Annotated in this window: 88 protein-coding genes, 2 tRNA genes and 1 pseudogene; 15 read left to right on the top strand and 76 right to left on the bottom strand. The window is 44.0% G+C overall.

The window, feature by feature from the left end; all coding sequences use genetic code 11:
* Positions 1 to 144: 144 nt before the first annotated feature.
* The 3 genes from M72_RS17050 to xylB all read right to left on the bottom strand — a co-directional run bounded on the left by M72_RS17050 (position 145) and on the right by xylB (position 3,447).
* Complete coding sequence (locus M72_RS17050) at positions 145 to 306, bottom strand: hypothetical protein (RefSeq protein ID WP_176694762.1); 162 nt, start codon at positions 304 to 306, stop codon at positions 145 to 147.
* Between the two features lie 122 nt (positions 307 to 428).
* Positions 429 to 1,913: an L-fucose/L-arabinose isomerase family protein gene (locus M72_RS04525; RefSeq protein WP_022046338.1), complete on the bottom strand. Its 1,485-nt coding sequence runs from the start codon at positions 1,911 to 1,913 to the stop codon at positions 429 to 431.
* Between the two features lie 61 nt (positions 1,914 to 1,974).
* On the bottom strand, positions 1,975 to 3,447 hold the full coding sequence (xylB, locus tag M72_RS04520; RefSeq protein ID WP_055067341.1) for a xylulokinase: 1,473 nt from the start codon (positions 3,445 to 3,447) through the stop codon (positions 1,975 to 1,977).
* 277 nt (positions 3,448 to 3,724) lie between these two features.
* On the opposite strand from xylB, the gene M72_RS04515 reads away from it, so the two are divergent.
* The gene (locus tag M72_RS04515) at positions 3,725 to 4,738 is read left to right on the top strand and encodes a LacI family DNA-binding transcriptional regulator (RefSeq protein ID WP_055067340.1); all 1,014 of its coding nucleotides are present in this window, start codon (positions 3,725 to 3,727) and stop codon (positions 4,736 to 4,738) included.
* A 28-nt stretch (positions 4,739 to 4,766) separates the two neighbouring features.
* Here the strand turns inward: M72_RS04515 and M72_RS04510 are convergent, their stop codons facing one another.
* The 8 genes from M72_RS04510 to M72_RS04475 all read right to left on the bottom strand — a co-directional run bounded on the left by M72_RS04510 (position 4,767) and on the right by M72_RS04475 (position 12,296).
* Positions 4,767 to 5,363, bottom strand: a complete 597-nt coding sequence (locus tag M72_RS04510; RefSeq protein WP_055067339.1) for a DUF4190 domain-containing protein — start codon at positions 5,361 to 5,363, stop codon at positions 4,767 to 4,769.
* Between the two features lie 61 nt (positions 5,364 to 5,424).
* Positions 5,425 to 5,982, bottom strand: a complete 558-nt coding sequence (locus M72_RS04505; RefSeq protein WP_022046342.1) for a transcription repressor NadR — start codon at positions 5,980 to 5,982, stop codon at positions 5,425 to 5,427.
* A 19-nt stretch (positions 5,983 to 6,001) separates the two neighbouring features.
* On the bottom strand, positions 6,002 to 6,862 hold the full coding sequence (gene nadC / locus M72_RS04500) for a carboxylating nicotinate-nucleotide diphosphorylase (protein WP_055067338.1): 861 nt from the start codon (positions 6,860 to 6,862) through the stop codon (positions 6,002 to 6,004).
* Positions 6,863 to 6,890: 28 nt separating this feature from the next.
* Entirely contained in the window at positions 6,891 to 8,249 is a 1,359-nt protein-coding gene (locus tag M72_RS04495) for an L-aspartate oxidase (RefSeq protein ID WP_082413781.1), read from the bottom strand.
* Between the two features lie 87 nt (positions 8,250 to 8,336).
* Positions 8,337 to 9,350, bottom strand: a complete 1,014-nt coding sequence (locus M72_RS04490) for a glycosyltransferase (protein WP_055067337.1) — start codon at positions 9,348 to 9,350, stop codon at positions 8,337 to 8,339.
* Between the two features lie 325 nt (positions 9,351 to 9,675).
* A complete protein-coding gene (gene mutY / locus M72_RS04485) occupies positions 9,676 to 10,812 on the bottom strand; it encodes an A/G-specific adenine glycosylase (protein WP_022046346.1) in 1,137 nt (378 codons plus the stop codon).
* Positions 10,763 to 12,070 (bottom strand): alpha-amylase family glycosyl hydrolase, encoded by a 1,308-nt coding sequence (locus M72_RS04480; protein WP_055067336.1) that lies wholly within the window; start codon positions 12,068 to 12,070, stop codon positions 10,763 to 10,765. Before M72_RS04480 ends, mutY begins: the two co-directional genes overlap by 50 nt.
* Positions 12,071 to 12,110: 40 nt before the next feature.
* Positions 12,111 to 12,296, bottom strand: coding sequence for a PspC domain-containing protein (locus M72_RS04475; protein WP_022046348.1), 186 nt, complete (start codon positions 12,294 to 12,296; stop codon positions 12,111 to 12,113).
* 234 nt (positions 12,297 to 12,530) lie between these two features.
* On the opposite strand from M72_RS04475, the gene M72_RS04470 reads away from it, so the two are divergent.
* Positions 12,531 to 15,020 (top strand): beta-mannosidase, encoded by a 2,490-nt coding sequence (locus M72_RS04470; protein ID WP_055067335.1) that lies wholly within the window; start codon positions 12,531 to 12,533, stop codon positions 15,018 to 15,020.
* A gap of 131 nt (positions 15,021 to 15,151) precedes the next feature.
* Here the strand turns inward: M72_RS04470 and M72_RS04465 are convergent, their stop codons facing one another.
* Positions 15,152 to 17,161, bottom strand: a complete 2,010-nt coding sequence (locus M72_RS04465; RefSeq protein ID WP_055067334.1) for a beta-galactosidase — start codon at positions 17,159 to 17,161, stop codon at positions 15,152 to 15,154.
* A gap of 191 nt (positions 17,162 to 17,352) precedes the next feature.
* Between M72_RS04465 and M72_RS04460 the strand changes: the two genes are divergently transcribed.
* On the top strand, positions 17,353 to 18,156 hold the full coding sequence (locus tag M72_RS04460) for a helix-turn-helix transcriptional regulator (RefSeq protein ID WP_055067333.1): 804 nt from the start codon (positions 17,353 to 17,355) through the stop codon (positions 18,154 to 18,156).
* 29 nt (positions 18,157 to 18,185) lie between these two features.
* On the opposite strand, the gene M72_RS04455 is transcribed toward M72_RS04460, so the two are convergent.
* The 6 genes from M72_RS04455 to M72_RS04430 all read right to left on the bottom strand — a co-directional run bounded on the left by M72_RS04455 (position 18,186) and on the right by M72_RS04430 (position 23,058).
* A complete protein-coding gene (locus M72_RS04455; protein WP_022046352.1) occupies positions 18,186 to 18,626 on the bottom strand; it encodes a hypothetical protein in 441 nt (146 codons plus the stop codon).
* A 21-nt stretch (positions 18,627 to 18,647) separates the two neighbouring features.
* Positions 18,648 to 19,088: a DUF1700 domain-containing protein gene (locus M72_RS04450; protein WP_022046353.1), complete on the bottom strand. Its 441-nt coding sequence runs from the start codon at positions 19,086 to 19,088 to the stop codon at positions 18,648 to 18,650.
* 1 nt (position 19,089) lies between these two features.
* Positions 19,090 to 19,434 (bottom strand): PadR family transcriptional regulator, encoded by a 345-nt coding sequence (locus M72_RS04445; protein ID WP_022046354.1) that lies wholly within the window; start codon positions 19,432 to 19,434, stop codon positions 19,090 to 19,092.
* Between the two features lie 134 nt (positions 19,435 to 19,568).
* The gene (locus M72_RS16270) at positions 19,569 to 21,380 is read right to left on the bottom strand and encodes a glycosyltransferase (RefSeq protein WP_176694761.1); all 1,812 of its coding nucleotides are present in this window, start codon (positions 21,378 to 21,380) and stop codon (positions 19,569 to 19,571) included.
* A 44-nt stretch (positions 21,381 to 21,424) separates the two neighbouring features.
* Positions 21,425 to 22,261 (bottom strand): glycosyltransferase, encoded by an 837-nt coding sequence (locus M72_RS04435; RefSeq protein WP_055067332.1) that lies wholly within the window; start codon positions 22,259 to 22,261, stop codon positions 21,425 to 21,427.
* Positions 22,258 to 23,058 (bottom strand): lysophospholipid acyltransferase family protein, encoded by an 801-nt coding sequence (locus tag M72_RS04430; protein ID WP_055067331.1) that lies wholly within the window; start codon positions 23,056 to 23,058, stop codon positions 22,258 to 22,260. The genes M72_RS04435 and M72_RS04430 overlap by 4 nt, the downstream gene beginning before the upstream one ends.
* A 235-nt stretch (positions 23,059 to 23,293) precedes the next feature.
* Between M72_RS04430 and pdxS the strand changes: the two genes are divergently transcribed.
* Entirely contained in the window at positions 23,294 to 24,172 is an 879-nt protein-coding gene (pdxS, locus tag M72_RS04425; RefSeq protein WP_022046358.1) for a pyridoxal 5'-phosphate synthase lyase subunit PdxS, read from the top strand.
* Between the two features lie 2 nt (positions 24,173 to 24,174).
* Entirely contained in the window at positions 24,175 to 24,720 is a 546-nt protein-coding gene (gene pdxT, locus M72_RS04420) for a pyridoxal 5'-phosphate synthase glutaminase subunit PdxT (RefSeq protein WP_055067330.1), read from the top strand.
* A 183-nt stretch (positions 24,721 to 24,903) separates the two neighbouring features.
* Here the strand turns inward: pdxT and M72_RS04415 are convergent, their stop codons facing one another.
* The 6 genes from M72_RS04415 to bsh form a co-directional block, all read right to left on the bottom strand.
* A complete protein-coding gene (locus M72_RS04415) occupies positions 24,904 to 25,461 on the bottom strand; it encodes a thiamine phosphate synthase (protein WP_055067347.1) in 558 nt (185 codons plus the stop codon).
* Positions 25,454 to 26,707 (bottom strand): 2-iminoacetate synthase ThiH, encoded by a 1,254-nt coding sequence (gene thiH / locus M72_RS04410; protein ID WP_055067329.1) that lies wholly within the window; start codon positions 26,705 to 26,707, stop codon positions 25,454 to 25,456. The genes M72_RS04415 and thiH overlap by 8 nt, the downstream gene beginning before the upstream one ends.
* A gap of 11 nt (positions 26,708 to 26,718) precedes the next feature.
* On the bottom strand, positions 26,719 to 27,489 hold the full coding sequence (locus M72_RS04405; protein ID WP_055067328.1) for a thiazole synthase: 771 nt from the start codon (positions 27,487 to 27,489) through the stop codon (positions 26,719 to 26,721).
* 199 nt (positions 27,490 to 27,688) lie between these two features.
* Positions 27,689 to 27,916: a sulfur carrier protein ThiS gene (thiS, locus tag M72_RS04400; RefSeq protein ID WP_055067327.1), complete on the bottom strand. Its 228-nt coding sequence runs from the start codon at positions 27,914 to 27,916 to the stop codon at positions 27,689 to 27,691.
* A 258-nt stretch (positions 27,917 to 28,174) separates the two neighbouring features.
* Entirely contained in the window at positions 28,175 to 28,921 is a 747-nt protein-coding gene (locus tag M72_RS04395) for a zinc ribbon domain-containing protein (protein WP_055067326.1), read from the bottom strand.
* A 40-nt stretch (positions 28,922 to 28,961) separates the two neighbouring features.
* Positions 28,962 to 29,936 carry a choloylglycine hydrolase gene (gene bsh / locus M72_RS04390; RefSeq protein WP_055067325.1) on the bottom strand — a complete coding sequence of 325 codons (975 nt, stop codon included), beginning with the start codon at positions 29,934 to 29,936 and terminating at the stop codon, positions 28,962 to 28,964.
* A 254-nt stretch (positions 29,937 to 30,190) separates the two neighbouring features.
* On the opposite strand from bsh, the gene M72_RS04385 reads away from it, so the two are divergent.
* On the top strand, positions 30,191 to 30,841 hold the full coding sequence (locus tag M72_RS04385) for a DUF6198 family protein (protein ID WP_055067324.1): 651 nt from the start codon (positions 30,191 to 30,193) through the stop codon (positions 30,839 to 30,841).
* A gap of 183 nt (positions 30,842 to 31,024) precedes the next feature.
* Positions 31,025 to 31,495: a recombination protein NinG gene (locus M72_RS04380; RefSeq protein ID WP_055067346.1), complete on the top strand. Its 471-nt coding sequence runs from the start codon at positions 31,025 to 31,027 to the stop codon at positions 31,493 to 31,495.
* 183 nt (positions 31,496 to 31,678) lie between these two features.
* Here the strand turns inward: M72_RS04380 and M72_RS04375 are convergent, their stop codons facing one another.
* Positions 31,679 to 32,188, bottom strand: a complete 510-nt coding sequence (locus M72_RS04375; protein WP_055067323.1) for a nitroreductase family protein — start codon at positions 32,186 to 32,188, stop codon at positions 31,679 to 31,681.
* A 130-nt stretch (positions 32,189 to 32,318) separates the two neighbouring features.
* Between M72_RS04375 and M72_RS04370 the strand changes: the two genes are divergently transcribed.
* A complete protein-coding gene (locus M72_RS04370) occupies positions 32,319 to 32,630 on the top strand; it encodes a winged helix-turn-helix transcriptional regulator (RefSeq protein ID WP_055067322.1) in 312 nt (103 codons plus the stop codon).
* Positions 32,631 to 32,730: 100 nt separating this feature from the next.
* On the opposite strand, the gene M72_RS04365 is transcribed toward M72_RS04370, so the two are convergent.
* The 11 genes from M72_RS04365 to M72_RS04315 form a co-directional block, all read right to left on the bottom strand.
* Positions 32,731 to 33,708, bottom strand: a complete 978-nt coding sequence (locus tag M72_RS04365; protein WP_055067321.1) for a hypothetical protein — start codon at positions 33,706 to 33,708, stop codon at positions 32,731 to 32,733.
* A gap of 381 nt (positions 33,709 to 34,089) precedes the next feature.
* Positions 34,090 to 34,647, bottom strand: coding sequence for a hypothetical protein (locus M72_RS04360; protein ID WP_055067320.1), 558 nt, complete (start codon positions 34,645 to 34,647; stop codon positions 34,090 to 34,092).
* A 29-nt stretch (positions 34,648 to 34,676) separates the two neighbouring features.
* Positions 34,677 to 35,357 (bottom strand): hypothetical protein, encoded by a 681-nt coding sequence (locus M72_RS04355; RefSeq protein ID WP_055067319.1) that lies wholly within the window; start codon positions 35,355 to 35,357, stop codon positions 34,677 to 34,679.
* Between the two features lie 4 nt (positions 35,358 to 35,361).
* Positions 35,362 to 35,880: a MarR family winged helix-turn-helix transcriptional regulator gene (locus M72_RS04350; protein WP_022046369.1), complete on the bottom strand. Its 519-nt coding sequence runs from the start codon at positions 35,878 to 35,880 to the stop codon at positions 35,362 to 35,364.
* Positions 35,881 to 35,956: 76 nt separating this feature from the next.
* A complete protein-coding gene (locus M72_RS04345) occupies positions 35,957 to 36,781 on the bottom strand; it encodes a DUF4300 family protein (RefSeq protein ID WP_055067345.1) in 825 nt (274 codons plus the stop codon).
* 339 nt (positions 36,782 to 37,120) lie between these two features.
* A complete protein-coding gene (locus M72_RS04340; RefSeq protein WP_261291790.1) occupies positions 37,121 to 39,793 on the bottom strand; it encodes an ABC transporter permease in 2,673 nt (890 codons plus the stop codon).
* Positions 39,790 to 40,476 (bottom strand): ABC transporter ATP-binding protein, encoded by a 687-nt coding sequence (locus tag M72_RS04335; protein WP_022046372.1) that lies wholly within the window; start codon positions 40,474 to 40,476, stop codon positions 39,790 to 39,792. The genes M72_RS04340 and M72_RS04335 overlap by 4 nt, the downstream gene beginning before the upstream one ends.
* A 99-nt stretch (positions 40,477 to 40,575) precedes the next feature.
* Entirely contained in the window at positions 40,576 to 41,520 is a 945-nt protein-coding gene (locus M72_RS04330; protein WP_243251977.1) for a sensor histidine kinase, read from the bottom strand.
* Complete coding sequence (locus M72_RS04325) at positions 41,508 to 42,203, bottom strand: response regulator transcription factor (protein ID WP_082413777.1); 696 nt, start codon at positions 42,201 to 42,203, stop codon at positions 41,508 to 41,510. The genes M72_RS04330 and M72_RS04325 overlap by 13 nt, the downstream gene beginning before the upstream one ends.
* 254 nt (positions 42,204 to 42,457) lie before the next feature.
* Entirely contained in the window at positions 42,458 to 44,047 is a 1,590-nt protein-coding gene (locus M72_RS04320) for an AAA family ATPase (RefSeq protein WP_055067318.1), read from the bottom strand.
* Between the two features lie 100 nt (positions 44,048 to 44,147).
* Complete coding sequence (locus M72_RS04315) at positions 44,148 to 44,360, bottom strand: hypothetical protein (protein WP_155208456.1); 213 nt, start codon at positions 44,358 to 44,360, stop codon at positions 44,148 to 44,150.
* Between the two features lie 35 nt (positions 44,361 to 44,395).
* Between M72_RS04315 and M72_RS16260 the strand changes: the two genes are divergently transcribed.
* A complete protein-coding gene (locus M72_RS16260) occupies positions 44,396 to 44,695 on the top strand; it encodes a helix-turn-helix domain-containing protein (RefSeq protein ID WP_082413776.1) in 300 nt (99 codons plus the stop codon).
* 23 nt (positions 44,696 to 44,718) lie between these two features.
* Here the strand turns inward: M72_RS16260 and M72_RS04310 are convergent, their stop codons facing one another.
* The 14 genes from M72_RS04310 to M72_RS04245 all read right to left on the bottom strand — a co-directional run bounded on the left by M72_RS04310 (position 44,719) and on the right by M72_RS04245 (position 61,126).
* On the bottom strand, positions 44,719 to 47,001 hold the full coding sequence (locus tag M72_RS04310) for an EAL domain-containing protein (RefSeq protein ID WP_055067316.1): 2,283 nt from the start codon (positions 46,999 to 47,001) through the stop codon (positions 44,719 to 44,721).
* A 187-nt stretch (positions 47,002 to 47,188) separates the two neighbouring features.
* Positions 47,189 to 47,992, bottom strand: a complete 804-nt coding sequence (locus tag M72_RS04305) for an enoyl-CoA hydratase-related protein (RefSeq protein ID WP_022046269.1) — start codon at positions 47,990 to 47,992, stop codon at positions 47,189 to 47,191.
* A gap of 170 nt (positions 47,993 to 48,162) precedes the next feature.
* Entirely contained in the window at positions 48,163 to 48,858 is a 696-nt protein-coding gene (locus M72_RS04300) for a zinc dependent phospholipase C family protein (protein WP_261291789.1), read from the bottom strand.
* Positions 48,859 to 48,883: 25 nt separating this feature from the next.
* Positions 48,884 to 50,767, bottom strand: a complete 1,884-nt coding sequence (locus tag M72_RS04295; RefSeq protein WP_055067315.1) for an EAL domain-containing protein — start codon at positions 50,765 to 50,767, stop codon at positions 48,884 to 48,886.
* 10 nt (positions 50,768 to 50,777) lie between these two features.
* Positions 50,778 to 50,966, bottom strand: a complete 189-nt coding sequence (locus M72_RS04290) for a hypothetical protein (RefSeq protein ID WP_055067314.1) — start codon at positions 50,964 to 50,966, stop codon at positions 50,778 to 50,780.
* Between the two features lie 156 nt (positions 50,967 to 51,122).
* The gene (locus tag M72_RS04285) at positions 51,123 to 51,305 is read right to left on the bottom strand and encodes a hypothetical protein (protein WP_022046265.1); all 183 of its coding nucleotides are present in this window, start codon (positions 51,303 to 51,305) and stop codon (positions 51,123 to 51,125) included.
* An 11-nt stretch (positions 51,306 to 51,316) separates the two neighbouring features.
* Positions 51,317 to 52,609, bottom strand: coding sequence for a serine--tRNA ligase (serS, locus tag M72_RS04280; RefSeq protein WP_022046264.1), 1,293 nt, complete (start codon positions 52,607 to 52,609; stop codon positions 51,317 to 51,319).
* A 12-nt stretch (positions 52,610 to 52,621) separates the two neighbouring features.
* Positions 52,622 to 53,869 (bottom strand): serine hydroxymethyltransferase, encoded by a 1,248-nt coding sequence (gene glyA / locus M72_RS04275; RefSeq protein ID WP_055067313.1) that lies wholly within the window; start codon positions 53,867 to 53,869, stop codon positions 52,622 to 52,624.
* A gap of 118 nt (positions 53,870 to 53,987) precedes the next feature.
* A complete protein-coding gene (locus tag M72_RS04270) occupies positions 53,988 to 56,291 on the bottom strand; it encodes a protein translocase subunit SecDF (RefSeq protein WP_055067312.1) in 2,304 nt (767 codons plus the stop codon).
* Positions 56,292 to 56,312: 21 nt separating this feature from the next.
* Positions 56,313 to 57,668: a thioether cross-link-forming SCIFF peptide maturase gene (scfB, locus tag M72_RS04265; RefSeq protein ID WP_022046261.1), complete on the bottom strand. Its 1,356-nt coding sequence runs from the start codon at positions 57,666 to 57,668 to the stop codon at positions 56,313 to 56,315.
* Between the two features lie 115 nt (positions 57,669 to 57,783).
* Positions 57,784 to 57,927 (bottom strand): six-cysteine ranthipeptide SCIFF, encoded by a 144-nt coding sequence (gene scfA / locus M72_RS04260; RefSeq protein WP_022046260.1) that lies wholly within the window; start codon positions 57,925 to 57,927, stop codon positions 57,784 to 57,786.
* A gap of 103 nt (positions 57,928 to 58,030) precedes the next feature.
* Positions 58,031 to 58,429 carry a hypothetical protein gene (locus tag M72_RS04255; protein WP_022046259.1) on the bottom strand — a complete coding sequence of 133 codons (399 nt, stop codon included), beginning with the start codon at positions 58,427 to 58,429 and terminating at the stop codon, positions 58,031 to 58,033.
* 63 nt (positions 58,430 to 58,492) lie between these two features.
* Complete coding sequence (asnS, locus tag M72_RS04250; protein ID WP_022046258.1) at positions 58,493 to 59,884, bottom strand: asparagine--tRNA ligase; 1,392 nt, start codon at positions 59,882 to 59,884, stop codon at positions 58,493 to 58,495.
* Positions 59,885 to 59,938: 54 nt separating this feature from the next.
* Positions 59,939 to 61,126, bottom strand: a complete 1,188-nt coding sequence (locus tag M72_RS04245; RefSeq protein ID WP_206541802.1) for an FKBP-type peptidyl-prolyl cis-trans isomerase — start codon at positions 61,124 to 61,126, stop codon at positions 59,939 to 59,941.
* A 173-nt stretch (positions 61,127 to 61,299) separates the two neighbouring features.
* Here M72_RS04245 and M72_RS04240 point away from each other — a divergent pair, with 173 nt between their 5' ends.
* Complete coding sequence (locus M72_RS04240) at positions 61,300 to 61,803, top strand: hypothetical protein (RefSeq protein WP_055067310.1); 504 nt, start codon at positions 61,300 to 61,302, stop codon at positions 61,801 to 61,803.
* A 95-nt stretch (positions 61,804 to 61,898) separates the two neighbouring features.
* Here M72_RS04240 and M72_RS04235 read toward each other — a convergent pair whose 3' ends face one another.
* The 18 genes and pseudogenes from M72_RS04235 to M72_RS04150 form a co-directional block, all read right to left on the bottom strand.
* A complete protein-coding gene (locus tag M72_RS04235; RefSeq protein ID WP_055067309.1) occupies positions 61,899 to 63,614 on the bottom strand; it encodes a methyl-accepting chemotaxis protein in 1,716 nt (571 codons plus the stop codon).
* 123 nt (positions 63,615 to 63,737) lie between these two features.
* On the bottom strand, positions 63,738 to 64,187 hold the full coding sequence (locus M72_RS04230) for a YwiB family protein (RefSeq protein WP_055067308.1): 450 nt from the start codon (positions 64,185 to 64,187) through the stop codon (positions 63,738 to 63,740).
* Positions 64,188 to 64,251: 64 nt separating this feature from the next.
* Positions 64,252 to 64,869 (bottom strand): stage II sporulation protein R, encoded by a 618-nt coding sequence (gene spoIIR / locus M72_RS04225; RefSeq protein WP_055067307.1) that lies wholly within the window; start codon positions 64,867 to 64,869, stop codon positions 64,252 to 64,254.
* 41 nt (positions 64,870 to 64,910) lie between these two features.
* Positions 64,911 to 65,570, bottom strand: a complete 660-nt coding sequence (locus tag M72_RS04220; protein WP_055067306.1) for a Ger(x)C family spore germination protein — start codon at positions 65,568 to 65,570, stop codon at positions 64,911 to 64,913.
* Complete coding sequence (locus M72_RS04215) at positions 65,560 to 66,657, bottom strand: GerAB/ArcD/ProY family transporter (protein WP_055067305.1); 1,098 nt, start codon at positions 66,655 to 66,657, stop codon at positions 65,560 to 65,562. The genes M72_RS04220 and M72_RS04215 overlap by 11 nt, the downstream gene beginning before the upstream one ends.
* Positions 66,658 to 66,685: 28 nt before the next feature.
* A complete protein-coding gene (locus M72_RS04210) occupies positions 66,686 to 68,170 on the bottom strand; it encodes a spore germination protein (RefSeq protein WP_055067304.1) in 1,485 nt (494 codons plus the stop codon).
* A 103-nt stretch (positions 68,171 to 68,273) separates the two neighbouring features.
* Positions 68,274 to 68,963, bottom strand: a complete 690-nt coding sequence (locus tag M72_RS04205; RefSeq protein WP_022046249.1) for a GntR family transcriptional regulator — start codon at positions 68,961 to 68,963, stop codon at positions 68,274 to 68,276.
* A 32-nt stretch (positions 68,964 to 68,995) separates the two neighbouring features.
* Positions 68,996 to 69,871 carry a 4-(cytidine 5'-diphospho)-2-C-methyl-D-erythritol kinase gene (gene ispE, locus M72_RS04200; protein WP_022046248.1) on the bottom strand — a complete coding sequence of 292 codons (876 nt, stop codon included), beginning with the start codon at positions 69,869 to 69,871 and terminating at the stop codon, positions 68,996 to 68,998.
* Between the two features lie 74 nt (positions 69,872 to 69,945).
* Entirely contained in the window at positions 69,946 to 70,761 is an 816-nt protein-coding gene (locus M72_RS04195) for a metal ABC transporter permease (protein ID WP_022046247.1), read from the bottom strand.
* Complete coding sequence (locus M72_RS04190; RefSeq protein WP_055067303.1) at positions 70,754 to 71,527, bottom strand: metal ABC transporter ATP-binding protein; 774 nt, start codon at positions 71,525 to 71,527, stop codon at positions 70,754 to 70,756. Before M72_RS04190 ends, M72_RS04195 begins: the two co-directional genes overlap by 8 nt.
* On the bottom strand, positions 71,511 to 72,476 hold the full coding sequence (locus tag M72_RS04185; protein ID WP_055067302.1) for a metal ABC transporter substrate-binding protein: 966 nt from the start codon (positions 72,474 to 72,476) through the stop codon (positions 71,511 to 71,513). The genes M72_RS04190 and M72_RS04185 overlap by 17 nt, the downstream gene beginning before the upstream one ends.
* Before the next feature lie 157 nt (positions 72,477 to 72,633).
* Positions 72,634 to 73,224: pseudogene (gene yihA / locus M72_RS04180) on the bottom strand (ribosome biogenesis GTP-binding protein YihA/YsxC); the annotation flags it as partial.
* 33 nt (positions 73,225 to 73,257) lie between these two features.
* Positions 73,258 to 75,573, bottom strand: a complete 2,316-nt coding sequence (lon, locus tag M72_RS04175; protein ID WP_055067301.1) for an endopeptidase La — start codon at positions 75,571 to 75,573, stop codon at positions 73,258 to 73,260.
* A 39-nt stretch (positions 75,574 to 75,612) separates the two neighbouring features.
* On the bottom strand, positions 75,613 to 76,899 hold the full coding sequence (clpX, locus tag M72_RS04170) for an ATP-dependent Clp protease ATP-binding subunit ClpX (protein WP_055067300.1): 1,287 nt from the start codon (positions 76,897 to 76,899) through the stop codon (positions 75,613 to 75,615).
* A gap of 60 nt (positions 76,900 to 76,959) precedes the next feature.
* Positions 76,960 to 77,541 carry an ATP-dependent Clp endopeptidase proteolytic subunit ClpP gene (clpP, locus tag M72_RS04165; RefSeq protein ID WP_022046240.1) on the bottom strand — a complete coding sequence of 194 codons (582 nt, stop codon included), beginning with the start codon at positions 77,539 to 77,541 and terminating at the stop codon, positions 76,960 to 76,962.
* Positions 77,542 to 77,652: 111 nt separating this feature from the next.
* Positions 77,653 to 78,990: a trigger factor gene (tig, locus tag M72_RS04160; protein WP_022046239.1), complete on the bottom strand. Its 1,338-nt coding sequence runs from the start codon at positions 78,988 to 78,990 to the stop codon at positions 77,653 to 77,655.
* Between the two features lie 209 nt (positions 78,991 to 79,199).
* Positions 79,200 to 79,415, bottom strand: a complete 216-nt coding sequence (locus M72_RS04155) for an alpha/beta-type small acid-soluble spore protein (RefSeq protein ID WP_022046238.1) — start codon at positions 79,413 to 79,415, stop codon at positions 79,200 to 79,202.
* Positions 79,416 to 79,583: 168 nt separating this feature from the next.
* Positions 79,584 to 80,132 (bottom strand): DJ-1 family glyoxalase III, encoded by a 549-nt coding sequence (locus M72_RS04150; RefSeq protein WP_055067299.1) that lies wholly within the window; start codon positions 80,130 to 80,132, stop codon positions 79,584 to 79,586.
* 145 nt (positions 80,133 to 80,277) lie between these two features.
* On the opposite strand from M72_RS04150, the gene M72_RS04145 reads away from it, so the two are divergent.
* Both M72_RS04145 and M72_RS04140 read left to right on the top strand, forming a co-directional pair.
* Positions 80,278 to 81,153 (top strand): LysR family transcriptional regulator, encoded by an 876-nt coding sequence (locus tag M72_RS04145; RefSeq protein WP_055067298.1) that lies wholly within the window; start codon positions 80,278 to 80,280, stop codon positions 81,151 to 81,153.
* Between the two features lie 13 nt (positions 81,154 to 81,166).
* On the top strand, positions 81,167 to 81,619 hold the full coding sequence (locus M72_RS04140) for a CYTH domain-containing protein (RefSeq protein ID WP_055067297.1): 453 nt from the start codon (positions 81,167 to 81,169) through the stop codon (positions 81,617 to 81,619).
* Here M72_RS04140 and M72_RS04135 read toward each other — a convergent pair whose 3' ends face one another.
* Positions 81,620 to 82,177, bottom strand: a complete 558-nt coding sequence (locus tag M72_RS04135) for a DUF1653 domain-containing protein (protein ID WP_055067296.1) — start codon at positions 82,175 to 82,177, stop codon at positions 81,620 to 81,622.
* A 23-nt stretch (positions 82,178 to 82,200) separates the two neighbouring features.
* Complete coding sequence (locus tag M72_RS04130; RefSeq protein ID WP_055067295.1) at positions 82,201 to 82,926, bottom strand: hypothetical protein; 726 nt, start codon at positions 82,924 to 82,926, stop codon at positions 82,201 to 82,203.
* Positions 82,927 to 83,023: 97 nt separating this feature from the next.
* On the opposite strand from M72_RS04130, the gene M72_RS04125 reads away from it, so the two are divergent.
* Positions 83,024 to 83,320: a hypothetical protein gene (locus M72_RS04125; RefSeq protein WP_055067294.1), complete on the top strand. Its 297-nt coding sequence runs from the start codon at positions 83,024 to 83,026 to the stop codon at positions 83,318 to 83,320.
* 71 nt (positions 83,321 to 83,391) lie between these two features.
* Here the strand turns inward: M72_RS04125 and M72_RS04120 are convergent, their stop codons facing one another.
* From M72_RS04120 to M72_RS04095, 6 genes are all read right to left on the bottom strand, one after another.
* Positions 83,392 to 85,125 (bottom strand): peptide ABC transporter substrate-binding protein, encoded by a 1,734-nt coding sequence (locus M72_RS04120; protein WP_022046528.1) that lies wholly within the window; start codon positions 85,123 to 85,125, stop codon positions 83,392 to 83,394.
* Positions 85,126 to 85,177: 52 nt separating this feature from the next.
* Complete coding sequence (locus M72_RS04115; RefSeq protein ID WP_055067293.1) at positions 85,178 to 86,230, bottom strand: ABC transporter ATP-binding protein; 1,053 nt, start codon at positions 86,228 to 86,230, stop codon at positions 85,178 to 85,180.
* Entirely contained in the window at positions 86,220 to 87,236 is a 1,017-nt protein-coding gene (locus M72_RS04110; RefSeq protein ID WP_022046526.1) for an ABC transporter ATP-binding protein, read from the bottom strand. The genes M72_RS04115 and M72_RS04110 overlap by 11 nt, the downstream gene beginning before the upstream one ends.
* Before the next feature lie 12 nt (positions 87,237 to 87,248).
* Entirely contained in the window at positions 87,249 to 88,337 is a 1,089-nt protein-coding gene (locus M72_RS04105; protein WP_055067292.1) for an ABC transporter permease, read from the bottom strand.
* Positions 88,338 to 88,361: 24 nt separating this feature from the next.
* On the bottom strand, positions 88,362 to 89,273 hold the full coding sequence (locus tag M72_RS04100) for an ABC transporter permease (RefSeq protein WP_055067291.1): 912 nt from the start codon (positions 89,271 to 89,273) through the stop codon (positions 88,362 to 88,364).
* A 348-nt stretch (positions 89,274 to 89,621) separates the two neighbouring features.
* Positions 89,622 to 89,695 (bottom strand) — tRNA-Ile (locus tag M72_RS04095).
* A 168-nt stretch (positions 89,696 to 89,863) separates the two neighbouring features.
* Between M72_RS04095 and M72_RS04090 the strand changes: the two genes are divergently transcribed.
* A tRNA-Leu gene (locus M72_RS04090) sits at positions 89,864 to 89,943 on the top strand.
* A gap of 79 nt (positions 89,944 to 90,022) precedes the next feature.
* On the top strand, positions 90,023 to 91,390 hold the full coding sequence (locus tag M72_RS04085; RefSeq protein WP_055067290.1) for an MATE family efflux transporter: 1,368 nt from the start codon (positions 90,023 to 90,025) through the stop codon (positions 91,388 to 91,390).
* Positions 91,391 to 91,513: the final 123 nt, after the last annotated feature.

Here is a 91,513-nt window from a genome sequence, read left to right as displayed (position 1 = left end):
AGTCTTGAAAATACTGACTTTTAGCCTCTTTAATACAGAAAAATCCCCGGCAAAAAGCCGAGGACTTTGTCTACAGTCTGAACCGGCATCCGTGATGCCGGTTTTATAATACCATACTTTTTCTTTTTTTGAAAATCTGAAATTTTACTTTGTACCGTTTACCGTCTCCTTCTGTTTCTTAAAATTATTTTTGCCGTTGCATACGGATGTGTAAACACTGTATCCGTCCGCCCCATTCACCGGAGCCGGTATCACAGTTGAACTGTTGTCATTTTCTGTATTGCTGCCGGATGAATTACCTGCCAAATGATTTTAGTTTTCCTGTTTCACTGGGTATCTTTGGGATGAAACTCCCATTTAAAAAGCACCAGCTTAACCTGCAGACATCTACAGGCCCAAGCTGGTGCTTATTCCCATATTATTTTTCTTTATGCGAACGGATTCTCCGTCGGATAAGGCAGAGATGCCGGCTGGTTGTAATTGATGTCCTCCATCGGAACCCCAATATACTTAAATACCTCAAACAGAGCCTTTCCGTAATGTCCGAATGCAACCGCTCCGTGATGCGGATAATTCTTCTCAATCAGAACGTGACGGTAGAAACGTCCCATCTCATGAATGGCAAATACGCCAATGCTTCCGAACGAACGGGTTGCAACCGGAAGGACTTCTCCCTGTGCCACATACGCGCGCAGCTTATTGTCGGAAGTGGACTGCAGGCGGTAGAATGTGATATCGCCCGGTGCAATATCTCCCTCAAGGGTACCGTTTGTTACTTCGACAGGAAGGCTTCTTGCCATGATCATCTGGTTTTTCATCTCACAGGATGCCAGCTTCTTTGAGCAGGTATTGCCACAATGGAATCCCATAAATGTATCTTTATGTGTATAGTCAAACTTGCCCTCGATCGACTCTTTGTACATATCCTTCGGAACGGAGTTATTGATGTCGAGCAGTGTGACAGCATCCTCGCTCACGCAGGTACCGATAAACTCACTCAGTGCGCCGTAAATATCTACCTCGCAGGATACCGGAATGCCTCTTCCGGTCAGACGGCTGTTGACATAGCACGGAACAAATCCAAACTGTGTCTGGAATGCCGGCCAGCATTTTCCTGCAATTGCAACATATTTACGGGAACCTTTGTGCGCCTCAATCCAGTCAAGCAGTGTCAGTTCATACTGTGCAAGTTTCTCTAAAATCTCCGGCTTTTTGTTTCCCTCACCGAGTTCTGCTTTCATATCTGCAACAACCTCCGGAATACGCTGATCTCCTGCGTGGTTGTTGAATGCCTCAAACAGATCCAACTCTGAATTTTCCTCAATTTCAACGCCCAGATTATAAAGCTGCTGGATTGGAGCATTGCATGCAAGGAAATTCGTTGGTCTTGGTCCAAAGGAAATGATTTTTAAGTTTGCAAGTCCTTCTACTGCTCTTGCAATCGGTAAAAAGTCGTGAATCATATCTGCGCAATCCTCTGCATCTCCAACCGGATATTCCGGAATGTAAGCACCGACATTGCGAAGTTTTAAGTTGTAACTTGCATTTAACATACCGCAGTATGCATCTCCACGTCCCTGAACCAGATTGTTCTGGGACTCCTCTGCTGCTGCAACAAACATCTTTGGTCCATCAAAATATTTTGCAAGCATAGTCTCGGAAATTTCCGGTCCGAAGTTTCCAAGGTATACACACAGCGCATTGCATCCTGCTGCTTTAATATCTGCCAGCGCCTGCTCCATATGAATTTCACTCTCTACGATGCAGACCGGACACTCATAAATATCCTTTGCATCATACTTGTCTGTATATGCTTTGATCAGCGCCTTTCTGCGGTTTACGGAAAGAGACTCCGGGAAACAGTCACGGCTGACTGCAACGATACCTACTTTTACTTCTGGAATATTAATCATGATTTTGCCTCCTTGTTATATGTAATCATTTTAATTTTTTGTTAGATACGATGATATGATTTTATTTTGCAAGTTCCAAAAACAGATCCCTGCATGCCGGATAAATCTTACGGAACTTCTGATAACGCTCTTCATATTTTGCTGCAAGCTCCGGTTCCGGTTCTACCGTATCGGTCAGTTTTACAATTGTCTCTGCTGCATCGCGGACGGTCGGGTATTCTCCACAAGCTACTGCTGCAAGCATTGCGCCACCCATTGACGGTCCCTGTTCATTTTCCGGAATATCTACCGGAATATTGAGCACATTTGCCACAATCTTTTTCCACAGCGGACTCTTTGCTCCTCCACCGCAAATACGGGTACGGGCAATATGAATGCCGAGTGAACGTGCCACCTCAAAAGAATCTCTTAAGGCAAATGCCACACCTTCGAGTACCGCCTGTGTCATATCCGCTCTGGTAGTATCCATGGTCAAACCGATAAAAGTACCTCTTGCATTCGGATCATTGTGCGGAGACCGCTCCCCCATCAGATATGGAAGGAAAAATACATGGTTTTCTCCAAGCTTCGTAATATTTTCCTGTTCTGCGCCATAATCCTTTGTGCCGATAATATCATCCATCCACCATTTATTACAGGATGCTGCGGAAAGCATGCAGCCCATCAGATGATAACTTCCATCCGCATGGTCGAACGAATGCAGTGCATTATTTTCGTCCACTCCGAATTTATCGGAAGAAATAAATACGGTTCCGCTCGTTCCCAAAGAAATGTTACATGCACCATCTCCAACGGTTCCGGTTCCCACAGCTGCTGCCGCATTGTCTCCGGCTCCGGCTACAATTTTTACCTGATCCGATACGCCGAGTTCCTTCGCCAGTTCCGGAAGCAGCGTTCCAACTTCCTCATAACTTTCGTATACTTTTGGAAGCCAGCTTGTTTTAATACTGCAGATCTCACACATTTCTTCTGACCAGCAGCGATTCTTTACATCAAAGAACAGTGTTCCGGACGCATCCGATACATCCGTACTGTAATTGCCGCTCAGGCGAAATGCCAGATAATCCTTTGGCAGCATAATTTTATGAATCTTTGCAAAATTCTCCGGTTCATTGTTTTTCATCCAGAGTACTTTCGGCGCAGTAAATCCGGTAAATGAAATATTGGCTGTGTATGCAGAAAGACGTTCCTTCCCAATTACCTGATTTAAATAATCGCACTCTTTTGTCGTCCTTCCGTCGTTCCAGAGAATTGCCGGACGAATCACTTCATCCTTATCGTCCAGTGCTACAAGTCCATGCATCTGTCCGCCAAAGCTGATGCCGGCAACCAGACTCCTGTCTGTACCATCCAGCAATTCCTTTAGTCCATCCATTGACTGTGTAAACCAGTCATACGGATTCTGCTCCGACCATCCCGGTTTTGGAAAACAGATTGGATATTCACGACTGACGATCTTTAAAATTTTTCCACTGCCCTCCATCAAAAGAAGTTTAACAGCAGAAGTTCCCAGATCAATTCCTATGTAATTCATGATAACCCTCAATTCTGAAATGTTAATTTTGTGCTCGTGCACGTTTCTACTCATATCCTACAACGATGCGCTGATATTTTCAACTGTTTTCCGAAATTTTTTCTCTTTTTCGTGATTTCTTCCAAACCGGTTGCACTTATTTTGTGGAAAGCGTACAGTAACTTTCCCCACTCTTGTCGTGCACGCACACATTTTCTGTATTTCAATTGACATTTTACCTTATCAATGCTACCCTTGTTAAGAGTTATTCAGGAAAAATTCAACAAGGGGGAACGACATGGCCACTATAAAACAGATTGCTGAAATGGCAGGTGTTTCTCGCGGTACGGTTGACCGTGTACTAAACAACCGTGGTTCCGTCAATGCCAATACTGCAGCCCGTGTACGTGAAATTGCAGAAAAATTAAACTATAAACCCAACAAAGCAGGACTGATGCTTGCTGCACAGAAAAAGAATCTGAAAATCGGTGTTATTTTATTTCCCGATTCCAATCCTTTTTTCAGTGAAGTCCTTGAAGGCGTAAATGCCAAGGCAAAAGAATTATCTGCCTATAATTTCACCGTTCTTATCCGTCAGGTTCCATTTGATGAGACGGAACAGTTTAATGCCATGGAAGCACTTCTTGCAGAAGGCATCAATGGATTAGTTATCGCACCGTTTAATTCTTTATATATCGCTGCGGAAATCGACCGCCTCACAGAAATGAACATTCCGGTCATTACCGTAAACACCGATATTCTGTCCCGCAGGATCGCATATGTCGGAAGTAATTACCGCCTGTCCGGACAGACTGCTGCCGGACTGGTTTCTCTGATGACATTCGGGGAAATTCATATTGGTATTGTAACCGGTTCGTCACATGTACTCTGTCACTCCGATCGTATCGAGGGTTTCACTTCAACGCTTTCCGAAAAGGGCGAACGTATTCATATCGTGGAAACAATAGAAAATCATGATGATGATAATGAAAGTTATGAAAAAGTCAAAGAAATGCTGGCTTCACACCCCGAAATCAATGTGCTGTATTTTGCGGCCGGCGGTGTAGCAGGCGGATGCCGTGCCGCAGTCGAAAGCGGCCGGATCGATGCCATGCGTATCTTTACTTACGACTGTGTTCCTTCCACAAAAAAACTGCTCGATGATGGCATTATCACTGCTACCATCTGCCAGCAGCCATACAAGCAGGGATACCTTCCGGTAGAATTGCTCTCCCGTTATCTGATTGAGGGCATCTCCTGCGAAGAATTCCACTACACAGACATCGATATACGAATAAAGGAGAACCTGTAAAACAGGTTCTCCTTTTTATAACTCCCGGCTAGAAAGAACTCTTTCCTTCTTCCAGTTTCTGCTCATACTCTTCAAAATACTGATAAAACGGACTGTCCGGGTCCTGCATTTTTTCCGCAATATTCACAGCATAAAGCGAAACGGCAATCCCAAGAACAATCGAAATCACTGCTGTAATAATTCCACCAATCGCCAGCCCCTTTTTCTCGTTCTTTACAATCTGCACAATACCGAAAATAATCGCAAGCACTGCCAGAATATAATTAATGCAGCATGCAAATGTAAAAACAGATAAAATTCCAAGAACCAGTGAGGCAATTCCAAATCCGGTTCCTGTTCCCTTTGCCTGTGTCTGTCCGTAATATGCCTGCTGATATGCATTCGGCTGTGACTGTTCACTCTGATATGCCTGCTGGTACGCAGTCTGTCCATACGCATATGCCGTATTGTCCGGCTGCGGATTTTCCTCTGCCGATGTTGCTCCATAAGAAGTCTCCGGCTGTTCCTGCGTCATCTGTGATGTTTCATTCTGTACGATCTCATTTTCCGGTGCCGTATAATCCTGAAAGTTTGTTTCCTCCGGTGTTCCGGAACCGTTTTCGTTTGTTGTAAACTCGTCGCTCATTCCATCCTTCTCCTTTTTATTCTTTCTCTGACTTCTTATCAATAATCACAATAGTAGTCATTTACTCATTATAATTATTCTGTCCCCAAAAATCAACAGGTTCATAGTCCTGTAGTTTTGCAAGGAGCCCCTTCTTCTGCAATTCCTCCTGAATCATATCCAGAATTTCCACGCGTTCCGCCCGGACCGTATGATAATGGTATCCGGAAGTAACATTTTTCAGCAGACTGGATTTCCCGGAACGGATCTCCTCCATATAATTGCGGATATCCATACGGGATTTGATATTCATCTCTGCCCGAAGCACTCCGTATACCTTATGATATACAAATACATCCTCAACGGTTCCTCCGAGATCCACAATCGTTGTCAGCTCTTTTTCAACCTCATCATCTTCATGCTGTACCTTAAATACACGGGTTGTCTCCTCATCTTCCTGTATCAGATACCCCCGGTTGGTCGAAAATATATTTTTTCCATTTGCCCGAAGAAGTGCAACATCCTGCACAATGACCTGTCTGCTCACGTCAAATTCTTTTGCCAGTGTCGTGGCAGAAACTGCTTTGTCACTGTTTTTTAGTGCCTGTATAATTTTTCCACGCCTTTCTTCCCCGCTCATTTCTGGAATCCCACCTTCTTTAATTTTCTACCGGATGCAGATTTTTCAAAGAAATATCCAGAATCGGAGCCGAATGTGTCAGTGCTCCGCTGGAAACATAATCTACACCAAGCCCGGTCAGTCTTGCAATATTTTCTTTCGTCACATTTCCGGAAACTTCAATCTCTGCCCGTCCGTCAATATAGGCGATGGCTTCTTTCAGCGCATCGGTGTCCATATTATCCAGCATGATAATATCCGCACCTGCCTCCACAGCTTCCTTTACCATATCCAGACTTTCTACTTCTACCTCAATCTTACGGACAAACGGTGCATACTCCTTTGCAGCAGCAATCGCTTCTTTTACTCCGCCTGCAGCTCCGATATGATTATCTTTCAGCAATACCCCGTCGGAAAGATTATATCTGTGGTTATTTCCACCACCGATTCTTACTGCATATTTTTCAAAAATACGATTGTTTGGTGTTGTCTTTCTGGTATCCAGAAGTTTGATTCCGGTTCCTTTTAATAATTCTGCCACGGAATGTGTGTAGGTTGCAATTCCGCTCATACGCTGCAGATAATTCAGTGCGGTACGCTCTCCGCATAAAAGGGTCCGGATATCGCCATGCACTTTTGCCATAAGCTGTCCCTTATGAACTTCTGCTCCATCCTGCACCAAAAATTCAACGGTTGTCTTTTCATCGAGAAGGGTAAACACTCTCTCGAATACCTGTAGCCCGCATATAATGCCATCTTCTTTGCAGATAAGATCCACTTCTCCTGCCTGTGGATGAGGCATGACACTGTTTGTGGAGACATCCTCACTTGTGATATCTTCTTTTAAAGCACTGAGAATCCATGGATCTACATTTAATTTTAAAGTTACCTGATCGTACATCTCTCTCTCCTGATTTTCTTATTTTATTTTATCCGACCTGTGCACACTGCTTGCGAAATGCAACCGTTGCTTTTGTCCTTGCATCTTGTACCTGCTGCATCTTTGCATCTGCCGCGATAATCGCTTCCCGTACATATTCATGATACCGGCTCGCCAGTGCTGCGGCATCCGCATAGATACTCCGGTCAATTGCCGCAAACAGTTCCGGTGCTGTGGAAATCTTTTCCTTCTGCTCACTCATCTGCTTTGCCGCCCGTTTTGCAAATACAAGGCTTTCCAGCAGGGAATTACTTGCCAGACGGTTTTTTCCGTGTACTCCGTTACATGCCGTCTCTCCCACAGCATACAGACGTTCCATGGACGTATGGCTTTCGTGATCTACCCATACCCCACCCATGAAATAATGCTGTGCCGGTACCACAGGAATGCATTCTTTGGTTACATCATACCCCATTTCACGGCAATGTTCCACAATATTCGGGAAATGTTCCATCAATTCTTCTCTTGGAATGGTACGCAGATCTTCCCATACATGATCTGTTCCATCTTTTGCCATCTGCTTATAAATTTCTTCTGCCAGCAGATCACGCGGCAGCAGCTCATTGACAAACCGTTTCATATTCTTGTCATAAAGCTTTGCCCCTTCTCCGCGGACAGATTCCGAAATCAGAAAACTGCGTTCCTCTTCGTCCGGCGAATAGAATGTGGTCGGATGAATCTGTACATAATTCACATCTTTCAAACGGATTCCATGTTTGATGGAAAGTGCAAGGGCATCTCCGGTCAGATGACGGAAATTGGTCGAATGACGATATAATCCTCCGATTCCTCCACATGCCCAGACGGTATGCTCCGCTTCCACCGTTTCAATTGTACCGTCCTCCCTGCGGATTACGGTTCCGTAACAGCAGTTATCCTTCGTCACAATATCTACCATCCTGGTATTTTCCAATATGGTAATATTCGGACACTTGCGGGCAGCAGCAAGCAGCTTGCTTGTAATTTCTTCTCCTGTAATATCCTCATGAAAAAGGATACGCTTGTCCGAATGTGCTCCCTCTCTGGTAAATGCAAGATTGCCATTCTCGTCACGGGCAAAATCCACGCCAAATCCGATCAGGTCATGAATCACATCCTGTGACGAACGGATCATAATCGATACGGATTCCCGGTCATTTTCATAATGTCCCGCTTTCATCGTATCCTCAAAATAACTGTCATAATCACTGTCATCCTTAAGCATACAGATTCCTCCCTGTGCAAGATAAGAATCACTGCTCTTAACATCTGACTTTGTAATAATTGTAATCTGTTTCTCCCGCGGAAGATTTAATGCACAGTATAAACCGGAACATCCGCTTCCCACGATCAGAATATCTGTTTTCATTTTTGCCACCTTCTGTATGAATATTTCAATAGTGTTTGACATGCAGTATAGCACATATCTTTACAGGTGACAAGACAGTTAACCTTTTTAATTAAATCCAACCACTTTTTGCGACAGACGGTATGCCGCAACTGAAATTTTTCTTCCGCTTCTTCCCGGCAGATTCATGGTCTGTCCCATAATGCCGTTGCGCAGGCGGTGAAACAGCCCGATATCCTTGTTTTTGATATACCGCCACAATTCACGCTTTTTCTCAAGGTTTTCTTCTGTGCCGGAACGCAGCAGCATAACCGTCGTGACAACCGTGATAATTTCCAGATAGTTTATCATATAATGCCGGCATTTATAATTGGACACTTTATTCAGATCCACATCGTCAATCATGATCTTATTCACACGGATCTGCTGGTCAATCCGGCTGATCATCACCTTCTCATTGACGGACTGATCCTCTCTTCCGATAAAATAACGGTAAAAATCCACATCCATATAATACATCGTCCGCACATGCGGCAATGGCTTATATACATAAATGTTATCCACATAAAAAGTATGTTTCGGCAGTTCAAGTCCACATTCCCGGAGAAGTTTTGTACGGTAGATCACGGAATGCATCAGTATGTAATGTCCTTTATAAAAATGCCGCACATCACTCCAGGTAAAGATCTGATCTTTCGGAAAACCGGTCTGACGCATGACCCGCTTGTGTTTTGCCCCTTCCTTCTCATATACATAATTTGCCAGAAGCATATCAAGTGCCACACTTCCCCCTGCAATCTCCCTAAGCTTTGCAAGAATCGCCTGATAAGCGTTCCAGTCTACCCAGTCATCACTGTCCACTACCTTAAAATATAAACCGGTTGCATTGCGGATTCCCGCATTCACAGCTTCTCCATGTCCCCCGTTCTCCTGATGAATTGCTTTTACAATCGTTGGATATTTTTCGGCATATTCATCTGCAATCGCAGCGGTATCATCCTTTGATCCGTCATCCACAATCAGAATCTCCACATCTTCCCCTCCCGGAAGAATCGATTCAATGCAGTGACGCATATAATCCTGTGAATTGTAACACGGTATTGTAAATGTTAATAATTTCATATGTTTTCCCTTCGTACAAACCTGCTGAAAAAATAATTGATAGACCTATTATAAATGAGAATTTATAAACAGTCGAGAGATATTATCTTAACATTTGCTTAATCTTTTTCCATTGTTATTTTTGTTCATAATTTATTTACAAATCTCTCATAAACTCCACACACCGGCGTCATAATTGCAAACTATACTTTAGTCATACCTAAGAAATAAACTTTTTCTTTTTCATAATCCTCGCACCGCAAGGCGCGAGGTCCTCCCTTTTTTAGAGATTAATTTTTTCTCATAACACATAAAAAGAGCTGTCCTGTCCGGACAGCTCTTTTGCTTACTCTTTGATTTCCATCTTAATGGCATTCCAATACGCGGAAAAAGCACTGGGAACTGCATAGTTTTCCACTGCTTTCTGTGCCTCAGTAAATAAAATATTTTCTTTTGGTGCCGTAGTTTCTTCTACGAGAACCACATAGGCATGCATATGCCACTCCACATGGGAAAAAATGTGTCTGGCCGGTGCAAGTGCCTGTATCCGTATCGGTGAAAACCCCTGGTTTTTCACATATTCCAAAGCTTCCTGCTGCTCTAAGATACCCGAAACATTTAAAAGTTCATACAGGCCTGCTAAAAGCCCCTTCGCCGGCCGCTTGCGCAATGCCACATGTTCTCCGTCCCGGATGACAAACACCGTGCGCTCCTCGATTCTGCGCGCTTTTGCCCTGGTTTTCACCGGAATCGTGTCAATTTTATCCTGCAGACGTGCCTCACAGAATCCATACCATGGACATTCCGGACAATGCGGTGCCCCATTCGGCACACACACCATTGCGCCTAACTCCATCAGTGCCTGGTTAAATTTACGCGGAATCAGGCCATTCGTTACTTCCGTTTCCATCATCGCCTGCAGGCTGCGCTCCATCGCACTGCGGACCGACTGCTTCATGATATCCGAATCATCTGCGCACACACGGGAAATCACCCGCAGCACATTCCCGTCCACCGCCGGAACCGGCCGGTTATAGGCAATCGAAGCGATCGCTCCTGCCGTATAGCTTCCGATGCCTTTCAGGCGAAGCAGTTCTTCCACCGTATCCGGAATTGTCCCGCCATACTGCTCCATAATCTGTTCCGCTGCGGCATGCAGATTCCGGACACGGTTGTAGTAACCAAGTCCTTCCCACAGTTTCAGATAACGATCCTCCGGACACGCGGCAAGCGCCTCCACATCGGGAAGCGCCTCCATAAACCGTGCAAAGTAAGGTTTAACGGCTTCTACCCTTGTCTGCTGTAACATGATCTCAGAAATCCATACTTTATATGCCTTCGGATCATCTCTCCAGGGGAGTACGCGGGCATGCCCATCAAACCAGTCCTGCAATGGCTTTACCAGCTTCTTTAATTCAAAATCCGCTACCATATTACACCCGCAGGAAAAACGCACGATATCCCGGAATCTCAAATCCACCATTCAATGCAATTTTTTCTCCGGTGATCAGGTCGGTGGCTTCCGCTGCTCCGGCATCAAATCCTGCATAAAACGGACTGTCTGCCGCATTGACCGCAACGTAGACGCGTTCCCCTTCCCATTCTCTTTCAAACACGCACTGTCCATTGGTCAGAACTTTAGATATAAAGTTTCCATACTGCAGTGCTTTGGACTGTTTCTTTGCCTCTGCCAGTTTGGAAATCCACTCTGTCAGATCATTCCACTCCGGTTTCTCAAACGCTGGACGAAGTGCCGGATCTCCATCTTCTTTGCGTCCTTCTGCACCCCACTCACTTCCGTAATATACGCATGGGATTCCCGGCATCCCAAAAGCAAGCGCGTAAATCAGCGGCAGATGATTTTTATTGGTCAGAATGGAGGCCACACGGGTCACATCATGATTATCCACGAAAGACAACAGGTGTTTTCCCTTATATAACGTCCAGTTTTCCGGTCCGAACTGACGAAGCAGGGAATGATTGATCTCAAACATGTTCATGCAGTTAAAGCTGGAATACAATCCCTTGTAACACTCATAGTTCGTCACCGAATGCAGCATTTCATCGTTCATCAGCTGGTTATAATCCCCATGCAGTGTCTCTCCGACAAGGAAAAAGTCTGGTTTTAATTCATTACAGAAACTGCGCAGTCTGCGCACAAAATCATGATCCAGACAATATGCCACGTCCAGCCGCAGTCCGTCAATATCAAATTCGTCTACCCATCCTTTGATGGCAGAAAAGATATGCTGGATCACCTCTTCATTGCGCAGGTTCAGTTTGACCAGATCATAGTTTCCTTCCCAGCCCTCATACCATAAGCCGTCATTGTAGTTGGAATTTCCGTCAAAGGCAATGCGTCCGAACCAGTTCACATAAGGGGACTGCTCCCGGTTTTTCAAAACATCCTGAAATGCCCAGAACCCTCTTCCCACATGGTTGAATACACCGTCAAGTACCACGCGGATTCCTTCTTTGTGCAGATTGTTGCATACATTTGCGAAATCCTCATTTGTACCCAAGCGGGTATCAATCTTTGTATAATCTCTGGTATTGTATCCATGTGTGTCCGACGCAAATACCGGAGAAAAATAAATGGCATCGGCCCCTAATTTTTTAATATGAGGAATCCAGTCATTTACTTTTTCAATTCTATGTTCCAGCACACCGTCATTTTCAAATGGTGCTCCGCAGAACCCAAGCGGATAAATCTGATAAAAAACACTTTCGTAAGCCCACATATATTTATTAATTCTCCTTTCGGTTTTCTATCATTTTATGTTACATTTCATCCGGCATGATAATGGCCGCAATGATGTATGCAATCAGTCCACTGCCACCCACAAGTGTAAAGATCACCCAGATCAGACGAATCACGGTCGGATCTACGTCAAAATAGTTTGCGATTCCGCCACATACTCCACAAACCTTTTTATCTGTACTGCTCTTGTATAATCTTTTCTTCATAGTATTTCCCTCTTTTCTGAAAATCTGCAATTGTCAGGATAGTTTCAGTATACACAATCCCGAATAAAATTTCCACTGTCCCTTCAACTGTTCATGCCTGGTTAAGAAAACTTTAAGGATTTTGCAAAATCAAAAGAATGCATAACAATTTGCAAGATAGATAGATGTTGTATGAACTGTTCTGTGATAAAATCAAGAAAATAATGAAAAGATTACCAAGAGGGGAGATATAACATGCAAACCTGTACTTTAAACGGAACCTGGCAGCTTTCTGCCGGACACCGTTCTTTAGAATCTGTAGATATGCAGATTCCCGGCACTGTACTTTCCGGGCTTCTTGCCGCCGGAAAAATAAAAGATCCATTTTACCGTACCAATGAGGATGCTACACGCGCATTGTTCTGGAAGGATTATGTTTTCACCCGGACGTTTGATGTCGATGAAGAACTCTTGGCCCAACAACATATTGTTCTGGTGTGTGAAGGACTTGACACACTTGCGGAAATCAGCATCAACGGCACATTCCTTGCAAAAACAGATAACATGCACCGTACCTGGAAATTCCAGGCAAAAAAACTTCTGCACCCCGGAAAAAACGAAATTCAGATTGTTTTTCGTTCTGTGCTGCGTTTTATCGAAGATTATCCTTATGAAGCCCATAAAAAAATCAATTATATTCCGTGCGGCTCCATGAAAGGAAACCAGCTTTTGCGCAAAGCACACTCCATGTTTGGCTGGGACTGGGGTCCACAGACCATCGATGCCGGAATTTTCCGGGACATTTATTTGCAGGGATATTCCCATGCCAGAATCGAAGACATCCGCATCCATCAGCAGCATGCCAAAAACGTTTCCGTCCAGACATCCATAACACTTTCCGAATCCGTTCCGGGACAAAAACTTTGCGTGGAACTCTCAGAAGACGGTGCAGACAAACCGCTGCAGACGAAACTGTGTAAAACAAATGCAGACGGTGTGGCAGCGGTGGATTTTGTGATCGAAAATCCAAAACTCTGGTGGCCGAATGACTATGGCGATCAGCCTCTTTATATCGTCAGGACCACTTTACTGGATGAGGACGGAACAAGCCTGGAATCTATCACCAGACGGATCGGTCTGCGCACATTAACGATCAGCCAGGAAAAAGACGAATGGGGAAATGAATTCGCCTTCTGTGTCAATGGTGTCAAAATTTTTACCCGCGGGGGAAACTATATTCCGGATGACTGTCTGTACACAAGAATTACCGAAAAGAAGCTGGATTATATTCTGGAAAGCTGCCGCAGGGCACACTTTAACTGCGTCCGTGTATGGGGTGGCGGTTACTACCCTTCCGATGCTTTTTATGATCTCTGTGATGAAAAAGGGCTGATCGTATGGCAGGATCTGATGTATGCCTGCAATGTCTACGATGTAACGGACGCGTTTGCCGAAAACTGCAGGCAGGAGACCTATGATAATGTGCGCCGTCTGCGCCACCACGCCAGCCTTGGTTTATGGTGCGGCAACAACGAAATTGAATCTGCCTGGGATCACTGGGGCGATTTCCAGAAAGAAACTCCTTATCTTCGTGCCGATTATATCAGATTGTTTGAAGAAGTCCTCCCGAAAGCCGTACAGGAGGCAGACGGTGAAACCTTTTACTGGCATTCTTCCCCGTCATCCGGCGGCTGTTTTGACAATCCGGATGATGCAAACCGCGGAGATACCCACTACTGGGATGTCTGGCATGGACAGAAACCATTTACCGACTACCGCAAATATTTTTTCCGTTTCTGCTCCGAATTCGGTTTTCAGTCTTTCCCATGTGCAAAGACCGTCAACAGTTTTACTTTGGAAGATGACCGCAATATTTTCTCCCGTGTCATGGAAAGCCATCAGAAAAATGATGCGGCAAACGGTAAGATGCTCTACTATCTGTCCGAAAATCTGCGCTATCCAAAAGATCTGACACATCTCCTGTATGCCAGTCAGGTATTACAGGGTATGGCCATCAAATACGGTGTGGACCACTGGCGCCGAAACCGCGGCCGCTGTATGGGAACCCTCTACTGGCAGATCAACGATGACTGGCCGGCACCTTCCTGGTCCAGCATTGATTATTTTGGCAGATGGAAAGCCCTGCATTACATGGCTCAGAAATTTTATGCCCCACACGCGGTCAGTATGACGCTGGAAGATCACAGGTGCCACGTATATTTTTCCAACGAATCCTTCGAAACCACAGAGTATTCTCTCACCCTGTCCATTCGTGACCTGTCAGGGAATGTGCTGGAAACATACGAAACCAAAGGGAACTCCCCGGCCTTTTCCGCTATCGAAACAGCAGTTGTCGATATCTGTTCCTGGGAAGATCAAAAAGACGATGTATTTTTGGAAGCAGTGATACATACAAAAGATCAAAAAGTGTTAAAGGATGTGGAAACACTTGTGCCGTATAAATATTTAAATCTTAAAAACCCGGTTATATCCACGGAAGCAAAAGAAACGAATGATGCTTTTATCCTGCACATTTCCAGTGACTGCTTTGCTCCGTTTGTCGCTTTGGATTTTGACGATGCAGATGTTATTTTTTCTGATAACTTTTTCCACCTGACGGATAAAACGGTACAGGACATCATTGTGAAAAAAGAAGACATCTTACAGGGACATTTTGAAAATGCCGAAGATTTCAGGAAACGCCTTCAGATTCTGTCTCTGGGCACTTCCTATGCCCGTTCCTGAAAAAATGTATTTATCCACGTATCACAAAAAATAAAGTGTGCGCTTGTCGCACACTTTCGCGCGCGAGCGATATGTTCAACATAAACTTCAGCGCCGGATCCACTTTCTCGGATTCCGGCGCTGTCTTTTGTTTACAGATGTTCTTCCAGTAAAAGGACATCCCATTTTTTCAATTTCATTCCGTGTTCTGTCATCTTTTGGCTGATCATGTCTTTCTTTCCGGTCAGACTCTCCGGCAGAATCTGCTCCTCATCCGTAAAGTTCATGACAAAATAGAATCGCGTGGTATCACTGACGCGTGTGACAACTTCAAGTCCGGTTTCTTCCGGGATAACGGATGAAACTCCGGCCTCCTGGACTGCCTGATCCAAAATCTTTGCAAGCCCTTCTTCCTCAAACCGGGTTGCAATATAATATGTGGTACCTTTTCCGTATGTATTCTTCGATGCTGCCGGCATTCCTGCATAGAAATCTTCCTCATAAGAGGCAAGTGCTTTCGCACCCTCTAAATGCATCAGATCGCACAAAAGACCGCATGCTGCTGTACTGCCGTCTGCAAACTTTGCCTTATTTTTCTGTTCCGGTGCAAGGGCATCAATCTCCTCAACCCATACCCCCGCCATCTCGCGGAGCGGTCCCGGATAACCGCCCAGATATACATTATCCGACTGTCCGACAATTCCGCTCATAAACGTAGTAATCAGAATACCGCCATTTTTCACAAAATTCTCCAGCGCTTCTTTCATTCCATCCTTTACCATATAAAGCACCGGTGCCACAACAATCTTGTATTTTGAAAAATCCGCATCCACAGGAATCATATCCACACCGATATTCTTTTTGTAAAAATACTGATAGTACTGATGAATCTGATCCACATATTTTAAATCCTCGGACGGACCGCTGGTGTACTCCAGTGCCCAGTAATTATCCCAGTCGAAAATCAGTCCGACTTCCGCTTCATTGCGTGATCCCAAAGTACGGTCTCCAAAGCTTTCCAGCTCCGCGCCAAGCTGAGCCACCTCACGAAAAACACGGGTATTTTCACTTCCTGCATGTGCAATCACAGCGCCATGGAATTTCTCACATCCGCCCACACTTCTGCGAAGCTGGAAAAACTGGATCGTGTCTGCCCCATGTGCCAGTGTCTGATAACTTTGTGCCCGCATCTGCCCCGGACGTTTCAGGGAATTGTATTTCTGCCAGTTCTGCTGGCTTGGCGTCTGCTCCATCAGCATAAACGGCTCATCTTTTAAACCGCGCATCAGATCGTGTGTCATGGCAATGCTGCTCCACGGAGTATCATAGGAAGGATAATTATCCCAGGATACAACATCCATCTCTTTTGCCCACTTGAAATAATCAAGCCCCTTGAATGTTCCCATCAGGTTTGTGGTAACAAATGCATCCGGCTTGACACTCCGGATCGCGTCGCGCTCCATCTTGAAGCATGCTAACTGGCTGTCCGAATAAAATCTGCGATAATCAATGGAAATACCTGCAAAAGCAGTCTTTTCACTTCCGATTCCGTCACTTAACGCATTTGGCGGTACCACATCATCCCAGTCGTAAACGGTATGTCCCCAGAATTCCATATTCCAGGCCCTGTTTAATGCATCAATTGTCTTATACTTATCTTTCAGCCACACACGGAATGCCTTCTGACAGTTCTCACAGAAACACTCGTTTCCATATTCGTTGCTGACATGCCAGCAGGTCACATGTGGATTGTCTGCATAGCGCTCTGCCAGTTTATATGCCAGTTCACGCGCATAATGTTTAAACACAAAAGAATTCGGGCAGGCATTGTGACGGCCGCCAAATTTGTGCTGTCTTCCTTCATAATCAGTAAACATCACTTCCGGATATTTACGCACCATCCATCCCGGAAGGGCTGCCGTGGAAGTGGCAAATACGATATCGTAATTTTCTTTCGAAAGCATATCCACGATCTCGTCAAGCTCATCAAAATTATATTCATGCTCCGATGGCTGGATCTTTGCCCATGAAAATACATTGATTGTCGCGGTATTGATGTGTGCATCCTTAAAAATGCGCATATCTCCCTGCCAGATATCCTTCGGCCACTGATTCGGGTTGTAATCTCCTCCGTAGAGGATTCTCTTAAAATGCGTGCTCATAGTTTTCTCCTTTTCTTTTCGATTCTGAATTTATGTCTCATTTTTTGTTTTCGTTGATTTTTCCCTATTATACGATACAATCTTTTATATTTGTATAACATGATAAACCAATTTATATAACATTTTGAAACTATTTCTTTTTCTGTTGAAATATGCTATGATGCCATAGAAAAAAGAAGTGGAGATATCTCATGGCAATCTATTTCAGCAACACGCTCAGCAAAGAACCATTCCAGTTTGATTCCGTTGGAAACCACTGGCTGCAGGAAGCGCTCAGCCGTCCACAAGGTTACCCAATCTATCACTATTTGCAGACAGAAGAAGGCTGTGGCATCTTCACAATTGACGGAAAAGAATATTTTTTGCCTGAAGATCACGGCATTCTGATCACACCGCATGTCCCACATGCTTACCGTGCAGCAGACACCTCTGCATGGATTACGTGTTTTGCAACATTTGGCGGTACAATGGAAGCACATCTGCCACAGATTCTTGGCAACAACCGCATAATTTTTACAGAAAAGGAAAATGCTCTGGAAATCAAAGCTGTGATCGACCGTGCTGTAGCACGTTTTAAAACAGCACCAGTCAATACACACCAGCTTTCCTGCGACTGTTATGCACTGCTGCTGCAGTTTTCCAATGGATTTTTCCACGCAAATACCAGCGATCCCCTGTGGGAAAAATATGTTGAGCCCGTATTGCGGCTGATCGAAACACACTATATGGAAGACCTGACCGCCGAAAAGTTATGCCAGCAGGTCTATGTATCCCCGCAATACCTGTCCCGCCTGTTTGTGCGCTACCTAGGCTGCTCCGTCTACGAATATTTAACAAACTACCGGATCACCAAGGCAAAAGAACTGCTGCTTATGCGCCGTGACCGCAAAATCCAGGAGATCGCACACGATGTCGGTTATACAGATTCCAGCCATTTTATCGTGATGTTTAAAAAACTTACCGGCATGACACCCTCACAGTTCCGCAGACAGTAAAAGGAACAGCCGGAATTGCTGTCTTTGCCTTATTCTGCAAGGAATGATAAAATTTTGTCTTTTGTGGTCAGTATGACCGACATGTGCCCGGTACCATCTTCATACTCGCGTGTCCCATACACGCCATAGTACGATGCCGTTCCCTGATCCGGAACGAGATGCAACATGTAGGTATCTTTCGATTTTGTACGCGACAGTGTGTATGTTCCCTTCCAGATTTTTTTGTTTTCAAGATTTTTGCACCGATAGGTCTGATCTTTTTTAAATGTCAGAACGACCTTGCTTTTGGAAGGATCTTTTGCGTAGGATGAAAGCTCGTTGCCGTCTAAATCCGCTTCTTCCTCCAATTTCCATGTGACCGCTGTCAATTTTGGCTGGCTTTGTTTTCGGACTGTCCAGATTGTAACAATTCCAATAAAAACAGCGAAAAACACAACAATTACTGCTAGTTTTTTCTTTATGTGTTCCATTATTTCTTAATATTCCTCTCCTTATTTTTTCTTCTTTCGTAAAAGGAAAACCAGTGCAACCATACAAATGACCGCCAATCCCCCAAAAATCTCGCTGCTGTTTACCGGTGACGAGTTTTGCAGCACGATCATCGTCATCGCATCCCCACCGCCAATGGCATTTTTCGGCATCCGAAACCGCAGACTTTCGCCCAGTGCATACAGACAGAACAGTCCACCCACCGCCAAAAACACTACAGCAACTTTTCGTTTTCCGGACAGCGGCATGGTCTGTCTGCCACAGCCGAGCGCCTGTGCATACGCCTGCGGTTTTCCGAGCTGTTTTATGATCTGGCTTTCGCTTTTTCCATGCTCTTTTCCAGAATCAAAAATCTCCTGAAGATCCCGCACGATCTCCTCTTTTTCTTTCACGGAACAGTCCAGTTGTTTTTTTACTTTCCGTATATAGGTTTCTCTGTTCATATTACGCATCCCCTTTCATAAATCCATCCACACAATCCTTGTAGTTTTCCCAGAAATTTTTCATTTTTTCGAGCATATCTTTTCCCTCTCCGGTAAGCGAATAATATTTTTTTTCGCCCCCGTTTGCTTTCGCCGGCACCAGGCGGTACTGGATAAGTCCTGCCTTTGTCAGACGGTACAAGATCGGATAAATGGTTCCCTCTTTGGCAAATGCAAAGATTTCACCACCCTGTTTTTGTATTTCCGTCAGAATCTCATAACCGTATGTTTCTTTTTGGGCGATCAGCGAAAGCAGGATCATTTCGTATGCGCCCTTTTTAAACTGCTGTATATACTTTTCTTCCATACCCATCCCTTTTCTTTTTATTTAGCGGTGCTATTTAGCATTGCTAAGTAGTATAGTACTCTCACACTGCTTTTCTGTCAATCCCATTATGAAAAAACCGCCGGAGGCATCCTCCGGCGGTCTGGTATCTGTTCTTATGCGATATTGGTCGGTTTTCCCACATACTGCACTGCTTCCGCAGTATCGTATACTAAAGGAATTCCGTAAAACTCTTCGTAAATCTGTTTCCATACAGCAGCATTTTTTCTGCGCATCGCATCCACATTTTCTGCCTGTGTTTTCTGTGGGTCCGGATAAATCGGCTCTGCAATGTGTATTGTGTATTCCTGCACATAAAAGCCATCATCGCCGAGGATGTCGCTGTCTTCCATGGTGATAAAGCAAGGCAGCACCGGCACATGGTTTTTGGCGGCAAATGTATAGGCACCCTTCTTTAACGGCTTCGGTTTGCGGTAATTCCACCACATACTCTGCTCCGGATAGACCAGCATGAAATCTCCGTGCTGCAGCACGGTATCCATGGAACTTAAAAATTTCTTCATCGTATCGCGGTTGGAACTCAGTGGAAACGTGTAACAGTTTCGCATGAGCATTCCGTAAAAGCCCGGAAAATTCGTATAATTTCCTTCCCGGATCACACGGTAAAGCCGGCGTTTTTTGCACTGCTTTGATTTTTCATAGGCAATCTGCATGGCAAAGCTGTCAAATGCATTAAAATGATTACAGGTAATCACCGCACCGGAAGTCAGTGCATCCATATGTTCCGTTCCAATGACATCCTTGATGATCAGCTGTTTATTTTCAATGATCTTGTTTAAAAATGTCCGCGCTACTTTGTAAGTCAATCTTGTCTTGATACGGCTCTTTAATTTTTTGCGCAGATAATCGATCTCAGACGGCTGAAGCTCACGGGTAGGCGGATCTTCCTCCACATCTTCCCCAAAACGCCCCTCTCTTTCGTACAAAGCAATTTTTTCAAGTACTTCCAGGCGGTCTTTGGACTTTAATTTTCCTGCTTTCACCAGATTCAGGTAATTATTTTCCTTGGCGATCTCATCCTTTGCGGTCTGCATCAGACGGTCACAGGACTCCGCATCCCGCTTTCTTTCTTCGTCTGTATAGCTTTCAAGCACCTTACGGATCTCGGCATACACACTGGTCTTTTGTGCGCTCTCCCAGAAATATTCCTGCAGGCGGCAGTCATTGTAATGCCATGGCTTCGAGACCATAATATAATGCAGCACACAGATTTCTTCTTCGCGGCACGGGATCTGACCGAATACTTCCACATTCCACTTCTGCGGCAGCCAGCACACCTTGTTGTGGCAGATCAGATTCAGATAATCTTCATCCTGTGTGACCACAAAATTGTACATCGGGAGAAGTTCCATAAACTGCTCTAACACGTGATTTTTACGAAACTGTTCACAGTTTATCACAAGCATACCGGCGTTGAAATAATTATCACGTTCTACCCCAAGCACCTTCTCCACATAAGTGCCGTATACCTCTTCCTGAATCATCACCTGTTCCCTGCACGCTCCCACATAAGCATCTCCAAGATCATAAGCATACAGTTGTGCAATATCCCCCAGCACGACCGTATCGCTGTCGATATAGATGGCTTTGTCTATTTCCGGAAACATTTCCGCGATAAACAGACGAAAATATGTTGTTTTGGAATAATAATCCCGAAGTGGAAGTTTCTCCTGTATGGAATGTAAATATTCCGTCACATGATCAAACTGCACAGAAAAATTCGCATTCTCCATAGCATGCATCTTCTTTTGCATTTCTTCCGAAATATTGGTATGAAGTACATGAATTTCATACTGTGCCTCTTTGGATGCATGATCCATCATCGACTGCAGTGAAACCATCGTGTATTTCACAAAATTATCATCACATGCGTAAAACACCGGTATTTTATTCATTTTCTCTTTCATGCTCCTTCTCCTCTCCTGCATCCGTTTCATCCGGATGCAGCAATTTATATGTGTTTACTTTTTTCATAAATATATTTTAAGTACAGATACTCTTTTAAAATGTCATCAAATGCATGGTAATGAAATACCGTATGCACCCGCTCTACCTCCCATTGTTTGATGTTGTCCGTATGCGGATACGGCAGATAAAACAGCCGTCTGGAAAAATGTCTCACGACGGTATGTTTATGTAAAAATTTCTGATCATTAAATTTCTGTGGGAGCAGCATTTTCGCACGCGTACTGCGAATAATCGCGCTTTGGTCCGCAAAAATGAGTTTTTTTGTCTGAAGCAGCTTTCGTGCTTTCATAAACAGACCGGTTCTTCTGATATTTTTCATATTAAGCAGCAATACCCCCGCATTAATATAATCCGGAGAGATCAGATACTTGCCATAATGATCCCTTGCCGCGGCATATTCCACGTGTGACACATCCTTGTCATACAGCAGCCGGATATCTCTCTGAAACAGAATATCCGCATCCAGATACAACAGTTTATCCGGCATTCCCGGCACCAGATCTGCCAGCAGGCGCAAAAGTGTATATGGCGAACAATAAGCACTTTCATTCGGACATCCTCCGAAATAACGCTCATATAATACTGTTACATCCACTGAAATCACCCGGTTCTGCGGATGAAATTTTTTTGCAACGCGCTCCAGAAAATCTGTCATATCTTCGCTGATCGGCGTATATTCCGGTCTGATCCGCGTCATGTCCATTGTGAAAATATAAAAACAGAACGGATCTGTTGCATGTGTTCTTTTTAAAACAGACAACATGCATGTAAGCACACCATCAAATACTTTACTGTTTCCACAAAAAAGAATATTTCTCATATGAATGATTTCTCCCTGTCAGTGTCTTTTTTTATATAACGGATCATTTCCATATTGCTGTTTTGCGCCCGTTTTCCCATGGCTTCATACACCTGATCCCTCAGCTGCGTTTTTTGCAGTTTTGCAGGCAATTCTGCATCCGGATAAAATGGCCCATCCAGATACGTTACGATCTGCGGAATGTGAGACTTTCCCCTGCGCTGATAAGTATTGGTCAGACAGAAAACCGGAAGTTTCTGCTGCACCGGATAGCGGAATGATGTATCAGGAAACGGCCGTATTCCGGTATAAAACGGCCAGATATGTGCTTCCGGATAGATCATAATACAATCTCCACAATCGGTATGCCAGGTCAATGCCTCCAGAAAATGTTTCATGGCACCTCTGTCATCCGGCAGCGGAAGTGCCCCAAGATATGGTGTAATCCGCCCCAGCACCGGCATGGAAACATTATTCGGATGCACAATCACCGCCGTTTCCCGCGGATAATTTACCAGCGTTGGTATCAGCGCATCTGCCAGAAAATGTGTATGATTCCCATACAGATAAAATCCACTGTTTCCGGCCTGCTTTAACACTTCTTTGTTTATTATTTTATGTGAAAAATGCAGTTTCATGTAAAGGCGTGCAAGCGGAACTGCAACTATGCCATACCAGAATCCATGCAGCATCCGTTCCAGAAGACGCACCCGGATATACCGGTAATCCTGTCCAATATGTTTTGCTTTAATATGATCTCCGGCAAACTCGTCATGCAGTTCATCCTGATAATAAATCGTGCGCTGTTTCAGCTTCATCCCGCCTCCGTTTTCTACTCCTTTTATGTCACACATCATATTACACCATTTGTCATCGCATGTCTACTATATTATATAGTTTTTATTACTACATCATGTGATTTTATATCATTAAACGTTGTTTTGTCGTTCTGGTCTTATAATAAATATTTGTTTTGGCTATTTCCATATATCCAATCAAGTTCTATAATGACCGGCATAAAACAAATTTTTGAAAAAAAGGAGAAGAATACCGATGAGCACAGCAGAACAGTATGAATTAAATAAAAACCTTGCACAGATGTTAAAAGGTGGCGTAATTATGGACGTCACCACACCGGAACAGGCAAAAATTGCAGAAGAAGCCGGCGCATGCGCCGTCATGGCACTCGAACGGATTCCTGCCGACATCCGTGCAGCCGGCGGCGTTTCCCGCATGAGCGATCCTCAGATGATCCGCGGCATTCAGGAAGCCGTATCCATCCCGGTTATGGCCAAGTGCCGGATCGGTCATTTTGTAGAGGCACAGCTTTTAGAGGCTATCGAGATCGACTACATCGACGAGAGTGAAGTGCTCTCTCCTGCCGATGACGTCTACCATATCGATAAGCACCAGTTCAAGGTTCCGTTTGTCTGCGGTGCCAAAGATCTCGGTGAAGCACTCCGTCGTATCAGTGAAGGTGCATCCATGATCCGTACCAAAGGAGAACCTGGTACCGGTGATGTCGTACAGGCCGTCCGCCACATGCGAAAGATCAACAGCCAGATTGCAAAAGTTGTCAGCCTGCGGGAAGATGAACTTTTCGAAGCAGCAAAGGAATTACAGGTACCGTATGATCTGGTTGTCTATGTCCATAATAACGGAAAACTTCCGGTGGTTAACTTTGCTGCCGGCGGTGTCGCTACCCCTGCAGATGCTGCTTTAATGATGCAGCTCGGAGCAGAAGGTGTCTTTGTCGGTTCCGGAATCTTTAAATCCGGCAATCCTGCCAAGCGTGCAGCTGCTATCGTAAAAGCCGTCACAAACTATACCGATGCAAAACTGATCGCAGAATTATCTGCCGGGCTTGGAGAAGCCATGGTCGGAATCAACGAACAGGAAATCGCCTTACTGATGGCAGAAAGAGGGAAATAAACATGACTGTTGCAGTACTTGCCCTGCAGGGTGCATTTATCGAACATGAACATGTATTGGAAGAACTTGGGGTAAAGACCGTGGAACTGCGTCAGGCGGCAGACTTAGACCAGCCGTATGACGGACTGATCCTGCCGGGCGGGGAAAGCACTGTACAGGGAAAACTTCTCCGGGAACTTAAAATGTTTGATCCCCTGAAAAAACAGATCGCTGATGGAATGCCGGTGCTTGGCACCTGCGCCGGGTTGATCCTTTTAGGCTCCCCGGAACATTTTGGCACAATCCCGATGCAGGTAAAAAGAAATGCCTACGGCCGCCAGCTCGGCAGTTTCCATACGAAGGCAGAATTTAAAGATCTCGGACTGGTTCCAATGTCTTTTATCCGCGCCCCTTATGTAGAGAGTGTATCGGACGGTGTGGAGATTCTCTCAGTAGTCGATGACCATATCGTCGGTGTACGCTATGGAAATCAGGTCGCAATTGCTTTCCATCCGGAACTCGACAGCGATCGGAAGATCCATCAGATGTTTTTGGATATGATCAGCTAAAAACAGGGAGAATGCAGCATTCGCTGCAATCTCCCTGTTCTGTTATCTAAATCTGATTCCGTTTTTTCCACTCCGATGTCAAAATAGACATACGCAGATCTCCTCCGTCTGCTGCAGCATGTTCCTTTACAAAATCAATTGCAAGAAAGATGTTTTCACCTCTTTGTTATCCGTTTTCCTGTATCAGATTTTCATATATTCCGACATCATGCACACGCCTGCTGCACCTGACTGGATGCAGCTTTCCATATTTTCTTCATGAATCCCGCCAATTGCGTATACCGGAATTTTCACAGAGCTGCACACCTCATGCAAAAAATCAAGTCCTCTCGGTGCCAGTCCTTTTTTACAATCGGTCACAAACACATGCCCTGCCGTCAGACAGGTTGCCCCACATTGTTCTGCCAGGCGCGCATCCTCCACCGAATGTACGGAGACACCGCGCACTGAAAATTTCTGCTTTTGTTCTTCCGGCATCTCCATAAACCGATGCAGCGGCATATGAATGGCCGTACACCCCAGATGCATTGCAGCATCCGGGAAACTGTGCAGAATCAGCCTGGTGTCCGTGTTTTCACACAATTTTTTTACTTTTCCCGCAAGTTCTTCATATGCCTCTTCCGTGAGGTCTTTTTCCCGCAGGATCATCGCATACGGTTTTGTGACAAGCACGCACGCTAACTGTTCTAAAAAAGGACGCTCTGCCAGCGCACGGTTGGTCACGCAGATTTTTCTATACATAGACATAGTCATTTAATACCGGCTGCAGACCTTCGCTTTCCATATCGTTATACATCTGGTCAAAGCTTCTTCCATCGGAGATTTCAAACTGCTCATCTCCGGATTCTCCGGTATCCTTTCCGGTATACTTGCTCTCATGATCTCCGATTCCGGTAGACACTCCCGCAGATACCTTTGTCGCTGCAATCTTTACGATGCCGTCACGGAAATGTTTCTGCTCGCGGGAAGAAACGGTGATACCGACATACGGCAGGAAAATACGGTACGCACACAGAATCTGGCACAACTGCTTTTCGTGCACGTCAAGCGGATTGATCTTGTCGTTGTTGATGATCGGGCGCAGACGCGGACAGGACAGGGAATACTCCGCATACGGATACTTACGCTGCAGATAATAAATGTGCAGTGCCGAAGCCAGCGCATCTTTGTGGAAATCAGAAAGTCCAAGCAATGCGGAAAATCCAACACCGCGCATGCCTCCCATCAGCGCACGCTCCTGTGCCTCAAAACGGTATGGGAATACACGCTTATGCCCCATCAGATGCAGGGTTTCGTATTTGACATTGTCATAGGTTTCCTGGAATACCGTCACGTAATCAGCGCCGCATTCGTGCAGATACCGGTATTCATCACTGTTGACCGGATAAATTTCCAGACCGATATTACGGAAATATTTCTTTGCCAGCCTGCAGGCTTCCCCGATATACTCGACATCACTCTGTGCACGGCTCTCTCCGGTCAGCATCAGGATTTCCTCAATGCCGGAGTCTGCAATGACTTTCATCTCATGCTCGATTTCCTCAAAAGTCAGTTTCTTACGATGAATGTCGTTGTAGCAGTTAAATCCGCAGTACACACAGTAATTCTCGCAGTAGTTTGCAATATAAAGCGGTGTGAACAGATACACCGTATTTCCGAAATGCTTGCCTGTCTCAATCTTTGCACGCTGTGCCATGCGCTCTAAGAATGGTTCCGCCGCAGGAGAAAGCAGTGCTTTAAAATCCTCAACGCTGCAGGTTTCATGCTCTAATGCATTCTGCACATCTCTTGCCGTATATTTGTTGTAATCGTAATTGTCCATCTCGGAAAGGACTTTATTTCTTATGGTTGGATCGATCTGTTCCATCCCCGGCATATATTCCATATGGTTCGTTCTGCTCGACGGATCGGTTTCCAGTTTATGTTTGCGCTCCAGTGCAGCTTCGCTTAACTTATCGGAGTCGATAAAAAATTGATTTTCTGCCATGATTATGCCCCCTAGTCTCTCAAAAATCCAGTCAGCGGATCACTTGCGGAAGCACCACGTTCAAGTACACGGCCCAGTCCCGACAGATATGCACTTCTTCCAGCTTCAATGGCTGCCTTGAATGCACCCGCCATGACCGGGACATCTCCGGCTGTTGCAATTGCGGTATTTGCCATAACTGCGGCAGCTCCCATCTCCATTGCCTCGCATGCCTGGGAAGGTCTTCCGATTCCGGCATCCACAATTACCGGCAGATCAATCTCATCAATCAGAATCTGGATAAATTCTTTCGTTGCCAGACCTTTATTAGAACCGATCGGAGACGCCAATGGCATAACAGCTGCGGCTCCGGCATTGACCAGATCACGTGCGGTATACAGATCCGGATACATGTATGGAAGCACCACAAATCCTTCTTTTGCCAGCATTTCGGTTGCCTTTACGGTCTCCACATTATCCGGCAGCAGATATTTACTGTCTTTCATAATCTCAACCTTTACGAAATCTCCGCATCCAAGTTCTCTTGCCATGCGCGCAATGCGGACTGCTTCTTTTGCATCTCTTGCACCTGAAGTGTTTGGAAGCAATGTTACGTTATCCGGGATAAAGTCCAGAATGTTTTCTTTTTTCTTTGTGTTGGTGCGGCGCACTGCTAATGTAATAATCTGTGCTCCGGCGTTTTCAACGGCAGCCTTGATCAGCTCCATGGAATATTTTCCTGATCCTAAAATAAAACGCGAGGAGAATTCTTTCCCTCCTAATGTAAATGTGTCATTCTTCATTTTTTCTTCCTTCTTTCTTGTATTCTCTCTGGTATTTTTCTTTAAATAAAGTGTGCGCTTGACCGCACACTTTCGCGCGCGAGCGGTATGTTCAACATAACCTTCAACTCCGCGAGCTGCGCATCCCCGCGGAGCGTTTTTGAATCATAGGAAGGAATTTCCTATGATTTGAAAAATTTGCTTCGCAAATGGACCAACGCTACATTATGGAGCGATACATCAGAGATGTACCGCAGCCACCCCCCATAAACTGGACAACTTCTATAACATCACCATCCCTGAGGATATATGTTTTATAATCCTCTTTATGAATAATCTCTTCATTGCATTCCACAACAAACGTACCCATCTCATAATCATTTGCATTTAAAAAATCCATCAGGGACTGCCCTGCCACATCTATGTCTTTTCCATTGATATGTACCATGTAAGACCTCCTTTTTATTTTGAAATTATTTAGGCGATTACGGAAGAATCTGGAAAAAGTTTCGCAATCACTTATTATTGCAACAAAAAAAGCCACACAAAGAAAGCTACACCCGCGGTGGTGTACCCCTTCGTGTGACTTCTGTCATCACTCTCTGGTTCTCATATTCAGAACAATATGTACTTTAACACAATATCACAGCAAACGCAAGCAGACTAAAAACAATTTCACCTATGCTTGCAAATAAATACAAAACAGTTATGCTTCCTCAATATTTTCAAAAGACCATGCGTGTACATTTAACTCCACAACACCGGCGCCACAATACTCACAGAATTTAGCTCCGAGATTCGTGATCGGTGCTCCACAATTCGAACATGTGACTCCAAGCGCTCCATCGGTATTTCCTTTGGCAAGGTCACGATTTTGAATATAAACCAGATCAACATTATAGCGGCTCTGCTCTAAGATATGATCCGATCCCCGCACCACGGCATGTGCTGCATCTGTCACATAATGAAAACTTTCCACCGCCGACTGGAATGTCACGATGCAACGGCCAGCTTCTTTCCGATACCGGGCGATCTCCGTCTGATGAATCTTTACCTGCGTAAAATGTTCCCATTTTTCCTGTGAGACCAATGCGCGAATCTGTGAACGAAGCTGTTCTTTCAAATCTTCATTTCCTTCCTGTAAAATTGTTACATCCTGTGCCGTTACTGCCTCGAAATACTGCATCAGGGCATTTTCTGCACGCTGCTTCATTTCATTGTACTCAAAATCCGGAAAATTGGAAACGATCTGCGGCAGGGCAATTCTTGTCATTGCCGATACCGAACGCGGTGTTGTTGACAGATCTTCCTGCGCTTTTTTTACGCCCTGCAAAATATCATCTGTGCCAAACAATTGTCTGGAAAAACGTTTCACACGGTACACTCCGTAAAAAATCAAAACCAAAATTGCCAGAATCAGAAGTAATATTATGATTAACGGAATATATTTCATTTCAAACTTCCCTTTCCATCTCCTCGTGTATGTCACCCTTTTAATTCTGCCACAAAATATGTTCTCCTGTCACAATTGGGTAATGCACCAGCGTTTCCCCATCGAGATTCTCCCGATGCATATCCACAGCAGTAATCTGATGATTTTCATATGTCGTATAGTAATAAATACCCTTTGTTGCATTACAGCAGGAAGTATACAACGTAATCTCATATTTGCCATCTGCCACCTCACAGCAGCCACGCTGCTGATCCACCGAACCTAAAATATGAAAAAACTGACTGATACTCTCTTTTTCGGATTCACCCGACATCGCATGCAGCCGGGTGAATGCCACACGGGCAAACCGTGAAGCAGAAGACAAATCTCCCGGCAAGCCCAGTGCTCCCATGCCGCGGCTGTACTGCTCCAGAGGAAGCTGCTTGGAAAACGCATTGACCGGCTGCTTCGGTGACAGATGCATATACTGATTCAACAAAAACATCTGTTGCGGAAATGGCGGATTGTTCGTCAAAACTCCCGCCGGATTGTCATATATATGCAATCCATCCGCCATACATTCTACTACAATACATTCCTTTTCATCCGCAATCATCCAGTGTAATTGTGCCGCCGGAAGCTGCTCACTGAACTGTGTTCCTACCAGATTCATCTTCTCCAGCTTTTCTCTTGCTTCACAAACCGAAGCGCACTGTGCTAAAATCCATGGGATAAATTCAAACTGTGCGATGTTTTCCCGCCCTTCTTCAATTTTCTGATACACGGCATTGCCGACAAAATTAAGCCCTGCCATACCCAGTCCTTTTTCATTGATTCCATCATAATACAGTGGATAATCGCCCACTACATATGCCATACCGATGATCGCATAATGCGCTTTTAATACACCCATATGCCGGAAGGTAAGCGCATAATTCCGTGGCAGGACTGCCACTTCATCCCCATAGGAAAATTCATAATCCAGGGTACGTCCAAAATAAAAATCCGTTGTCTTGTATGTTGCTGCTGTACACATTGTGATTGCCCTCTTTTCTTCGTTTCTGTTTCCATAGTTTAACCGTTTTAATACCATATACCACAAGGAAACCTACTTTGCAAGAAATTTTATCAGAATTTATTCTGTTTCACGCAATCTCTCCACAATCGGTTACCTTCTGCACTGGAAATGCATCCATTACATAACCCACACTTGAAAATCTGTGAAAAAAGGACTATAATCGCAGCCGTGTGCAATGCACACAAAATCTATCGGAAAAGAGCACTATTATCATGAAACAACAGAAAAAAATCTTACGTGGTGAGGCAGCACTTGTCCTTGCCGTTATCATTAACAGCCTCGGTGTCCTTCTGATGCTTCAGTCCGGCTCCGGAATCTCCGCCATTTCAAGCGTGCCGTATGCGTTTCAACAGGTTTTCCCGAAACTGACACTCGGCACCTGGACTTACCTGTTTCAAGGACTTTTGATCTGCATTCTAATGATTATGCGAAAAAAATTTGTCCCATCCTATTTATTTAGTTTTGTTGTAGGGTTTGCGTTTGGAGAGATGATGGATCTGCATGAACTGTGGATTACGCGGCTGCCGCTGAATATACCACTTCGCATCCTCTACTTTGTATTGAGTTATCTTATCATCTGTTTTGGAATTGCGCTGTCAAACCGCTGCAAACTGCCGATCATCCCAACCGATCTGTTTCCGCGGGAAGCCGCAGACATCACAAAGGTTCCCTATGCCCGCATCAAAATCGGTTTTGATGTAACCTGTCTGGTTATTACCGCATGTATGACGTTCTTCTGTCTCGGACATATCATGGGACTTGGCATCGGAACCATTGTTGCAGCTTTTACCATGGGAAAAGGAATTGCAATTATCGGGAACTGGATGGATCAGCGTGTGGAATTTGTTTCCCTGTTGTCTTAATGATACACAAGCTCCTCAATAGAAAATTCTTTATGGTCTTCCGTAAGAGCATATCCAACAGAGATACTCACTCTGTCAACCTTTGTCCCAGACTACTTCTCTGTTGTATGCTTTAATTCGAGCAGGGTTGACTCAACCTGTTTTTGTGTCATGCCGGCAAATACAACAAATTCATCACCACCAATGCGGAATGGCATTGCAATCGCACTTGCAACGGGAAAGAATTCACAGGCTGTTACGATGAGTTTTCAGAAGGAATATGCAGAACGCTATGACTGGCTGGTGAAAGAATTTTCCGACTGGGCATTTACCTTTACCACAAGTTTCTTATACTATATGGACTATGACAGTCTGGATGAACAGACAAAAAACCTGTATCGTCAGGGTATGTCTGCATTTGGCGGCATATCCCCGACTTACCATATCGCATTAGCGGAAAATGCCCCTGTTATCGTATGGAACTTCCATTCCCTGCTCGTCATGATCCAGATGTGCTTTTCTTTTATGCTTACGGATTCTGACTGCGATATGAAGCTGTGTAAGCACTGTGGCAGGGCATTTATCGCAAGCCGTAAGGGAAATGAATTCTGCTCTCCGAAATGCAAGAATCAGTATAATGTCTATAAGACAAGGGCTAGAAAAAAAGAGGAATAACTCCCATATACCAACAAAGACGGCAAATTATCAACAACTTGTTGACGATTTGCCGTCTCTTATTTTTTATTATTTCGTTAATGATATTTACGCCATTGCTGGCTCTTTCTTTACAATTTTCTCAATTTCAGATATGCTCTTTTCTGTTACATCTGCAATTTGAGCTGATATATAATTTTTATATTAAAGGAATGAAACAAATTCTTTCATTGGTATACGCTGGGATTCATGTCTATTTGCATCTGCTTTCTCATTCGTATATCCAATCGCCAATATATTGATTGGTTCAAGTCCCAACGGAAGTTTAAATTCTTCTTTTATCACATCTGGTTTAAAGTAACAAATCCAAACAGAGCCCAAGCCAAGTTCTGTAGCTGTAAGCATCATATGATCGGTAATGATTGACGCATCTATATCCGTTGTTTTCATCCCATCAAATGGACGCGTCCATGCTTTATCCGTATCTGCACACACAATGATTGCAACTGGAGCACTGTAAATATTGGCTGCCTTTGCCAGTTTTTCTTTTGCTTCATCGCTTTTTACAACCAATAGTTTAACAGGCTGCATATTTGCTGCGGTTGGTGCTACATGAGCTGCTTCTAAAATTGTCTCCAATGTCTCCTGTGAAATCTCTTTAGTCAGATAGTTTCTTACTGAAAAACGCTGTTTTGCAATATCTAAAATATTCATTTCTGTAAAATCTCCTTAAAATTATGATTGTATTGTCTAGACAATTTGATTATAATGGATTCGATATAAAAAAGACAAGAACGTACTTTTTTGTAATATACTAACTAAAAAGAAAGTGTAAAATGTAAAAATGCAAAACAAATATAATTGTCCTGTTGATGCAACGATATCTAAAATTGGTGGAAAATATAAAGCCGTTATATTGTATCATCTTGGCAACAACACGCTAAGGTATAACCAAATCCACAAAAAAATTCCAGCTATCACTGATAAAATGCTGGCTCAGCAGTTACGCGAACTTGAAAACGATAACTTAATCATTAAAAAAATATATCCTGTAATTCCTCCAAAAACAGAGTACAGCTTAAGCGAGTTAGGCAAGACACTGATTCCTTTATTGGACTCTATGTGCGAATGGGGGCAACAATTTATGCCAGACTAAGATTTATCAAAATAACATAAAATTCAAAGAAGCGGCAACTCCTCAACAACCTGTTGACGATTTTGCCGCATCTTCATTTTAAACTATTTTACCATGATGTTTACGCCATTGCAGGCTCTTTCTTCTTAATAATCGCCTCAACTTCATCAACACCTGTTTCAGCTACATCTGCGATCTGATCCAATGTATAACCCTTTTTATACATATTCAGAATAAACTTTTCGCTTGTTTTTTCAGTAGCTCTTTCAGTAGCTCTTTCTTCAATTCCTGTACTCAGATTACACATAATTCTCACATCCTCTCTAAATTCTTGACTGATTGGAATATTATATTCATGTTCTATAATATCCAATTTTTCCTGTTCTTTCAATTCGCCTGAAAGCAAAGTCCCAATCAGGCGGTGCATTTCATATTTTTCATCATGTTCCGGAATCTCATTTGTGATTCCTATTAACACAATATTTAACAGATCGAGATTACCTTTCCAGTTACATGGTTTTAACATCTCATCTTTTGTCAAATGGATGTGGCTTAAGCTGTTATCATCCATGTTCATACATATCCATATGCTGAATACCTGCTTAATGTCGTCGTAGTTAGTATTTACAAAATCTCTTTCCTTTTGTGACGAAATCAGCCTACTCACATAAAAGATTGCCCGATTTAAAATTTTATATTCCGTCGGCTCATCCTTCTGAGCCTCAATATTCACAATAATCTGCGAAAGTCCATTTTTTGTGTCATCTACGGATGGCATGCGGACATAAAAAATAATATCAAATCTGACTAATCCTTCATTAATTTCAGCATTTTCCGTATTAAGACCTACGATACGCTGTCCTGCAGCATCTGTTTTTTCCATATTTGCTAATCCCGGCTCAACCGGAACAACGCTAATACTCGGTTCGCCTTCGATGTATTTCACAACATCTTCCGGCTTCATTCCTTTAAATTCATCGACTGTTTTCACCAGAATATGTGCTAATATAATCTTCTGTGCCAGTAACCTTTTAACACGAGTATCATATTGTGCCTTATCTCCTGCTGCATTCACAGCATTTGCTATTTCTGTATTCAAGTCGGCATCCCTCCTTTTGTATTGTGCATAACACTTCTAAGATTCCGCAAAAGGCTCTCTGCCTCAATATCATTATAAGCGAGGAACTTTACGGAATCAACTGAATTTTCTATGAACTTTTTCATACCTAAAGAAATACCAGAATTTTCAAAAAAGTATAGGAACAATCAAATGGTATTTGTCAAGCAGAAAAAGAAAACCATGCGATATAAAAATTTTTAATTTCTTTAAATTTACCATAAGAGCTGTTTGTCGAAATCCGCGCAGATATCAGGATCAATAAAAGAGCCATCCAGATGGATGACTCTTTTATCTAGTGCTTATTTAATTGATCGTGCAAGCGCTACCGTTTCAGCATCTATGCTTCCCACGGAACTGGTGTCAGGCACCTCGTTCCCTTTTATAAATAACCGGCACATCATATCCGAAAGTTTTCTTTCCATTCACTTCCATACTTTCGGACACCTCCAGACATGTCTCCGAGAATCTCTCCCATAACCGGAATGTCATCACAGGGGTAAACTGACTCACACTTCCCCCTTCCCAGACACCATCCTTTTCCTGATACAATGCCGGGGTAAACTTCTCAGATCTTTTCAGGTCACTATATTCTACGTTCTTCATGGAAGCATAAGAAAACGTATTTTTGTCTTCTCCTGCCGGAATTTCGTAGGAAGAAAGCATAATTCCACCGTCACAATCCGTAATAAGAAATAAATGCGGTGATGCATGGCATTTTCCATCCGTCTCATAATAACTTTCTTCTACCATAAATATTCCGGTAAAATTTTCCGGAATATTATTTATCTTATCATTACAGACTGTATTCACATGTCGGGCATACGGAAATAATTTTCCTGCAGATTTCATTTCTGTAAATTGTTCTCTGTTATCAAAATGTCCCGTCATAAGCTTTACAAATTTTTCCATTTTCATTATAATACCCTGCCTCTATAATTTTTTTGTTTTTAAAATAACAGTTGTAGTCCCATTGCAATCATCCACATATATGCACAGGTTTTTGGAATCATTAATAATCCCACCTTTGGTTTCGTTTTACTGAATAAAGTAACCGGCAGATAACAGCCAAAAGAAAGAATGATCGCCGCAACCATTCTTGTCATACCATACCCATTTGCATTCCCGGAAATGATATACAGAATAATCACTCCGATCCCCGTCACCGCAAAGACACCATTTCTGGCAATTGATAATTTCATATTTCCTTCATCTGTACACCAATTGTTCTGTGGGAACATGCATATCACAATTCTGACAACCGCTGATATCCACACGACCGCTTCCACTATTGTCGGTATTATCATTTCCGGAAATGTAAATTTCCAGACATACATTAAAATAATATAAAACACCGTCATTGTAACAGACGATACCTGCAATCCAATTCCCAGCTGCCTCTTTATCTTCTCATCGCTTCCACGCACTGCCCTTATAATTCTTGGCACCAGATGAAAAGCATCCCCTCCGCAAAGTGTCAATGTTAATATTCCATAAAGTACAAATAAGATATTTCCCTTTGAAAATGTAAAAAATAAAATTGCGGCAACTAAATCGAAAATCAGATACGCAGCATCAAAGATTGCTTCCATCACATCCGGAATCTGTGGTTTGTAATTGTTCTCTTCCATCCTTTTAATCCTGCTCCTTTTCCATCAATTGACTGTAAAACAAATGATTCCCGGTACTCTTCATATCCAGGGATTCGTTTTCATTCGTTTTTTCCTTGTATTCCCTTAAATGTTCTTCCGCATTATTGCAGATCCGGTCAAATATCTGGATACACATGTGCTTTTCTTCTTCTGTCAATCCGCTTAAAACATTTCCTGCAAACTGTTTCTGTGCGTTAATTCCTGCCGCCACTATAAGTTCCGCCCGATCCAGCAGAATAATCTCTATATGCTTTTTATTATCCTTACTTTGTATTCTTTCAACCAGTCCTTTATTTTCCAATTTTTTCAACGAAGTTGAAACATGGGATTTCGTTGATTTTCTAACCTTTACTATTTCTGCTGCGGTATTGTGATGCGGATTATTATGAAGGAACATAAGTATATCGTATTCCATCTGTGTCAGCCCATACCGGTCACATACCTCTCCGGAAAGCAATTCATAATAACTTGTAATTGTTTTATGCTTATCCCAGAAGTACATCTTCTCTTCCTCCTTCATCGTTCTTTTTAGAACGATTATAGAGGAATATTTCCGGTATGTCAAATGTTTTTTGCTACTATGCCTTCGCCTTTAATGTTCCAATATATTCCCCATTATTATAAACAAACGGTCCGGCTTCTCCCTCTTCTCCGAAATATTCCGGTCTCAATGACAGAATATTGAGCAATTCATCCACCGTCTTCACCTTTGTTGCCTGATATGGCTGTTCAAATGCAATCTTTTCTACAAATAAGTAATCGTCCCTGTCCTTTATCAGGATACCTGTATGACCCACGAAAGTAACATCCGAATACGGGTCATATATCACGATACTAAGGAGCGATATCCTGTCACTGTCTATTTGAAATCCATAATGTTTCCAACTATCCGAAAATGCTGTTTCCGGATGTTTTTTATCTGCAACACTCTTTTCTCCATAGAGTGTGGTAAACATATCCCGGTTCTCTTTTATGGTTTCATACCTTTCCACATTATCTATTGCTTCTGTATCAAACATTAGATAAGTACCTTCATAATTGTCTTCCGTTGATTCTGCGTGAAGCAGACCATCCAGTAAGAGAAAGGCTGTCATTCTGCAGTCCGTGTCGGAGTAATCATGATTCTGTTCCCAGCCATCCATACATTTGCCGATATCTGCTTTCATGTTTTCCGGATCAGACCAGACATCCTCAAGCTTTGCATTCTTCCCGGCCGAATCTGCAAAATCAGTTACCCATTCCCGGAATGTATCTACATGGGAAGCTCCCGCGGTATCCAGTTCTTTGCAAATTTCTGTAATGGTATGGTTTCCTCCCATATAAGTTGCAGCCGGTATCTTCTGTTTCTGTGCACATGCCCCCAGCATCAGGCACAGGAGCATAACAACAGCTGATAATTTCATTGCCGTTTTGGTTTTATTCTGTCTGTTCCATAGATTAAACGCTCCGCCACAAAACATCCTGCCAATTATAACTATGATCCGTTTCTTCCTCATCCATAAACCTCTTTCTTATGATCCGCATATTTTACATATTTTTTAAGATTACCTTACGGCTTCATTTATGTAAATAGTATGGTTTCAAAATTAAAGAAATATTTATTTTTATTGCTCTGTTTGTGGAACATTCAGCAACGCTTTCGGCAGATATCACATCTGTCCTGAAAAGCAAAGTAACCGAATGAATTGCTTCTTATGCCACATGGATTCAGGCTTTATTCGGAAATGTTTTGTTATTCTTTTTTACTCCGTCTCCCTCAGCCGCTCCACAATCGTCTGCTTTCCAACCACACAATAGACCACAAGCGGAACCCCCGCGCCGATCACGGTAAAGATCAGTGCCGCAAGCACGACCGGACCGATGGTATACTGAAACCGGAAAAACCAGAACATTTTTTCAATCATCTTTCCCATAAACGGCTCAGATGCCACAACAAGAATAAGCGAAATGACAATCGCCGCAAACGTATACAACAGTCCCTCATACACGAGCATCCGCTTCAACTGGCGTCTGGTCATGCCAACCGACTGCAGCACAGCAAACTCCCTGCGTCTTGCAATCATCCCCGTGAGGATGGCATTCAGGAAATTTAATGTTCCGACCACGGCGATCACACCGGAGAGAACACCTCCAAGCAGCAGAAACATCCCACGGAACGAATCAAACTCTTTTTCGTAGGAAAATTTCGATTCATAGCTGTACAGCGGCTCGACCTGTTCCGTATAATTTTTCAAAAAACTTTCCATTGCTCTTGCACTCTGATTGTTTTTCATATCAAACATCATATGCATGACATCTTTTGTCCCGGTATCTTTGATAAACGTATCGCTTCCAAGCACAAACTGCGGTGATCCATAATACCGGCAGCTCATCGCGGAAGGCACCAGAATCTCCGCCACCACCGTATAGGTTTTTTGTGTATAATCATCTGCTTCCACGTCACATGCACCTTCGTAGCTGTCAATCTCTTCCTCCGGGATCTCTTTTCCAGTCTCTGCATTAAAATATTTCCAACTGTTTACATACCTGAGTGTCACCTGATCGCCCACCCCGGCCCAGTTACTGTGATCAACTTTTTTGTCATAATCATCCTGCATATAGACTGCCGCAATGGCATTCTCCTGATCCAGTGACGCGACATCGCCTTTGAGCACCTTTACTTTCTGAAGCGGGAATGCATCCATTCCATACAACTGAATATCGTCATAATAACTGCCATCATCTGCCTGTTCCTTCCAATTGAAATAACCCTTTTCCTGCTCTTTTGTCATGGTATGTCCCATGGATGTAAAATACGCCAGCATATCTTTTTTCTTTATTTTTTCCAAAACCCAGGTTGTCTGCCCGTAGACACACCCACTCTCTTTGATGCCATTTTGCGCGAGCACGGTCTGCATTGCAGAATCTTCCACCGCTTCATCGGAAAAACGAAATCGTTTCTGCACGTTAAAATAATCCGCATTGGCAAACATAAAATCGCTCACACAGAAGTGTTTCAAATACAGATCCATATCAAATCCATTTGCAAACATAACGGTCAGATTTAAAAGAACAACCGCAAGGGAGAGGGAAATGACAACAAGAACCGTTTTCTTCCGGTTTCGTCCCACATTTGCCCATGCCATACGCCCCAAAGACGCCGGCTTTTTTTCCGCTTTTGCTTTTTTTCGGCCACAGTCTGCCTCCGTATAGCGCACCGCTTCGACCGGGGATACCTTTGCAGCGATCTGCCCCGGCTTATTGCAGGATAAAAATACGGTGACCAGTGAAAAAAGTGCTGCTCCCACAAATACCCACGCATGCAATTTTATAACCGCTGTCGTGTAACTCGTCTGTGCCATGACAGCCGGTGCCAGTCCCACGCCGATTCCAAATCCCAGAAGAAGTCCCGCCGGGATTCCAATGCCTGATAAAAGGACTGCCTGCAGCCGGATGATCCGCTTGAGCTGCCGCCCGGTCATGCCGATCGTTTTTAACAGTCCGTAGAAACGGATATCGTTGGTGACAGAAATCTGAAACACATTGTAAATGACCAGATAGCCGGTAAATACAATAAGCACAAGCAATGCCACAATGGCTGCAATGCTTTCCGGATTCAGATTGCTGCTCGACTGCGCACCGGTATAGCCCCAGTTTACACCAAATGCAATATAGCCCGGTTTTGAAGCATCTTCTGACTGAAATCCACAGTCTCTGATCACCTGCCGCATATCTTTTTCGATATGAAGTGCATTCCCAAACATAACGTCAAGTGACCATTTTCCACTCTCTTCATCCTCCCCGATATCCACATGCTGCAATGTCTTTTTCACATAACTTTCCGGCACGATCACATTGCTTGCCTGGGAAACTCCGTTGTAATCCCACCAGCCGGAGAGAACAAACTCCTGCGTCACCGTTTTCGGTTCTGACTGACCTCCTCCGATCTGATACGTCACGGTAAATTTGGTGCCGATTTTTGGCTGTACTCCTAACAGTTTTAACACCCGGGTATCTGTCATCGCCTCATTGCTTCCCTCTTTTGGACGATGTCCGTGCGTTGGTGTGCAAAAATAATGTTTTACTTCATGCGCATCCATATAGCTGACTTCCACCTGTGTCTTGCGAAATGCATCCCCGGTTCCCATTCCTAAAAACAACCGCGCACCTGTCTCCCGAATGAGCGGATCTTTTTTTAAGGTTTCCATCTGTTCTTCCGTCAGTTTCTTAAAAGACCCGTGCGCATCGCCTCCGGCCATAAGAAAGTTGGACTGCTGGAACGAATCATTGATGGAAATTGCAATCGTAAACAGCGCGGTAAACAGCATCGTGGTCAGCATAATTGCAATCACAGCGATCCGGTTTCTCATTCTCGAAGCCCGCAGACTGCGCACGGCAACGGTACGCACACAGGCACGGTTTTTTACCTGCATCATAATGCCTCACCTGCTTTCCCTGTCACAATCCGTCCATCCTCGATACGAATGATCCGGTCTGCGAGCTGTGCGATCTCCTCGTTGTGTGTGATCATCACAATGGTCTGCGCAAATTTGGTGCTGGTTGTTTTGAGCAGCCCCATCACATCCTGTGAGGTACGGCTGTCGAGATTTCCGGTCGGTTCATCTGCTAATAAAATCGCCGGTTTGGCTGCGAGTGCCCGCGCGATCGCCACGCGCTGCTGCTGTCCTCCCGAAAGCTGGTTTGGCAGCACGTTTAATTTTTCTTTCAGTCCGAGTGCCTCTGCAATCTCCCCGATAAATGCATTGTCCACGGTTTTTCCGTCAAGCTGCAGCGGCAGCACAATGTTTTCATAGACAGACAGCACCGGAACTAAATTAAAGGACTGAAAGACAAATCCAATTTTTCTTCTGCGGAAAATCGTCAGTTCTTCATCCTTTAATGCAAAGATGTCTTTGCCGTCCACATAGACTTTGCCGGATGTTGCCCGGTCGAGTCCGCCAAGCATATGTAAAAGCGTCGATTTTCCCGATCCGGAGGTTCCTACCACCGCGACAAATTCTCCGTTTTCCACTGACAGGTTTACCCCCGCCAGCGCGTGCACGGCGGTCTCCCCCGTGCCATACTGTTTTTTCAAATCTCTGGTTTCCAAAATGACCATCCTGTAATCTCCTTTTGCTCCTGATTTGGCATTTCCTGCCTTCTTTTAAGATTGTCGCACAGAATTCTTTCGAGAATCTGTCCCGGAAACAAAAGATTCTTACAGTTTTGACACAATTGCCGTTGGAAAATACAGCCCAAACGTTGAGCCTTCCCCCGGCGTGGACGAAAGCCGGATATATCCGCCCTGCTGCTGCATGATAGAACGTGCCAGATACAGTCCGATCCCCACACCGCTCTTTTCGGCAACCGCGTTTCCCCTGTAAAAACGCCCAAATACCGCCGCATGCTCCTCCTCACCGATGCCGATTCCCGTATCCGTCACTTCCACGCAGGCAAACAGTTCATAGGAACAGAGTTTTATGGTAATCCCTCCTGTGTTCGTATATTTGATCGCATTATCGAGAATATTTCCCAGTGCTTCCATGGACCATTTCTTATCAAAGTACGCATAAACCGGTGCGTCTTCCTCTGCTTTTTTCGTCCCGGAAAACGCAATCGCAAGTCCTTTGGCGGCTGCTTTTTCCCGGTAACTTTCCATACCGTCTACCACCAGTTCTGTCAGCGGCTGCCGGATTGGATGCAACACAAAAACGCCTGTCTCAAGCCTTGAAAGTTTGACAAGCGCATCCATTAAAAACTGTAATTTTTCACTCTGCTGCCGCAGCTTTTTTACGGAATCCTGTGCTGCTTCCCCCAGCGGTTCTTCCTCCAGCAGTTCCGTATACAATAAAATATTTGAAAGCGGCGTTCGCGTCTGATGGGAAATATCTGTAATCAGTTCCTTGATTTTTTCCCTCTCCACGTCTATGCTTCGCACCGAAAGTTCCGATGCCGCCAGATACTGCGCCAGACGGTTTTCCAGCGATGACTGCCGCGACTCATCAAATGTGGTCTCGGAAAAGGTGCCGTTTATCGCCGCCTCAAGCATATCGGAAAGTCCATCCATTACCTGTTTCTGCCGGTGTCTGAAGAAAAGTGCTGCTGCAAGCACACTCCCTGCCGCAAGCAATATAATTACAAAATATCCGATCATACTTCCCATACATATCCGATCCCATACACGGTCCGGATCTGCTCCTTTGCCTGTAATTTATCCCGCAGCCGCTTGATGGCAACCGAAAGCGCGTTTTCATCCACGTACACCGCGCCATCGATCCAGATGCGATCCATCAAAGTTTCCCGCGGCACGGTCATCCCCACATGCTGCACAAGAAGCGCCAGAAGTTTCTGCTCGGTTTTACTTAACTCCACTTCCTGTCCGCTTACGGTAAAACGCATATTTGTAAAATCAAACTTCCAGATACTGCCCTCCCAGATCTGTGTATTTTTTGCGCTTTCTTTCTGCATCTGCGCCGTCCAGTTCCGAAGCTGGGTGTTTACCCGCGCCCGGAGTACCGCCAGACTGAACGGCTTTGTGATGTAATCATTTGCTCCCTGCTCCAGTCCGCTTACAATATCCATTTCCAGATCGTTTGCCGTAAGTAAGATCACCGGAAGATCCGAGGTTCTGCGGATCTCCTGCAGCAGATCAAAACCGCTTCCATCCGGCAGATTTACATCGAGAATCAGCAGATCTGTCTGGTTCTGATGCAGATGCTGTCTGGTCTCCTGTATATTTTTACAGCATAGCACCTGCCGGTTTTTCTCCTGTAATGCGCGCTGCAGTCCCTGTGCGAGTGCCATATCGTCTTCCGTGATCAGAAGATGCATGATTTTTTCTTCCATTGGTTTCTTCCTGTTCTGTTCATGTTGCGATTTTTGTTCTTTCAACAGTATATAACAGAGCGCACGGACTGTCAGCCTTTTTCTTAATACTATTACTATTTACCCCCACTTGAAAATCTGTGAAAAAAGGACTATAATCGCAGCCGTGTGCAATGCACACAAAATCTATGGGAAAAGGAATTGCGATCATCGGAAACTGGATGGATCAGCATGTGGGATTTGTTTCAATCCTGCAAAAAGACGAAGCTTAACGCTTATTGCTTTTTATCATTTTCAATCACACAGGAATGTTCTTTCGTCTTCTTATCATAATTGATTCCTACGAGCAGAATATTTCCTGTATATGGCTCTAACGATTGCGGATACTTTCTGTCTTTTATCTGTTGTAAGGCGGTATCCGCAGTTTTATTCCATTTCAGTTCCACAACCAGTGCCGGATAATCAGCTTTATATTCCGGTTTTGGAATATAAACAAAATCCGCAAAACCACGGCCGGTCGGCAATTCCCGGATGGGTTTAAAATAGTACTGCATGGAACTTAAGTATGCGATCGTAAGTACACTGCTGAGCGAATTTTCATCATGGTACATAATCGTTGAAGAATACCCGGTATGAATTTTCTCAATCCCCTTTGCAACCTCCATTCCATCTTTTTCCAGCGTTGCATCTAATAACGCTAACGATTCTTTTTGAAATGTCACCATCTCATTCCACCTGGTACGTTTCACTGCATGATTTAACTCGTGCCGGATTTCTTCATTCGGAATAAAAACATGCCGGCTGTCCTGATCATAAGCCAGATATCCCAAATGAATCAGGTACGTAAGCACATCATCCCGATTTGCAAAACTTACCGTGTCATTCTGAAAGGATGTCACATCCACTTCTACGGATGCACCCGACAACATCTCGATAATTGCAGATTTCAAGCCATCAAAATCCATGTTGATCAGTGGCACAATTGTCTCATAACTTCCGGTATTTGACCAATAACTTTTATACTTTCCATTTAACATGACACTGACAACGGCCTTCGGATTATATACCTGATAATCCTCTAATAAATAGCCATCATACCAGGATTTCACCTGTTCATAACTGCATCCGTATTGTTCACACAGTCCGTGGACTTCTTCTTCTGTAAACCCGACGTAAGGAGCCATCCGTCCTGCATCGAGCATGGTAAATTCTTCAAAATTGTTGAGCGCTGACTGCGTTTTTAATTTCTTAATCGGTAAAATTCCCGTCAAATATGCTAACGCAATGTATCTGGAAGGTTCTGTGCCTTTAAACATTCCTCTGAGAAAATCAATATATGTCTCCTGCAATGTATGATTCTGTGCCTCATCTCGAATCAAAACATCCCACTCATCAATGATGACAACAAATTTATTGCCCGTAGCCGCTTTGATATAGGACATTGCCCCATAAGCAGTCCTGACCGCATCCGGAATGATCTGTCCGTATGCTTCCCTCAGTTCCTGTAAAATTCCCTCGTTGATATAATCTACAACATGATCTGTATCTTCGGCATCCATCATGCACCACTGTACATCAAAATGGATCACATCATATTTATTAAGATTCTTTTCATATGATGAAACTGTACTTATCTCATAATTTTTAAAGAGCTCTTTGGAATCACAGCCCCTGCTGTAATAAGCGGAAAGCATGTCTGCAGTCATGGACTTTCCAAAACGTCTCGGACGGCTGTTACAGATAAATTTTGATGTGGTATTTATCACCCGGTTGATGTATTCCAGCAAACGGGTTTTATCAATATAAATTTCTGAATTGACTGCCTCTGAAAAAGCCCCGTTATCTGGATTCAAAAATCTTCCCATAAGTACCTCCAAAAAATAATCCGCTATACTATGCATCTAGTATAACGGATTACGCTTAAAAAAACAATTATATTGCCGAGTCCCGATCCCCCATACCGTTTTACTCACACGCAATATAGATGTCCATGCTTTCCCCATTCGTCTCATAGCATGGAATCACTCCACTTTCGGTGTGAACCAGCCCATTCACTCTCATAAAAGAATCAAGTGTCTGGTATGCAGACGGTATTGTAACAAACGGATTCTCAAACCTTCCGGTTGTATTCCCACCGGAAGAACCCAGACAGCCGTGCTCTTTTGCCACAAGCTGCATATTATAAATCAGGATTGAAATAAACTTTTGAGGCAATGACAACTATTACCGGTAATCCCCGGACACATCCAGATAGCTCCGCTTCCCCATGCCTCAACAAGTCCCATTTGACTGAATATGTTGGCAATACCTTTATTCCGGATTTTAGAATGACCATTCATGACTTCTTCATACAAAAAGCCGAGCACATGCTGCGCAACACCACCAAATCAGTTGCCGCCATCCGCGATACGCTCGGCTATGAAAATCCGGAGGCCTTTATCCGTGCCTTCAAAAAAGAATTACACACCACTCCGGCGAAATATCAGCGTCTCTACCGTGACACACTATCTTAAGCCTGAAACTATACCGGATAAATTTACAGATAGGTATCTTCAAACTGACCTACCGGAATCGGCTTTGAAAAATAATACCCCTGATATATTCCGCATCCCATTTGTGTAAGCTTATCAATTTGTTCCTTTGTTTCAACGCCCTCCGTGATAACGGAAAGACCAAGTGTTTTGGTGAGTGAAATGATCGTATTTATAATGGACATACTTCTCTCTAAGCGTTCCGGCCGGGTTGTCCTTAAAAATCCCATATCTATTTTCAGCACATCCACGTCCATATCCTTTAGCGTATTAAATGAAGAATAGCCGCTTCCGAAATCATCTATTTCCACCTGAAAGCCAGATTTTCTGAACCGTTCAATCATTTCAAGTTCCCCTGCGGTTCCGGTCATAATTGCGGTTTCCGTAATTTCCAGTTTCAGTGTGGAAGGAATGATTTTATAGGTTTCAACAAGACTGGTAATTGTTTCATATACATCCATATAGTAAAAGTCCTTGGTCGAAATATTTACGGATATATACAGATCGTCCCGCCCGGCTTTCTGCCATTGTGCAAGTTTTTGTACGGCAAGTTCCCACACAAACCGGTCAAGCCGGTAAATCAGACCTGTTTTTTCAAAAACTTCAATAAAATCCCCCGGAAAAATCAGACCGCGTTTCGGATGCTGCCATCGGACAAGAGCCTCTGCCCCCAGTAATTTTCCTTCCGATGTCACCTGTGGCTGTAAATACATGCAGAACTGTTTTTCGGCAAGTGCTTTATCAAAATCCCCCACCAGCTGCTTTTCAGCAACGGTATCATGAAATATCGTGTCGCTATAGTATGCAATTGATTTATCATAGTTTTCCCCCAGTGTCTTTATTGCAAGATTGGCTTTATCACACATAATAGATACATCTTCATTCCGGTCTGTGATTTCATAAACACCGACATAAATATGAAGATGATACAGGTCATTGTTAAATGCATGCCCCATGGTCTGTATCGCATCCATAAAATCCTGCTCTTTAAATTCTTCTTTTGGGATGCATATTGAAAATTTATCACCACCGGTGCGTCCATAGACGCTCCCTTCCCCACATTGTGCTTTAAGAAGATCTGCTTCCATTTTAAGGACTTCGTTTCCTTTTTCAAGACCAAAGAGATCGTTGACCAGTTTAAAATCCTTGATATTGGAACAGATCAGCAGCCACTCTTTATCCGGATTTTCATTTAAAATTTCCGATGTTTTCTGGGCAAAATAATTCTTATTATACAATCCGGTAAGCGTATCATGTGTTGCAAGGTATTTTTCTTTTTCAAACGCAATATGTTTCTCCGTATTATCAATCAGATTCAGGAAAAAACCTATGTATTCATTCTTTTTGTCAAACAGTTTTCTGTATTCGATATCAAAATAATAGGTTTTGTTATCAATAATGGTTTGACCACTCCATTCAAGGGAGGCCGAATTGTTGGTGTCATGTTCTTTTATCCAGCCCTGTACATCCTCCGAGATCCCGGAAAGGGAATCCAGTGAACTGTTAAATATTTTCAATGCACGCTCATTGGCATACACACATTCATTATTTATATCAAAACATATCACAGCGTTATTCATTTCATTTACAACGATGGACAGTGTTTTATCTACAAGTTCACGCGAAGAACGGTACAGCGTCAGGTAACAGATCAGTATTGCTGCGCATACAAAAAAAGGAAGCGACACATCAATCGGAAATTCTGAAATTCCACATATAAATTTTGATACCGTGATCACACATATTAACACAAGTATCGGCAAATATTTCTTACGGTAAAAATCCGGTATCTGTATAATTTTGATTATAAACGATGCAATAATACAAAATACCAGACCATATGCAAACACATAGTGAAAGTAAAAAATAATGGATTTGTCGGCTACATGATACATATCAAAATTCGGGAATCGCACGGTTTCTATCGTAAATACGTTATGAAAAATTATATTTAAAAACAGTAAAATTCCATCCAGATATGCAATTATGAAACACCCCTTTTTAAACGGTGAAACCTCGTGAAAAACACGCGTATACTGCTGGGAATACTGCAATACATATATCAGCATCAGATCAAAGGAAAACCGATAAAGTGCTTCCATTATATAAGAAAATGTTTCATTTCCTGAAAAAGCAGACAAACCATTGCTAAGGATAGTAACAATTGCAAAAATGAGGCATTTCACAATGGAAGATGCCACATCACTTTTTATTTTTCTGGAATATTTGATACAAATAAGAATTGGTACTATCATCAGGCATAATAAGATCATATATAGTTTATCCATGAAGACGTTAAACCTCCATTTAATAATAATTTCTATAACACTCCTGTTTTAGGGTAACTCCCTTATTATTTATAATAACCTAATTTCACCAGATTGTCTAATATAATTCCATTTTCCCTATCCTGAAATATGGCAAAAAAGGACGATATGATTTCTCATATCGCCCCTTATCGCCCTCTGTATGATTTTAGAAATCTGTCAATGTAGCAGCTCTCTTCTCTAAGAAAGCACCCATGCCTTCCTTCTTGTCATGTGTATCATTGACAACGCCAAACAGGTTAGCTTCCATCTCAACAGCGTTCTTGATATCCATGTCATAACCATTGTTGATTGCAGCCTTTGCAACAGATACGGCATAGCTTCCCTTGGAGATGATCTTTGCAGCCATAGCTTTTGCTGTTGGCATAAGCTCTTCTTTTGCAACTACCTTATTTACAAGACCGATGCGGTATGCTTCGTTTGCATCTACGTTGTCGCAGGTAAAGATCATTTCTTTTGCACGTCCCATACCTACCAGACGGGCAAGTCTTTGTGTACCACCGAATCCAGGAATGATTCCAAGACCACACTCTGGCTGTCCGAAGATTGCATTCTCACTTGCGATACGGATATCACATGCCATAGAGATCTCACATCCTCCGCCTAATGCAAATCCGTTGACTGCAGCGATCGTAACCTGACGCATATTCATCAGTTTGAAAAATGGCTCAGAAGCCTTGATTCCGAATGCACGTGCTTCCGGAGCTGTAAAGTTTACCATCTCGGCAATGTCTGCACCAGCTACAAATGACTTGAACTCGTTGCCCTTCTTGTCCGGACCGCCGGTTAAGATGACTGCTTTGATATCATCGTTTGCTTCGATCTCGCTTAAGCATACGTTTAACTCATCCAGAGTCTCACTGTTTAATGCATTTAATGCTGCTGGTCTGGAGATTGCTAATACAGCGATTCCGTCAGCTACTTCCAGAGTTAAATTCTTGAACTCACTCATTGTATAAATCCTCCTAATCCTAAATGTCTTTCGTAACGGTATATGTACCTGATTGTCACGAATCATCGACAGTTTCATATGGGATAATCGTAACACTTTGTCAAAAATTTGTCAATCCTATAAGTGTCCGTAAACGCAGAAAAACAGCCGGGTTTCCGACTGCTTTCCTTCTATGCAACCCTATGCTGCATATGATTCTTTAAAAACAGATAATCGATGCCATCCACCACCTGTTTGTTGACCAGCACAATATTCTCAATGTCTTTTGCAGTATCAATCTTACTGCTTAAATACTTATCATGCATTTTCTGAATATAATCAAACAGTGCCTCCTGGCTGGCAAACTGCCGATGCCCGCATTCATTCAACACCTTCGGTGCCTCCGTCTTTAAAAAGGCGCGGAGTTCATGTTTGAGATGTTCTTCATAAGCGCAGTGTTCTTTAAATCCTCCCGGATAAATCTTATTGTGCGGAAAGGTAAAATAATCTGCTACGTAATGCGTGATCTCCCCCAGGTTCATGTAATACATCCGCTTCCGTTTTGGAAAACGGTTCTCTTTTCCATGGATCAATGCATCTATATCCTTCCTGAGTTTTGGAAATGTACCGGTAATCTCATGCCTTTTATAGATAAAAGATGGCTTACAATCCGGCAGGACACTTCCAATATAAAACGACAGCCAGTGTTTTTTCAGCCCTTCGTCCTCTGTGTTTGCTACAATATAACGTGCCAGTGAAATATGTGACTTCTTTCTCATATTTTCCGTCCATCCTTTCTGAAATGGCTTTTGTGCTGTAACAATTTCCCTGTCATCATCATATATCCAGAGCTTCAAAAAAACAAGAGAAATTTTTGTAAATATCATAGGAGATTTTTGAAAAAACAGCCCGCTACTTCTCGTTCATCTGTTTCATATAAGTAATAAACTCCTCCAGTTCCAGTGGTTTTGCATACAGGTATCCCTGATAGCAATGACAGCCCAGCGTATCCAGTAGATCTCTCTGCTCCCTGTTTTCCACAAACTCTGCAATTACATTTACCCCAAGTTCCTGTCCCAGTTCAATAATCGAACGCACAATTTTCTGATTCGTATGGCTTTTCAAAAGCGGGCGGGTCAGTGAACCGTCCAGCTTGACCACATCAAAATACTCTGACTGCAGGTACAGCAGGGAAGTATGTCCCATGCCGAAATCATCAATCAAAAGCTTATGCCCCTGCTTTTTGAGTTCTTCAAGTTTCCGGACAACCACATCCGTCTGCAGAAGGATATCCTGTTCTGTAATTTCAATCCAGAGCATATGGGCATCTATCTCTTTTTGTTCCATTGTCTGCCGGATATATCCCTCAATGTCCCACAACAGGGAGTGCGCGGTAATGTTTACGGAAATTTTAAAATCCGAATCATATTGTGCACGCGTCTGCACAATCCCATCCGTAACCTCATCAATGATAAACTGTTCCAGTTCCGGCAATACCTTTCCCGCCTCTGCAAGATAAATAATAAGTGGTGGATATATCATACCATATACTGGATGGTTCCAGCGCAGCAGTGCCTCAGCACCAATACAGATACCATCGCTGTATACCTGTGGCTGATAAAGCATATACAGTTCTTTATTCTTGATCGCATGCTTTAAATCAAGCAGGAGCATACGGGAAATCATTCCGATATGGTCTCCGCGCGTCAAAAACACCGGCTGGTCAATCTGTTCTTCCTTTTCCTGTAATTCGTGTATCAGAACCTGAACATGACGCTTGGCTTTATATACCTCCATCCTCTGATTTATTTTCAGGAACGGAAGGTAAAACAATATCCCTGCCAGAATTCCCACTGCCTGCACGGCAATTCCCTTCCAGGAACCGCTGGCAAGATAGCCACCGATACCAACCGGTGTCGACCATACTACTTCATGGGTAAGAACCGGCAGGAAACCGCATACCGTTGCTGCATATGCCAGGCAATAGCACACCACCGGTGTCAGGACAAACGGAACCAGCAGAATCGGATTTAATATGATCGGAATACCAAATGTAAGCATTTCATTTAAATTAAAGACTACCGTAAATGATGCCAGCCCTGCCAGCTTTCCGGTACGTTCTTTGCGGAAGAACAAAAGCAATGCGATCAGGACACTGACCGTTGTGCCACAGCCTCCCATTGCCACATACACATCGTAAAATGCCTTTGAAAAAACAACATTTCCTGTGACACCAAAATTATGGACTGCCACTGCCTCCAGAATATGGCTTCCATGCAAACCGAAAAACCACATCAGATTTACCGCGAACGTATAGAGCAGTCCGGAAAGGAAATTACTGTAATCTGCAATATTCTGACATGCTGCATAGAAAATATGGTTAAACCACTGATAACATCCATAGATTCCGGTAATTCTGCCAATAAGCAGATTCAAGCCTCCCGAACCGGCTGCAACAATACCGAGTGGAATCAGTGTACGGATTGCCAAGACACAGCCTCCCCCCATCCCCGCGGTATACTGTTCCAGCATCAGTTTATGGCATCTGCGCAGCTTTGAAAATGCCATGCAGGACAAATAACCGATAAACATTGCCGCAAAACATCCGGTCGTTCCCAGTCCTGCCACATCAAAATCTTCTGTTCCCAGATTCAGCTGTGCGCTGAATGCGGCAAGTGCCACAACCACATACATAACGACATTTTCCAGCGATTCATTTTTCTCCATTGCATAACTGTACGCAATGGTAATCACCAATGCTACAGAAAAAATACCGTATGTTCCCTCATAAACCATTGTAAGGAAATCATAAAACCATCTCCCACCCCCCCTGCGTCAGAAACATCTGGTACGGGGCGACCGGAAAATCACGGACAGCACAGGAAATCCCCCCTGTCAAAACAAGTGGGATTATCATTCCCAATGCACATCGGACGACATGGGAAAAAAAGCTGTTCTCAAATTTCAGCATTCCTCTTTTTAATACTTCTTTCATACCCTCTCCTACCCAAATTGATTCTTCTTGTTTTTTTCTTTTATTATCGCTCTCTTTCTGACGAAAAGCAACGAAAATGTACAATTTCAACAAAAAAGCACCGTACAAAAAGACTTTTTAGGTAATTTCATACGGTGCTTTTTTTATCGTTTTCAATTATTGATTGTCTGATTCTCCCAGCGACTGTAATCCTTTCAACAGCTCCCCGGCATCAATATCACTAAGTTTATTCAGGGCTTTTTCGAATTTTCCCACACCATCACTGCCTTCTGCACAGCCATGCCCACAGGTCATGCAATTATGGGTACATTCTTCTTCCATCTTATTTATATCTCCCATAGGACTGCCTCCTATTCATGTTTTGGAACGATTTTCTCAATTCCTCCCATATATGGCTGTAATGCTTTCGGAATGTTTACGCTTCCGTCTTCGTTCAGATTATTCTCCAGAAATGCGATCAGCATACGTGGCGGAGCAACAACGGTATTGTTTAAGGTATGTGCAAAATACTTCCTGCCATCTTTTCCCTTTATGCGGATCTTCAGACGTCTTGCCTGAGCATCTCCCAGATTGGAGCAGCTTCCTACCTCAAAGTATTTCTTCTGACGCGGAGACCATGCCTCGACATCACAGGATTTCACTTTCAGATCTGCCAGATCACCGGAACAGCACTCCAGGGTACGAACCGGAATATCCAGACTGCGGAACAGATCTACCGTATTCTTCCAGAGCTTGTCATACCATGCTTTGGATTCTTCCGGCTTACATACCACAATCATCTCCTGCTTTTCGAACTGGTGGATACGGTAAACACCACGCTCCTCAATACCATGTGCTCCCTTTTCCTTACGGAAACATGGGGAATAACTGGTCAGTGTATATGGAAGCTTCTCCTCATCGTTGATGGTATCAATGAATTTACCGATCATGGAATGTTCGGATGTGCCGATCAGATAGAGATCCTCCCCCTCGATCTTGTACATCATGGCATCCATCTCGTCAAAACTCATAACACCGGTCACAACGTTGGAACGGATCATAAATGGCGGAACACAGTAAGTAAATCCGCGGTTGATCATGAAATCCCTTGCATAAGCGATTACCGAAGAATGAATTCTTGCGATATCCCCCATCAGGTAATAAAATCCGTTTCCGGCAACCTTTCCGGCAGCATCGAGATCAATTCCGTCAAAACGCTCCATAATATCCGTATGATATGGGATTTCGAAATCCGGAACATATGGATCACCGAATTTTTCGATCTCCACGTTGCAGCTGTCATCCTTTCCAATCGGTACGGATGGATCAATGATATTTGGAATCGTCATCATGATCTTTGTCACTTTCTCGGAAAGTTCCTTCTCCTGTGCCTCTAACTCAGACAAACGGGCAGCATTTGCAGCTACCTGTGCTTTGACTTCTTCTGCTTCATCTTTCTTTCCCTGTCCCATTAAGGCACCAATCTGCTTGGAAAGTTTATTACGGCTAGCACGCAGCTCATCTGCCTCGGACTGCGCAGCCCGGGCCTTTGCATCCAGTTCTATTACCTCATCCACGAGTGGAAGCTTATGATCCTGAAATTTCTTTTTGATGTTTTCTTTTACAACATCCGGATTTTCTCTTAAAAATTTTAAATCTATCATGGTTCCTCCTAATTAATGCATCGGCTGCAGCGGATATTTATCGGTCAGTGTTTTAATGATGGCTTTTGCCTTCTCAACAGCCGGCTCTCCCTCTTTGATGAGCATGGCAATTGCCTCAGCTACCTGATCAAAATCGTCCTCTTTTAATCCTCTGGATGTAGCCGCAGGTGTTCCAAGACGGATTCCGCTTGTAACAAATGGTTTCTGCGGATCGTTTGGAATCGTATTCTTATTGGCAGTGATATGCGCACTGTCAAGAAGTTTCTCAACAACTTTTCCGGTCAGGTCATATGGTGTCAGATCCACCAGCATCAGATGGTTATCTGTTCCTCCGGATACAATCTTGACATCACGCTTCTGTAATCCTTTGCAAAGTGCCTGTGCATTCTTTATAATCTGCTCCTGATACGTCTTAAATTCCGGCTTTAATGCCTCCTCAAAGCAGACTGCTTTTGCAGCAATCACATGCATCAGCGGTCCTCCCTGTGTTCCCGGGAAGATAGCTTTATTGAAATTATACTTTTTGTTTACCTCATCACTGCAGAGGATCATTCCTCCACGAGGTCCGCGCAGTGTCTTGTGTGTTGTAGTGGTTACCACATCTGCGTATGGAATCGGGCTTGGATGCAGCCCTGCGGCTACCAGTCCTGCGATGTGCGCCATATCTACCATAAGCACCGCATTCACTTCGTCTGCGATCTCACGGAATTTCTTAAAGTCAATAGTACGTGCATATGCAGATGCACCTGCAATGATCATCTTTGGCTTACACTCAAGTGCAATCTCTCTTACTTTATCATAGTCAATAAATCCCTCATCGTTGACTCCATAAGGTACTACATGGAAATACGTACCGGAAAAATTCACCGGTGAACCGTGTGTCAGATGTCCGCCGTGATCGAGATTCATTCCCATAATGGTATCACCCGGCTTTAAAATAGCAAACTGTACTGCCATGTTTGCCTGTGCACCGGAATGCGGCTGTACATTGACGTACTCACAGCCAAACAGTTTCTTTGCGCGTTCTCTTGCCAGTTCCTCAACTACATCCACGCACTCACATCCACCGTAATAACGCTTTCCCGGATAACCTTCTGCATATTTGTTGGTCAGAATACTTCCCATTGCAGACATAACCGCCGGGCTCACCCAGTTTTCCGATGCGATCAGCTCAATGTGGCTGTTTTGTCTGTCAAACTCTGCAGTGATCGCTGCTGCAATTTCAGGATCTACTGCCTGTATATCTTCCAGTGTGTACATAATATTCTCCTTTTCAACTCTTTTTCCCCATTATACCGAATTCTTCGGTGCAATGCAACCATTCCACTCCTTAGAAAACAAACGGGAGCTGCCGTGCAGCTCCCCTGTTTTTTAATATTTATTTCTTTTTTGTCTTTGCTACTGCTGGTTTTAACAATTTGTCCTTGCCAAGATGCAGTTTCATGACATACCATAATGCAGCTGCAATAAAGATGGAAGAATACGTACCACTGATCAGTCCAATCATAAGCGGTAATGCAAACTCACGGATGGAAGATACTCCGAGGATAAACAGCAGCAATACCATGATGATGGTTGTAATGGAGGTATTCAGTGAACGGGAAAGTGTCTGTGTCAGAGACCGGTTTGCCACCTCTGCCAGTGTTTCCGGTGTCTGTTTCTTCATACCCTGCATGTTCTCACGGATACGGTCAAAGATAACAATGGTATCATTGATGGAATATCCGACAATTGTAAGTATGCAGGCAATAAATGTATTACCTACAGAAATACGGATCAATGCATAACCCGTCAACATAACAAGTACATCGTGTACCAGTGCAATAATCGCACTTCCGGCGAAACGGATGTCCTTGAAACGGAACCAGATATAAAACAGCATGAAAATACATGCAACGATCAGTGCCTTGACCGCATTGGAACGCATCTCATTACTGATGGTAGAACCAATACTCTGGCTCTCGATTGTGGCTTCATCAACACCAAACTTGTCCACCAGCATCTGATTTACTTCTTCACGTTCGCTCAGGCTCAGTGTCTTTGTCTTAATTGTCACAACATTGCTGCCGGATACGGTACTTGCCTGGATGGCATTATCATTGATAACCTTTGCGACTTCCGGTACAATCTTGTCCTCTACCTGCTCAACGGTATAATCTTTACCAAAATCTGCGGAGATGGATGTACCACCCTTAAACTCCAGACTGAAATTCAAAGCGCCCTTTCCGGCTGCTCCGTAACCGATCATTCCAACAAATCCGGCTACGATCACAACGAGGGAAAGAATAAAACATACCCAGCGATGCTTCATGAAATCGATGGTCTTATGTTCTTTTGCACGTCCGTATAATTTCTCGTTTCTGCATCCAACCGCATAAAATGCCAGATTTAACAGTCTCGAAATGACAAGTGCAGTGAACATGGAAACAATCAGGGAGATAATCAGTGTATATGCAAATCCCTTAACAGTTCCGGAACCAAGCCACATCAGTACCAGCGCTGCAATAAAGGTGGTCACGTTACCGTCAATGATGGCTGACATTGCCTTTTTGTAACCTGTTTTGATGGAAGTCAGTACAGACTTGCCGGCTGCAATCTCTTCACGGATACGTGAGATAATAATAACGTTCGCATCCACCGCCATACCGATACCAAGGATAACACCCGCGATACCCGGAAGTGTCAGCGTAATTTCAAACAGATAAATCAGAGCTACCGTTACGGTTGTATAAATGGCAAGACCAATGGATGCAACCACACCAGATAAGCTGTAATTTAAGATCATGAAAAGCATCACAAGGATCAGACCGATGATGGCTGCCTTGACACTGGAAGAAAGTGCTTTTCCACCCAGTTGTGCCCCTGCTACGGAAGATTCCATCTCTTCGAGCTTTAAGTTGATCGCACCTACACGAATAAATGTTGCAAGCTGTTCCGCTTCATCATAATCAGACATACCGTTGATGACACAGCTTCCGTCTTTGATTGCGCTCTCTACTTTCGGTACACTGATGAAATGATCATCATAGTAAATACCGATAGATTCTCCGGAAGAAGCTGCCTTTGTGGTTGCCTCTCCAAACACATCTGCTGCTTTTTTCTTTAATGTCAGCTGAACAACCGGCTCCTTGGTACTGGTAGAGGAAGACTGGTTATACGCTGCATTGGCAGACTTTACATCATTACCGTCCATGATTACAGAACCATTGTCAACCAAATTCTGAATGTCATAATTCAGTTTGTATTCCCCTGTGGAACTGTCATAACTGTAGTTTTCATTACCGTCCGAATCTTTCTGTACGATAAAATACAGCGATCCCGGGCTTCCCAGATCCTCAAGTACGGCATTTGCATCATAGACACCAGGAATTTCTACCGTAATACGGTCATCGCCGACCGGATATACCGCATATTCGGTACTGTAACTCTCGGCACGCTCTTCAAGCTTTGCTACCGTATCATTGATATCTTTCTTGGATGGATTCTTATCCTTGATCCGGTAAGTAATGGACACACCACCGGAAAGATCAAGACCAAGTTTAATACCTTCGGCTTCCGTCTTGTTGTCAGTTTTTTTCTGACTTGTGCTTGTCGCAGACATAATCGTGCTCGTGTAATATCCCAGTCCGATCAGACAGGCCAGGATAATCGCGATTATAGCGACGCCCTTGCTTTTTTTCATGTTTGCTTCCTTCCTATTCCTTTAATTTTCCGCTTCCGCAGCTTTTATCATGATTGCGCATTCAATACGTTTCTTCTGGAGTTCACATCCCAGATCATAAGCATCTGTGATGGTTCCGTGGAAATTGTACGAATTTGCAGCACATCCCCCACTACAGTAAAATCTGGCAAAGCATTTACGGCACTTTTCTTTTGCATAGACATTGCAGCATTTAAACTCGTCCTGCAGATTCGTGTTTTTCACGCCATCCCAGACATTTCCCATCAGAAAATCTTCATTTCCGACGAACTGGTGGCACGGATACAGATCTCCCCACGGTGTGACTGCAAGGTATTCCGTTCCGGAACCACATCCGGACAGACGCTTGTACACACAAGGTCCACCTTCCAGATCAATCATGAAATGGAAGAAGTTGAAAGAATTTCCTTCTCTGTTACGGCGGACCATCTCCGCTGCCAGTTTATCATATTCTTCAAAGAGAACCGGAAGATCCTCTTCCTGCAGTGCATATTCATCGGTCGGCTGTGCGACAACCGGCTCCACAGAAATCTGCTTGAATCCCAGATCGGCCAGATGCAGTACATCCTTGGAAAAATCGGTGTTAAAATGGGTATAGGTACCGCGGACATAATAACGCTCCTGATTCCGGCTTTCTGCAAGTTTCTGGAACTTCGGAACGATCAGGTCATAGCTTCCCGCCCCCTTCCGGAACGGACGCATACGGTCATTCACTTCTTTTCTTCCATCGATACTTAAAACGACATTGTCCATTTCCTTATTTGCAAATTCCATGATATCGTCGTTTAACAACACCCCGTTCGTTGTCAGCGTAAAACGGAAATGTTTGTCATGCAGCTTTTCCTGTTCCCGTCCATAGGCAACCAACTGTTTTACCACATCAAAATTCATGAGTGGCTCTCCTCCGAAGAAATCCACTTCAAGATTTTTCCGGTTTCCGGAGTTTGCAATCAGGAAATCAAGTGCCTGTTTTCCTGTCTCATAAGACATCAGGGCTCTTCTTCCATGATATTCGCCCTCTTCCGCAAAGCAATAGCGGCATGCCAGATTGCAGTCATGTGCAATATGTAAACACAATGCCTTTACTACCGTCGGGCGCTTCTTAAAATCAAAAATCTTCTGTTCGTAAGCATCTTCCGTAAACAGGTCTCCCTGCTCCTTTAACTGCTCTGTTTCTTCGATTGCTTCTGCAATCTCCTGTTCCGGATACCGGGATTGTAACTGGGCAATGATCTCTTCCCTGGAGTGATCTTCAAATAATGCGATCACATCATAAGTCACATCATCCACCACATGAATGGCACCGGAGTTTACGTCTAATACAATATCATAGCCATTGTTCTTAAACTGATGAACCACTATAATATTTCCTCTCTTTCCTAAACATAATAAAACCGCGCGCTACGCACGCGGCTTTATTATGCCTTATTTTTCTTACCTTAGCGTTCGGGCTGTGTAAGTAATCACTCCGTGATTACTTACACTTCTCGCAGGTCTGGTTTCCTACTGTACAGGATGTCTTACATGCAGACTGGCATGATGTCTGGCACTCGCCACATCCACCTGTCTTGATTGTGTTCTGTAACTTTCTTGTATTTAATGTCTTTACATGCTTCATGAGAATCTCTCCTTTGTCTGTTTTTTTGGATTTCCCGTCTATCTGTATTATTATAGCACAGTGGTCACCATAAGGAAAGTCTTTTTTTACAGTCACACAGCCCTTACTTCTTTTTCCACCGCACGCTTCCCAGCAGTGCCGCTGCCGTACACAAAATCAGAATCGTCAGGTTTTCTCCCTCCAGCGCAATCCAGTGCTGTTCCCGTATGCAGGAACAGACATACAGAATCCCGAAAAAAAAGCCTCCCAGCATAACTGCGCAAAAAGGTATGGCACCACATTTACATGCGCGCAGGATTTTTCCACCGATGAGACCGGAAAGCGCATACCATGCCGTAATTCCCACCCGGATCAGTTCCACCGACAATCTCATGGAATAGGAAATCCCGCACCATAACAGAAAAAGCGCCGCGGAGAGCAGACATGTGCCTATAAAGCAGCCTGCAAACTTTGCGACGTTTCTTCCTGTTTTATTATTTATTTGTTCCTGCCCATTCTCCACACATACTTCTCCGGAAATTGTCCTCCTTAGAGTTTATGGGAAATACGGCTCTTTTATTCCATTTTACAGTTCGCAGTTATTTACGGTTCTAGGGAACGGAATGACATCGCGGATATTTGCCATACCCGTCAGATACATCACGCAGCGCTCAAATCCAAGACCGAATCCGGCATGTCTGGCTGATCCGTATTTGCGCAGATCCAGATAAAACTTGTAATCTTCCTCTTTCAGCCCCATGTCCTGAATACGTGCCAGAAGTTTATCATAATCGTCCTCTCTCTGGCTTCCGCCGATGATCTCTCCGATTCCCGGAACAAGGCAGTCTACTGCTGCAACTGTCTTTCCGTCTTCATTGAGTTTCATGTAAAATGCCTTGATTTCCTTCGGATAATCGGTTACAAATACCGGTCTCTTATAAATCTGTTCGGTCAGGTAACGCTCATGCTCGGTCTGCAGATCACAGCCCCAGGATACCTTATAATCAAACTTGTCATTGTGTTTTGACAATATCTTAATTGCTTCTGTGTAGGTCACCCGTGCAAAATCATTGTTTACTACGTTCTCCAGACGATCCAGCAGTCCTTTGTCCACAAAATTATTGAAAAATGCCATTTCTTCCGGTGCATGTTCAATCACATAATTGATCACATACTTTAACATGCTTTCCGCAAGCATCATATCATCTTCGAGATCTGCGAATGCGATCTCCGGCTCAATCATCCAGAACTCAGCCGCATGTCTGGTTGTGTTTGAATTTTCCGCACGGAAAGTCGGTCCAAACGTATAAATATTTTTAAATGCCATCGCATAGGTTTCTCCGTTTAACTGACCGGATACGGTAAGATTGGTAGGTTTTCCAAAGAAATCCTTAGTATAATCCACGGTTTTATCCTGTTTTTTCGGCACATCTTTTAAATCAAGCGTTGTTACCTGGAACATTTCCCCGGCACCCTCGCAGTCACTTCCTGTGATGAGCGGAGTATGCACATAAACGAAATCGCGCTCCTGGAAAAATTTGTGAATCGCATATGCACACAGGGAACGTACACGGAACACCGCCTCAAACGTATTGGTTCTCGGACGCAGATGTGAAATGGTACGCAGATATTCAAACGTGTGACGCTTCTTCTGCAGCGGATAATCCGGTGTGGAAGCCCCTTCCACGGTTACCTCTGCTGCCTGGATCTCAAACGGCTGTTTTGCTTCCGGCGTAGGCACCAGCTGTCCTTTTACAATGACTGCTGCTCCGACATTAATCTTGCAGACTTCCTCATAATTCTCCAGACCATCTCCATATACAACCTGAATCGGCTCAAAAAAGGTGCCGTCATTCACTACAATGAATCCAAAATTTTTGGAATTACGGTTACTTCTTACCCATCCGCCGATCGTTACCTGCTGATTTTCATATCTGATCGTATTTTTGAAAATCTCTCTGACATTTACTAATTCCATACTGTCCCTCCGTTAAAAATCTAATCTATCCCTTAGTTGTTTTTATTGAACCCTTTAGTTTTCCGATGACTCTGTCGTCTGTGTATCCGGTTTTACGGTAATATTGGCTTTCTCCACAACATACGAAATCGCCTGATTGACCACATACAGCTGACGAAGTGTTTTCTTTCCATCCTCTTTATTTCCACCACCATAATATTTATATACCGCATTTTCATCTGCCATCTGGCTGTTGCCTGAACTTACCAGATAATCTACAAATGACTTAAAATCATCATCACTGATTGTAATATTTTCTTTTTCCGCAATCCGTCCAAAGATAAATTCAATTTTGATCTGCTTGATCATCAGTTCTTTCCACTGTTTTTTCATATCATCCACGGTGGTATTGTTATTCTTTGCATACTGTTCCAGAGTCTGTGTATCATTGCAGTTGTCTGCTTCAAATTCATGCTGATATTCCTGCAGACGCGCATCCAGATACTCATCCGGAATCGTCACTTTACATTTATCCAGCAGATCATCTTCAACTGCGCTGATACTTGCCTGAGACTTGGAATTTGCGGCCTGCTTTTCCAATACCTGCCGTACATATGCAACCAGATCCTTTTTCGTGGTGATCTTCTGCTCGGTAAATGCATCTGCTACCATGTCATCGGTCAGCGTGTCCATGGTAACCGGCTTATAAATTCCCTTGATTTTGAATTTAAACGTTGTTTTCTTTCCCGCCAGATCCGAAGACTGGTAATTCTCCGGGAATGTCACATCCGAACTTACTTCATCCCCGACTTTTGCGCCGACAAGCCCATCACTGAATCCATCAATGTAATTTGTCTTCTGTGTGGCATCACAGTTGTTCGCCACATCAATCATTGTGTCTGTCGCAGAACCGCCATCAAACGCATCCCCGTCAAGATATCCGGTATAATCCACCTTGACATAATCATCCTTTTGAACGGTATCACGGTCCTTTACCTCAACTCCGGTGATTCCGTAATACGGAAGCAGCGACATTAAATTCTGCTCCACCTGATCATCTGTCACATCATAATTTCCGGAGATTGTAACATCAATCCCTTTATAATCTGCAAGTTTCGTCACAAGTTTTGACAAATCCAGCTTCATCTGTGCGCTGTGCGGTCCGTCAAACACTTCACTTGCCGTCTCCTGTGTTCCCTGCTGGGTACTTGCCTTTTTATCACTGTCTGTACCACATGCCCCCATGGATAATACCATCGTCATGCACAAAAAAAGTATAACCACTCTTTTCTTCATAATGTCCAAAATCCTTCTTTCTTTCCTTTTACAACTAATTAAACATACCATAAATCCATAGAAAATACAAACAGTAAACGTTGATTTTTACAGAAATCTTTGCTACAATAAATTTTAGTATATAGAGGAGGAAATCCACGATGAAACCAATAGGAATCGTATTATTAGTGATTGCCATTATTCTGGTAGCCGCTATGATTGTCCTGTACTTTCTCGGAAAGAAAGCACAGAAGAAAAAAGAAGAACAGGATGAGCAGATGAAAGCCGCTGCACAGACAGTGACGATGCTGATCATCGACAAAAAACGAATGAAAATGAAAGATGCCGGCCTTCCTTCACAGGTAATGGAGCAGGCAAACAAACTCATGCAGCGCGCCAAACTTCCAATCGTAAAAGCCAAAGTCGGACCAAGAGTCATGACACTGATCGCAGACGAGCAGATCTACGATGACATTCCGGTCAAGAAAGAAGTCAAGGCAACCGTCAGTGGTCTTTATATCACAGGCGTACGCGGACTCCGTGGACCGCTGGAAAAACCGGTCAAAAAGAAAAAAGGATTCCGTGCAAAGCTTCAGGAAAAGTACAATGAAGCCAATGCCCGGCTGAAAGAATCCAAATCCGGTTCCAGCAGCAAAAAGAAATAATGTGTTTACAGGAAAAAACAGGAAAAGGCTTATCTTCCCCACCGGGAAGATAAGCCTTTTCTTTTCATGCAGATTCTATACCGTTGTTCCACAAATCATGATTCTTCCATCTGAAACAGCTGCATATTCCTTTCCAGAACCTCTGCAATATTTTTAAGGTTCTCTGCATTCTGGCTGATATCATTGATAACCGAACCAATTTCCATCATGGAAGCCGAAGTCTCCTGTGTGCTTGCCGCATTTTCCTCTGCGATTGCCGACAGACTCTGTACCGTATCTACGATCTTATTTCTTGCATCCTCAATCTTTTGTGTCTGTTCTTCTATGGATACCATTCCATGGATGGACAAATTGACACCTTCATGCATTTGTTCAAAAACTTCTGCCGTCTTTTTCACTTTTTCGTTCTGCTCCTGCATGATTTTCTTCACATCTTCCATCGTATGTACTGCAGTTTCGGAATCTTTCAGCAGTTCACGGATAATATCCTCAATCCGCTTGGCAGATTCGTTGGACTGTTCTGCCAGCTTCTGGATCTGTGCTGCCACCACCGCAAAACCTTTTCCTGCCTCTCCTGCCCTGGCAGCCTCAATGGAAGCATTGAGTGACAGCAGATTGGTTTCATCTGCAATGGAAGCAATCAGCGATGTTGCATCCTTGATCTTCAAGGCAGAATCATTCGTTGTATTGGTCTGTTCATAAATCACATTGATGGACTCGGTTGCCCTCTCATTGATTTCTCCCAGTTCTTCCAGTGCCTTTTTGGCTATCTGTCCGGACTCATTCATCACATCTGCCGTCTCGTTCATGGATTTTACCTGGCTTGTAGAATCCTCAATCATCGTACCCATGGAAATAATGGACTCGGTTGCCCCCTGTGTCTCCTGTGCCTGACTGGTTGCACTGGTTGCGATCTCATTTACTGCGGTCTCCACATTATTTACGTTTCCTGCTGTCTTTACCGCGTTATTGTTTAACGTTTCCGACGCATCAAACAACTGTCCACTCTGCTGCCGTATCTTCTGTACAATTTCCGTCAGAGCCTCTTTCATCCGAAGCACGGCATTTGCAATGCTTCCGACTTCCCCACGATGTGCGGCACATTGTTCCAGTACCTGATCGTTTCGCAGATCCAGCTGTGCAATCCGGTTCACGGAATCTGTAATCTTTGATAACGGACGTGTAATCCGTGTTGCAAAAACAAACGCTGCCAAAGCCCCGAGCAACAGCAGCACACCGGAAATCAGGATTCCCCTTTGCTCCAGCATTAATGCCGGTGCAAGAAGCTCTGCATCATCCGCCGTGACTACAAGGATAAACTGTTTTTTGCTGGTATAACATGCGGAAAATTTTTTCTCCCCCTGAAATACATACTGCACAGTCTCCGGTTTTGGGATACTTCCCCCCTGTATCTCTTTGAGCATCTTTTTGACAGCCTCGTTTTCTACCGGCTGCCCGATTTTCTCAGCGGTAGGATGATACAGCATCGTTCCGTCAAATCCAACCAGATAGGCATAAGCTGTCTTGGCTCCTGCGACATCTATCTGCTGTAAAATGTCCTGTGCAGCTTCCGGGTTATCTAAAAGATCAATATTTACCTGCATGGCACTTTCCATCTCCCGTCCATACGAAATGGAAAGATCCAGCAGATAGTTGGAATAGATACTGCGGATATTGCTCTTTACCCCAGGCATAATCATGAGTGTATACAATATTACAATCACTGCCGCCACAAGAATCACTACCGCAATAAACTGCGTTTTCATGGAATGCCAGAAAGAAATTTTCTGCTGCCTGTGTTCCGTATTCATAATGATTTCCCCCTCTGTTATCATTTTTTACATTATACCACAACTCAGCATTTTTTCACAATATTTAACAATTTTTTCGTTCATTTTCGTTTGTTTTCGTGCATATTCATTACTTACGTCTGTTTATCTGACAAGTTTGAATGCCGGGTCCTGTTTCGGATTTGCCAGAATCCGGATATGGCAGTCCGCCAGATGCTCATTGTTTATCTCCAGCGCATATTCCACCTCAACCGTAATCTCTTCCTCTTTCTCCTGCACATCCACACGGTAGGCATCAATTCCCACCAGCAGACTGCCGTACGGTGTATTGTAGTATGTAATATTCTTTTTATTTTTTTCAAAAATCATATGAACGTTGACGGCACCCTTTTTCGTCAGTTCCATATAATTGTCCCTGACCTTAATCATGTTTCGGGTAGATTCTTTCTGACCTTCCATGACTTCCTCATACATAAAAAAATGCTTGCCATTCCGAAAATAATAATCTCCCGGAGAAATCACTTCTATCGTGTCATTCTGTTCATTTTCCCCGATCTGCAATCCCTTAATGGACAATAATACGTCTTTTGTCATAGTCATTTCCTTCTTTTCCTTGATATCTTAACGCACATTGGCGTGCCCCATTATCATAACGAGTTTAACGGAAATAATCAAGGAATTTCCACCGGATCTGCATTTTCCCAGAATCAAACACGTCTGCATATTCTTCCTGTGTCAAAACTTCACGCAATGCCTCCTCGGAGGATTCATCCACAACTTCATATACCGATCCCTGAAAACACATATTCGGATACAGCACACACCACCAGTTATGTCCTTCTCCTTTTCCCAGCGTTATCTGCAATGCACGGTATTTTCCTGCCGGAAACGTATAATCCCCATACGTTTTCACAGGGAAATCCACATTGGCAAGCCTTGCCCTGACACCATATGTATAGCCGTTTTTGTGCAGTGTTTTTTCCGCTGTTTCTATAATTTCGTCCATATGGTCCTGCACAATTTTTTCGGTTTGCGCCCGGTCTGTTACCTTTTTTAGTTTTTGCCCAAGCATATGCCCCACCGCATCCCGGACCTTTAGTTTCACATTCTGGTCGTCCTTGGCATCACTGTTTGCCAGTACATGAAACCGCAGTATTTTTTCTGCAATTGCCGGCTGCAGTGGGTCCACCCTTTCCTTTTCTGTTGCGTGCGCAGTTCCCGCAGCAAGAACTGTTAACATACATAAAATGATAAACATGATTTTTTTCTTTTTCATTTTCCCACACTCTCTTTCCTCTGATAGTAAGAGCATTTCCATTATTTTTCCTGTTTATACAAAAACCTGTCATCCGGTACGCGGTACATGGTTTTCCAGAAGATGATATGGTCTTCTGTTTCCAGATATGGCAGCATAATCTGCAGGATATGGTTTTCCTTCTCATCCAGCAGCCTGCCAAGCTTAAACAGTTTTCCTGATCCCGCTGATTCCTGATTCTGCAGATACTGTTCCAGATAACTTCCCAGATCCTGTGGCAGATCTTCTTCTGTCTCAAACAATGCCAATGGATCTTCCGCCACACATACATAGATGTTTCTTGGGAAAAGTCCGGTTTGTTTCAGATAAGAAAGAACATCCGCATACCGTCCGGTATCCTCCATCAGATTTTCCCCGAAGACAAGCACTTTCATATGATTGCAGTCTGCCAGTTTTTCCAGCCCGCTATCATAGGTCTGCACACAGCTTTCCATCGTCTTTCCCGTGACAGGCGCGATATTCACACGCGCCTCTTCCAGATCCGTATTATCCTTCTGGCTCAGCTTGGGAAATCCATAACCAAAAAAAATCTGTCCATCCTTTTCGTCCACAACCGCCATCATTGGAAAACAGCGGTCTTCGAGTTCTGTGGCACTGCATCCGCAAAGCAGCTGCTGCACAGACAATACCAGTGCAACATATTTTTTTATTTTACCCTTCATGCCGTTTTTTCCCCTTTCCCCACAAAAGTACAAACAATGGCAGGAACAAAAACAACGGGATTCCGATATACAGCAGATAATCCCGGAACCATTCCCCATGGCTGCTTTGGTGGAGCATTTCTGCCACCCCGAAAACGGCAGCCATCACCCCACAGAGATACCATTTTTTATGCGTATCTTTTTTCCGCAGTTTCTGTACCAGTTCCTGTGCATAAAACAAAAACACAGTCACAAGTGCAAACAGCGTAAAAAACCAGATGGCGATCATAAAGGCATCCAGCCGCTTCAAAAAACTTCCCCTCAGATGGATACTGCTCATCAGCGTAATTGCCGGATATTTCATGGTCGTTAGGGAACGGCTTCCAAAACTGCCCAGCAGGATCACATACAAAACTGCAAGAACACCTATGGCAAACCACATTGCCGCATGCACGGCATGCACCAGCTTCCCCCATTTTGCTTTCTGCACATAGGAGGGAAAAAATGCAAGCAGAAACAACGGCATCAGACAAAAAAAGACTGCCAGACTTCCTTTCATCACCGACCCGGTATCTGCCTGAAAAAAGCCATACAGATATTCCATCTCCAGATCCCCCGCCGCAATCAAAAGCATTACTGCAAGAAGTACAAACAAAACGACAAACAAAATCTCATACACCCGTGCACGGCTTTCAATCCCGCCACACACGGCATATCCTGCCGTCAGCAATACCAGAATCAGAATCAGGGGAAACGGCTCCCCTGCAATCAGCCCCTTTTGTATCACGTCCGAAAAGATATATGCCCCGTATCCTGCCATCCCGGTAAAATAAACCAGCAGTAACACCAGAAAAATTTTTTTCATCCATGCCGGCAGAATCCGTTCCATATAAGTGACCAGATCCGTTTCCATCTTTTTTAAAACATATGCAAGATACCACAGATACAGGCTTCCCATAATGCCGCCCAGCACAATGGATGCCAGACCGTCATTTCCCGCAAATGCCGCCAGCTGTGAGGGCAGAATCAGCGTACTTTCCCCTACAAAATCGAACACAAACAGCCGGAACACCTGCCGCGTTGATATCCGGTTATTATTTGAAAACATATCGTTCCTCCGTTACTGTTTACTCAGCCTATTTTTTCCGCAGACGTATCCGCTCCCCACGTTTTGCATAAATGGGTCTTCGCACCATTTTTTTCAGTGGTGCACGCCAGATACTGTCGCGTTCATCATGATAATCATTGACATCTGCCCCCACAAACGGCATGAGATACGGAATCCCAAAGCTTTCCAGCCGCGACAGATGGATGAACACCGTAAGCAGTGCAATCAAAAATCCGAAAAATCCAAGCCATGCGGACAGGACAATCACATAAAATTTCAATATCCGGAATGAAAAAGCAAATTCTTCATTCGGAATGGAAAAGGAACAAAGCGCGGTAAACGCAACCACGATCACCACAATCGGACTGACAAGGTTGGCATCCACAGCTGCCTGCCCGATAATCAGACCTCCGACAATTCCGATCGTATTTCCCATTGCCCCCGGCAGCCGGACCCCCGCCTCCCGCAACAGTTCAAAAGAAATCTCCATGAGAATGACCTCCAGTGCCGCCGGAAAAGGCACACCGATCCGTGCCTCCCAGAAGGATAACAAAAGCGGTGTCGGCAGAATCTGTGTGTGAAAATTTGTCACCGCCAGATACAGTCCGGGAAGTGTCATGGCAAAAAAAGCTGCCATGTAACGCAAAATCCGTGCAAACGTTGCCACACCAAAGCGATTATAATAGTCATCACTCGTCTTCAGAAAAGAATTCAGGTCTGTCGGCAGAATGAGAGCGACCGGAGAATTGTCGCATAACAATACGATTCTCCCCTCCAGCACTGCAAGTGCTGCCCGGTCCGGCCTCTGCGTCGTCTGAAACTGTGGAAACGGTGAATACCATTTCTTTTCCGCCAGCTGCTCTAAGATTCCGCTGTCCATGACCCCGTCAATCTCATATTCTGTAATTTTTTCCCGGATCTGACGCAGCACGGATTCATATTTCAGATCTGCCATATACACCAGGTCAATTGCCGTGTGCGAACGCACCCCCTCCTGTACTTCTTCTACTTTAACCCGTGTTGATCGCACACGCTTACGGATAAGTGCCGTATTCGTTTTGATGGAATCGGTAAATCCCTCCTTCGAACCGCGGATTACTTTTTCCGAATCCGGTTCCTGCACCCCCATGCCGGGATATCCTTTGTCGGCAATCTTTAATGCATGTCCGTATCCATCCACAAAAAGGATGGCATCCCCTGTGAGCATCCCCTGTGCTGCATCCTCTATGGTATCGTACGGTGTCACATCTGAAATCCCCATCGCATTCTCATTGAGTACCTGATTTAAGTCTCTGTCCGGCAGCTCCGATAATGCCGCCAGCAGTCTCCCCAAAGCCGTCGTTTCCAGCAGCATATTGCTGACTGCCACCTCAATATATGCCAGAAAACAGCGTCTTTTTTTTCCTTTTCCCAGACGCATTTCCTTCATTTTAATATCTGCACTGTCTGCAAACAGCTGTTGAAACTGTTTTATATTCTGCTCAATATCGGTCGAAATTTTTGTATGCTCCATTTTTACATTCCTATCTCTTTTCATCCCATAAGGTGCCTGTATACCTAAAAAAAGACAGACACCAAAAGGTATCTGTCCTTACTATTTCCATCTGTTACATAAACTATTCATTTTCTGCTTCATCCTGACACTGGATTACACTTTTTACTGCCACTGCCTGGTTTTTTACATGCTTGTGCATGGCAAGCGTTGCCGCTTCTTTATCCCTGTTTTTCAAGCCCTCCGCAATCGCATTATGTTCTGCGATCAATACCGGATAATTGTCCGGATTTTTGATATATTCCACACGGTATCGGTAGATCTGCTCCCGCAGATTGTTCAATAACGTCACGAGTTTCGGATTTCCCGTTGATTCAAAAATAACATCGTGGAATTTTACATCCATCTCGGCAATCATTTTCACATCTCCGGTCTTTGTACTGTTTTCAAACTGATCTTTGACTTCTAAAAGTTTTTGCAGCTCTTTCTCCGAAATCTTATCACATGCAATCTTTACGGCAAGTTCATCCAGCGCCTCCCGGATTTCCAGAACATCTTCCATATCTTTGAGTGTCATCTTTGCAACCTCTGCCCCTTTGCGTGGCATGGTTACAGCAAGTCCCTCCTGCTCGAGCATACGGATGGCTTCACGGATCGGTGTACGGCTCACCCCAAGCTTTGCTGCCAGCTGTAACTCCATAAGCCGCTCTCCCGGTTTGAGATCTCCTTTTAAAATTGCCTCTCTTAACGTATTAAATACAACATCTCTCAGTGGCAGATATGCGTCCATATTGAGCGTCAGATCATCTGTCATGTTATCGTCTCCATTTCTGTTTGTGTGAATTATTACTTTCTCCTGTTGTTGTAGATCGTGGTCAGATATACCTGTTTTGCAAGACCGGAGCGTTTCATTTCCCGCAGCGCACGCTTTGCCGTTTCTCCATCTTCAAAAAGACCGAATACGGTAGGACCGCTTCCGCTCATCATGGAAGCTTTGGCACCCGAACGCATCATCTGCTGTTTGATCTCTGCAATTACCGGATAGTTTGGTATCGTAACCGATTCCAGTACATTTCCCATATGTGCACAGACACCGTCAAAATCTTTCTCCCGGATATCTTTCATCAGTGCATCAATATCCGGATGGTTCGTCTGTTCATCCAGCTTCAGGTTCTGATATACAAATTTGGTCGATACAGAAATGGATGGTTTTGCAATCAGCACCGGACATTTGATCATCGGCGGAAGCTGTGTCAGTTTTTCCCCGATTCCTTCTGCCAGTGCCGTTCCACGCATAAGACAGTAAGGAACATCTGCCCCGATCTGTACCCCTCTCTTCATCAGTTCCCTGCGGGACAATCCCAGATCATACAACTGATTCATCGCATACAGCATGGCGGCAGCATCCGTGCTTCCTCCTGCCATCCCCGCCGCTACCGGAATTCTCTTTGTCAGTTTTACGGAAATTCCATCTGTAAGCGCAAACTCTTCCTGTAACAGCCGTGCCGCTTTATAGACCAGATTATTTTCATTTACCGGCAAAAAAGAGAGGTTGGAAACAATCTGTATCTCCGGCTCCCGGATTTTTTGAATCTCCAGAAGATCGTACAGATGAATGGTCTGCATGATCATGCGCACTTCATGATATCCATCTTCCCTGCGCCGGACCACATCCAGTCCCAGATTTATTTTTGCAAGTGCTTTGAGTGTTATTTCATCCATTTGTATTTCCTCAGTATTTTGTATACACCGATTGTACTACAAAAAATACAATCGGTCAAATTCTATTCTCCCTGTTATTCTTTCCACTTTCTTCCGAAAAAATAAGTCACAAAATAGATCACAGATGCGATAATTACAATCATTGGGCCGGTTGCAACGTTTGTATAATAAGACAGAATCAGCCCCATGACGCCAGAGAAAACGGAAAAAATTATCGAAAAGACATGGTATTCCCGCATATTTACCGACAGATTTCTGCTCGATGCCGCCGGAAGGATCAGCAATGCATTGATGATCAGAATACCTACCCACTTGATGGAAAGCATGACAATCAGTGCTACAAGTACCGCAAAAACATAATCCATCAGTTGTACCGGAATCCGCTTGCTCTTTGCCAGTGCCCGGTGAATACAGATGGCATTCAGCCAGTTAAAACAGGTGATCCAGAACAAAATCGTAACGATAAAAATAATAACAAGATACCCGATTTCCTTTTTGGTAATGCTCAGAACATCCCCGACTAAAAGACTCGAATATTTACTGAAATTTCCGCCTTTTGACAGAATTGCCAGACCAATCGCAACCGAACAGGAGGAAAAAACCGAAATAATCGTATCGGTTGATACGGTACTTCTGCTTCCGATTTTGTTTAACAGCAGCGCGAATACAACTGCAAAAATCACCATGGAAATATTCGTATCCGGAATTCCGCATACCACTCCTACAGCAATTCCCGTCAGTGCGGAATGCCCCAGGGCATCCGAAAAATATGCCATTTTTTTATTGACAATCATGGTTCCCATCAGCCCAAACAGTGGTGTAATGATCAGTATTGCGGCCAATGCCATCTTCATAAAACCATAATCCATCCAGGAGGTCCAATCAATCATTTGTCTCATCCTCCTTTATCCATGTTTCTTCTTTTCCCGCAGAAAAAATCCGTTCAAATTCGGAACTTTCGTATACTTCTTTTACCGTTCCCTGCCTGAGGACCGTCTTGTCCAGAAGCACTACATGATCCGCATATCTTGCCACGTAATCCAGATCATGTGAGATCAGAATAATCGCAAGATCATAATGTTTTTTCAGATAATCCATCGTTTTAAAAAAAAGTTCCATGCCATTCTGGTCAATTCCGGATACCGGCTCATCCAAAAGCAGCAGATTCGGCTCATCCATCACCGCCAGTGCAAGAAGCACTCTCTGCAGCTGTCCTCCGGACAGATTACAAACCTGTTTGTCGATCAGTTCTTCTGCCTCAAAAATGCGCAGATGCGCTTTGATCTTTTCATATAATTTCCGGTTTTTCGGCAGAAACACCGGATATCTCGACTCATAGCTTGCCAGCAGGTCATAGACACTGACCGGTGTATTTTTTTCGATGTTAATCGATTGCGGGACATATCCGATTTTTAAATTCTGCATCCGTCCGTCTTTGGTATCCCGAAACTCAATATCTCCCGTATGCGGGATGTCCCCCAGCATGGCACGGATCAATGTCGATTTTCCGGCACCGTTTTTTCCGATAATCGCATTCAGCGATCCACAGTGCATATGAAGATTCACATCTTTTAAGATTTCCTGCTCACTGAACCACACCCCCAGATGGTTCACCTTGATGCAATGAAATCCACACGGACTAATGATCTTTCGCATAAAATGCCTCCTCAAGTATCTCCATGTTTTTTTTCATACCGTTAATATAACTGTCTTTTTCGTAAGTTCCGCGATTCAGCGGGTCCAGATATAATACCTTTGCATCGGACTCTTTCCGGATCGTATCTCCCATACTCTTTCCATACAGTTCTTCTGCAAGAATGTATTTTACATGCCCCTTGCGGACAGCAGAAAGCACATCCGATACTTCTCCTGCGCTGACCTGCCGTTCCTCATCGAGATCCAGCAGATAGTTTACCTGCAGTCCATAGTCCTCAGCGACATAGGCATATGCTTCATGAAACAGAATCACCGACTGACCGGAAATTTCCTGTTTTAATTTCTCCTGACGTTTTCTCAGTCCGTCCAGTTTTTCCAGATATGCCTTTGCCCCATTCTGATAGGCACTGCTTCTTTCCGGATCTGCTCCAGATAATCCATCGGCAATCGTCTGTACCTGTGTCTCATAAGCAGAAACGCTCATCCATGCGTGGGCATTGACATCCCCATGGGCATGTTCTTCTTCTGTTTCCCCCTCATGATGATGTGTATCGTCCTCCTCCCCGGAGAGCAAAGAAATATTCTCACAGGCTTCTATAATTTTCAGATTCGGGTAAGCCTCTGCAACTTCCTTCATAAAGCTTTCAATTCCACCACCATTGATGATAAACACATCCGCCGTACTGAGTAACTTCATATCTTCCGGTGTCAGCTGAAAATCATGCAGGCAGCCGGTCTGCGGCTCACTTAAATTTTCCAGACGCACTCCGTCTGCATCTCCGATTACATTCTCAGCCGCAATATACATTGGATAAAAGGAAGTCACAACCGTCAGTTCCTGTCCATCCGTCTGTTCCTGTGTCTGGCTGACGTACCATCCGGTCAGTCCCATTCCTGCCACCAGAATGGCAAAAAGCATGATTGCAGTATACAAATACTTTTTCTTCATTCTACTTTTTTTTCACTTTCTTTTTCTGTTCTTTTCGAAGTGTCTTTTTGGCTACCGGGCGGTCTGTCTTTTTCCAGCGCTCTTTTTTCTTCGGTTCCTGCGGTGCCGGCTGCTTTTGTTTTGCCTCTCTTTTGGCATTTTCCGCCTCGATGTACCCTTGCGGAAGTTCAATAACGGATTCTACAATCTGCCAGATTTCTTCCCGGCCCTGTTTTGACTCCGCAGAAAACGGAATAACGATCGTTCCCGGCTCTACTTGCAGGATATCCTTTATCATTTGCACATGTTGCAGGATTTGCATCTTTTTTAATTTGTCCGATTTTGTTGCAATGATGATTGGCGCAAATCCCTGATGAACCATCCACTCATACATCATCTGATCATTTTCCGACGGTTCATGACGGATATCAATCAGAAGAAAAACTGCTTTCAGCCGTTTGGATGTATGCAGATAATTTTCGATCATCTGTCCCCATTTCGCCTTAATCTCAATATTTGCATTTGCGTATCCGTATCCCGGCAAGTCCACCAGATACATTGCCTCATTGACATTGTAAAAATTTATGGTCTGCGTTTTTCCCGGCTGGGAAGAAGTACGCGCAAGCGATTTCCGGTTCATCAGCGCATTGATCAGCGATGACTTTCCCACATTGGATTTTCCGGCAAAAGCCACTTCATCCAATAGGTTGTCCGGAATCGCACTTGTAATTCCACAAACTGTCTCCAAATTCACATTTTTGATAATCATATTTATTCTCCTGCAAAAAGAATTTGGGCTGCATTATACAAATGCAGCCTTAATTACCTGATCCATATGTTCTACCGGTATGATCTCCATATCTCCAACGATCTCTTCCGAAATTTCGGCAAGATCCTGTTCATTCTCTTTTGGAATACAGACCGTCTTCATTCCGGCATTCTTTGCCGCAAGCAATTTCTCTTTTAATCCGCCAATCGGAAGTACACGTCCGCGCAGTGTAATTTCCCCTGTCATGGCAACATCTGCCCGTACCGGCTTCCCGGTGACCGCAGAAAGAATTGCGGTTGCCATGGTAATTCCGGCAGACGGTCCGTCTTTTGGAACCGCACCTTCCGGAACATGGATATGGATGTCATGTTTCTGGAAAAATTCCGGATCAATATGGTAATCTTCACTGATGGACCGAATATAACTGATTCCGGTCTGTGCAGACTCTTTCATGACGTCTCCGAGTTTTCCCGTCAACACCACACTGCCCTTGCCCGGCATCAGATTCACCTCAATCTCTAAAGTTACACCACCCACACTGGTCCATGCCAGACCGCGCACAATGCCTACTTCATTCTTTTTGTTTTTCTTCTCCGGACGATATTTCGGTTTTCCGAGAAAATCTTCCAGATTTGTGCCGGTTACACGAATCATTTTCTCATCGCCCTCGTAGATTCTGCGGGCTGCTTTGCGGCAGATTTCTCCGATCTGCCGTTCGAGAGAACGTACACCTGCTTCTCTGGTATAAGAAGAAATCACCATTCGCAGCGCTTTGTCCGTAATCTTTAGTTTGCCATCTGCAACTCCGTTTTTTTCAAACTGTTTCGCCAGCAGATGATCCTTTGCAATATGGAACTTTTCGTTTTCCGTATAACTGCTAACCTCTATAATTTCCATACGATCCAGAAGCGGTCCCGGAATATCCTGCATGGAATTGGCACTTGCAATAAACAGTACCTCGGACAGATCCACCGGAAGCTCTACATAGTGATCCCGGAATTTATGATTCTGTTCCGAGTCAAGCACTTCCAGCATGGCAGAAGCTGTATCTCCCTTATAATCGCTGCTCATCTTGTCAATTTCATCCAGCAGCATCAGTGGATTTTTGACTCCCGCCATCCGCAGTCCATTGACGATTCTTCCCGGCATTGCTCCCACATAGGTTCTGCGGTGTCCGCGAATCTCCGCTTCATCCCGCACACCTCCGAGTGAAATACGAACATATTTTTTATCCAGCGCACGGGCAATCGAACGCGCAATGCTAGTTTTTCCAGTTCCCGGAGGCCCCACCAGACAAATAATCGGGCTCTCTCCCTTTCCGGTCAGATTACGGACTGCAAGAAATTCCAGAATACGTTCCTTTACCTTTTCGAGACCGTAATGATCCTCATCCAGGATCTTCTGCGCATGCTTTAAGTCTTTGTTATCCTCCGATACTGCATCCCACGGAAGTTCCAGTAAGGTTTCGATATAACCACGGCTTACCGTACTCTCGGATGAATTTCCTGAAATTCCCTGAAAACGCTCAATCTCCTTATGAATTCTTGCTTTCACTTCCCCGGAAGCCTGAAGTTCCTGCAGTTTCTTTTCATACTCCTGTGCATCGGTTTCTGTATTGGATTCTCCCAGCTCTTCCCGGATTACCTGCATCTGCTCCCGAAGCAGGTAATCTTTCTGGTTTTTATCCACATGTTCCTGCACTTTTTTCTGGAAATCACGCTTTAAAGCCAGAATCTCTGTCTCCTGCAGCAAAGAAGAAAGCACCGCCTCATAACGTGCTGTCAGCGTGACAGCCTCTAACAGTTTCTGTTTCTTTTTATAACTGATTACAAGGCTGTTTCCCACATAATCAAGAAGTTTTAAAAGATCCGTCTCTTCCTGAACCTGGCGCATCACATCCTGCCCGATTTTGCCATGTACTCTTGCATATTTTGCAAACGTTTCCTGCACACTCAAAAGCATTGCAGACTTTGCCTGCTCCGGAAGCTGTTCATCGTCTTCCTGATCATACACGATCACACGCGCTTGCATATAATCGGCTGTCTGTGTATATTCATATATCTCTGCGCGCCCGATTCCTTCGATCAGTACACGCATAATATTTTTCTGTAATTTTACGACCTGACGAACCACAGCCAGAAGCCCCACTTCATACAGATCTTCTCCCTGAGGATCTTCTTTCTCTGTATCTTTTTGTGTGACGATAAAAAGCTTCTGGTCTCCTTTCATGGCTTCCTCGACAGCACGCAGGGATTTGTCCCTGCTGATATCAAAATGAGCCACCATGCCCGGCAAAATCGTCATTCCCCGCAGTGCCACTGCCGGAATTGTCAATATTTTATCTTCCACTTGTATCTGCTCCTATATTTCCAGACGCATCCGGTCTTTTTATGAAGCAAGTTCTTCTTTTACTTCTTTCTTCGGGTCCTGCTCAATTCCAAGAATCTCTTCTCCATCTAAAGCAAGATTGTTTTCCACCATCTTTTTATCTACCACACACTTGCTGATGGAATCATCCGATGGGACACGATACATCAGATCCAGCATTACCGCTTCCATGATGGCACGCAGTCCACGTGCTCCGGTTTTACGCTCTAATGCCTTATCTGCAATTGCTTCAATTGCGCTGTCCTCAAATTCCAGTCCTACCCCATCCAGTTCCAGAAGTCTGGTATACTGTTTGATCAGAGAATTCTTTGGCTCTTTTAAAATACGGATCAATGCGTCGCGATCCAGCGAATCTAAAGATACGGTAATCGGCACACGTCCGATAAACTCCGGAATCAGTCCAAACTTCACAAAATCCTGTGGCAGTGCACGCTTAAATGCATCCCCCACATTGATGTCAGACTTTGACTTCACCTCTGCATTAAATCCGATCGCAGAAGCGTCCATACGTGCCTCTACAATTTTCTCCAGACCATCAAATGCTCCGCCGCAAATAAACAGAATATTTGTTGTATCAATCGGAATCAGTTCCTGCTGCGGATGTTTACGTCCTCCCTGTGGCGGAACCGATGCAACCGTTCCTTCCAGAATCTTAAGTAATGCCTGCTGAACACCCTCTCCGGATACGTCTCTCGTGATGGATACATTCTCCGATTTCTTTGTGATCTTATCGATCTCGTCAATATAGATAATGCCGTGCTGTGCACGCTCCACATCATAATCTGCAGCCTGAATCAGCTTCAAAAGAATGTTCTCTACATCCTCTCCCACATAACCGGCCTCTGTCAGTGTCGTGGCATCTGCAATTGCAAACGGTACATTAAGTACACGGGCAAGTGTCTGCGCCAGAAGCGTCTTTCCGGAACCGGTCGGTCCCAGCATCAGAATATTGCTTTTCTGAAGTTCCACATCATTTTCCTGATCTGCAAGCACTCTCTTATAATGATTGTATACCGCAACCGAAAGTACCTTTTTTGCCTGATCCTGCCCGATTACATAATCGTCCAGAAACGCCTTCATTTCTTCCGGTTTAATCAGATTGATTTCTTCCTTTGCAGAAGCCGGAGCTTTTTCTTCCAGATTCTCTTCCTCAATGATCTCTGCGCAGATATCTACACACTCATCACAGATAAATGCACCATTTGGACCTGAAATCATTCTTCCGACCTGATCCTGTGTTTTTCCGCAAAAAGAGCAGCGGATTTTGCCATCATTCTTTCCTGCCATAATTTATTTACTCCTATAAATGAAAAATACCTCCGGCAATGACCGGAGGTTTCCACATAACTATCTATTCGTGATCACTCCATCGATCAAGCCGTAATCTGCAGCTTCCTGCGCGGACATATAATTGTCACGTTCCGTATCTGCTGCAATTGTCTCATATGGCTTACCGGTGTTTGCAGCAAGAATTTCATTCAAACGTTTCTTTGTCTTTAAAATATTCTCTGCCGCAATCTGAATCTCTGTTGCCTGTCCTTTTGCACCACCGGAAGGCTGATGAATCATGATTTCTGAATTAGGGAGTGCAAAACGTTTTCCCTTTGTACCACCAGCCAGAAGAAACGCACCCATGCTGGCTGCCAGTCCGATACAGATGGTTGATACATCACATTTGATATACTGCATGGTGTCATAAATTGCCATACCGGCAGTAACCATTCCACCCGGAGAATTGATATATAACTGAATATCCTTGTTCGGATCTTCCGATTCCAGAAACAGAAGCTGTGCAACAACAAGACTTGCGGTTGTCTCATTTACTTCTTCCCCTAAAAAGATAATTCTGTCTTTTAACAGACGGGAATAAATATCATAATTTCTCTCGCCCCTGCTGGTCTGTTCAATGACATAAGGTACTAAACTCATAGAAAAATCGCCTCCTGTATTTATTACATGCATCCTGCGATGCACCTCAATGAACAAAAGACCGGTCTGGTATTCTCCCAGACCAGTCCTTCTCTGTCGTAGTTTTCAATATTAAGCCTCTGCTTCTGCCTCAGCTTCTTTTTCTTTCTTTGTCTTAGCCTTTGCTCTTTCTTTGATGTTGTCCATGATCAGTTCAACTGCCTTTGTGATGGCAAGTTCTCTCTTCATGGATTCTTTCTCGCCTTCGCCCATGTACTCTTTGAGCTTATCAGCTTCCATACCGTAATTCTTTGCCATCTTCTCGATCTCTGCATCTACATCTGCATCAGATACTTCGATGTTTTCTTCCTTAGCGATCTGCTCTAATACGAGACTGCTCTGGATACGGGTAAGAGCTTCCGGACGAACCTGCTCCTTTAATCCGTCTACGGTAAGACCGGAGAACTGTAAGTACTGATCCATGGAAAGACCGCTCTGTGCGATTCTCTGAGCGAATTCCTCGATCATTGTCTCACACTGTGTATCGATCATTGCCTCCGGAATCTCCATCTTTGACTTGTCAATGATCTTCTGGATGGCTTCGTCTTCTTTTGTACGCTTTGCTTCATCCTGTTTCTTCTTCTCCAAGTCTTTCTTTAAGCTTTCCTTGTACTCAGCTAATGTATCAAACTCAGATACATCCTTTGCGAACTCATCATCAAGCTCCGGAAGTTCCTTTGCTTTGATCTCGTTGATCTTAACCTTGAATGTAGCCGGCTTTCCTGCCAGATCAGCAGCCTGATACTGCTCCGGGAAAGTAACATTTACATCTACTTCATCGCCAACATTCTTTCCAACCAGCTGATCCTCAAATGTATCAATAAAGGTGTGGGAACCGATCTCTAATGAATGATTTTCTCCCTTACCGCCCTCAAATGCAACACCGTCTACAAATCCTTCAAAATCGATCACAGCGGTATCTCCCTGTGCAACTGGTCTGTCTGTTACATTGATGGTTCTTGCATTGTTATTGCGTTCTTTTTCCAGAGCTTCGTCTACTTCTTCATCGGATACAGAAGTATCGATCTTTGTAACGGTCACTCCCATGTATTTGCCAAGTGTAACTTCAGGCTTTACAGCAACTTCAGCTGTGAAAATAAAAGGCTTGCCCTTTTCAATCTGTACAACGTCAACGGTCGGACGTGACACAATATCAATTCCGCTTTCGTCAACAGCTGCTGCATAATTCTGCTGCATCAGAGCGTTTGCTGCATCCTCATAGAATACGTCAACTCCATACATCTTCTCGATCATGGCTCTCGGAACTTTTCCTTTACGGAATCCCGGAACACTGATCTGCTTCTTCTGCTTCTGGTAAGCTGACTCAAGTGCTTTCTCCAGATCCTCTGCTGAAACCTCGATGGTAAGTTTCGCCATATTCTTCTCTAAATTTTCAACCTGTACACTCATCTTAATTGTTTCCTCCTTATATATATCAATTCCATGTACGATCTATTTTTCCGTGATGGTACAAACAGGCATACTACGACCACCACAGTCATTTAAGCATTATAGCATACGAAATACATATTTGCCAAGTGTTTTTTTATTTCCTATAATAAAAACAGCGTATGGCCTGTCAAAAGCCATACGCTGTTTTGTTTTCCGGCAGAAAGTCCTTATTTCATCTGTTCTTCCTGCTTCATGATCATCTTCTTGACCATTTCTCCACCAATAGAACCTGCCTGTTTGGAAGTCAGATCCCCATTGTATCCATCTTTTAAAGGTACTCCAAGCTCGCTTGCAACCTCTTCCTTAAAACGCTTCATTGCGTCCTTTGCCTCCGGTACTGCCATACGGTTTGTACCGCTTGATGAATTGTTGTTACCTGCCATAGTTCTTCACCTCCTGTATTTTATATGCCTGCATAAAAAAAGCCGGCCTGCACACAAGAAGGCAGGTCGGCTTTTGGGGTCAACTTGCTGTTCTCATGTGCCTGAGTATAGTGTGACCAGAACCAGAGGAATTATGAGAACAAAAAGCTGACAATTTCTGGAACCTGTTTATGCGTATACAAGTCCGGCTTTTACATGTTCTATGGTTGCATCATCGGTAAAATAACGGGCAACTGCAAGACCAAACGGTACGGCAGTTCCCATGCCGCGGCTTGTAATCACATTTCCATCACATACTACCGGGGAAAAGAATACTTCTGCTCCGGTCAGTTTTTCTTCAAATCCCGGATGACACGCAGTTTTCTTCCCATTTAAAATTCCGGCCTGTCCCAGCACACTCGGTGCTGCACAGATTGCCGCAACAAGTTTTCCTTCTTTTGCAAACTCACGGATCACCTGACTGACCGTATCATCTTCTCCCAGATGAACCGTTCCCGGCATACCGCCCGGCAGAATGATCCCGTCATAAGCGGAAAAGTCAGCCTCCTCTTTTGTCGTGTCTGTCATAAATGTCACATTGCGGGAACTGGTCACCTGCTTTGTTCCGTTGATGGAAATCATGTCAATTTCAAGTTTTGCACGGCGCACAATATCCACAACCGTCAGTGCTTCTACTTCTTCACATCCGTCTGCAATAAAAATTCCAAGTCTGCTCATATTTATCATTCTCCTTTTCGGTAATTGCTATAATCTATTGTAGCAATTTCTTACAAAAACGACAAGCACACAATCGGAGGATTTCCATTTGACTCACCTGCCATTTTTGTATTATACTTTCGATAGTTTATGAGGAGGGAATATCATGACTTTAGATTATTACCGCATTTTCTATTATGTTGCCCGTTATAAAAGCTTTTCCAACGCGGCAGAAATGCTCGGAAGTAACCAGCCCAACATCACCCGCTGTATGAATATTCTGGAAAATGAGCTTGACTGCAAACTGCTGATCCGTTCCCACAAAGGGATTCAGCTGACAACCGAGGGCGAGCACCTGTTCCGTCACGTTGCCATTGCAATTGAACAGCTCACCTATGGAGAAAAAGAAATTATCAAAAACAAGAGCCTTGAAAGCGGGCAGATCAATATCGGCATCAGTGAAACCGCCATGCGTCTGTACCTTTTAGACAAACTGCAGGAATTTCATAAAGATTATCCGCACGTCCGTCTGAAAATTTCCAATCATTCCACCCCGCAGGCCATTGATGCCTTAGAAAAAGGACTTGTTGATATCGCCATGGTCACCTCTCCTTTGGAAATCCGAAAGCCTCTGCGAAAAACCGCACTTCGCAGCTATCATGATATCCTCATCGGAGGCAGTGCTTACAAAGCAATCGCCAGCCGGAAGCGTTCTCTGAAAGAACTCGAAGATTATTCCTTTGTTTCTCTGATTTCCGGCACTGGAACAAGTGATCTGTATATCCGCTTTTTCTATGAAAACCATATGCGTTTTTCTCCGGATATGGAAGTTGCCACGACAGACCAGATTCTTCCTATGGTGCGCAGTAATCTCGGCATCGGTTTCTGCCCGGAAGGAATTGCCAGACCCGCTGTAGAACGCGGGGAAGTGTATGAGATTCTGTTAGAAGAAGAAATCCCGGAACGTCAGATCACACTCGTAGAAGACAGTGGAAAACCACAAAGTATCGCTGTACAAAAACTATTAACTTATTTTAAATGAGGAATTCTATAAAATGGAAATCGAACGAAAATATCTGGTAAAAACATTACCTGAGCACTTAGAACAATATCAAAGTAAAAAAATCGCACAGGGATACCTGTGTACGGCACCGGTGGTACGTATCCGCCGCTCCAACGATGATTATTATCTCACCTATAAAGGGGAAGGCCTTATGGTGCGGGAAGAATACAATCTACCGCTCACCAAAGAAGCCTACGAACACCTGCTTTTAAAAATCGACGGACTTCTGATAGCAAAAACCCGCTATCTGATTCCATTAAACGATCATCTGACTGCAGAACTGGATATCTTTGAAAAAGATCTCGCTCCGCTTTCTCTCGTAGAAGTGGAATTTGACTCCATAGAAGAAGCCGATCGCTTCACCGCACCGGACTGGTTCGGAGAAGACGTGACCAATTCCGGAAAATACCATAACAGTTATTTAAGTCAGCACGGACTGCGCTAATCAGCGCAGCCGGTTGGCAAATTCATACTGTTGTCTGGTCCGGATCACATACCTTAAATCGTCATATCTCTTATCCAAATCTCCCTCCGGAATCACGGTATCCATCACAACCGCCATCGTATCAATCATGCTATCTGTGATGACATCCCTCATGGAAGTCAGAATATTATATTTTTGATCAAAACTGTCCGCTTCAAGAAACTCCATAAGCTTTGGTTCCACTTCCGCTTGTGTCATGTCCGGCTCTATGGTATTTTCTATCGTCTTTGTCTGCTGCGTAACAGGCGGCTCCATAACAGGCGGCTCCTGCTTTGCTTCCGGCATCGGTTCATCCACACGCTCAAAACGATATTTCTGGCTCACCTGCGGATACTTCACATGATCCACCTCACTTACAAACATGGATAGTGGTCTGGCATACACCCCGAAATCTCCATACAATGCCTGATAGATCACTAATTCTTCTCCTGTCTCGGAATGTTTTGCAACGGTAATCACCTGATACAATTTATTTTTAAAGTGCCGGTATTTTTCTCCCGGCATCGGTCTGCGTTCCATGGATATCCTCCTCACCTGTGTCTTTATTCTTCCATTAACTGTTCTAAAATATGTTCCGGCTGCCCGTCAAACAAAACCTGCAGCATTTCATATTTTTTCCTGCTGGCCCGGTCAGTTGCTGCTTCATAAGTATCTTTTAACTGTCCGGCACGGGAAATCCCGTTTTCCAAAAGCTGCAAAATCAGCTGCCGAAACTCATGTTCATAGAAATATGTAATTTTTTCCAGTTTTTCTGCTGGTGGCAGCTGTGCTAGTTCCTGATCCGATCCCAACTGATAATAAAACGTAAGGGCTTCTATCTTTGGTTCCTCTTTTTCCAGATTCTCCTTTAAAAGTGCAAGCAGATTTTCGATCTCACTCTGCAGCAGAAGTTTCTGATCCGAAGCATTTAATGCTTTCATTCCCAGACGCAGGATCGTATCATATGTGGAGTGAAACTCCTGATCTTCCTTGCTCACCAGAAATTCATGGTCAAAATTGTTCTGCATCTGCCGGAGGTCTTTTAATAATCTGCCAAACTCCTTCCGATCCGCAGTCTGTTCTGCAATAAGCATCTGTTCCATCAGCTGTGCATCTTCCTGCACCCGCTTCGTCTGTTCCCGGCAGCGCTCGTAACGCTCTTTCTGTTCTTTTTGTTTTTTCTTCAGACGGTCATACTGTTTCTGCCAGCTGCGAAATGCCCCCATATCACAACCGGCCGCTGCCAGTGCATCTTTTATATTTTCTATAAAATCATTTCTCCCAAACATATTTTATCACCTTCGTTCAAACACTCTAACTGACATTATACCAAAATTAATGGAAATGTGTTACAATTATTACAAAATAATGAAACCGGGAGATACTATGTTAACCTCTGACGAAGTATTAAACTTAAATTATTACAAAAAAACGAGCTATACCGGCTGGATCAACGGCATGCGCTTTCTGATCAGACGGGAAGCCCCCGAGGAAGGGGACGCCTTTTTTCATGCATGGGTCTGGCCCGGTCCTCTTATCTTTTCCCTGACGGATGATTCCCTCAAAACGGATTTTACTGCGCCCTTTACAAACGAAGGCAAGCAGCAGGTCGTTGACTGGATTAACGCACAGTATGAGGATCATCCGGAAAAATGGTCACATGAGAAAAAAAATCTGTATTAACAAAACACAAAAACTCCGGGAGCCTTTCCCGGAGTTTTCATGTTTCTCATCGCGGTTGTATCCGGATGATTTTATTTGTCTTTTGTTGCATACATAAAGTACTTCATACCATAGATGGTAGAGTAAATGCCCTTGATATTTGACTTTAACATATAAATATCATTGTAGTAGTAAATCGGCATTACTGCACCGGTATCCATCAGCATATCCTCTGCCTGATGCATCAGATCCACACGTTTGGAGAAATCAGCAGTTGTACGGATCTCTTTGATCAGCTTATTATAATCTGTCCAGTCCGGTGCAGAATCGGAAGGCTTGTCTCCCTTTCCAAGCTGCATATCGTTGTTACCGGAATCCGTTGTAAAGAGTTCTAACATATTGATCGGGTCGTTGTAATCTGCCAGCCATCCCTCGCGGGCGATGGTAAAGTTGCCGGACTTACGGTCTTCAATAAATACATTCCAGTCTTCCGACTTAATCTCCATATTGATCCCCAGCAGTGCGAAATCCTGCTGCAGGGACTCCCCAACTGCAATATGCGTACTGTCATCGTTGGTCAGGAACGTCATGGAAATTGCCGGATCACACTTGTATGAACCATCTCCGTTATCCGTAAATGTATAACCGGCACTTTCAAGCAGCTTCTTTGCTTCCTCTACCTGGTCTGCACCTGTCTTGTCTGCATCATAGTAGCTTGTATCATCGGTCTTGAATACTCCGCCGTTACCGTCTGACATACCTGCCGGTACGAAAGAATCTGCGGCAATCTGTCCGGTCTGTCCTACATTCTCCACGATAAACTCACGATCAATCAGCAGGTTCATTGCTTTACGCATAGATGCTGCCTGCTCTACGGTCTTTCCGTCAAAAATCGGGTCGTTTACGTTAAAACCAACATAATAAGTTCCAAGGTTTGGAATGATATGGAAATCAGAGTTCTTTCCATTTAATGTTGAAATCTCATCGTTTGGAACGGTATCTACAAAGTCAAGGTCTCCACTATTGTATGCTGCATAGGTCGCAGTATCATCTGCACTCAGCATGATGTGGATCTCATCCATAGTTACATTGTCTGCATCGTAATACTTCGGGTTCTTTACATAAACCATGCTCTCGTTGTGCTTCCATGATTTTAATGTATAAGCACCGTTTGATACAAAGCCAGCCTCCTGACACCACTTACCCGGATTCTTTCCATCAGGATCCGCTTTTTCCACATCCTTCTGGTATACCGGGAAATAAGTAGGAAATGCCATCAGGTCATTGAAATACGGGCATGGATTGGTCAGTGTAATTTTTAACGTATAATCATCAGTTGCCTCTACAGCAAGTGAGCCGTCATCATTTCTTGCAATAATATCAAACAGATACGCATAATCAGCTGCTGTTTTTTCATCCGCAGCACGGTTCCAGCTGTATACGAAGTCGTTTGCTGTTACCTCTTCCCCGTTGCTCCACTGGGATTTTATCATCTTTACCGTATAAACAGTTTCATCATCGGATACTTCCGGCATATCAGATGCCAGCTGCGGAATCAGCTTGCCGTCCTTGTCGTAGGTATAAAGACCCGCGAAAGAATTCACGATCATACATCCACCATCTACGGCAGAGTTCAGTGCCGGATCGATGGATTGTGGCTCGGAAGCAAGGTTAATGCTTATCTGGTTGTCCGGTGTTTTACTTACACTGGAAGCCATTGCTTCGGTTCCGTCCGTCTTTGCAGAGTTTCCTTTTGATGAACCACATGCAACTACGCTAAGAGCCATTGCAGCAACCAGCATGATTGATACAAGTTTCTTCTTCATAATTGTTCCTCCTGAAAATTATTTATATGTTTCACCCTTGCGGGAAAAAACCTTATTTATTCCAGCATGCAACCATATGACCATTCCCCCTGTCGGTCAGCTGCGGCATCTCCTGACCGCATTTTTCCGTTGCATACTTACATCTTGTACGGAATGGACATCCGGTTGGCATTTTCAGCGGACTCGGAACATCCCCCTCCAGCACGATTCTATGACTTTTTCTTGCTGTCTCCGGATCCGGAATCGGAACTGCGGACAGCAGACTCAGTGTATATGGATGTATCGGATTTGCATTTAACTCATCTGCATCCGCAATTTCCATCATCTTTCCCAGATACATAACTGCAATCCGGTCGGAAATATGATGCACAACCAGCAGGTCATGTGCGATAAACAGATAGGCAACTCCAAGTTTTTCCTGTAATTCCTCAAACATATTGACAACCTGTGCCTGAATGGAAACATCCAGTGCAGATACCGCCTCATCACAGACAATAAATTTCGGATTTACCGCAAGTGCACGGGCAATTCCGATACGCTGACGCTGTCCACCGGAAAACTCATGCGCATAACGCATGGCATGCTCTGCATTCAGACCGACCAGCTCCATCAGATCGAGAATCTTTTCACGACGCTCTTTTCTATTTCTGTAGAGTTTATGCACATCCAAAGGTTCCCCGATAATATCTTCCACCGTCATACGTGGATTTAATGATGAATACGGGTCTTGGAATACCATCTGCATTTCCTTGCGGTACGGCATCATATTGACATCTACTTTTTTGCCCATAACCGGCTTTCCGTTTGCATCAACGATCATTTTTCCGTTTTCATCATACTGTTCTCCACTGTCAAAGAGAACTTTTCCGTCAAACGTAATCTTACCTGCCGTTGGCTGATACAGGCGAAGCAGTGTACGGCCTACTGTTGTCTTTCCACAGCCGGACTCACCAACCAGACCAAGTGTTTCTCCCGGGCGGATGGCAAAGGAAATATCGTCCACTGCTTTCAGCGGAATGGTGCTAAAACCCTGATGCACCGGAAAATACTGCTTCAAATGTTCTACTTCCAGCAGATAATCATTGTTTTTCTTTTCACTGCTCATTGCTGCCGCCCTCCTGTGCTTCATAGATTTCTTTTACATTCATCCAGCAGCTCGCCAGATGGTCTTCGCCCACACGAAACTCCGCCGGCTGCTGTTTTAAACAGATTTTCATTGCCGACTCACAACGCGGACAAAACGCACAGCCCTCCGGCATCTGGAGCAGGTTGATCGGAGTTCCGCCGATTGGGATGAGTTTTTCGTTCATATTGTCTGCCTTTGGGATGGAGCGGAGCAGTCCTTTGGTGTACTCATGTGCCGGATGATAGAAAATGGCATCCGCTGTGCCCCGCTCACAGACACGTCCACCATACATGACAATAATCTCATCACACATACTTGCAATGACACCCAGATCATGGGTTACCATGATGATCGCCATACCGAGCTTCTTCTGCAGATCCTGCATCAGTTCAAGGATCTGTGCCTGAATGGTCACATCGAGCGCCGTGGTTGGCTCATCTGCGATCAGAATATCCGGTTCACAGACCAGTGCCATGGCAATCATCACACGCTGGCGCATACCACCGGATAACTCATGCGGATACTGTTTCAGACGGCTTTCCGGCTCATTGACACCAACCAGTGTCAACATTTCAATGGCGCGCTCACGTGCCTGTTTTTTATCCTTGTCTGTGTGGAGCAGAATTGCCTCCATCAACTGATTTCCAATCGTAAATACCGGATTCAGGCTTGTCATCGGATCCTGGAAAATGATCGAGCACTTTTCCCCCCGGAACTTCTGCATCTGCTTTTCGTTCCACTTGGAGATATCCTCGCCGCGATAAAGTACCTCTCCTCCGGTAATTTTTCCGGTTTCCGCAAGAATCTGCATGATCGAATAAGAAGTAACGGATTTACCGGAACCGGACTCTCCTACAATTCCCAGTGTCTTTCCCGGTTCCAGATTAAAGGAGACACCATTTACCGCACGAACTTCCCCAGCATCCGTAGCAAAGCTGGTATGAAGATCTTTTACCTGTAATATATATTTATTTTCTTCACTCATTTGCTTATCTCCTTAATTCAGTTTTGAATCAAATGCATCTCTTAATCCATCGCCCAGAAGGTTCAGCGCAAGTACGATCAGACAGATCAGCACTGCCGGAATTACCAGACGGTACGGATACGACTGCATTGCTGAACGCGCATCGTTTGCCAGACTTCCCAGGGAAGTCAGCGGTGCACTTACCCCAAGGCCAAGGAAACTTAAGTAGCTCTCGGTAAAGATGGCACTCGGCACCTGCAATGCGGTCGTGATAATGATAACAGATAAACAGTTTGGCAGAATATGACGGGTCAGGATGCGGCTGTTTCTGGTACCGATACAGCGTGCTGCCAGTACATATTCATTATTTTTAATTGTAAGAATCTGTCCACGGATCAGACGCGCCATACTTACCCAGTAAAGCAATCCAAACACAATAAACATGGAGATCATATTGGTTCCGAGTTTTTCAAACATGGTTCCCTCAATCAATGGCTTTAACCGTTCCTGAAACACAACCGAAAGCAGAATGATAATGAGCATATCCGGCAAGGAATACACAATATCCACGATACGCATCATGATCAGATCCACTTTTCCACCAAAATATCCCGCAATCGAACCATAAACCAGTCCAATGATAAGTACCATGATTGCAGCGATCACACCAACCGAAAGGCTGACTCTCGTACCGTAAATCACACGGATAAAGTAATCACGGCTTAAGTTATCGGTTCCGAAAATATGCGGAAACAGTTTCTCGCCGGTACGATCCATGTACTGCTGCTCTAATTTCGAGTACTCAAACGGTGCCATATTGGCTGCGGTCTTGTCACGCTTGCCGTCCACTGTAATGATATCCGAATAGCTGTATGGTACAAAAAACGGTGCAATAATGATCAGTGCCAGAATCAGAACCAGAATCACAATACTTCCCATTGCCAGCGGATTCTTTTTCAGACGTTTCATGCCATCTTTAAAAAATGTCGTTGACTCGCCCATGACGTCCTGCTGCTTCTTCTCTTCTTCCGTTGCCTTTATAAAATCGCCCTTATTAAATTTACTTAAATCAATCTGTGCGGACAGCATCTGCCGCTTTTTTAATTTTTCATTTCCCTGCATTATTCTAAGTTCCTTCCTCCATCATTATTCAAATGTGATTCTTGGATCAATCAGTTTATATGCAATATCTGTAAGAAGATTTGCAACTACCATCAGAACCGCAAGGAAAATCGTGATTGCCATAATCATAGTGTAATCACGGTTGACAATGCTTGTTACGAATTCGGTTCCAAGACCACCAATGGTAAATATGTTCTCCACAACCATGGAACCTGTCAGAATATAGGCAACCATAGGACCAACATATGTTACAACCGGAATCAGGGCATTTTTCAGCGCATGCTTAAAAATAACTTTGAGCCGGTGCACACCCTTTGCCCTTGCAGTACGGATATAATCCTGATTTAGCGCATCCAGCATACTTGTCTTTGTCAGACGCGTAATATATGCCATCGGATATGCCGCCAGTGCAATGATTGGGAGCAGATAATTCGGATTGCTCGAAGACCATACCGGAATCCATCCGAGTTTTAAACAAAATACAAGTAAAAGCAGCGTTGCCAGTACAAAAGACGGCATTGCCGTACCCAGTGTCGTGAAAAATACGATCAGACGATCCGGCAGTTTATTTCTTGTAAGTGCTGCGATACTGCCCAGTATCACACCGATGATAATGGCAACAATTGCCGCAACTCCACCTAATTTTGCAGATACTGCAAACTTTCTGGAAATCTCTGTTCCGATATTTCTTCCACTGTGAAGTGAAACTCCCCAGTCGCCATGCAGCAGATTGTTCATATACAATACATACTGTTCCGGAACCGGCTTGTCCAGATTGTACCTTTCCTCCAATACCTGCTGTGCTTCCTTGCTGGTCGCTTTCTCCTTATTAAACGGTCCACCAGGAATCAGGTTCATTACGAAAAACGTAATGGCACTTACAATGAGTATTGATAATATCGCTAACAATACACGTTTTACTAGATATTTACTCATGTTCTTCTCTCCTACCTCTTATTGAGTATTTAGTAATTTCATCGTATTATCTCATTGCCTCATTAACTCTGTAGCACGTTAAAGTGTTCCAAAAAAAAAGCACGTAAACATGCCCCCTTTGACATTATTTGCGTACCAATTTACCTCAATGGATCATACAAATGATAATTCGTATTATACCTTCATAAAATATTTTGTCAATATACAAAAAATGGGTATTGTATGCTTTGTACCTTATTTGTTACGGTTTGCAGGGCAATCTGTGAACTGTAACCCCTATTTATAATACTGTCTTCTTGTCAATAAAACAAAAAAGATGTCCGGTCATACCGGACATCCTGTAGGATATGGGCTTAAGTGGACTCGAACCACCGACCTCACGCTTATCAGGCGTGCGCTCTAACCGGCTGAGCTATAAGCCCTTGTGCAAAACACGTAATATACAATACAATATTTTTTTCTATTCGTCAAGTAGTTTTCCCATAATTTTGTCATTTTTTTAAGCAAAAAGTAATTGACATCTGCACACAATGTCGTTATAGTTAGTAAAGTATCTTCTATAATAAAAGATACAAAAACTACATAAACTTGCGGGCATGGCGGAATTGGCAGACGCGCTAGATTTAGGTTCTAGTGGGAGACCGTGCAGGTTCAAGTCCTGTTGCCCGCACGAAAAGAGACTATCCTTACTGTTAGTCTCTTTCTTTGACTACAATTACAAATGAATAAGAGGTAAAGGAGATTTTACTATGAGAAAAGACATGACGATCGGAAATCCAATGAAGATCATTCTTCTTTTTTCCCTTCCGGTTCTGCTTGGAAATCTGTTCCAGCAGTTCTACAACATGGTAGACACCGTGATCGTAGGCCAGTATCTTGGGGAGGATGCACTGGCCGCCGTTGGTTCTACGGGCTGCTTGATGTTTCTGGTTCTCGGTTTCGCCAACGGAATTGCTCAGGGATTCGGTGTCATGGTATCCCATGCATTCGGTGCCAAAGACATGAAACTTCTCCGTCATTGCGTAGCACTTTCACTGCTTTTAACGGTTGTAATTTCCATGATTCTGACCGTTCCTACGGTTGCGTTTTCCCGCCAGCTGCTTCTGTGGCTGAATACTCCGGAAAATATCCTCACACTGGCAAACCGGTACATCCGGGTCATCTTTGCCGGTATCTTTGCTACCATGGCATATAACGTAGCATCCGGTATTTTACGTGGGATCGGTGACAGCCGGACACCACTTTATTTTTTGATCCTGTCCAGCGGTCTCAATATTTTTCTGGACATCTTCCTTATTGTTGTGGTAAAACTCGGCACTGCCGGTGCCGCTTATGCCACCGTTATCTCGCAGGCGGTTTCCGCAGTTTTATGTTTCATTGTCATGTTCCGCAAATATGACATCCTGCGGACCACACGCGAAGATTATTACTGTGATTTTCATGAGATCCGCCGGATGCTGTCTGTGGGAATTCCGATGGCTTTAAACTATTCCATCACAGCAATCGGAACCATGATCCTGCAAAGTGCCGTCAACGTGTTTGGTTCCAGCGTGGTAGCTGCTTTTACTGCTGCTTCCAAAGTCAGCAACATCGCCACCCAGACCATGCCGACACTCGGTACAGCCATGGCCACCTACTGCGGACAGAATCTCGGTGCTGGAAAACATGACCGCATTTTCCGCGGTATGAAAGATGCATTTTATTTATGTTTCTTTGCAGCCGGAGCCGCCGCACTGCTCTGCTGCCTTGCCGGACCTACGATGGTCGGATGGTTCATCCACAACCCATCTGAACAGACACTGCACGCAGCAATGCAGTATCTGCACATTGCAAGTATTTTTATGCTGCCTCTGGCATGGATCTTTGTATACCGTAATGGTCTGCAGGGCTTAGACCGTGGTCTGGTTCCCATGCTCAGCGGTGTACTTGAACTGTTCAGCCGTTATGCGGTTATCCTGATCGCCACAAAGCCTTTTGGATACGTGGGTGTATGCAGTGCTGATGCTGCTGCCTGGCTGACAACCGGTATTTTACTGATTGTTACTTATATGATTTGGAAACATCGTGTCAAAAAACAGCTAAACGCAGAAAATGCCACCATGAACTGCATCAAATAACTATTCTTCCATATCGGAAAAAGGGAGCGTCACCGCTCCCTTTCAGACCGTAGACAAAGTGCTCCGAGAAACTTCCGTTTCTCGGAGCATTTTTCTTTGTGTTTATGAAATTTATTCCGAAAA

Origin of the sequence: Roseburia faecis, from assembly GCF_001406815.1 — a bacterium.
Lineage (GTDB): Bacteria > Bacillota > Clostridia > Lachnospirales > Lachnospiraceae > Roseburia > Roseburia faecis.
This window is presented reverse-complemented; position numbering and strand designations above follow the sequence as displayed.

Excerpts from the sequence above, each read along its gene's own strand:
- mutY (WP_022046346.1), bottom strand. The coding sequence starts at position 10,812 with ATGGTGGATTTGAGATTCCGGGATATCGTGCGTTTTTCCTGCGGGTGT.
- M72_RS04340 (WP_261291790.1), bottom strand. The coding sequence starts at position 39,793 with ATGATGCAGGTAAAAAACCGTGCCTGTGTGCGTACCGTTGCCGTGCGC.
- pdxT (WP_055067330.1), top strand. The coding sequence starts at position 24,175 with ATGACTGTTGCAGTACTTGCCCTGCAGGGTGCATTTATCGAACATGAA.
- M72_RS04415 (WP_055067347.1), bottom strand. The coding sequence starts at position 25,461 with ATGTATAGAAAAATCTGCGTGACCAACCGTGCGCTGGCAGAGCGTCCT.
- M72_RS04220 (WP_055067306.1), bottom strand. The coding sequence starts at position 65,570 with ATGAAGGGTAAAATAAAAAAATATGTTGCACTGGTATTGTCTGTGCAG.
- M72_RS04465 (WP_055067334.1), bottom strand. The coding sequence starts at position 17,161 with ATGAGCACGCATTTTAAGAGAATCCTCTACGGAGGAGATTACAACCCG.
- M72_RS04460 (WP_055067333.1), top strand. The coding sequence starts at position 17,353 with ATGGCAATCTATTTCAGCAACACGCTCAGCAAAGAACCATTCCAGTTT.
- M72_RS16270 (WP_176694761.1), bottom strand. The coding sequence starts at position 21,380 with ATGAAAGAGAAAATGAATAAAATACCGGTGTTTTACGCATGTGATGAT.
- M72_RS04430 (WP_055067331.1), bottom strand. The coding sequence starts at position 23,058 with ATGAAGCTGAAACAGCGCACGATTTATTATCAGGATGAACTGCATGAC.
- bsh (WP_055067325.1), bottom strand. The coding sequence starts at position 29,936 with ATGTGTACAGCAGCAACATACAAGACAACGGATTTTTATTTTGGACGT.
- M72_RS04130 (WP_055067295.1), bottom strand. The coding sequence starts at position 82,926 with ATGTTTGGGAGAAATGATTTTATAGAAAATATAAAAGATGCACTGGCA.
- M72_RS04380 (WP_055067346.1), top strand. The coding sequence starts at position 31,025 with ATGCGGAATGGCATTGCAATCGCACTTGCAACGGGAAAGAATTCACAG.
- serS (WP_022046264.1), bottom strand. The coding sequence starts at position 52,609 with ATGATAGATTTAAAATTTTTAAGAGAAAATCCGGATGTTGTAAAAGAA.
- M72_RS04345 (WP_055067345.1), bottom strand. The coding sequence starts at position 36,781 with ATGAAATTATCAGCTGTTGTTATGCTCCTGTGCCTGATGCTGGGGGCA.
- M72_RS04100 (WP_055067291.1), bottom strand. The coding sequence starts at position 89,273 with ATGAGTAAATATCTAGTAAAACGTGTATTGTTAGCGATATTATCAATA.
- M72_RS04355 (WP_055067319.1), bottom strand. The coding sequence starts at position 35,357 with ATGGAAGAGAACAATTACAAACCACAGATTCCGGATGTGATGGAAGCA.
- M72_RS04245 (WP_206541802.1), bottom strand. The coding sequence starts at position 61,126 with ATGACGATGGTATTATCCATGGGGGCATGTGGTACAGACAGTGATAAA.
- M72_RS04140 (WP_055067297.1), top strand. The coding sequence starts at position 81,167 with ATGGAAATCGAACGAAAATATCTGGTAAAAACATTACCTGAGCACTTA.
- nadC (WP_055067338.1), bottom strand. The coding sequence starts at position 6,862 with ATGTACGATCAGGTAACTTTAAAATTAAATGTAGATCCATGGATTCTC.
- M72_RS04445 (WP_022046354.1), bottom strand. The coding sequence starts at position 19,434 with ATGGAAGAAAAGTATATACAGCAGTTTAAAAAGGGCGCATACGAAATG.
- M72_RS04435 (WP_055067332.1), bottom strand. The coding sequence starts at position 22,261 with ATGAGAAATATTCTTTTTTGTGGAAACAGTAAAGTATTTGATGGTGTG.
- M72_RS04120 (WP_022046528.1), bottom strand. The coding sequence starts at position 85,125 with ATGAAGAAGAAACTTGTATCAATCATGCTGGTTGCTGCAATGGCTCTT.
- M72_RS04315 (WP_155208456.1), bottom strand. The coding sequence starts at position 44,360 with ATGCAGCTTGTGGCAAAAGAGCACGGCTGTCTGGGTTCTTCCGGTGGG.
- M72_RS04450 (WP_022046353.1), bottom strand. The coding sequence starts at position 19,088 with ATGAACAGAGAAACCTATATACGGAAAGTAAAAAAACAACTGGACTGT.
- M72_RS04300 (WP_261291789.1), bottom strand. The coding sequence starts at position 48,858 with ATGATATTTACAAAAATTTCTCTTGTTTTTTTGAAGCTCTGGATATAT.
- M72_RS04190 (WP_055067303.1), bottom strand. The coding sequence starts at position 71,527 with ATGCGAAAGATCATTAGTCCGTGTGGATTTCATTGCATCAAGGTGAAC.
- M72_RS04385 (WP_055067324.1), top strand. The coding sequence starts at position 30,191 with ATGAAACAACAGAAAAAAATCTTACGTGGTGAGGCAGCACTTGTCCTT.
- M72_RS04490 (WP_055067337.1), bottom strand. The coding sequence starts at position 9,350 with ATGAAATTATTAACATTTACAATACCGTGTTACAATTCACAGGATTAT.
- M72_RS04215 (WP_055067305.1), bottom strand. The coding sequence starts at position 66,657 with ATGTTTTCAAATAATAACCGGATATCAACGCGGCAGGTGTTCCGGCTG.
- M72_RS04495 (WP_082413781.1), bottom strand. The coding sequence starts at position 8,249 with ATGAAAACAGATATTCTGATCGTGGGAAGCGGATGTTCCGGTTTATAC.
- M72_RS04470 (WP_055067335.1), top strand. The coding sequence starts at position 12,531 with ATGCAAACCTGTACTTTAAACGGAACCTGGCAGCTTTCTGCCGGACAC.
- M72_RS04505 (WP_022046342.1), bottom strand. The coding sequence starts at position 5,982 with ATGAGCGGGGAAGAAAGGCGTGGAAAAATTATACAGGCACTAAAAAAC.
- M72_RS04330 (WP_243251977.1), bottom strand. The coding sequence starts at position 41,520 with ATGGGAAGTATGATCGGATATTTTGTAATTATATTGCTTGCGGCAGGG.
- M72_RS04205 (WP_022046249.1), bottom strand. The coding sequence starts at position 68,963 with ATGACAGATGATCTGACGCTCAATATGGACGCATATCTGCCACTGAGA.
- M72_RS04375 (WP_055067323.1), bottom strand. The coding sequence starts at position 32,188 with ATGAATATTTTAGATATTGCAAAACAGCGTTTTTCAGTAAGAAACTAT.
- M72_RS04295 (WP_055067315.1), bottom strand. The coding sequence starts at position 50,767 with ATGGTTTATGAGGGAACATACGGTATTTTTTCTGTAGCATTGGTGATT.
- M72_RS04310 (WP_055067316.1), bottom strand. The coding sequence starts at position 47,001 with ATGGATAAACTATATATGATCTTATTATGCCTGATGATAGTACCAATT.
- thiH (WP_055067329.1), bottom strand. The coding sequence starts at position 26,707 with ATGGCAGAAAATCAATTTTTTATCGACTCCGATAAGTTAAGCGAAGCT.
- M72_RS04320 (WP_055067318.1), bottom strand. The coding sequence starts at position 44,047 with ATGGGAAGATTTTTGAATCCAGATAACGGGGCTTTTTCAGAGGCAGTC.
- M72_RS04105 (WP_055067292.1), bottom strand. The coding sequence starts at position 88,337 with ATGCAGGGAAATGAAAAATTAAAAAAGCGGCAGATGCTGTCCGCACAG.
- M72_RS04210 (WP_055067304.1), bottom strand. The coding sequence starts at position 68,170 with ATGGAGCATACAAAAATTTCGACCGATATTGAGCAGAATATAAAACAG.
- M72_RS04480 (WP_055067336.1), bottom strand. The coding sequence starts at position 12,070 with ATGTGGGCTTACGAAAGTGTTTTTTATCAGATTTATCCGCTTGGGTTC.
- M72_RS04235 (WP_055067309.1), bottom strand. The coding sequence starts at position 63,614 with ATGAATACGGAACACAGGCAGCAGAAAATTTCTTTCTGGCATTCCATG.
- tig (WP_022046239.1), bottom strand. The coding sequence starts at position 78,990 with ATGAGTGTACAGGTTGAAAATTTAGAGAAGAATATGGCGAAACTTACC.
- pdxS (WP_022046358.1), top strand. The coding sequence starts at position 23,294 with ATGAGCACAGCAGAACAGTATGAATTAAATAAAAACCTTGCACAGATG.
- M72_RS04475 (WP_022046348.1), bottom strand. The coding sequence starts at position 12,296 with ATGAAGAAAAGATTATACAAGAGCAGTACAGATAAAAAGGTTTGTGGA.
- M72_RS04290 (WP_055067314.1), bottom strand. The coding sequence starts at position 50,966 with ATGAAAGAAGTATTAAAAAGAGGAATGCTGAAATTTGAGAACAGCTTT.
- M72_RS04285 (WP_022046265.1), bottom strand. The coding sequence starts at position 51,305 with ATGGGAGATATAAATAAGATGGAAGAAGAATGTACCCATAATTGCATG.
- spoIIR (WP_055067307.1), bottom strand. The coding sequence starts at position 64,869 with ATGAAAAAGAAAAAAATCATGTTTATCATTTTATGTATGTTAACAGTT.
- M72_RS04230 (WP_055067308.1), bottom strand. The coding sequence starts at position 64,187 with ATGACAAAAGACGTATTATTGTCCATTAAGGGATTGCAGATCGGGGAA.
- M72_RS04405 (WP_055067328.1), bottom strand. The coding sequence starts at position 27,489 with ATGAAGAATGACACATTTACATTAGGAGGGAAAGAATTCTCCTCGCGT.
- thiS (WP_055067327.1), bottom strand. The coding sequence starts at position 27,916 with ATGGTACATATCAATGGAAAAGACATAGATGTGGCAGGGCAGTCCCTG.
- M72_RS04115 (WP_055067293.1), bottom strand. The coding sequence starts at position 86,230 with ATGAGCAGTGAAAAGAAAAACAATGATTATCTGCTGGAAGTAGAACAT.
- M72_RS04270 (WP_055067312.1), bottom strand. The coding sequence starts at position 56,291 with ATGAAAAAAAGCAAGGGCGTCGCTATAATCGCGATTATCCTGGCCTGT.
- M72_RS04370 (WP_055067322.1), top strand. The coding sequence starts at position 32,319 with ATGCAAAACAAATATAATTGTCCTGTTGATGCAACGATATCTAAAATT.
- M72_RS04515 (WP_055067340.1), top strand. The coding sequence starts at position 3,725 with ATGGCCACTATAAAACAGATTGCTGAAATGGCAGGTGTTTCTCGCGGT.
- ispE (WP_022046248.1), bottom strand. The coding sequence starts at position 69,871 with ATGGATGAAATAACACTCAAAGCACTTGCAAAAATAAATCTGGGACTG.
- M72_RS04185 (WP_055067302.1), bottom strand. The coding sequence starts at position 72,476 with ATGAAGAAAAAGTATTTGTATACTGCAATCATGCTTTTTGCCATTCTG.
- M72_RS04510 (WP_055067339.1), bottom strand. The coding sequence starts at position 5,363 with ATGAGCGACGAGTTTACAACAAACGAAAACGGTTCCGGAACACCGGAG.
- M72_RS04395 (WP_055067326.1), bottom strand. The coding sequence starts at position 28,921 with ATGAAATATATTCCGTTAATCATAATATTACTTCTGATTCTGGCAATT.
- glyA (WP_055067313.1), bottom strand. The coding sequence starts at position 53,869 with ATGTACACACTGGAAGATATACAGGCAGTAGATCCTGAAATTGCAGCA.
- M72_RS04335 (WP_022046372.1), bottom strand. The coding sequence starts at position 40,476 with ATGGTCATTTTGGAAACCAGAGATTTGAAAAAACAGTATGGCACGGGG.
- M72_RS04150 (WP_055067299.1), bottom strand. The coding sequence starts at position 80,132 with ATGAGCAGACTTGGAATTTTTATTGCAGACGGATGTGAAGAAGTAGAA.
- M72_RS04455 (WP_022046352.1), bottom strand. The coding sequence starts at position 18,626 with ATGGAACACATAAAGAAAAAACTAGCAGTAATTGTTGTGTTTTTCGCT.
- asnS (WP_022046258.1), bottom strand. The coding sequence starts at position 59,884 with ATGGAATTAGTAAATGTCAGAGAGATTTTCAAAAATACGATCAGATAT.
- M72_RS04135 (WP_055067296.1), bottom strand. The coding sequence starts at position 82,177 with ATGGAACGCAGACCGATGCCGGGAGAAAAATACCGGCACTTTAAAAAT.
- M72_RS04325 (WP_082413777.1), bottom strand. The coding sequence starts at position 42,203 with ATGGAAGAAAAAATCATGCATCTTCTGATCACGGAAGACGATATGGCA.
- M72_RS04145 (WP_055067298.1), top strand. The coding sequence starts at position 80,278 with ATGACTTTAGATTATTACCGCATTTTCTATTATGTTGCCCGTTATAAA.
- M72_RS04305 (WP_022046269.1), bottom strand. The coding sequence starts at position 47,992 with ATGAGTGAGTTCAAGAATTTAACTCTGGAAGTAGCTGACGGAATCGCT.
- xylB (WP_055067341.1), bottom strand. The coding sequence starts at position 3,447 with ATGAATTACATAGGAATTGATCTGGGAACTTCTGCTGTTAAACTTCTT.
- clpX (WP_055067300.1), bottom strand. The coding sequence starts at position 76,899 with ATGGCAGGAAAGAATGATGGCAAAATCCGCTGCTCTTTTTGCGGAAAA.
- clpP (WP_022046240.1), bottom strand. The coding sequence starts at position 77,541 with ATGAGTTTAGTACCTTATGTCATTGAACAGACCAGCAGGGGCGAGAGA.
- M72_RS16260 (WP_082413776.1), top strand. The coding sequence starts at position 44,396 with ATGACAACTATTACCGGTAATCCCCGGACACATCCAGATAGCTCCGCT.
- M72_RS04350 (WP_022046369.1), bottom strand. The coding sequence starts at position 35,880 with ATGTACTTCTGGGATAAGCATAAAACAATTACAAGTTATTATGAATTG.
- M72_RS04110 (WP_022046526.1), bottom strand. The coding sequence starts at position 87,236 with ATGAGTGAAGAAAATAAATATATATTACAGGTAAAAGATCTTCATACC.
- M72_RS04125 (WP_055067294.1), top strand. The coding sequence starts at position 83,024 with ATGTTAACCTCTGACGAAGTATTAAACTTAAATTATTACAAAAAAACG.
- M72_RS04240 (WP_055067310.1), top strand. The coding sequence starts at position 61,300 with ATGAAACCAATAGGAATCGTATTATTAGTGATTGCCATTATTCTGGTA.
- scfA (WP_022046260.1), bottom strand. The coding sequence starts at position 57,927 with ATGAAGCATGTAAAGACATTAAATACAAGAAAGTTACAGAACACAATC.
- M72_RS04525 (WP_022046338.1), bottom strand. The coding sequence starts at position 1,913 with ATGATTAATATTCCAGAAGTAAAAGTAGGTATCGTTGCAGTCAGCCGT.
- M72_RS04155 (WP_022046238.1), bottom strand. The coding sequence starts at position 79,415 with ATGGCAGGTAACAACAATTCATCAAGCGGTACAAACCGTATGGCAGTA.
- M72_RS04195 (WP_022046247.1), bottom strand. The coding sequence starts at position 70,761 with ATGATTGATTGGACCTCCTGGATGGATTATGGTTTTATGAAGATGGCA.
- M72_RS04085 (WP_055067290.1), top strand. The coding sequence starts at position 90,023 with ATGAGAAAAGACATGACGATCGGAAATCCAATGAAGATCATTCTTCTT.